The sequence below is a fragment of the Ferdinandcohnia sp. FSL W7-1320 genome (assembly GCF_038050315.1).
In the GTDB taxonomy this organism is placed as follows: Bacteria; Bacillota; Bacilli; order Bacillales; family Bacillaceae_L; genus Ferdinandcohnia; species Ferdinandcohnia aciditolerans.
On sequence record NZ_JBBPAM010000001.1, the window covers coordinates 2331002 to 2446344 of the forward strand.

Genomic DNA, 115343 nt, shown 5'->3' on the forward strand with positions numbered 1-115343 from the left:
GAATGTCAATCTTTTTTAGAGAAAGCAATGAATAGTGATCAGTGGTTTATATGGGTTGCAGAGATAAATGGACAAATTGTATCGCATATATACATAGAATTGATTCAGAAAGTACCCCGTCCTGGTAGAATAACATACCCATTTGCATACATGACAAATGTATACACAGTTCCGGAATATCGGAATAAAGGCATTGGAAGTGACATTCTTCGTACGGTAAACAAGTGGATTAACGAAAACAATTATGAATTTGTGATCGTTTGGCCAAGCGAAGATTCTATTCATTATTATAAGAAAAACGGCTATGTTTCTAGTACGGAACCAATGGAATATGTCCCGTCAAAAGACTAGGCCATTATACTTTGTTAGTCTACTAAAATTATAGAGAGTTTTTAACTTCACCAGCGAATTCATTAGCCGAAAATAATACCAGTACTTTGCTATTTCAACTTTAATAGCGGTTTGTAAAAAAGATTTCAATAGAGAAGTCAAAAGTTGTATTAGAGATTGAAAGGCACAATTTTAGTGATGTTTGAAAGGGGAAAAAAGATGAACCATCAAGTTCCATTCCAACAAGTTGATGTATTTACAGAGATTCCATTCAGAGGAAATCCAGTTGCCGTAATACTAGATGGCAATGAACTCTCTACAGAACAGATGCAAGCAATCGCAAACTGGACGAACCTATCTGAAACCACTTTTGTATGCAAGCCAACGGACCCACAGGCTGACTATAGATTGCGCATTTTCACCCCTAATAGTGAACTTCCTTTTGCGGGACACCCAACGATAGGTTCTGCTTTTGCAGTGATTCAACATGGTATTAAACCTAAGATAGAAGGACGATTAGTTCAGGAGTGTGGGACCGGGTTAGTTACTATTTTTACTTATGAAGATAAACTGTTTCTCTCATTACCCAATCCCAAACTAAAAAGCGTACCATCTGCTGATGTAGATAGACTTGCAAAAGCATTGGGAGTCGATTCAAATAGTGTTAAAGTTAGTGAAACGGTTGATGTTGGCGCAATTTGGATTACGATACAATTATCTAATGCAGAAGAAGTAAGAAGCTTACGACCCGACATGGCGGAACTCTCCACATTAATTCCATCAGGTGTAACAGGTGTAACTGTATTTGGACTTACTTCTGGAAATACTGAAGCTAATGTTGAAGTTCGTTCATTCGCCCCTAACGAAGGAATAGATGAGGATCCCGTTTGCGGTAGTGGAAATGGTTGTGTGGCAGCAGTAGTTAAAAAACATGAACTTATCGGAGAACCAACTTATGTAGCAAGTCAGGGTTTTTGTGTAGGAAGAAATGGCAGGGTTGAAGTACAATTTATGGATAACGATAAAATCTTAATCGGTGGTCATGCAGTAACTTGTATTGAAGGAAAACTAAATATTTAATGTGTAGACTTTAATATGTTATTGAATTATAGCGATACCTGATAGAAAAATAAAATTCCGGTTGCGATTGCTGAACAGGCAATCGCATATTGTGTTTTAAGAAGGAAAAAGAAGAACAATCAAATATAATAACAAATTATTACTATGAATGTAATCCATGGGGGAATTCGATGAGCCAGAAAAAAACAAAGATTATCTTTGACTGGTGCAATTGTTATTTTAGGTATTTGCATATTATTTTCTTTTTTCAATATTTCGAGTGCAATCAGAGATACATCATACAATAATCAAAACAATGAAATAAATGAATATGAGATATCTAGATTTAATGATAATTTAGTAGAACTAATAAAAACACTTCAAAAAGGAAATGAATCGGGTCAATAATTATCTAAATTAATTTTACGACTGTTGTTTGGTTTTCGATAATGTTACCTCTGAGAAGACGAGTTTAAAACGACATCTAAATACTACAAGGAATTACTTCATACAGGGGCAATATTCTGCCCCTGTTACTTTCTTTCGGGAGGATTATAGGTTACATATGTGCCAGCAACGAAGTCATGGATGGCTCTTTTATCTTCTCGGACGGCCACCATTACTAAACTAACAATAGCTCCGATTCCTAAAGTCAAGGCGTATATTAGCCCTGCTACTACAATCCGAAGTAGCATATTTCCAATGTGTAATTTTTCACCATCAACCCTCACAATTCGAATCCCACATACCCTCTTTCCAACTGTGTACCCGTACCATAAGACTGGTAAGCATAAAGCATATAAGAATTCTAGCAGGCCATCTTGCCAAGAATCATCATATATCGGAAAGTTAAAAATGAGTGAAAATAGAAAAACAACTAGAAATACAACAAAACCATCAATAATTGAAGCACCAAGACGAATCCAAAACCCAGCAGGTTCAAAAGTACTATGCATATAAACACCTCCATTAGATTGTATTCATCTATAATGACTTCTGATAACCTTTTTTTACCATCCTTAAAATAAGATCAACCCATATAATAGTAAAAATCATCGAGTATATGTCCCTGTAAATGTTTTGATTAAGCCATATGCTGCTGTTCATAAAAAAGGAAATTTATCGATTGAGCAAGTTACTTTTAGAAAGATTCTTATGTGCACCTATAATTTGTCTACTACATATGGTTAAATATGTTGACCTTTTAATGAGGAGGAATAACTTCAATGTATGAAAATTATTATCCAAATAATTCTATACCAATGTATAGACAAAGAATTACGAAGCAACAAGCTCAAGAAATTGCACTTAAACGTGTACCTGGGAGAGTTCTACACGTAGATATGGATTTGGAAAATGGTGTTTTAGTTTATGAAGTGTTTATTTTAACGCCGGATAACAGAATATTTGAAGTTGAGATTCTTGCAAAAACAGGGAGAATTCTAAAAGTCGATCAAGAAAATGACTTTGATTAATACGACTGATAACTTAAATAACGGGTGCGATGTTTAGGCATCGCATTTTTGTTTGATTAACGTTGTAGTTTGTGAAGTATTTAGAGGATGTAAATTTGCTTTTTGAATGTTGTTGGGTTCGGCTGAGAAGAGTCTTAACATATAAAACACCCCGTAAATGTTAGTGGAGGTCTAACACTTACAGGGCAATGAGGAATCTGTTCAATCCTATTTATAAACGTAATCCAGCCGCAATCCTAGTCTGCTACATAATTCGTTCGTAATAGTCCCGCATTTTTCTGCGACTTCTTCGGCGGTAATTTGTTCAGAACCATCTGTTCCAATCAGCGTTGCAATATCTCCTGCCTGTACACCCTCAATAGCGGTAACATCAACCATCAGCTGATCCATGCAAATTCGGCCAATAATAGGAGCTTTTTGTGAACGAATGAGGACATTCCCGTTTTCCATATTTCTTGGTATCCCGTCTGAATAACCAATCGTAATGACCGCTGTTTTCATCATTCTTGTTGCTGTATATGCTCTGCCATAGCCGAGTTGGTCACCTGGCTGTAGATTTTTCACCATCGCCACTTTAGCTTTAATGGATAAGATGGGCTTCAGTTCCACATCTGATCTTACTGAATCGTTTTTGCTTAAAACACCATATAGAGCAATTCCCGCACGAGCATAATCATACTGTAGCTGAGGGTAATTCAAGATTCCATAGCTCGCTTGAATATGTTGCTGTCCGACTGGCAGCTGTTGTGATTCTAGCCACTTAATGATCTGGTTAAATCTATCAATCTGCATTTCCGTAAATGCTATATCCTCTGAACTAACGCTATCAGAGACCGCTAAGTGAGAAAATACACCGACAACATGTAAATGTTTGCAGTTATAGATTTCTTTCAAATCTGAAAGTTGTGAGGCGTCTGTTCCTAAACGATGCATGCCAGTATCTATTTTTATTTGAACCCTTATAGGAAGACCCTGTTTGTTTAACTGCTTTGCATGACTCAATCCAATTACAGTTTGCGTTAATTTGTATTTTTTAATTTCTCCAATATGTTGGGCAGGGGTATAACCTAAAACGAGAATCTCTTCTTTAACTCCGTTTTTCCGAAGTTCAATTCCTTCCGATAGAGTAGCAACGGCAAATGATTTTACCCCTTGGTTCGATAGCTCTTTCGCTATTTTTACTGCTCCATGGCCATACGCATTTGCTTTGACTACAGCCATGAGTTCAGTTTTATCCGGAAGAATTCCTTTTAGCTGCTTTACATTTCCACGTAGTGCAACTAAATCGATCTCTGCCCAGGCTCTGCTAGTCGGTGATGGTGTTGACTTTTTCCGCGTTGGCAAAAAAAAGATCAGCACCCAAGCCAAAATAAATGAGAGGAAACTGACTGCCAAAAAATGCACCATACTATTTTCGACAAACCATTTCTCTAGTGTGAAAAATTCTGCCGTAAAGCGAACAAGTACAATCATCCACGGGTGTATGATATACATAATCGTCGAGATAGTTCGAATGCTTTTACTGCTTTTTCCACGAATCTGCAGTAGGCATTGAAAAAGAAAATACATAGCTGGAATTAGCATAAAATACATACTATCATGGCGCTGAAATTGATAATAATGCAGTAATAGTCCTTCAACAATCAGGAAAGAGAAACTGATCACGAATAATAGTAGATTTACCGAAAACGAAGCTGTTTTATTTCCTTTATAAAGTAGCATTCCCAGGATTAAAAAGATTGGCACCATAAAAACGCCATTCCTCGTATAATCCGCTCCAATAAAGACCGTTTGATAAAACACTTCTAAACTAGAAATCTGCTCAGCAATCCCATAGTAGCTATCCCCAAACAGTCCTATGCTATAAAGAATAACAGATAGAATAAATGTCAATTTTAGCCCATTTTTTCTAAACAGAAAGACAACAATAATCACACCTACTATAAGCCCAGGGAAATACCATAAATGATAAAATGTCCCGTCAACAAGGATATCTTTTACTAATTCAAATCCCCAATTTGGATCTTCATAATGCCCTGCATACAAATTTAGCGGTAAAAATAAAAGGATCGAAAGGGCATATAAAAATCCAATTTTCTTACAAAAAGCTAGAATATAAGAGTTGTCTCCATTTTCAATATATTGATATAGAAAATATCCGCTAACCATTAGAAAAAAGGGGACAGCCATTCTAGCAATGATTCGAGTCAAAATGAAATTGGCATCCTCCCCATAAGAAAGAAGAGGGGAGGTATGGTTAGCTATCACGAGGAAGGCAGCTAGTAATCTGAATGAGTCTAATGATCCTGTTTTACTCATAAAGGATTGCTCCATATTGTCACAATAAAGCCGTCCACATTATTCCCTGAAATCTGATACAAGCAATCTTTAGGTATTTCAATTACAGTCTCCTCATCCATTCCCTTTACATGGTAAACCTCAAATTCTTTACCCTTTTCCGTAAAGATATAGTGCTGGCCATTCTCCGGAAAGTCGGAAAGAAACTGAATGTATTCTTCTAAACAGAAACTGTGGCGTTCCATAATTCTTGCATGAGGATATCCGACATAGCGGAAATGCCATGGCTCATGTGAGATCCTTGTGATCTGTTCTTTGCCACGCGAATAACGTTCAATAAAACCATAGTCTGCGGCGAGTTCGCGAAAATGTGCAAAGATACCTGTATATGGAAAGGATGGACGAATGAAATCAATTTCGTCTAGATTTTCTCCCAAATCAATCGCAAGGCCAGTCTGATGTTCGCTGCAGCCTGGATAGGCTACATATTGTTCTGTAAAGATCCTGCCATTTTCAATGAGAGAATCTTGGTATAGCTTTTCTTGTTCAGCCTTACTTCGGTATCCGCTAACTGGAATAATTCTTCCTCGTGATTCCACTTTTTCAAGAAGCTGTGTTAACGATGCTGCGGCTCTTCTTTCGAGTAAAATCGTTTCATAGTTTGCTAGACTTGGAACAAGTGCTGGTGAATGTTGGGCTTGTATCTGTTTCAGACCATGCTCACTATTAACCAAAACCAAATACCCTCTGTAAATATCATCTTTGTGTAGTGTTATCTTTCTCATCGTTCCAACCCCAATTGGATCAACCGATCGATGATATTAGAAAACGTTAACCCTATGCCTTTCATCATATTTGGGTATCGGCTGTGATTGGTGAAGCCAGGGAAGGTATTGACCTCATTAAAGACAATGTCTCTATTTGGTGTAATAAACATGTCCACTCTTGCCAATCCAGAGCAGCCAAGTGCACGATAAATTTGAATTGCCATATCCTTTACTTTGGCTTTCATATCTTTATCAATACGGGCTGGCATATGAATGCTTGAGGTAGTGAGGGTGTATTTTTCATTAAAATCGAAATACCCAGTCTCTAATTCAATTTCATCAACTTCCCCCACAATAAGGTCCTCATTTCCAAGAATCGCGCAACCAACCTCATATCCCTCAATATATTCTTCGATGATGATCCGCTCATCGTACGAAAAGGCTTCAGCAACTGCACTTGGAAGTTCTTCCTTTTCGGTAACGAGCGTAATTCCAATCGATGACCCTGACTTGACGGGCTTAACAAAAAGAGGCAGCTGGAGAAGACTTGTTTGTGTGACAATCTCTTCAATTACTTGAGACCTCGAAAAAACGATGGAATCAGGTGTTTTAATACCTTCAAGCTCCACTAATTTATGTGCACGGTCTTTATCCATGCATAAAGCAGAAGACAAAGTGTCACATCCGACGTATGGGATTCCGATTAGTTCTAAGTATCCCTGTAGTGTCCCGTCTTCGCCATTCTTACCGTGTAGCACTGGGAAAACAATATCAATCATTGTTTCGATTACATGTCCATTTCGATTTTCAAGTAGATAATTCTCATAGCGATTTGGAGAAAAGAAGGCAGGTGTGCAATTTACCTCATCACACCACCAGGTATTGTTCAGAATATTTTCCACGCTACCCTGATAACGGTACCAGTGGCCTTCCTTTGTAATGCCAATTAACACTTTTTCATATTTATCTTGGTCCATATGGGTAATAACAGAGTAAGCTGATTGCAGTGATACTTCATATTCATTTGAACAGCCTCCAAAGATAACAGCAACGATCATTTTTTCCATAATTATTTCCTCCTTATAGATAAAAAACACTATTTGTTTCTGTACTTGTATCGTACTAAAACAAATAGTGTTAGTTTTTCGTTTATCCTCAAGGAAATAATACGTTTTTCTTCTTTAATTCTTACAATTTTCTTACGGTGAAAGAGGGAGTCTGACGATAAATTCGACTTTCTCTTCTTCGCTTTGAGCGGATATGGTGCCTCCGTGTAATTCTACGATTTCTTTGGCAATAGCAAGCCCCAGGCCAGCACCACCTGTTTTCGTACCGCGTGATGTATCCAATCGATAGAATTGTTCAAAGATACGATTAAGCTTGTCTTTTGGAATAACAGGGCCATTGTTTATAAAATAAAGCTGTAAATCATTATTGTCCTTCTTCGAACGAATGATGATTGGACTATTTTCATAGCTGTAATTAATGGCATTGCGGATTAAGTTGTCAAAGACACGCTCCATTTTATTCACGTCACAGGAGATTTCCAGATTGTCCTCAATGTCTAACTGGCAGGTTAGGTTCTTTTCAGCAAACAGCGGATTAAATTCGAACGTAATCTGCTCGAGCATCCTTGTGAGATTAATATGGCTCATCTCAGGACTTAACTGAGTTAAATTAAAACGTGTAATTTCAAAAAACTCATTAATTAATTCTTCGAGCCTTTCAGCTTTATCCAATGAAATGGATAAGTATTTTTCCCGGAGTTCCTCCGAAATTTGCTGCTCATCTCGAAGTAAGGTTAAATAGCCAATTACAGAAGTTAATGGTGTCTTTAAATCATGAGCCAAGTACACGAGCAGGTCGTTTTTCCGCTGTTCTGCTTCCTTCGCTAGCCGGGCATTACGGATGGATTCCTGCTTAATGGCATTCATACGATCTTCCACTTGTTTTAATTCAGATGGAAGACGGATGTAATCACTATTGTCAGAAGCAAGATTTCTGCTTGCTTCCACAATCTGATCTACATAATGGAGTGTTTTTCTCCAAAAAAATATAAAGATGATAATAAAGCCAATCATCCATGTTATGAGAATGAAAGGGATGGGGTGATTGCGAATGGGGCTGAGCAGAATGTAAATCAAATCAGTTGAATACCAGACAAAACTCCTCAATATGTAATACCCCACAACAATAGCGGCTGCTAAACTAACAGTAAAAATAAAGATTGTCATAAAGAATTTCGTGAATATCTGCCTAGTCAAACCGCTGCTTGCGGCACTCTCTCTATTCAATGGTATAGCCAACCCCCCACACCGTTTTAATAAACTTTGGTTTTCGCGAAGGTTCCTTCATTTTTTCCCTCAAACGTGCAATATGGGCCATAACTGTATTGTTATTATCAATATACTTTTCGCCCCACACCGCTTCAAACAATTCCTCAGAAGAAACAACCTTCCCTTTGTTTTCACATAAATGCCACAGAATCGAAAATTCTATGGGAGTTAAGGGGAGAGGTTTACCATAAAGTGTACATTTATGGGTATCCTGATTGATGATTAACCCTGAGAAGTCGAATTCCTTGGCAACGGGTGCAGGCTCTGTAATAAGACTATTGTTCGGGTTATACCGTTTATAGCGTCGTAGTTGGGCTTTCACTCTTGCCACCATTTCAAGCGGGTTAAACGGCTTTGTAATGTAATCATCGGCACCAAGTGTAAGTCCAGTAATTTTGTCGATATCTTCAATTTTTGCTGTCAGCATAATGACAGGATAATGATAGTTCTCACGGATCTTCTGGCATATCGTAAACCCATCCACATTGGGGAGCATCACATCCAAAATGGCAAGCTCGAGTTCATGATTCTGAATATACTCTAAAGCTGGCTTTCCATCATAAAACACTTGAACTTCATAGCCTTCATTCATCAGATAAAACTTCACTAAATCGGCAATCTCTTTTTCATCATCGACTATTAAAATAGGATTCAATATTTTTCCACCTCAATACATCATACAACTGTTTGTTCAACCTTCTATAGAATAAATCATTTTTACAAGAAATAGAAGGGGAACGATGTAACAAGATGTTGAAGTTGATTTTCAATAGGGGCAGGATCGTTGATCAACGGGCTGTCGAAAAGACAGCTCCTACTTGTATTTAATTTAAATTGAATGGAAAAATACCCATATTAATTTATCCAGAGGTGGGAGAAATTCATGAAAAAGAAGTTCATATTAGTTATTGTTCTAGTTGGATTAATCTTGGTGGGGTGGAGAGGAAGAGATTTAAAAAATGAATTGCTCGAAGAAACTTTATATGCAAGATACTATTCTTATCTTGACCAAAAATATTCAGATTTTATTTTGTGTCCAAGAATAGAAATCGAAAGAATTGAAGGTGATACTCGCAGACATATTGTAAATGGAAGTGAGTTAAATTATGGTTCACATCATGGTGACATTCCCTTTGATAGAATTCATTTCACATTGACCGATACTCCTGAAAAGGGTGTTGAAATAAATAAAGTTAGAGTAGAAAAAAGTATTTCTGAAAAAGAAAGTATTATCCAGTGTAGAAATAAAAACAAAAAATAGTGATACCGCTAATGGGTGCGATAATCCAAGAAGGATTATCGTTTATATTTGTTGAAGTTATTAAACTATGAACAGGTTTGTTTAACAAAGAAATGATAAAGTGAAAGAAAATACAGTTAGAAGTGGGAGAGTAATATGGTCATTCGTAAACTACATATCAATGAAGATCCCCCAATGGATTTGTTGTTATTAGCTGACCCTTCTAGAATACTTGTTGAGGAATATATAAAAAGGGGAGAGTGCTATGTAGCCGAAAGTGATGGGCAAATCATTGGGGTGTATGTGCTACTCCCGACAAGACCTGAAACGGTGGAGTTGGTGAATATTGCAGTAATAAAAACCCGCCACGGCAAAGGCTTGGGGAAACAATTAGTAATTGATGCAATTAATGTAGCTAAGTCAAAAGGATATAGAACTATAGAAGTTGGTACTGGAAATTCAAGTATCGGACAAATAGCCCTTTACCAAAAATGTGGTTTTAGAATGAATGGTGTTGATATAGATTTCTTCATTAGGCACTATTCAGAAGAAATTTTCGAAAATGGTATACAGTGTAGGGATATGGTGCGTTTTTCTCAAGATTTGTAGGTTTAAAAAGGAGATTCTTAGTTGAACTAATGGATTATTTGAGTTATGGATCGACTGCCAATCCAGGCAGCTTTTCTATTCAAATAATGGGGCAGGATTGTTGAATAGAGATGAAACTAAAAAATAAGAAAGTGCGCGAATTTAGTTCCAATTCTAAGCACTTTCTTTTCATTAATAAAGTATTTAGAGGAAGTTTATGTCACTTTTTTTGTATTTACAATTTATTACAAAAAACTGGACAGTATCAAATGAAGAGAATTAGCGAACCAGTGATTAACATAGTAATTGTTAGTCCTAAAGTTATTTTTTGTTGAGTTTTATTCATTTTGCGGTACAAATATACGAACATCTATATCACCTCCCTCCTTAAACGAGCAGTTATTTAAAATCGTTTTCTTCAAAAATAAATAATTCTTCTACAGTTATGTGAAACTGGTGAGCGATTTTAATTGCTAATTTTAAAGAAGGATTATACTCACCTTTTTCTAAAAAGCTAATGGTTTCTCTTCTTACTCCAACTGCTTTTGCAAGATCTAATTGAGTCATATTATGCTTTGCTCTGTATTCTTTAATCTTTGTCTTCATTATTCTAAGCCTTTCTTATTCTTGGTAATGAACCAAGATATAAATAGGGTTAATACCATTCCAATTAATCCTAATAATAAAATGTCATCTTTGTTGAAGTATTTTTGAAAAGTAAGTAAAGCAATCCATATATATAAGGAATAAAAGTATGCTTTTCCTGCTGAATGTAACTTAATTTTTTTAGAACGTTCATCTTCAAATGAGATACCTTGTTTTAGTTCAGAGAAAAGTCTTTTTAAAATTATTGATATCAATCCAATAAAACTTACTAATCCAATTAATAAAAATGATGCTGATAAACTGTCATTATTTCGAAAGAAAGAACCAATTTGAAATAACATTCCGAATACAACACCAAGAGAAGTAACTAATAAAAGTAATATTTTAATGTTCAAAATATATGACCACCCAACGTTAGAAATATATAACACTATATTAGAAATATATAACATTATTTGAGATAAATCAACCTTATTCGTTTAGTGAAAAATAAAGATATACTAAAAAGTACTAAAAAGCAGATGAATGGATCTTGTGAAACTATGTACTTAAACTAAATGGTGAGTTTATCTAAATAGGATTTCTCATATTGCTATTTGAAAATTCTATAGTTTGTTATAATGATCTATGTTAGTAAAGTAATTAGCGTATACAGAGGGAGTGCTTAAAAATATGGAATACATAACACTTAATAATGGGTTAAAAATGCCAATTATAGGTACAGGTACAAATACTTATGGAAAAGAAAATAACGACTATAACGGGGAGTTAACAAATGAAATTCCTGAATTAGTATCAGCACTTGAGTTGGGGTACCGTTCAATAGACGCAGCCATCATTTATCGAAACGAAGAACTTGTAGGAAGAGTTTTAGCAGAAAGCAAAGTGCCTCGAGAAGAGTTATTCATTACGACAAAAGTTCCAGGAAACGAAGAATATATTTCTTCAAAGGAAGCTACTCGAGCAGCTATCGATAACAGTCTAAAAAACTTCCAAACAGACTTTCTCGACCTACTTCTTATTCACTTCCCTATCGAAGACAAAGTACAACTTAAAAACACTTGGGAAGTCTTTGAGGAATATTACGAAGCTGGCAAATTAAAAGCAATCGGCGTTTCAAACTTTGGAAAAAATCATCTAGATGAATTGAAAGAGTTTGCGAAAGTGAAGCCAGCTGTCAATCAAATCCAAGTTAACTTAAAAGAACCTAACAAAGTTCTCCTTGCCGTATTAAAAGGCGAGGGCATTACACCTGTTGCATGGGGACCTATGAAAGTAGAACCCCATCAAAAAGAAGTTTTGGATGAAATCGGTAAAGCTTATAAAAAGTCTGGTGCACAAGTCTTATTAAAATACCAAATTCAACGCGGTGTGATTGTTATTCCTAAATCTCACAACCGTGAAAATCAAGCATCTAATTTAGATCTTTTTGATTTCGTATTATCTGAAAGAGATATAGAAACGATTGAAAACTTATAATTAGGTAGTTCTTCATCCTAGTGATATGAATAATATCGCTAGGATTTTGATTTTTTCAAACAATGTGATAGCAATAGTAGCATTTTTTTGTTGAACTAACGGGCTGTTTAGTGAAAGAGAGATGTTTAACTGATGTCAACAATCGAGGCAAATTGTTTGATGATTTAATTTTTTAATGCAATTTGGTAAAATGGTACTAAATGTAAATGATTGGAGGCTAAATTAGTTGGCAACAATAGAGGATTTTTTGAAATTAGACATCCGGATCGGTACTGTTATTAACGCAGAACCCTTTCCAGAAGCACGAAAACCTGCGATAAAATTAGAAATTGATTTTGGAGAGATTGGTATTAAACATTCTTCGGCACAAATTACACAAAGATATACACCAGAACAACTTATTGGTCGGCAGGTGGTTGCGGTAGTAAATTTCCCTCCAAGACGTATCGCAGGTTTTAAATCGGAAGTTTTGGTAATTGGCGGTGTACCAGAGGAAGGTGACGTGGTACTTTTAAAGCCAGATGAATCTGTTAAAAATGGAACACCAATATTATAGGAGTTTAAAGGAACATCCTACTTGTTTTCAGTAAAAAAGTTACGGTGCTATCTTTCAAAAAATGTCGACAACAACTTCAGCTTACGGGTGCGTTGATCCAAGAATGAATAACGCACTTTTGTTGAAGTTATTAAACGAACGGGGCGGTTTAATGGAATAAAGCATTGTGTATGGTTTATCATTCACATTAAATAATAGGTTACTAAACTTATTTATGCGACAAAGATATGGAAGAATTGCAAAGTATGCATCTTTAACGGATGCTTTTTTTTATGGCATTTTTCAAATCAAATTTAATCATAATTAACGACAGCAAAAATTGGATAAATAAATTTTAATAAATTGAACCTATTCTGTTCTGGAAATCGTCTAATTGCAGAATTGGAAATAGGTTTAAATGGGAGGGTAGTAGATTGGATAGAGAAGAAAAAAATTACATATTAGAAAAAATGATGATTGAATATGGTAATGAGTTGGTTAGATTGGCATTTTCTTATGTGAAAGACACAGAGATTGCAAAGGATATGGTTCAAAATACATTTATTAACTGCTATAAAAATCTTGATTCGTTTCGATATGACGCACAAGTAAAAACATGGCTCTATCGCATTACAATTAACGAATGTAAAGATTATTTAAAAAGTTGGAATTACAAAATGGTGCAAGTAAGAAGTTTTATAAATGAAACAACAAGATCAATGTTACCATCAACGGAAAGGACAGTGATTGATAAATATAATAATCAAGAAATGAAAGAGAGTATCTTTTCTCTTCCGAAAGTGTATAGGGAAGTGATTTATTTATACTACTATGATTCATTAACAACGGTTGAAATTGCAAACGTTTTAGATATTCCAGTTAATACAGTGAAAACTCGCTTAAGAAGAGCAAAACAAAGATTAGAGTCGCTGATTAAGGAGGCAGAATTTTATGGATGATAAACGAATAAGAGATCAATTTAATAATATGTCTGATCATGATTTAAGTTTTACGAAAGAAGACCGTAATAAAGTGTTTGAACGAATTAATAAAATGGAAAAAAGTAATCTTATGCAGAAGATATCTCTTCGTACTATACCAAAACAATTCTCCATCATTACAGCTTCTATATTAGTGGTCTGCCTGTGTATCATTTTGTTTATTCCATCGATTTTTCATGAAAACGTTAGGAACGAAAACAGCGGAAGTAATGTAAGTGGAGTAGGGTCTCAAGAAGTCGAGTACTTGACAACTCTTTTTATGGTGAAAGATGAGAATAATAGAATACCTATTAATCTTTTACTTACCTATAGTAAAGATAATAAGATGATGAAGGTTCTATCTATCCCTCGTGATACGTATGTTCCGATAGAAAAGAGTGATGGAACGACTATACATGATAAATTGACATTTGCTTATGCTTACGGTTCGGAAGGCGCAGAAAGTGTAAGAACTACAGTTTCCAATCTATTTGATTTACCTATTGATTATTATGTTGTGATGGACTTAAAAACCTTTTCAAGCATGATAGATTCGGTGAATGGTATAGATTACAATCTGCAAGAAGATATTCAAGTAAGAGCTATATCTAAAGTGTCATTTGAATTCAAAAAGGGGACAAATCGTCTGAATGGAGAAGAGGTTGTAGCATTGATGATGGCTGCTACAGAGGGAAGAAGATTGGATGAGGAAAACCAATTAAACCTCATTAACGCTGTGTTGAATCAAACACGAAACGTATTATCACAAAGCCAATATACGACTCAAATCGAAGGGAATTTTCCAATTGACCAATTGCTAGAGAGTAAAATGGCACTTACCACGATACAATCAGTATCATTAATAGATGGAATGACAGATACAATGATCGATGAGAAATACTATATTAAGTTTGAAAAAGAATTTTTGAATTCTGTCTCAGTAGAGTTAACCACATTTAACTAAATAAAAAAATGATAACCACTATATCTGATGGTGGTATGAGCAATGTTCCATTTATTAAATTTAGGGGAAGATTTGTGAAATTAAGAACTGATACCAATAAACAGAAATTTAAACGGAAATCTTTAGTTATGGTAAAGAATAACTAAAATGTATTATTCAAAAGAAGAGATTGGGGTCCCAATAATGGAAAAAAGTAAAATACTTATCGTAGCAACTTTATTATTTGTTTTAGTAGTAGGAATGTCTGCTTGTAGCAAATCATCAGATGATACGGCTTTAACCAAAAAGGGTTCGGAATCTAATAATATATCAGAAAATACAAATAATTTGCATGCTGAAAGCATAGATAAGTCCCATAATAATGGTAATAATGAACTGTATAGTAGTAAATCTGACGATGAAAAAGAAGAAGGAAAACCATCCCAGAATTTACATGAACCTTGTACGAATACATCAACCAACAATCAGTCAAAACCAGTCAATACAGCCAAAAAAACAGGTTCTTCTCATTCAAATGATTCGTCGTCTGACGGCAAAACGAATTCTGATAATAGCGAAGGAAAGCCAGCTATTGTCATTTCAAGTGGGGAAAAAGCTATCGAATATTTAAAACTGCATCTCCCTGAGGGGAAGGATGACGATGTTTCATTTGGAGTAGATGAGACACTTGCATCGGATGATAACGGTACATACTATACAATACAGCTTGTTTCAGTATCTACGCGTGTATCTGGCAAAACGGGAACCTTAGGTTATTACAAGGTTTATCAAGATGGTACTTATAAGTCATTCTAAAGTTTTGCTAACGGGTGCGTTGATCCAGAAGGATTAACGCTTCTTTTGTGTGCCAGGCAAATTCATTAACTTGGCGGTGAGAGCCACTATGGGCGTCGGGATATGCGAACCATTAGCCAGAGGCAAGGGTATCCCTGTCAACTCGGAACTAAAGGAATCTCTTAGCAAATCCTCGTTCTGAAGTACACGAATCACAAAGGTGTAAGGCGAGAAATTGTATAAATAGCTGAATTGCTTAAATGATAACCTGAATTGATGGATAAACCCCAATGATTCGGTTTTTTTTATTGCTCTATTGGCCAAATATGACTATTACTATTTTCTAATGCTGACCAAAAACACAGGTTTTTAACTGTGAGCGTTTTTTATACAATGATGTTCTTCCTTCTGAAATCCTTAAACGTGGATAGTCAATTCGTGTATAAGATTCAACTTTTCTTATCAACTTAAGTAATATACAAATTAGAAGAAGGTGTATTATGTCGACGAAGAATATTTATCGGTCAATCACCATCATTTCTTTAAGCATGGCCTTAATCCTAATGTCATCGTGTAATCAGTTACAAGGAAAAGAGGAACATAATAATGAGAAAACTCCTCGTGAAGTATTAGGTTTCTATACTGAACAGGAAGGAACATATCCAGGGTCTCAACCTACAGTTAACGCTCAATTCGACAGTTTGAGCATCATTGCACCGTTTTGGTATAAGCTTGATGATAAACGTCCAGGCAATCTTTTAGATTCCGTTACATCAGATCATAAAAGAAAGGTTATTGAGAGTGCTCATGATAAAAACCTGAAGGTATATATGGTTGTACATAATCTCTTCTATGAAACTTTGGAGAAGGGCAAGCAGGTAGCGAGTAATGTACTTAATAACGATAAAAACCAGAATGTTTTTATTCAGAACCTACGAGATGAAATGGATCAGTTTAAATATGATGGCATTAATATCGATATGGAAAATTTGAATTTGACTGACAGAGATTCCTTTAGTCTGCTGATTAAAAAGCTGTCTGATGCTCTGCATCGTGATGGAAAAGAAGTTACTGTTTCAGTCCCAGCAAACACAGGTGATTCCCGTGCTAATCCCTGGTCACCGTGGTTTGATTATGAAAAACTCGGTCTATATTCTGATTCGTTAATGATTATGACATACGATGAACACAACCCAAGAACAAACCCCGGTTCAACAGCATCAGTCGATTGGACCGAAGCAACAATTCGTTATGCTTTGAAACAGGGAGTACCACCATCAAAAATTTTACTGGGGATTGCAGGTTATGGATGGGATTGGGATACAACAGCAAACAAAGCCGTGTATAGCTCCTATGTACAGATTATGGATCTGAAAGAAAAATATAAAGCAAAAATTCTATGGGACTCTCGTTCACAAACACCTTATTTCAGTTACGTAGATAAAGAACAACACAACCACCAGGTATGGTTTGAGAATAGCGATAGCCTAAGGTTTAAGCTAAACCTTGTTGAAAAATATAATTTACGGGGAATCGGGATTTGGCGACTAGGCTTAGAAGACCCAATGTACTGGACAACCATACCCGAGAAAATAAAAGTAAAAAAGGAATAGAGTGGTTATCCCATTCCTGAATATGCGTACTAAAACAAGGAATGTTTCAGGTGGAATCGAATTCGACCTAACGAGGACAAGAACCAAAGATTAAGCTGCCGATTATTCTTGGCAGCTTTTCTTATTTAGCTAACGGGCAAGCTACTTGAAGTAGGGTTTACAATTTACATTGAACAATATTAAACCCTAACACATACATGGAGGGTAATGGGACAGAAGTTGAGGAATGAATATTTTAAAACAAATAGGTAATACTTTTAAAATATTTAAAATAATAAAAATAATAATTGGATTATTTTTCGTTCTATGTTAATTTCAAGAGGAGGTGAATAAAATGGGATTTAGATCCAAGAATATTTTTATCAATTTACCAGTAAAAGATGTGAAAAATTCTACCAACTTTTTGACGGAGATCGGCTTTGAGTTAAATCCACAATTCAGCGATGAGAACACATCCAGTATAGTCATCAATGACAATATCTTCGCGTTAATCATGACTGAGGAACGTTTCAGAGAGTTTAGTAAAAAAGAAATTGTGGATACCACTACTTTCTCCGAAGCGATTTTTTGCTTATCGGCTGAAAGTCGAGAGCAAGTGGACGAGTTGGTAAATAAGGCGCTTTCAGCAGGAGGCAAAACCAATAGCGAGCCTCAAGATCATGGATTTATGTATGGATGGGGTTTTCAGGACTTAGACGGTCATTTATGGGAAGTCGTTTATATGGATGAAAGTGCATTTTGATCTGGGGTAAACTTTTGGTAAAGAGTTAGTTTTTTAGGTTTTATATTTTAAGGAAAGATACCTTACCAGGTATCTTTTTTTGATTTATATATGAATAGAAATAGGTGAAATAATGTATTTAAAGTAACGGGTGCGTTTCTTAAAGAAGGAGATCACCCCCTTTTTATTGAAGTATAGATGCAGGTTTGTTTAATAATGGGGGAGATACGAGATGGAAGGGAATAAAGTAAAAAAGCAACTTATAATGGGCTTTATATTGTTTGGAGTTTTGCTTATATCGGGAAGTATACAAGTTATTTTTTCCCCATTTAACTTTGTTAGAAGTGTATCGCTATTTGTGGTTATTGGAAGTTCATTATCTTTAGGTGCATTTATTAGGGAATTATTTATTATTAAAAGGACAATAAAGCCAAATCAATAAATTAAACTTTTTTATCAAGTAACAGGTAGCATTAGCAGCTCAGAACCAACTCTTTTTCAATTATTGGGGGAAGGTTACTTGAAGTAGAGGAAAAGAGATATATTATCGAATATTTGATTAATTAGGGGGAAGTTTGATGGCTGATGAAATATTTGAAAACCCAAGACTTGCTTATTTATGACCCATTTGATCCTGACCGTTCTGATTTAGATGCTTACGAGTCTATGATAAATGAGTTTGGAGCCAGTTCTGTACTTGACATTGGTTGTGGAACAGGAACTTTTGCTTGTCGTTTAGCCGCCAAAGGCATAGAGGTTATTGGACTAGAGCCAGCCGAAGCGTCACTAATGGTGGCAAAAACAAAACGTTGGTCTGACCGTGTTAAATGGATTCACGGTAATGCTCTTGACCTTCCGGAATTAAAGGTTGACCTTGTAACCATGACTGCTAACGTTGCTCAGGTTTATTTAACCGATGAAGAGTTGAAGGCGACACTGCTGGTAATTCGAGAGGTATTACTTCCGGGTGGAAGATTCGTGTTTGAAACACGGAAACCTGAGTCACAGGCTTGGTTAGAATGGAACAAGGAGAACACATACCAAAGGGTTGATGTACCTAAATGCGGTGTTGTAGAGGGATGGGTAGATGTTATAGATGTGCGAGACTCCTTGGTGTCTTTTCAATGGACTTATATTTTCGAGAACGATGGTGCCATTATTACTTCAATTTCCACTTTGCGATTTAGAAGTTTTAAGGAAATTTCTCAAACTCTTAGAGAAGTAGGATTATCTGTGGAAGAGGTTAGAGAAGCTCCTGACCGCCCAGGACGTGAGTATGTTTTTATTACAAGTCGCCAATAAAAAAACCTTAAACATTTTTTTGACCTTTGTTTTGGTAAGAAATATAATCAATAAATTCAAGTAAATTAGTAGTTAATTTTCAAGTAAGGGTGCAATAGTTGAGGATCAAAGCTGGCATAAGGGAATTTCTTTCTTGTTGTACTAAGCCATCTATTAGACGAAAGTCTTCATATATGTGTTTGATATTTACCAGGGGGTTTCAAATGATCATTTTATTAAGTGTGATTGGTTTAATTCTGGTATTTGTATTTATTGACTACTATATAACTGGAGTAACCAAATATATATTATAGGTTCTAATATTAGCAGCAGTTTCGCTATACAACGAAAATAAAAATCGTGAACATAAGAAAACGAAGGAAAGTAATAATTAAACAAAAAGAATAGATAGTTCAATAAGAAATAAGGAAGTCCCCATTGAGGACTTCCTTATTTTTGAGTATTTATCAACATTAAAATTGAACAGAGCCTTATCACTTGTAAGTGAACGTAGTGCTAAGATCCACCATACACTCGTTTCAATTTTCCTTTCTTCATCGATTGGTATTAGCTCTAATAATACTTCTTCTACTGCTGAGCTTATCCTCCACTAATAATAAAATAATACTTGGTAATTATAAGATTATAAGGGATGATCAACCATATCATGGTGAAAACAATCTTACACCTAGAGTCAAAGTGAAAGGTTGAAAGACAATATTTCCTAAAATAAGCTACTGTAAAAAACAAGGTGTGAACGTAACAAACATTGGTATACAACGCTTATTTCATATATACGACTACCCAATAAAGGGGAGTACAATAATGGACATACATGGTAAACAAAAATTAAGTAAGAAAACCTCACAATCCAATAATAAACATACAGCCCCAAAAAATAGCCAACCTATAAGCAAAAATATAATAGAGAATGAACACTTATTTAAAAATATTTTTAATAATTGTTCGGACATCATGTTTCGTGAAGTGAAAATTCATAGTCAAGTTATACTACTATTTATATATGTTGACGGTATGGTTGATACGGAGATCATTACTACAAACGTTTTGGAACCTTTGCTATATGATGGCTTACCTCAGGGGTTAGGCGGGATTGAAAGTCTTGAACAAGTGCTGGAACAGGAGCGTTTTTCAGTTTTACAAACAAAAAAGCTTTCTGATGTTGAGGAAATAACGGAGTACATTTTAAAGGGGAACCTTGCCATATTTGTAGATGGAGAAGGCAATGCATTACTAGCAGATGTCAAAAAGTTTGAAACCAGAAGTATAGAGGAACCTTCTACTGAAGCATCCTTAAGGGGCTCAAAAGAGAGTTTCACAGAGAACTTGAGGACAAATACCATGTTACTGCGAAGGATAATTGTATCGCCGAAGCTAAAGGTTGAGTCATTAAAGATTGGTAAAATGACTAAGACTGATATAGCTGTAATGTATATAGAGGGAATTGTTTCAATATCTGTTCTGAATGAAGTTCGTAAAAGATTAAAGCAAATACAAATCGATGAAATTCTAGAATCGGGATATGTTGAAGAATCCATAGAAGATAATCATTTCTCACCTTTTCCACAAATTCTGAATAGTGAGCGTCCTGATGTTACTTCTTCCGGATTACTTGAAGGCAAAGTGGTGATATTGACCAACGGCTCCCCATATTCACTAATTGTTCCGATGACATTTTGGAATGGATTACAAGCAACCGACGATTATAGTGAACGGTTTTTGTTTGTAACGATGATTCGTTGGGTTCGCTATATATTTACTATCTTTTCGATAATTTTTCCTTCTATATATATAGCCTTAACCAATTATCATCAGGAAATGGTTCCACCAGATTTGATGCTCAATATTGCAGTTTTACGAGAGCGTTCCCCCTTCCCGACATTAATTGAAGTCTTTTTGATGGAGTTCATGTTTGAAGGGTTACAGGAGGCAGGAATCCGGTTACCCAAACAAATTGGTCCACTTGTAAGCATCGTTGGCGCTTTGGTAATTGGAGAGGCGGCAGTTAGCGCAGGGATTATTTCCGCACCTGTTGTCATTATCGTTTCAGCTGCAGGAATCGCATCATTTATCATTCCGCGTTACAGCTTCGGGTTCCCTATGCGAATGTTAAGATATCCAATAATGATACTTGCAGGAGTCTTCGGTCTATTTGGGATCGCAGTTGGAATTATTGCGGTTCTAATTCACCTAATTAATCTTAAATCATTTGGGACTCCTTATCTAACTCCAGTGTCTCCGCGTAATAAACATGGACTTAAAGACGTACTGTTGCGATGGCCTCGAGAGCGAGTTAATAAGGGGTGAATTACTCATGAAGAGAATAGGTAGATGCATTATTGTGTTACTCTTAATATTATTTAGTACAACTGGCTGCTGGAACCTAAAGGAACCAAATCAACTTGCATTTTTTACAGGGAATGGTTTGGATTTAACCGAAGATGGAAAGCTAGAAGCGACCGTACTCATAGTGACACCTGCAGGCATTGGTGGTGGGCAATTTAGTAGTGGAGATAAAAAAAAGGGTTACCAAGTAGTAAGTGCTACTGGAAAAAACGTTTCAGACGCAATAACTAACATACAGTCAAAGCTCTCACGACATGTGTTTCCTGGTCATCGTGATATTTTTCTTGTTGGTCAACGACTGGCTGATCAGGGAATAGGTGAAACAATCGATCCGTTCCTACGAAATGCACATTCAGATTTACGATCTTTAATATACTTGGTGAAAGATGCTAAACCAGAGGAGATTTTCTCTATTGAACCGTTTTTTGACCAATTTATAACAACATCCCTTTCTGATGAACAAACAGCCATAGGGATAAAGCCTTATCTAGCCCGTGAATTTGTGATAGATGTATTAAGTGAGGGAACACAGCCACTAATGCCGGTGGTTAGTTTAAATCCTCAAAATCACTATAATTTCGACGGATCTGCCATTTTTAATAAAGAGGATAACGTAAAATTGGTGGGTTTCTTAAATAAAAAGGAAACATTCTATGCAAATTGGGTAAAGGACAGACTATCAAGTCATACCCTAACTTCATTCATAAACCAAGGGGATGGAACAATAAGTATAACCTTAGGTTCATTCAAACGACATATTACTGTGAAAGAGGTCGATGAAGAAATACATATTGACCTTCGTCTTAGTGGAAAAGGAACAATTATCGAAAACAGTACGAACTTAGACCCATCCAAAGGGGTTGACCTTAAACTTATAGAAGATGAACTTGAGAAAATAACTCAGAAAGCGATAGAAAAGCAAATTAAAATGGTGCAGAAGAAATACAAAATGGACATCTATGGGTTTGGAGAAAGTGTTCATCAACAATACCCTAAACAGTGGAAAACCATAAAGCATAATTGGAGTGAACATTTTTCCCAACTTCATGTTTCTGTCAATGTAGACCTTACATGCAATAATCCAGGGCAAGCTAATTGGTCTATTTATCCTTAAAAATGGTTGCCCATTTAATTTCAAAAAGGAGTGGCAAGGACTTATGAAGTTGACAGGAACCCAAATTGTTTGGATTTTGGCAACTACTGAAATTGTTGCAATGATATCGCTAAAAATTACGCCAACAATCCAGATTGCTAAACAAGATGCATGGCTTTCGATGATAGCTGGGGGTTTAATTGGTCTGATCTTAGCCTTTCTGTTTGTTCATCTTAGCACTCTGCATCCAAACCAAACATTGATTCAATTTAGCCAAAAACTGCTAGGCAAAGGCATAGGGAGATTAGTTGCTCTCCCATTTCTAGTAGCATGGTTTATACTGCCTGCTGTTTTACTCCGTTCATTTGCAGACTTTATTCATCTAATTCTTCTAGATAGAACACCAGTTTGGATAATCATGTTATTACTAACTATCCTGATGACTTATCTGACCTATTCGGCAGGTATTACGGGAATCGGTCGATTTTGCGAAATAGTTGGGCCACTTATAATTTTTACATTAATGATTAGCTTCATTTTAAATATACAAGACATAGAGTGGCATCATTTATTACCTGTTTATTTTGATTCAGGATGGGTTAATATTTTGAAAGGTTCACTCGGTCCTGCTTTTTGGTTTCCGGGTCCTTTCATCTTATTGGTCATTATTTCATTTGTTCAGAAGCCTCGAAAAGCATTTTCGAAATCTTTATTGGGAGTAGTCATTACCATTTTCATGGTTTTAACTGCTACACTAATGGTGCTATTGATTTTGGGGCCGAATTTATCAGCAAAAATACGGTTTTCTTACTTTGTTTTCGTGAGAAATACTGATATTTTAGATTTCATTCAAAACATTGATGTATTCATTATGTTTATTATGGTTTTCGGTGTGGTAGCACAATTATCATTATATTTTTTTATTGCAAGCTATGAAATTGCAAATTGGTTCCAAATGAAAAATTGGCGAAGAAATATTTTTTACGGGGCACCCGCAATTTGTATAATAGCCATTTTGATACCAGATGAGACCACAATCGTATCATTTGACCAATTTTGGACAAATGTTGCATTTCCTGTATGTGGCATATTAATCCCACTTATCTTATGGATTACTACTGTAATTAAACAAAAAAGCAAGACCTGATGTTGGTGCATTCACCTTCTCTGCAAAAGAATCTAAACGCAGTGGGGTGACATGCACCATTTTTTTTTTGAGGCATTGCATTTACAACTAGTTAATATAAAGTCCTATCTCTTAATATGTGATAGATTATTTGAGTAAAACTAGTGTCAGCAGAGTTTTGATTGACCAAATTTCCATTTTTCTTTAACCGTAACTTGTATGGCACGAATCGATATGAAACAACGTTATATTTCATGGTGGTATAGAACAGTCAAGTTAACTATTAGAGTAGTATGTTATGGATTTAAATTAATAAGAGATTGTCACGAAATGAAGCATGGTGTCGTTATATAGTTGAGTGGGATTAAAAGGGGAGGTGGAGTCGAGAATAGAGGTAGAGACAAAGATTGAAAGACCCAATAGAATATTCGTTATGCAAATAAGTTATATAGTCTAGCATTTAAATCAAAAAAGGAGAGAGGTAAAATCGTTATGACACAACGTATAAATTACATGCAACAATCACCAGAATTTTTCCACAAGATGATGGAACTTAGTAATGCAGAGATGGAAAGTTCAATTGAGGAGCATATCCTTCATCTCGTTCACATTAGAGCTTCACAAATAAATGGCTGTGGTTTTTGCCTAGATATGCATATTAAACAGGCCAAGATTCATGGTGAGAGTGAACTTCGCCTTTATCATATACCAATTTGGCGTGAATCGAATCTATTTAGTCCACGCGAACGGGCTTGTCTTACATGGACCGAGATTTTGACTAAGCTACCTGAGGGAGGAGTTCCTGATGACATTTTTGAACGTGTTAGTGAGCAGTTGTCAGAAAAAGAAATATCAGACCTCACATTCTCAATAATGGCTATCAATGCTTGGAATCGCATTAATGTCGCATTCAAAACAATACCAGGTTCTGCAGACAAAGCATTTGGATTGACTAAAGCGGGCCTATGAACTCAATATGCGTGGTCCCTTGCCATACGTTTATATATATGAAATTTATTAATTAGAATTTGTTGACATCATAGCTACCAATTTTGGACAAAGGTTATATGATTAAGAAGTGTCCAAGCTAATATATTGGTATGAACAATAAAGACCTGTAAGATTTACACTTTTTTAGTTTCATCTTACAGGTCTTTGTTTTAAACATAAAATTTATTAAATTTCTAAATGCTTTAATTTGTCGGGGTTTCGGACAATATATAAGTTGCGAATCAAATTTCCCTCTACATGAAATATACCTACCGTATGAATACCTTCACTTGAAGCAAGAATAAATGCTGGTTGATTGTTAATTTGTCTAATTTCAATATGTGGAGTTCCCTCAGAAATTGAAGCTTGGCGTACAGGGCCAAGCAGAAAGCGAGCAACGAGATCTCTTGTTACAATTGGCTCGATCGCGGCCTTTACTTTACCTCCACCATCTGAGACTAGTACAACATTTGGATCAAGCTTAGAAAGAATTTGATTCATATTCCCCTGTTTGAGTGCTATAACAAAATCATAAACTAACTCTTTTGAAGTATTTTCTGTATGCACGAGTTCCTCAGAGGTAATACCCATTTTTGAACTCGCACGACTAAAAATTTTACGACAGTTTACCTCGCTTTTTTCAATGAGTACCGCAATTTCATTATAGTTAAAGCCGAGTGCCTCACGAAGGACAAATACCACACGCTCTGTTGGTGATAGCCTTTCTAGAAGCACAATCATGGCATAAGATAATAAATCGTCACGCAAGACTGGCTCCATTGGATCATCATTAGAACTATACAAAGGTTCTGGTAGCCATTCTCCATAATATTGTTCTCGCTTAATTCGCGCCGATTTTAGTAAATCCCGACAACGATTTGTTACCATTTTACAAAGATAGGCTTTAGGTTGAGTCAACTTCTCTGTTGGTACGTCATATAACTTTAAAAAAACGTCTTGCACAACATCCTCAGCATCATGAACTGAACCTGTCAGTTGATAAGCGAGTTTAAATAGCAATCCCTTATATTGATTGTACATTTCTTGCATCTTTTCACATCCGTTCGCATATTGTAAGTGCTTATTTATAGTAAGGGCTACAAAAATAAAACGAGCTAAAGAAAATTTTGTGACAAAGACTAGTGTTGCTCAATAATGCGTATTTACCATTTTCTAATATGTGTATTACTCCACAAAGAATTCAAGTTAAATATTTTTGTAAGACCCAACCTGTTTTGAAACTATCATCGTATTGTTTGTAAGTAACATGCGATTGCACAAGCTAATTAGCCTGGGAAATGTTTTTTCCAAGTTTATATTTTTATGCGATGGGGGATGCCTATAAGGATGATGGAGGAACTTAAGAAAGCTATTCTTTAATACTCTTTGGTTTTCTGCATAGCTCGTCACAATTCACCGACTTTCTATTGTTTGGAGTTTTAGTTGGAGCTCCCCTAGGTTGTCTATAATTCTTGGATTGATTGTTGGGATGAAAATAAGAAATTTAACTTAACGGGTGCGTTGATCCAAGAAGGATTACGGACCTTTTTGTTGAAGTATTTAAACTAACAGGGCAGTATTGTAGAAAAGTGTTATTTCAATTTAAAATTGCGAATAAAACTTTTGAAGTATATGATCCTGAACGAATTGTTCTTGTAGAAGGTAATTCGGTATCATCATTTTTTTAAAAAAATATAATAAATTTAAAGAAATACAAAGTCGATGTCTTTGAAAATAAAGTTTCTGACAAACTATGGATAGCAATTGTGACTGGAATTTTTATTCTTGAATAATACGTGATAGTCATAATAACTTTCGAGGCAGGATAATTGTATAAAGAAGATTGAAAGGACTGTAATGCACAAAAAAGGGAGGTATAAAAGGTGGACATATTATTCTGGATAACGATTGGTTTCATAATCATCGGATTTGTTGTTCTCACTTCTATGAAAAAAGGTATGGAAAGTAAGCTCGCTTTTATAACAGCAAATATGGAAGACGAGGGAAGTTCAAAAAAAGCAAAATCCATCATTTGGTGGATAATGAGTACCACAGCTTGGGGAATAGTGAGTATGATACTGATTATTTGGTGGTTTCATAATCACTTTGGATAACTGTGAGTTTCAGATATACTTAAAAGCGGTTTTTTTGTCATAAAATTTCCTATATCTTCCTCTGATTTGGAAATTTCCTATAATTTCCTCTCGTAAGTGATATAATACTAATGGACTAGGTGGATAGGGGGGGATTTAGTGAGTGAAGGAACTGTAAACGTTAATCAGAATAATGTAGCACAAACAGAAAGCAATTCATATTTTGATGGAGGATTGCTTCAGTACATTGGTTGGTCAATTTTAGGATTCTTAGTTACAGTCTGCACCTTTGGAATTTGCTATCCTTGGGCAATTACAATGATCTTGGGATGGAAAACTAGGCATACTGTCATCAATGGAAGAAGGTTAAAATTCACTGGTTCAGCAATAGGATTATTTGGGAATTGGATTAAATGGTGGATATTAACGATTATTACTTTAGGAATATATAGTTTTTGGTTATTTATTGCTATGGAAAAATGGAAAACGAAACATACTGTATTTGAAAATTAATGACAAAACAGCCCCCTTCTATAAGAGAGGGCTTTTTCTATATTAATTAATCACCATTTTTAGTTCAACAAACTAGTATTTCAGCTTGGGATTCAACAAATGGGTGCCTTGATCTAAGAAGGATTAAGGCACTTTATGTTGAAGTTATTGTACTAACGAAGCATTTAGTGGAATACAAAGTGAGGAGTTAAAAAATGGGGTATGATTGGAAAACGTGTCCTTCTGATATTAAGAATTTTATCTATAATTTTAAAGAAGGAATTAAAGAAGTCGTAAATGACAACTTCGTAGGTTTTTATTTACACGGTTCTTTAGCTATGGGAGGCTTTAATCCAAAATGCAGCGACATAGATGTTTTGGTTGTAACTAACAAACAAATGATAGTAGAGCAAAAAAGAAATCTAGCATACTTGTTTCTAAATTATTCTAATTTTCCATATCCAGTCGAAATAAGTATCCTAAATAAAGAACATTTGATGGACTGGCAGCACCCCTGCCTCTATGATTTTCATTATAGTGAGTTTTGGAGAAAACAGTATGAAGATGAACTGATGCACAATACATATAAATATATAAACGAAGACAATAGTAACACAGATACGGATTTAGCAGCCCACGTAACCATTACTAATCAAAGGGGTATATGTTTAGAGGGAGAGCCAATTAGCGAGGTATTTCCTGTTGTCCCAAAAACTGATTATAGATCATCCATAATAGGTGATTATCGGGAGTGTTTGAAGAATATCGAAAAAGATCCAATTTATTGTTCATTAAACCTAATCAGGGTTTATTGGTATTTAAAAGAGGAAGTTATTTCTTCAAAAATAGAGGCTGGAAATTGGGGATTAACAAATTTACCAAAGGAATTAGGAAGCACAGTTAGAAAGATAATTGAAAGTTATGTAGGGGAGAACACTACCGACCTCTTTAATAAAGAAGAACTTATATTTTTAAGGAATTATATTTCAGATAGAGTGCAAGAGTTATTGAACTAATGTGTGCGTTGATCCAAGATGGATTAAGGCAGTTTTTTGTCGGATTTATCTAACTACCGACTAATTAATAAAAAAAGATTAGCTAAAGGGGGAATTACAATGGAAAAGGTACTTATTCTTGGTGCAAGCGGTCTTGTAGGAAGAGCTTTAATTGATGAATTTAAAGAGGACTTTGAAGTATATGGAACATACTCTTCTTCATTGACGAGCCTTTCAGACGATATGCAATTCCAATTGGAAGTGCAACATGTCGACAAGATGAGGCAAATTATACGTTCAATTAAACCTGACGTAGTAATTTCGTGCCTAAGAGGAAATTTTAATCACCAGCTCCAGTTTCATAAAGAATTGGCTATGGAGTTAAGGAATAGCAGTAGTCGTTTGTATTTTTTTTCTACCACAAATGTTTTTGATGGGGACTGGTCAAAACCACATACTGAAAGAGATATCCCGATTTCCGAATCTGATTATGGGAAATTTAAAATAGAATGTGAAAATATGCTACAAGAGATTTTAAATGAGCGAGTGATAATTATCCGAATCCCAGCGATATGGGGTAAGGATTCTCCAAGATGGAACTTAATCATAGATAGCATAAAACAAAATAAAATGATTGATGTGTATAGTAATTTAGTATGCAACAATCTTTTGGATGTTCTGTTAGCAAGACAATTGCGGTTCATTATTGAAAATAAGCTAGAAGGCATTTTTCACTTAGCTTCAGAAGATATGATATCTCAGGGACAATTCTTTGAACAAATCATAAGTAAACTTGCAAGTGAAAAGAATATTTTGCGATATAGCTTTTTTCAAGGTAATGAGGACACACTTTATTTTGCACTGAAATCAATTCGTGAAGATATGCCCGACTCTCTGCAGTGCAAGAATAAAGATATTATTTCTTACTTACTAGGGGAAATGAACGTTTGAAGTAAACAACAAACGGGTGCGTTAATCCCAGAAGGATTACCCACCTTTTTTGTTGACTACTTTATTGAATTAACGGCCCAGTTTAGTTGAATTAGCTTTCCTGTTTGAATTCTTAAAAGAAATATAAAATAGAAACAAAGTTTGCTTCATTATAATGGAACCATTTATATGAAGTTGTATTTATTCCTTAAATCATTATACATTTTTAGATTTATCCTTATCTAATTTAGCATAGCTCTCAATCTTTGTAACCGAATAAGCTGCATAGTAAAAAGTTAAAAAAATAATAAAATCATACAAAGTGGACCAATTCTTAGGGTTGTAAAAATCGATGGCATTAAAGAAATTCATACCTCCAAATGCGGCAATTGCAGAGAATAAGATCCCCTTTAACAAGGGATTCATTTTTGGTTTAATTTGTAGAGCTAACATTACTGCAACGGGTGCTAAAGAAAAGTGATAGGGTAAAAAGAGAAATGGTGCAAGTGGTATGATTATCATAGGGTATGACCAGAGTCCTAAAGATAAGGCAGCAAGATCTACTGTAAGTGATAATAAAATAGTTAGTATGCCGCCTAAAAGGAGACGTCCCGTGCTATCTTTCTTCCTGAACCTAAACCAAACAATCCATGGAACAATAAATAGTGCGATACCAAACCACCATTCCCATGTTAAGAGAAATTCTTCTGTTACTGTTTTTGCAAATAAAGAACTAATCTCAGTCAACTGATTATAAGCTTTTTCTGATTGGGCGATCCCCTTCTCATATGCCAATTCCAAAACACCTCCATAAACAAGTAATAATATATTTCCATTGGTTGAGTCAGATTATTACATAAAATGATTTCTTATTGTGCTAAAGTGTGCATTGATCCAGGTAGGATTTAGGCATTTTCTTTTTAAATTATTAAACTAACCAGGCAGTTTAGTTTAAGAAGACTATAATACGAAATGGAACTTCCAATTATTAGAGAGTTCCATTTTTTTATTAATATCAACCATTTTGTGTAATCTATGTGGATATATCTGTAAAGTGTTCCTCTTATATTGAAATACGAAAATCCTATTGTTATGGTATTTTTGAAATATGGCTATGTATCGCAATGTACGGAAGGAGGTTGCAAATTGAAAATCAAACTTGACATTAGTAATGACCGTTATGATGAAATCAAATCTGCACTCGAAGAACGAGGAATTAAAATAGATGATACTGCCGACTTCGTATTAAGTGAAACCAACTGCTACATTGATAATTTGACCGTGAGAGAAAAAGGAACAAATGCGCGGATTATATTATCGGTAGAGGACATTGTATGTATCGAATCGTTCGGTCATGCAATTGAGGTTCAAACGCAAGACGCACAGTATCTAGCTACCGATCGATTATACCGAATTGTCAGTTTGCTTGACCCAACAAAATTTTTGCGTATAAGTAACTCTGTTGTAATTGCAAGGAATAAGGTTAAACGAATTACACCTACTCTTTCGTCAAAGTTTATCCTTAAAATGATTAATGGTAAACGTGTTGATGTAACAAGAAGTTATTACTACATCTTCAAAGAGTATTTCGGAATATAGAGGAGGCAATTACATGGTTTTTCCTATTTATTTTCTCGCACTGTTTGTAATATTAATTATTTTTGTTGCTACCGTTATTGTATATTTTCAAGTCTATCAACGACATATCAATAGGGCTTTAGGAGCAACCGAGGGCAAGATAATATCAATGGTTCCTCCATATAGAGTCGCTATTGTAATGACCATAATAGTTTTACTCATTGGCCTATTTATTAGCTATTTTGCAGGATATGCTAATGCGTATAAAGATAATGAAGAAGACGCATGGGTAATGTCACATTCTGATATTCAGACATTCTATGCAGAAGTAAAAGAAATTGGCGAGAACTCTTTAGTAGTTGAAGGTATTTCCCTCAATGATGAGAATTTTCGAGGTGAGTTTCAATATGATGTATGGGGAGAAGTGAGCATATATCGGCAGGATACTCTTATCCAGCTTTCTGATTTGTCAGAAGGTAATTTGATTTCGATCACTCTATTCACCGACCGCACAGGCATTACAAATATCTTTAAAATTCAGCTATTAGGCTGACAAAAGTAACCTTGGCAATGAGAATTTAGGAATGAATAAATTTTTGGGCATTCCTTCATTTTGAAATTGAAAATCTTAACAAGCTATTTGTGCAATATAAATAGTGATTTAGATGAAGATCAATTAATTAATACTTTCAGTCATGACTAATATTGAGTTTACTGGTGATGAGAAGTTTCTGTCCGTTTGGGTATTATTTTTCTTCATTATGATTTTTTCGGTGTTTAATGTTGGATTATTTACGTAAAAATACATTGAAACCAAAAAAAGTAATAATCTTTTCAATTAAAGGGTGCGATGATTCAAGAAGGATTATCGCTTATTTTTGTTGAAGTTATTGAACTAACGGTGCATTTACTTGAAAAAGGATTTCTGTCATTGTGGAGTAAGGGTATATTTTATTGAGGTGATAAAATGTCGATAAAAGGACTTAATCATTTTTTATTTTCAGTTTCTGATTTAGAAGATTCTATTGAGTTTTATAAAAATGTTTTTGATGCTAAGTTGATAGTAAAAGGGAGAAACACTGCATACTTTGATTTAGATGGAATGTGGTTTGCACTTAATGTAGAGAAAAATATACCTCGTAATGAAATAAACCAATCCTATACACATATAGCATTTTCAATTGAAGAAGAAAAGTTTGATGAAATGAACGAGAAACTAAAGAGATTGAATGTAAACATTTTATCAGGTCGTCTAAGAGATGAAAGAGATAAGAAGTCCATTTATTTTACGGACCCAGATGGTCATAAATTTGAATTTCATACAGGTACACTACAAGATAGATTGAAATACTACAAACAGGAAAAAACACATATGGAATTTTTCGATTAGAAAGGATTTCTTATTCAATATACGGGTGCAAGAGTTTAAGAATGGCAGCTTCTTTGCCAGGTTTTTAGGTTATTCTAGTATCGAGGCAGTTAGTAGAAAAGTATAATATAGGAGGGGAATATAAAATGAAATGCACATTGTACTAATAATTTGGATTGTGGTGTCTCATATAAAGTTATAATACGTAAGTACCAGGGGGGAGTGCAATGCAATTTTATGACAGACCACTTAAGGCATATTTATTTAACGATTTAAGTGCTGTTGAAGAACACGACGGAGAACTCATTTATTTTTTTAAAAAGGGTTATGTTACAGTACTTGGCGAGTTTGAACATGAGAAATATGACGGAGGTACAGCTTGTATGATTTTTAATCAGGAAGCTGTTATTTCTGTATCAAAAAAAATGTTGCGGTTTGTTGATGATAACCTATCGTGAAAAAGTACTTTTGAAGGGGGGATAACGTGAGCATTAGAAAATACAAAAAGACGGAAGTTAATAAATTGATAAAAATTTGGTACGAAGGTTCCGTAATAGCACATGACTTTATTGAAAAGGATTTTTGGAAATCACAACAGAAGGATATGGAAGGAAAATATCTGCCAATGTCTGAAACCTATGTTATATGTAATGAAATAGAAGTTGTGGGCTTTGTTTCAATGATAGATGATTACTTGGCGGCACTGTTTATTGATGTTGAGCATCAAGGCGAAGGATACGGAAAAAGATTATTAAACTTTATAAAGGAACGAAGGAAAAAAATTCAACTGAAAGTGTACAAGAAAAATAGGAATGCTGTTAATTTTTACATGAGGAATGGTTTAATAATAGAAGAAGAATTAATAGATAAACAGACTGATGAGGAAGAGTTTTTAATGGAATGGCTAGGAGTTTAAGTTCCATAGGCTGAACCAAAATATTACATAAAATGATTTCTTGTTGTTCAAAAGATGCGTTGATCCCAAGAAGGAATAAGACACTTTTTTGTTGAAGTGATTAAACTAACGGGACATTTTAGGTGAATGTGATGTTTGGAATTAACGTTAGAGAACGGTTTCGGTTAAGAGGGAGAAAATCATTAAATAACATAGCATTTAGAGGTGGAATTCGCATACTAATTCACACCTCTTTTTTTCGTTGTTATAACAGCATTGACTGTTAATACGGTTATAAAACCGCATAGGCTTTAGAAAAAAAGGTATCAAACCTTGCTATCTGGCAAAAGATTAGCCCGATTTCCAAAAAAATATAGCAGTTATATATACGTTCTATGAAAGGTTAATTTAATACAATTTCTGTTACCTCTAAATTCATCTCGTCCAACTTAGAATAAAAGACAAGCTTAATATCGTCGAAATAACCATTATCGGGTAGCTTTATGCTTGTTCCATCTCGAAAAAATATCTCATATTCATTGATTTCAACTTCATCTTCATTTTTATAGTAATTGATTTTTTCAATTTCATTCCATTTATATATATGGCTGTGGAGTTTTAGAGGGGGAGTGTGTGAAATTGAATTATATGATATTGAAGTATTGGCTTTTGAAGCTATAAAAAATGGCACAAGGCTTAGAATAATACAAATAATGCTTAATATAATTGAGACTTTCCTATTGTTCAATAAAAAGAGTAACATCATAGATATGAATAAGAACAGATAACCGACTATATAGATGTAAAAGATATTTTTTGGTACAAAGATATGCCATAACCCAGGTTTATAGTGTACAATTTCAGCAACTGTCTGCGGAACAAATAGAAGAGATATCGGTGCAAATATAGCGAAACATATTCCAATTACCAAATAAATAATCCTGTTTTCATAACCATAAGTTATGTTTTTCATATGCTTCCACCTCCAAAATTTAACTTTTATATAACATACGATTAAGGCGCGAAGAGGTTTCGGATAAATCGTTATTTCTGTATTATCTTACATTGGCTATGTCAACAGTATTCGTTACTTTTTATTTAGTAGACTTATAAATACATTAAGCCTAGTTATATATTATATTCTTATTAGAACAAATAAATTTTAAAATTTGATTCATTCGTGATTATATATTTTAGGTATGAATGGAGAACGTATAGATATTTTTAAATGACAGTCTTGTTTAACTATTCGATGCATTATTCCAAAAAGGATTAAATGCCTTTTTTGTTGCAGTTATTAAGCTAACGGGCCAGGTTAGCTGAAGAAGGATTATCTGTTCGTAGGTCGAATATAAGAAGGGTATTTAGTTTTATAGTTTAATTTAGGGAGATCTATAATGAGTTATAAAATAGCTTTTTTCTATATAGATGGAACTATAACAAATCACGAGGATGGCAGCATTCCCCATTCTACTATTGAAGCTATAAAAGCTTTGAAGAACAAAGGGATAAGGGTAGTAGCAGCAACAGGAAGACCGTTATCAATGTGTAAGGAAATACAAGAACTAGGTATTGAAACATTTATAACAGCAAATGGTGGATATGTAAACACAATCAAGAGGTTATACATAAGTACCAATGGATAAAAGTATTATTCAAGAAGTAATGGAATTTGCCAAATTAGAAAATTCCGGTTTGTCATACTATACAGAGGAATTCAGTATGAACGGTGTAACAGAGAAGGAAATCTTAACGGCCTTAAGGGAAACCTTGTCACTGAATGATTATCCTAAAACTAATGACTTAATTCATAAAGAAGATGTATTTTTATTGTGTTTATTTGCAAATGATGAAACAGTTGAAAGGTATAAACAAAAGTTTCCGCAACTACTATTTAAAAGATGGCATCCCTATGTTTTAAATGTTTTGCAAGAGGATGTTTCAAAGTCATTAGCTATAATAAAAACTTTGAATTTTTTTGGCATTGATAAATCGGAAGCTATCGCATTTGGTGACGGTGAGAATGATATTGATTTGTTGGAATTAGTAGGGTTAGGTCTAGCAATGGGGAATGGAAACTTAAAATTGAAGAATGTTGCGGATTTTGTTACTAAACATGTAAATACCCGGTCCGTTCAGCAAATCTATCTTTTGAGAATATCGCTGTTTTTCTTATTGAATAAACGGGGCAGTATAGTTTAACAAGAATTTATTAAAACAGAGGGATTTAAAATGAATATCTACGCAATTGAGGAATTAAAGAAAAATAAAATATTAGACTTTTTTAAGTTGCATTGGGGAACTACAGAAATGGTTATTTCAAGTGGAGTCTATGATTGCAGTTCCTTAGATGGTTTTACTATTATTAATGATGAAGGTAAAATCATTGGGTTAATTACTTACATAATTAAAGATGATGTATGTGAAATAATTTCATTAGATAGTGTTGAAGAAGGTAAAGGTATAGGTACTAAATTAGTTCAAACAGTAGAAAACCTTGCTATTAAGAGAAAGTGTAAGTTCGTTAAACTCATAACAACAAATGATAATTTATTCGCATTAAAGTTTTATCAAAAAAGAGGTTTTATTTTGTCGCAAATTATAAATAATGCAGTTGAGAAGGCTAGAAAAATAAAGCCTGAGATACCCTTAATTGGTGATGACGGTATCCCTATCAGAGATGAAATTGAATTAATAAAAATATTGAATTAACGGGTGTGTTGATCCAAGTAGGATTAATGCACTGTTTTGTTGAAGGTATTAAACTAACGAAGCAGTTTAGTTCAATTACCTAAGAAAAATAATTATAAGAAACGCCAGTCTTAAAGACTGGCTCCATTCTAGCACCAGACAAGATGAATATGAGCAGTTAGTTGGGTTTAACAATGAATAGTTTTTTGGTTTCAATACTTGTCGTGATAGTTCGCCGATTTGGTCAACGAAGGCGTCCAACTTCGCCCACGATTCGTAATACTCATAAGGGGACGCCGCAGCCGATAACCCTTCGATTGCTTCGTCAACCAATTGATTCAACGCCGCATTGTCCGACAATGATTTCACGTGCTCTAATATAGGAATATCCCGTTCGATTGATTGTTTAAGAAGTTCTTGTGGATAGATGCCTTTTTCATATGTCCCGAAAAAATTCAAATCACCTTTTGGAAGTGCGAAGCGTATTTTCTGTTTTGTTTCAGCGTCTTCCCTTTTGTAATCAATGAAAGCCAACGAAACATTTCGGTCGTTTACTTCAAAAGATGGCACTTCGTTTAATTCTATTGAATCAACGTATCTATTCACCTTTTCCGACATTACTTCCGTGAAGGGTACATTCAAAGGATAGTCCTTAGCCATTTCAATGATTTCTTCTTTCGTTGTTGCGCGTTCTTTCGCCTTCAATTCGGTCGGTGCGTCAGCTTGTGCGAAGCCGACGACTAAACCTCCACCAATGAAGACCGAACTCAATACGAATATTGCTTTCGATTTCACTTTTTCGAATCCCCTTCTTCCATAATTTTTCCTTATTTAAGAGTAACATAATTATTTTGTAATTTGGTAAATTTATCATTGTTTTTTTAGATATATAGGTAAAAAGTGTGATTTATTGTAGTAGGAATTCATTTTATAGTGAATTTAAATAAGTTTTTTCACTATTGGGTGCGTTGTCCAAGAAGAATTAAGTCACTTTTTTGTTGAGGTTATTAAACTAATGGGGCTATTTAGTGGAAAAAGAAGGGAAAATGTTTGCGGTTGTCAAATATATTTCTTAGAAAAAATATAGTTATTTTTTAGGAGGAGACAATGGGGTATATAGAAGATTTACGCAAGGTTGTTGGAAATCAACCTCTAATATTAGTTGGGGTTGCCGTAGCTGTAATAAACGAAAAAGGAGAATTTTTATTACAAAAACGAAGCGATGGACTTTGGGGAGTTCCTGGTGGATTTATTGAATTAGGAGAATCTACTGAAGAAGCAGGGAGAAGAGAAATTTTAGAAGAAACAGGAATTGAAATTGGTAAACTTGATTTAGTAGGTGTATTTTCAGGGAAACATCACTTTGTTAAATTACCAAACGGTGATGAATTCTATCCTGTTACTATCGCATATATTTCAAAAGATATTAAAGGTGGAATTCTTGAAGCAGATGGTCAAGAAACTACTGAAGTAAAATTCTTTAAAGTAAATGAGTTACCGGAAGGGCTAAATCCTTTGATAAAAAATCTTATTAAACAATATTCGCTGTCTTTATCACTATAAGAAATAACAAGTTTGTGAAGAAGTGTACTTAAAGGAAAGAATGCAATAGTTGAACAACAGGAATACTAATCATAAGATACTTTAAAAAGTGAGGATATACGATGATTGCAAAAACAGAAGAAGATTTTAATGGTTTGAAGGAAATTGGCAGAATTGTGGCCTTTATTAGAGATGAATTGGTACAAAGAACAACTCCTGGAATAACGACTAAAGAACTTGATGATATAGCCGGAGAACTTTTTGAGAAAGAAGGCGCATTATCAGCTCCAAAAAATGAATATAATTTTCCTGGCTATACTTGTATTAGTGTTAATGAAGAAGTGGCACATGGTATTCCGGGGGATCGGGTTATACATGAAGGGGATCTAGTAAATATAGATGTTTCAGGCTCAAAGAACGGTTACTTCGCAGATACAGGAATCTCGTTTGTAGTAGGTGAAGGAGAAGAAGTGTTAACAAAAATATGCTATGTAGCTAAAAAAGCATTTGAAGAAGGTCTTAAAAAAGCAAAACCTGGTTCCAAAAAAAGTGGAATCGGAAAAGTAGTTTATCAAACAGCAAAACAGCATGGTTTAACAGTTATCAAAAACCTTACAGGACATGGTATTGGACGTACAATACACGAAGCACCTGACCATATTTATAATTATAAGGAAACATGGGATGATGAATTACTAAAGGAAGGGATGGTTATCGCATTCGAACCATTTATCTCGACCTTTGAAGAAGAAGTATTCCAATTGGAAGATGGATGGACCTATGCTACCGAAAAAAGCTATGTAGCTCAATTGGAACATACGATTATCCTAACTAAAAATGGTCCGATTATTATCACACTTTAATTCAAGGGATACGCTGAAGAGAAAAATACATGGAGTTTTCTTACTAATGTGCGTGCGTTGATCCAAGAAGGATTACGCACCTTTTTTGTTGAAGTAATTGAACTAACGGGGCAGTAGAGTTGAATAAGAAAAGGCATTCTTTTAATTTTGAAGTAAGAATAAATTGGGACATAAGAAAGGTGATGCCTCTGACGGGATTCGAACCCGCACTCCTTTCGTAAGCATAGGCTAAGGGAGAACACGCTTCCCTACGGAATTTCACCGACAGGAATTTCACCTGTCTCAGCTGTTTTTGCTTTTCGGTGCTTCTGAAACCTTTGCCTTGCGACCCGGTGGCTACAATGTTTTCCGGCGCTCTTCCCTTCTAGAGCTACAGAGGCGTTTTAAAAATTATATGTCATAGGATTGCGAAGAATCAATCATTATTTATTTTTCATATTGTTCAGTTCGATGAAAGAAGTAGTTCTAGTTAATTTTGGACTAGATATATTTTTTGAACTAAAGGAACAGTTTAGTGAAAAAATAAAATAACGGAATGAGGGGTACCTTGATTAAAATAATTGACATAAGTAATAGAAAAAATGCTGAAGATGTTTTAAACATTCAAATACCATCATATAAGGTAGAGGCAGAAATAATTGGTTCATATGAAATACCACCATTAAAGGATACAGTTCATACTTTGCAGCATTGCGGAGAAACGTTCTTTGGTTATTATGAAAATGAAAAACTATGCGGAGTAATATCTATAAAAGTAGCAGAAGATGAAGTTGATATCCATAGGTTAATCGTACATTCAAACCATTTTAGAAAGGGAATTGCACAGTTGCTATTAAATTTCATTGAAACTAAGTTCGAGGTTGAAACAATAAAGGTAGCAACAGGTTCTAAAAATATTCCAGCAGTTAGTTTTTATAAAAAGAATGGATTTCAAACTATTAAAGAGATCATAGTAAATGAACAACTCTCCTTATCCTATTTTGAAAAGAAATTATAATCCTCTTATTGAAGTAACTGTGCGATAGACCAAGAAGGGTTATCGCCTGTTTTTGTGAATGTAAGATTGTACTTAAAGTAATGGGTGCGTTGATCCAAGAAGGATTAATGCATCTTTTTTGTTGAAGTTACTAAACTAACGCTGCAGTTTAAGTGAATATCGAATATGGATATTATGTTAAAATCTGATAGTGCAACGGGGTGGCAAAAATAAAAAAAGTTCTTCAGCATTTATAGTTCAATTGTAATTCACTTAGTCTATATAGTTTGTTAGAAGGTAGTCGGTTATATAAAAACAAGAGTGAGAAAAAGAGAGAAACAATTCAAAATACGGCTGTATATAAAATATATTCAAAAAATTCACGTTTTACAAAAAAATACGTTGTAAACGTATAAAACTCAGGTTATAATAGCAATAAATTCCTAATTAATTTCACCAGTGGAGTAATTAAACTAAATATAGCCTGTATATTTAGTTGTTTGGGGATATTTTTAGTTATTTATTAACATGGTGAACTAAATTAGAAAGAATTTAGGATTACTCATATCGATGATTCTGGAAATTAACAGAGGAGATAGAAGTAATGATAATCATGATTTGTCAGGTGTACGGGGGAGAAATAACTACAACTAGACGAAATACCTGAAAAAAACAAACAAGGGGGAAGTCATTTGAGAAAGGAAAATTTTTGGAAGACGCTGTTGATTGTTTTAGTTTCGTCGGTATTGTTTGTAGGATGTTCTAGTAAAGAAAGTGGTGGGCAAGAGAATGATGGTGGAGATACCACCAAATCGGAAGCGAAAGAATTAGTAATAGCAGTGAATGAAAACTTCATCTCAATGGACCCACATGATACAGGAGATACAAATTCAGGATCCGTACAGTCTGCAATGTTGGAGGGTCTACTAGGTACTGATGAGGAAGGAAAGATTATTAATCTACTAGCTAAAGAACATACCATAAGTGATGATGCATTAACATACACTTTTAAGCTTCGTGAAGGTGTAAAGTTTCATGATGGTGAAGTGTTCAATGCCGAGGTTGTAAAGGCCAACTTTGAAAGAATAATCAACGATGATAGCCTTCGTTTAAGTAGTCGTGGATTTAATCTTGTGACAAATGTAGAAGTCGTAGATGACTATGAGATTAAAGTAACATTAGAGGAGCCTTATAGTGGAATGTTAACAAGATTTATTTCAGCTAAAATGCTGAGCCCTAAGCTCCTAGAAAAGGGAAGTGAGGAGATTGGTAAAAATCCAGTCGGTACAGGTCCTTTCAAATTTGTTGAATGGGTTCAAGGAGATCATTTAACAGTCGAGCGTTTTGACGAATATTGGAGCGAAGCAGATCGTGTGAAGACAATTACGTATAAACCTGTGCCGGAAAATGGTTCACGTGTAGCCATGCTAAAAACGGGTGAAGCTCACTTAATTTATCCTTTACCAAATCAAAACTTGAAAGAGTTGGAAGGGAATGACGACATAGTTATTCATAAAATACCTTCTACAATCGCCCGTTATGTATCAATTAACACAATGAAAGAACCATTTAATGATCCTCGGGTTCGTCAAGCTCTTAACTATGCTGTAAGTAAAGATGCATTTATTAAAGTGGTAAACGCAGGATTTGGATTACCTTTAGACTCTATTATTCCTAGTAAGACACTACATTACGAACAACAGGAAGTGTACGATCAAAATATTGAAAAAGCAAAAGAATTATTAAAAGAAGCAGGTTATGAAGATGGCTTTAAGGCGGAAATATGGGGAAATACAAACTCCGATACAATGAAAGGTATGCAATTTGTTCAACAACAATTAAAAGAAATTGGAGTTGATCTAGAAATAAAATCGATGGAAGAAGGAACACTTTCAAACGAGATTTACGGACCACAAACACCTGAAGATGCGAAAGTACAAATGTGGTATGTAAGCTGGTCAGCATATCCATCTGACATAACAAATGCGACAAAACCATTATTCTATAGTGGGTCGTTCCCTCCGAATGGCGCCAATACTGCTTACTATAAAAATGATCAAGTCGATAAATGGATTGAAGAAGCTAATGTAACAGCAGATGAGAGCAAACAGGCACAATTCTATAGTGATATCCAATCAACAATCTATCAAGACGCACCTTGGATTTTCCTTGGAGTTGATGAAATCTTAGCAGGGACAAGAGCGAATATTGAAGGTGTGTTTGTTACTCCGACAGGCAGTATTAATGTAACAGATGCAAATCTAAAGTGAAAAAACAGTAAGTAATAGTAAAAAAGGGGCGGAGGGATGTAATCCCAATGCTTCTTTCCTTCTTATGAAAGGGGTTAGCAAATGTGCTCCAATATATTTTAAAACGGATCATCGAAATGATTCCTATCCTATTCGTTGTTTCCATATTAATCTTCTTTTTTACCCACTTAATCCCAGGAGATCCTGCAAGATTGGTTGCTGGTAAAGATGCCTCATTAGAAGAGGTGAATATCATTCGAGCCGAGCTAGGCCTCGATAAACCAATATTGGAACAATATATTACATATATGAGCAATTTGTTTCAAGGTGATCTAGGTACTTCCCTAAAAACTGGATTACCAGTTATGGATATGTTTGTTGATCGCTTTATGCCATCCATTTATTTGACTTTATTTAGTATGGTATGGGCGTTAATTTTCGGATTACTTATAGGTACCTTTTCAGCTGTTTTTAAAAATAAATGGCCAGATTACTTAGGGATGGTTACGGCTGTATCTGGGATTTCATTGCCAGGTTTTTGGTTAGGGCTAATTCTAATTCAGATTTTTTCTGTTCAGCTAGGATGGTTTCCGACTGGTGGAGCAGAAGGATGGAAAAGTTATGTTTTACCCTCTATCACATTAGGAGCAGGAATAATGTCGATGCTCGCACGCTTTACTCGATCATCATTGCTTGAAACACTTAAGGCAGACTATATTCGAACTGGGCGTGCAAAAGGCTTAAAAGAGACAGTTGTTATTCCAAAACACGCGTTACGAAACTCACTAATTCCAGTGGTTACGATTGCAGGATTACAATTTGGATTCTTGTTAGGGGGATCTGTCGTAGTAGAGACCGTTTTTAGCTTTCCTGGAATGGGACGGTTATTAATTGATTCTATCTCATTTAGGGATTACCCAGTAATCCAAGCTGAGTTATTATTGTTTTCCATTGAGTTTATTCTTGTGAATTTATTTGTCGATATTCTTTATAGTTTTCTCAATCCGAAAATCCGTTATGTAGCATAGAGGAGGGTAGTTATGGAAGTTTCTAGGGAAGTAAGTAATAGCAGTATCGTGATAAAAGAAAATAAGTATTCTCCAACAAAAGAATTTTGGAATAATTGGAAAAGACAAAAGACGTCATTTTGGGCAAGTATCTTTATTTTATTGTTAATAATAATTGCCATTATTGGTCCATACATTACTCCATACGATCCATATGAACCCAACTACAATGAAACATTACAAGGCCCCAGTAAGGAGCACTTTGCAGGAACAGATGAATATGGTCGCGATATTTTTAGTCGATTACTAGTGGGTGCAAGAATTTCGTTGAGTGTTAGCTTTCTTTCTGTATTGTTAGGGGCTATCGCAGGAACAATTCTTGGGCTATTAAGTGGTTATTTCGGTGGATGGTTAGATCGCCTCATCATGAGATCCAGTGATGTAATGTTCGCATTTCCGGATCTATTATTAGCTATTGCGATTGTAGCCATTTTAGGTCCAGGACTAACGAATGTGGTGATCGCCGTATCCGTATTTAGCATCCCTTCCTTTGCAAGATTGGTTAGAGGATCAACCTTAGAGGGGAAAGAAACCGTTTTTGTTGAAGCTGCAAAATCGATGGGGGCATCGCATTTTAGGATAATGTTCAAACATATTTTTCCTGAATCTCTTGGTAGTTTAATAGTCTTTATATCAATGAGGATAGGGACAGCTATATTAGCTGCGTCAAGTTTAAGCTTCCTTGGTTTAGGAGCAAGTCCAGAAACACCAGATTGGGGAGCGATGTTAAGTCTCGGGCGTGATTATTTAGGTACGTCCTCACACGTGGTGATGATGCCTGGAATTGCCATCTTTTTAACAGTTTTGGCTTTCAACCTTGTTGGAGATGGTTTACGTGATGTTTTAGATCCTAAAACGAAGAATGAATAAGGGAGTTTGAAGAGGATGGAGATGTTACTACAAGTAGAAGGACTTGAAACCGAATTCAAGAAGGAAAAACAAAAAATAAAAATCTTACATGGCGTGAACTTTCATATAAATAAAGGTGAGGTTCTTGGTCTTGTCGGTGAATCGGGTAGTGGAAAAAGCCTAACATCACTATCAATCATGAAACTGTTTAAAGGAACGACTGGTGAAATAAGTGGAGGAAATATTACATTTAATGGCCGAGATTTAACGAATAAATCTGAAAGTGAAATGAGAAAAATTCGCGGGAAACAAATTGCGATGATTTTCCAAGAGCCAATGACATCCTTGAATCCTGTTATGAAAATCGGGGAACAATTGATGGAGCCGATTAGACTTCATTTGGGATATAAGGAAAATCAGGCAAAGGAGCATGCAATCTCGATCTTACAAAAGGTAGGTATTCCACGTGCCGAGGAAATCATTTACGAGTTTCCACATCAGCTATCTGGTGGGATGAGACAAAGAATCATGATAGCAATGGCGATTTCTTGCAAACCTCAACTATTAATTGCTGATGAGCCAACAACCGCACTTGATGTGACAATCCAAGCTCAAATATTGGATTTAATGAAACAGCTCCAAAAAAGAGAAAATATGTCCATGCTACTGATTACACATGACTTAGGTGTTGTGGCAGAGATGTGTGATCGAGTTGTTGTAATGTATGCTGGAAAAGTAGTGGAAGAGGCGGATGTGTTTGATTTATTTGAAAGCCCAAGACACCCTTACACGAAAGGATTAATCGGCTCTATACCAAAACTTGGTCAAAAAAGGGATAAACTTGATTCTATTAAAGGGAATGTTCCAGATCCTAGTAATCTACCAAAGGGATGCAAATTTGCCCCAAGATGTAACGATGCCATGCCAATTTGTTTTGAAGAAGAACCACCTGTTATGACACTAGAAAAAAATAGATCCTGTAGGTGTTGGCTATATAAAGAGGAGAGGGGGGACATTCTTGTCTAATACTCTTTTAAAAGTAGCTGGGTTAAAAAAGTCCTTTGAAATTCCCAATGGCATGTTTCGAAAAAAGAAAATGTTGAAGGCTGTTCATGATGTTTCATTCGAGATTCCTGAAGGTAAGACATTTAGCCTTGTCGGTGAAAGTGGGTGTGGTAAGTCAACAACAGGAAGATTGATTTCAAGGTTACTTTCACCAAGTGAAGGTGAAATTTGGATTGATGGAGAAGAAGTCTCTAAAAGAAAAGAAGCTCAGTTAAAAGCTATGAGAAAAAAGGTTCAAATGATATTTCAAGATCCATATGCCTCTCTGAACCCAAGAATGAAAGTACGGGATATCGTAGCTGAGCCTCTTGTTATTCATACAAATCTATCAAAAGAGGAACGAAATAAGCAAGTATCTGAAATTTTAGAAGTAGTTGGATTAAGCAATTATCACGCTGATCGTTATGCTCATGAGTTTAGTGGTGGCCAACGCCAACGTATTGGTATTGCTCGAGCACTTATTATGAAACCGCGACTCATTATCGCAGATGAACCAGTATCAGCATTAGACGTATCGATACAATCTCAAATATTAAATTTATTGAAGGATTTACAGGTTGAATATAACTTAACCTATTTGTTCATTTCACATGACCTAAGTGTTGTTGAACATATTAGCGACCATATCGGGGTTATGTATTTAGGAACGATTGTCGAGTCTGGACCGCAAGAGGTTATATTTTCTGAGCCAAAACATCCGTATACAAAAGCATTATTGTCCTCAATCCCGATTCCTGACCCGAGATTAAGGAGAGAAAGAATTATTTTACAAGGTGATATACCTAGTCCAGTAAATCCCCCTACAGGTTGCAAGTTTCATACTCGATGCCCAGTTGCTATGGATATTTGTAAAGTTACGGAACCTAAAGTAAAAAAAGGTGCAGAAGCAGATCATTTTATCGCATGTCATTTAGTAGAATAGTAGATTTAGCTTATTTTTAGTAAACAAAAATTAATAGGAGTGATAATGATGAAAGTTGGTTTAAGTACATACAGTTTAGTAAGTGAATTAAGAGATGAAAAGATGACAGTATTAGATGTAATCCAATGGATCGCTGATAATGGTGGAGAGCATATGGAAATCGTCCCATACGGTTTCTCTGTCGTAGATAATGTAGAATTAGCAGATCAAATTAAAGAAAAGGCGGCATCCTTAGGTATTGAGCTTTCAGCTTATTCTTTACCCGCAAATTTTGTTCAAGAAACTCAAGAAGCGTTTGAGGAGGAAGTTGAGCGTCTGAAAAAACATGTTGATATTGTGAATCGTTTAGGAATTAAGATAATGAGGCACGATGTAACAGCGTTTACCTTACCAAAAGAAGATATGACCATTCATTATTTTGATAAGCATTTTTCAAAATTAGTTGAAGGTAGCCAGCTTGTTGCTGATTATGCAGCCCAATTTGGTATCACAACTACAATTGAAAACCATGGATTTAATGTTCAAACTAGTGACCGTGTACAACGTATCATTCATGCAGTGAATCGTGAAAATTTCAAAACAACACTTGATGTTGGAAATTTCCTTTGTATTGATGAAGATCCACTGGTTGGAGTTAAGAAAAATATTAAATACGCTGCAACTGTTCATTTTAAAGACTTCTATATTCGTCCTTACTATGAAAACCCCGGAGATGGTGTTTGGTTCAGGACAGTAAATGAAAACTATTTACGTGGAGCAATTGTTGGTCATGGAGATTTAAACATCCGCGAGATTATGAAAATTGTTAAAAGATCAGGCTATGATGGCTATTTAACTGTGGAATTTGAAGGTATGGAAGATAGTAAAATCGGTTCTAAAATTGGAATGGATAACGTAAGAAGGCTTTGGAATGAAGTGGAATAATAATGATAGCATATAACAACCTTGAAAGGGTGGATCAATATGAATAGATTACGAGTATGTGTGATTGGTACCGGTTCAATTTCTAATATGCATTTTCAATCTTATGCGAACAACCCTAATGTCATTTTGTACGGTGTTTACGATTATTCAAGAGAAAGAGCATTAGAAAAAGCTGAGCAGTACGGAATAAGGAATGTCTATGACACTTTGGAGGAAGTTTTTAATGACCCTAATGTGGATGCAGTAAGTATTTGTACCTGGAATAATACGCATGCTGAAATTTCAATAGGCGCCCTTAAAGGTGGCAAACATGTTCTCGTTGAAAAACCACTGTCAATGACTGTTGAAGAGGCTTTAAAGGTTGAAGAGGCAACACGTAAATATAATAAAACATTTCAAGTTGGTTTTGTAAGAAGATTTGCAACGAATACGAAAGTATTAAAATCTTTTATTGATAATGGAAAATTAGGTGAAATATATTATGCAAAAGCATCATGCCTACGACGTTTGGGAAACCCAGGTGGATGGTTTGCCGATAAAGAACGTTCAGGCGGTGGCCCATTAATCGATCTTGGTGTTCATGTTATTGATATATGTTGGTATCTAATGGGGCGTCCAAAAGTGAAGTCCATCTCTGGAAATACGTATAATCAGCTTGGCAATCGTGGAAACGTAGAGAATTTAAGCTTTTATAAAGCAGCAGACTATGATAAAGAAAAAAATACGGTTGAAGATTTGGCGAATGCCCTGATTACATTTGAGAATGGTGCTTCCTTATTTGTAGATGTATCGTTCACCCTTCATGCTAAAAAGGATGAAATACAGGTGAAGTTATTTGGTACAAAAGGCGGGGCTGAACTCGAGCCAGAGTTAGTATTAATTAGCGAAGAGAATGATACAATTCTTAACATTCAACCACAGATTGATCACCTAACATTTGATTTTACAAATGCGTTTCAAAATGAAATTGATTCATTTGTAACCAGTTGTTTATCTGGAACGAAACCAATTGCACCTGTGGAAGATGGTGTTGAAATTATGAAGATACTTGCTGGAATTTATGAAGCCTCCGAAAAGAAATGTGAGGTGACATTTTAACAGATGCAAAATGTAAAAGTGGTAAATAAAATTGGGGTAATTGTCGATAGTCTTAAACTACCTCTTCTAGAAGGATTAAAAGTAGCAAAAGAAATGGGAGCTGATGGTGTCCAAATTTATGCTGTTAATGGTGAAATGGCACCGGAGAATTTAAATTCAGCCACACGTAAGGAATTAAAATCCTATATCGAGTCATTAGGGCTAGAAATCTCTGCACTTTGTGGAGATTTGGGTGGTCTTGGTTTTCAAGATCACCAACAAAACAAATGGAAAGTTGAAAAGTCAAAACGAATTTTGGATCTAGCTGTTGAACTCGGTACAAATATTGTGACAACGCATATCGGGATTGTACCTGAAGAAAAAGACAGTCATGTATATGAAAGTATGCAAGAGGCTTGCGAAGAATTAGGGATTTATGCAAAAGGAATGGATGCCTACTTTGCTATTGAAACGGGTCCAGAAACAGCTTTAAGATTAAAAATGTTTTTGGATAGCTTAAGTACAAATGGAGTTTCGGTAAATTTTGACCCTGCGAATATGGTCATGGTAACGGGTGATGATCCCGTTGAAGGTGTAAAGCTCTTAAAAGAGTATATAGTACATACTCACGTAAAGGGATGGAGTTCAAATAAAACCAGTTGATCCCCGTGATGTATATGGTGCACTTGGATATGGATGTGGTACAGACCATGAAAAAATTGCCAAGATGGTTGCATCTGGTGAGTATTTTAGAGAGTTGCCACTAGGTAAAGGTGCTGTTGATTTTCCAAATTACTTCGCGGCCTTACGGGAAATAAATTATAACGGTTATTTAACTATTGAACGAGAAGTCGATACAAGACCAGTTAAAGACATCTCTGAGGCTATTACGTTTATTAAAAAATTCAAATAAAACTGATACAATAGTAAGTAAGTCCTATCCCAGTTAAAACATCCTAAAGAGGAGGAGTTCTCTTTAGGATGTTATATTAACGAATGATGTTAGTTCTTTTATGAAAGAATTAACATGATTCCTTAAAAGCTATATAAATTGGATCAATATTATGTTAAAGAGGTATTTGAATGGAAAAACACGACCAGTTTTTAATGAAAAAACAAAACAAAAACTTAGTGCTAGATATCATAAAAAGAAACTCTCCTGTATCAAGAATGGAAATTGCCAAAATAACAGGAATGAGTCCTACATCAATTACTAGGATAGTAAACGAATTACACGAGCAAGGGTTTGTGAGGGAGACAGAACTCGTTACTTCTGGTGTTGGTAGGAGAGCGACATTACTTGATGTATGTGGAAGCGTTCTTTATACAATCGGGATTGAGCTTGATAAGTTTAACGTGAAAATTGGTGTCGTAAACTATGTGGGAGAAATAATTGCATTTGAAAGCTTTTATAGAGATGCCATAGAAAGGTATGAAGATACCCTACAAAAGTTAAAGAAAAATATAGAGGAATTAATAGAAATTAATAACATTCCTTCTACGAAAATTATTGGATTAGCCATTGGATTACCGGGCTATATTGATTACAAAAATGGAGTTGTAAAAGTGTCAGATCAGCTGAAATGGAAAAATGTAAAACTGGCTGAAGACCTAAAACAGCTCACTTCATTTAATGTAATTGTTGACAATGAGTTGAAAATGAAAGTGGTTGCTGAGAATTTTTTGGGAATGGCAAAGGACTCACAAAATGCAGTCTTAGTTGGTATTGGTTCAGGAATAGGAGCTGCCATTATTTTGAACGGTGAAATTTACCGGGGAGAATCAAATAATGCAGGTGAAATTGGACATACAATGGTAAATCCGACCGGAAACGTGTGCAATTGTGGAAAAATTGGTTGCCTTGCAACGTATATTTCTGAAGGTGCAATTTTGGCTGATGGTCGGAAGGTAAAGGATCTGGACTCAATCGATGATGTATTCGATGCTTACCGAAATGGGGAATCGTGGGCAGTAAATTTATTAGATCGAACGGCAATGTATATTGCCCTTGCGATAAGTAATATATTATCTATTTACAACCCAGAGGTTATTATTCTGAGTGGGAATACAATAGAAAAATTCCCTGAAATAAAAGAAGCAATTGAACAAAAGTGCGATTTATACATTTGGGAACCGTTAAAAGAAAAGACAAAAATTGTATATTCACAGTTTAGTAATCGTGGAGTCGTCCTTGGTGCAGCGATACAGGCACAGAATAAGTTGCTGGATATAGAGTAAATAGTTGTCTTTAAATTATGATGCAAGGAGCTTAAAAATGTATCTTATACCTTTAGTAGAAGAAACAAGGGCTGGATTGACTGAGAATGTTCATACAGGAATTATTTGTGGTGTGAATGAACGACTAGAAACAACTTATCATTTAGGAAGTCAAGATCATTACACGTATTATCGTTCAGCATCTAAACCATTACAAGCGATACCTGTATTTTTGGCGAATATTGTCACGAAATACAGTCTGACAACAGAAGAGGCTGCTTTGTTCACCGCCTCTCACAGGGGTGAGGATTACCATATCGCTGCCCTAGAAACAATGTTACAAAAACTACCTGTTGATGAAGAAGAACTGTTTTGTCCTCCTTCCTATCCTTTGAATACAAAACCGAAAGAGGACATGCTACGAAAGGGCATTGAAAAAAGAAGGCTCTTCCATAATTGCTCTGGTAAACATATCGGTTTTATCACGGTTTGCCGTGAATTAGGCTACCCAGTCGAGGGTTATTGGAAAGTGAGTCATCCACTTCAACAACAAATTTTGAAGATCATTTCTACATTATCTGAAGTACCAGTTTCTGAGATTAAGAGTGGATTGGATGGTTGTGGTGTACCTGTTTTTGCGATTCCATTAAAAAACATGGCAATTTCCTACTTGAAATTAGCATGTCCAAATTTAATTGAAGACCAACAATTACAAAAAGCTATTACAGAAATGACCGCCATTATGAATACACATCCTAACATGGTCGCGTCACATCAATTCATTTGTTCTATTTTGCTGCAGGATGATAACATTGTTGCCAAAGGAGGCGCACAAGGAGTCTACTGCTTCGGGTTGAAAAAAGAAAAACTCGGTTTTGCATTAAAAGTATTAAATGGTTCAGAAGATGTCTGGCCAAGCATCGTAGCCTCCATACTCGAACAAATTGGGTATTATAATCTAGAAACCATTACGAGATTACGAGAATTAAAACCATCAATTGTAAAGAATGATGCAGGTTTCGAAGTAGGAAGAGTTAATGAAACGTTTACCCTTAGCAAAGCATAATAAACTTGCGAAGCGATTACCGTAGGTGAACTGCACCATTTGTTAGGCAAATATGTTAAGTGAATTTTAAGACTTGAGTTCAATATTCCACTGGACTCAGGTCTTTTAATTTTGCCTTCATTCGTTTGTGATAGTGGATATACTCAACTAATTCCTTTTCAAAATGCTCTATATTGTCAAAATCCTGTAGAAAGAAAATGAGAATGTAGTCATAGACAAACTATCCGCAATAAAATAAAAACTACGGGAAGTCCCGGCGTTATAATTTTGACAATATATCGTTCATTTGATTTTTGAATCTTTACCGAACGTCTTCGTCTTCAACCGCTTTCGTGAATACAAGGTCATATGAGGTTCGTTGTCATTCGTCAAATGATTCGGTCATGCCTGCTGCTTCAATCGAAGAATCAAACCAATTCACGTAATGGAGTACGGAATTAGCGAGCGTCATTTCAGGCGATCTATCGTCTTGATAACTTCGATATTAGTGAATTTAATATAGCGTTATTTCACTATCCGGTGCGTTGATCCAAGAAGGATTACGCACCTTTTTTGTTGAAGTAATTGAACTAAACGGGCAGTTTAGTTAAAGAAGGTATTAATAAAAATTGAACGGAATATATAAATTAAAATTGCAGATTATGGGGGGATAAAATGAAAACATATTTGGAGGAAGTAGCTAAAAATGTATATGCCTTTTTAGTGTGGGATGAATCTTGGAACTCTTATAATAACTGCTATTTGTTGCTCGAGAACAATAATATTATTCTTATTGATTCAGGGAAGGAAGAACATTCTCACTTCCTGTTTTCCGCACTAAAAAAGAAAGGAATTTTTAAAAGTGATATAACTCATTTTATTGCCACGCACGGTCACAAAGATCATATTGGAGCAATTCAATTTTTAGGTGAAATTGAAGGCTATATTCATAATCAGGATTTAGAATTAATTCCAGAAAATATTAGAAACAAATTAAATAGGAAACTTCCAGATATCGGTCCAACTGTAACTAATTTAGAATGTGTTCTCCTTGGACACCATACTAAAGGTTCTGTTTTACTATATCACCGTAGAAGCAAAGTGTTATTTTGCGGAGACCATATCTGTTTTTTTGGAGAACCATTGAGCGGTAATGTTGTAGATATAGGTGTTTGTGAGAAGGAAAAATATAAGCAGTTTGTTTCTGAATGGTCTCAAAACAATGAAATGAGAGCACAGTACAATTTTAGTTTATTTATCGAAGGGTTAAAAAAAATTACCAAATACGATGTAGAGTATTTATGTACGGGGCACGGTGTAGTTTTAAAAGGTAAAATAAATGAATTTATTTCTGATTTGCTTGAGTTTGATTAGTTAATAATAATTTTTTTCAATTTACGGGAGCTTTTCTTTAAGAAGGAGATTAGCTCTTTCTATTGAAGTAAAGGTGAAGGTTAGTTAAAGAAAAAATAATATACTCGTTTCACAATCGTGCCATTTAACTGATTAAATGTAGGAGATTTCAAAAAAGTGAAACGAATGAGACGAACTGTACGGACTTATGTTTTTATCTTAGATGGGTGATTATGTTAGCAATGGGTATTTCTTTGAAACTTATAAAAACACATTTAAGTTCATTAGAAAATAAAATTTTTGAATTAGAAATAAAAACAAAGTAAAAAAGGAGACAATTAGTAGATTGTGAAAAAAATGTACTTAAACAAACGGGTGCGTTGATCCAAGAAGGATTACGCACCTTTTTGTTGAAGTAATTGAACTAACGGGCAGGTTAGTTCAAGTAGGAATAATTAAATCTTTATTGAATATCAATAGGTGAATGTTTGATGGAAAAAAGGGAGAGTTCAATTTTAGGGACAGTCATTGCGATTAGATTAAGTTGATTAAATACGATCTTTTTATAGCGGAGGCCATAGGAAAAATATCAAACAGATAGTTACAAATACCAAGAGAATCGAGGAGATTAAATAAATGAGTAAACCTGTCATTCGCACTTATATAGATTCAAGTGATTTAAAACGAATGCAGAAACTTACACAAGCTATATGGACACTGGAGTCTAATTACCATATTGGCGATTTAGCTTGGCAACGCCATCGACACGCTGGGCGTGAGGATGAATGGATTACTGCAATTTGGGAAATGGATGATAAACCAGTGGCTTGGGGATGGGTAAAACTACCGGGCAGTTTAATGTTTCAAGTTGACCCTAATTTTACTGAATTATCTCAGGATGTCATTGATTGGTTTGATAAAATAACTGAAACCAATGAACAAAGGGTAACCGTCCTAGAAACTGAGTCTCATCTCATTTCAGCCTTAGAAGATTCTTTATTCACCACAGTAAAAGAAACTCCTGAAGTCCTAACAAAAATTTCATTGGATAGCTGTCCTTTCCCTGTTAAATTGCCGGATAAGTTTAATGCTCGACATATCAAGGGCTCTGAAGATTTAAAGAAACGAGTGGCAGTACATAGGGCTGCATTTCAATCATTAAGAGTCACAGAAGAAAGTTACTTGAATGTTATGAATACCTATCCTTACGATTCATCTCTTGATTGGGTAATAGAATCCCCAAATGGCGAGTTAGTAGCATTTTGTTTAATTTGGTTTGATGAAGTTAACAAGGTTGGATTACTGGAACCTGTGGGAACGGATCCGAGATTTTGGAGAATGGGGTTAGCTAGCTCGGTTTGTAAACTTGCTCTCAATGCATTGAGTGAAAAAGGAGCAAAAACTGCAATTGTGGTATGTACTTCCCCGGATACCTATGAATTTTACAAGTCTATTGGGTTTGAACAATATGCTCAAACAAAATCATTTCAACGTCATAAAAACACAAATAAAAATTGAATATAATTAAAAATTGGAGGAAACTTCCCATTAGGTTTTAATAAACTTTGCTTTTCTTCTTCAACTAACGGGTGCGTTGATTGAAAAGCAATCTGTCATGTTTGGAGGGAGAGGCTTTGTTTCAACTGGTATCTAGCAAAAGAGAGTCTTATTCGGATTTTCCCCTACCAAATTAACTAAGATGATAACTGGTTTGCTTAAAGATGCTTTGCATTGATCCAAGAAGAATTAACGCACTTTTTTGTTGAATTTATTCAATAAACATCAGGGTTAGTTTGACCAAAAAAATGTCATTCTTTATTAGGAGAGGGAGAGGATTTAATGGAAATCGCTATTGTTGCATTTGATGATTTTACGGATATTGATGTTTTTTTACCTTGGGACATATTGAATCGTGTTAAACATCCTGACTGGAATGTTCAAATTTATGGTACTAAAGAAATTCATCGTTCGGTTACTGGTCTTTCAGTTCCAATCCATTCGTCTATTGATGAACTAAGGAATGCAGATGCAATTTTATTTGCGAGCGGTCCAGGAACGAGGAGACTTTATAAGGATGAAAATTATCTTAATAGACTAAAAATAAATCCATCGAAACAGTTAGTAGGTTCTATGTGTTCTGGAGCTCTAATTTTAGGAGCTCTTGGTTTATTAGACGGTATGACTGCAACCACTTACCCAACAGCGAAAAAGGAATTAGAAAAATTTAATGTTACCGTTGTTGAAGAATCATTTATTGTTGAAGATAATATCGCAACTGCGGCTGGTTGCTTAGCCGCACAAGATTTAGTCGGGTGGATAATTGAAAGATTGGTAAGTAAGAAAGTAAGAGAAACAGTAATAAATTCAATTCAACCTGTTGGAAAGGGCTTATCTTTTACAAAGTAATGTAATTAAGCCAACGGTGCGTTAATCTAAGAAGGAATTAACGTTATTTTTATAGAATTTGTTGATCTAACGGGGCAGTTTAGAGGAATTAACTGGTGGAATAACTATACAAGGCGATCATCAAAACGGTCGTCTTTTTCTTCTGAAAATAGTAGTGGAAAAGTAGCTATTTTACAAACTGGCGGTATATTAAACAGGGAATAAAAATTTATGTATTTTCATAAAAAAGGGAGTAAAAAACTTGAGGAGGTAATTGTAGTGACCCAACACAAAATCATAATTATCCCGTATGATCCCAAGTATGCTGAACAAACAGTTATAAAATGTGGCGGAATAGTAAGGAAAGAGCAATTGGGCAGAAAGAAAGTCATAGCTTAAAAAGTCACATTTATTTTTTAGACCACATATTACCTGGGCAGTTTCAAATAGATTTAGCGTTAATAGAAGAAAAAATAGTTGGAATGATTGTATATAACGAAATGGAAATAAATCAACTATATGTACACATAGATTATCAAGGAATTGGTATAGGGCAAATATTATTAAATAAAGTAAAAGCACAATCAAGGGGAAAATTAACGTTGTACACGTTTGAAGTAAATAAAAAGGCACAACGATTTTATGAAAAAAATGGATTTGAAGTGATTGGTAGAGGCTGTGAAAATGAAGAAAATCTACCTGATATTCAATATGAATGGAATATAAAATAATGAGGTAAACTGATGCGGAGTTAAAGAAAATAGTTTTTTACATTCCACTAACGGGTGCGTGGTTCCGAGAAGGGTTAATGCTTGATTAATTAGAGTAATATACTAAAACTAACCATATGGTTAACTCAACCTAGAATGATAACGGGGTGATGTTATGAGTAAAGCTAAAGGAAAAGGTGGAACAGGGAGAGGAACAGACAAGAAGGGGTGGAATCGGTGGCAGGCTAGTGCAAACAAAAAAAAGAGTGCAAAACCATATAAAAGTAAAGGTGTAAAGAAAACAGATGTATAATATAACCCCACTACCAATAGTGAAAGTTCTTTTTAAAAAAAGTAATGGGTAATTAGATAAATAATCACAAGAATAGCTCAGAAACTACTGAGTTATTTTTTATTGATATAAAATTATGGTCAGATTATACGTACATCTTATTTAATAAGTTAGTTTTTACGTAAGGGATCAGAACCCTTTAATGATAGATTACCCCATAGCCTAAAAAATCTCTTCTTAAGAATAATCACGCGATCGGCTAATTCTAAGTTGTTAATTTTAATAAAAACCTTTGAGGTGATAATAAGGGTCTTTTTGAAGAAAAGACTTATTGACAAATGACGCTATTCGGTAATACTATATACTAGTAGTAAGTTATACTAAATATAAGTAACACAAAATACCTGTGATACTTAGTACTGAAAAAATATAAGTAATCTATAAATGGAGGTAAATATGGAAAACATCACGGAAATGTTGAAGGGGGTACTTGAAGGTTGTGTACTTGAAATCATCAGTCGTGGCGAAACTTACGGCTATGAAATCACCCAACAGCTTCGAGATCTTGGTTTTACAGATGTGGTTGAAGGCACAGTATATACAATTACCATGCGGCTTGAGAAAAACAATCTTGTTGACATCGAGAAAAAGCCATCCACAATGGGACCGCCGAGAAAATTTTACAAACTCAACGCAGCGGGTCAAGAGCGACTGGAAGGTTTTTGGGAAAAGTGGGAATTTGTATCAAGCAAAATAAACGAGCTAAAAACAAATAAAATCAAAAGGAGAGAAATATAATGAATATTTTTGAAAAAATTATCGGAAGTCTTGATGACAAGAGGGAATGGAGGGCCATGGAGGCACGAGCAAAGGCACTCCCAAGTGAGTACCGTACCGCTTACAAAGCTATCCAAAAATATATGTGGACTGCTGGTGGTGGTCCCACTGACTGGAAGGACAGCAGCCGTATCTTTGGTGGCATTCTCGAACTCTTTGAGGTAGGAGCAGCGGAAGGGAAAAAAGTGACTGACCTTACGGGCGAGGACGTGGCTGCATTCTGCGATGACTTGGTGAAGGATGAGCAAACTTGGAAAGACAAATATCGCAAGAAGTTGAACGATACGATTGGCCGTGGTTAAACTCCAAGAGGAGTATCGCCAAGATCGACACTAATCATGTAAGTTGTAACTGGGTAGACTTAAAATCCTTAAAGAAGAACTAGTTGGCTATCGCTAAAATCCATATCGGCAGTATTGTTTTGTTTGAATAAAAGTACCGTTAGAGCGATTGGAAAGCAGCAATGAAAAGATTACCTGAAAACAGGGGCTGAAGGACTTAAATTAGGTAAAGAATATAACTTACCTGAAGAAGAAAAGTTAAACCTAATAATGACAGGAATTAATAGTAAGGAAGGATTTGAATGAGTGACAAACAATTAAACCGGGCAGCCCCTTCTATGATTAAGCAGGCTCTACAAGTTAATAAGAAACCATTTCCTTGGTTAAAAGCCTTTAGTGCAGGATTAGCTGCTGCTTTGCCTGTTATGATAGGATTTGCCTTTGGCAATGTGCAATATGGTTTAATTGCAGGCTTAGGTGGCTTTTCCTATTTATATGTGTTTAATATCCCATATGCGCAGCGAGCAAAGAAAATCTTTTCGGTCGTTCTTGGTTTGACATTTGTTACCTATTTGGGAACGATTAGTGCGCCATATCCGCTAGCAGTTGCAATTCTAATGGGATTAATTGCTGCAGTTGTCATTTTTGTGTTCGGTGCATTAAAAATAAACGGTCCATCCGCCATCTTTTTTGTATTAGTTTTTGCCATGACAACGGGAATGCCAATCAATCCCGATGATGCATTTTTACGAGCAGGGCTAGTATTTCTTAGTGGTTGTTTATCGTGGATTATTGCCATGATCGGGTGGTTTTTTAATCCCTATGGACCAGAATCTGATGTTGTGACTAGAGTTTATTTGCAATTGGCGGAGCTTCTGGATTCTGTTGGAACTCCTGCATTCACCGAGACTAAACATAAAGTGATGGAAGTTTTAAATGAATCTGAAGGGACACTATCCGCGAGTTATTTTCGATGGCGAACCACTGACATGTTCAATCGATTGTACTTATTAAATAACTTTGCAAATGAGTTGTTCATTTATATTGTGGAAAACTTCTCAAATTCAAATGCTACATTACCTAAAGAATTAGGGCAATCCACACGACTACTTGTCCATTCATTGAACAACCGTGATAAGCGAAAAAAACCTCGTATATTACAACCTGAGAAAATGGATAGGCAGGTTAGTCAGTTGTTCAGAACTATCTACAATGCAGATGCCATTCTAAATGAGCCTATAAGCAATGTAAAAAAGTCGATTAAAATTGATAAACCCTCTTTAAAAACGATTTTTTTAGGGGCGTTTGATAAAAATTCAATCGTGTTTATTTCATCCGTACGCTTTGGCGTGATAACGGCCATCGCCGCAATCATTGCCTATCAATTTGGATTTGAGCGATCATATTGGGTACCTTTATCTTGCGTAGCGGTGATGTCAGGCGCAACCATTGTGTCAACATTTCATCGTACGATTCAACGATTTTTCGGTACAGTAATTGGTATAGTTATTGCAGGGTTCATTTTATCCTTTCATCCATCTGGTTTTGTAATCACGTTGTTTATTTTTGTATTAACATTTATTACCGAGTTGTTTATCGTAAAAAACTATGGATTAGCGGCACTTTTCTTTACTCCAAATGCATTGTTAATGGCTGAAAGTACGAGTCAAGAGATGTTTAGTTTTTCCTATTTTGCTCAGGCCAGATTTATTGATATTGTAATCGGGAGTGCGATTGGATTATTAGGCGTTTATCTCGTGGGCAGGAAATCTGCTTCTAGTCGGATTCCACATTTACTGAGCAAAACACTTCGAAGTCAAGCACAGTTTTTAATGGTGCTTTTTTCGGATCAGGGTACAGGGTTTAATCCGAGACAGAGTAGAGAAAGATTGAAAATGAGAACAAACTTAAGTAATTTACAAACTTTGTATCATACGGCATCTGGTGAGATTCCGGCTAATCGAAAGGCGTTAGACTATTATTGGCCAGTCATATTTTCAACAAAACAATTGGGATATTTATTAGAAAATTGTTCGAAAGAAACGAATCGGCCGAACCTTTCTGATGAGAGATCAGCACAACTGTTATTTGCCTTTGAAACAATGGCAATTGCTGCGACACGGAATGTTTCGCCAAAGCAGATAGCCATACCAGAACTAGAGGGCTATCCGAGTATACATAAGGAAATTCAATTTCTGCAAAAAGAACTAAGGAGTTCACATGGGTAACGAGGGGACGGGAGTGTGTGTTGTGTGGAACTCTAAGAAAAATCCTTTAAACGGACAATGTATTTTGGATAAATGAGAAAAACTATTATTAAGTATATTTTTGGGGATAATATCTAATCAAAGAATTTTGTGTGAGAAAATGAGAAGGCTAAGTAATGAGCAAGAGTAACTTGCTTATTACATCTTGTTTATTTGAGATCAAAAATTTAGAAAAAAGGTTAGAAAAAAGTGAATCCAAAAGAAAAATTATTATGGAGTATAGCTTTTCCAGGTTTCGGTCAATTACTGAACGGTAAGTATGTAAAAGGGATCATTTTTATTAGTTTAGAATTTATCATTAATGTTCAATCCAAATTTAATCAGATTATTTACTTAGTTTTAATGGAGAAATAAGTAAAGCGATTGAGCATACCGAATACCAATGGCTTATGTTTTATCCTTGTATTTATTTCTATTCCATGTGGGATGCCTACAAGGATGCGGGTGGAGGCAAAGAACCATATTCCTATTTGCCATTTGTGATGTCTGCGTTTTTTGTTACAGTTGGACTTATGTATTCAGCAAAGGTAAAGATATTTGGAATCTATTTAGGAACAGTTTGGTTTCCGATGATATGTGTCATTCCAGGAATTATGGTTGGGTTTCTACTGAAAAAAATATTCAGAAATAGATAGTGAGTTAATTTCTTCTTGAAAAGAGGATTTAGACTCACTATCTGCCCAAATCTATTCAATTCTATTTTTTACTAGATCATTTAAAAACGTGAATCTTTTTGTGTTCTCTCCATTTTCTTTCCCAGCTTTTTTAACCAAGAAGATACCTTCATCGCATAATATAGAAACAAAAAAGCGCCAATCGTCATCATGGCATAACCCTGAACTGCTGGCTCAAAAGTGATTCGCACGTCAGGCGAGAGCTGCAAACCGATGAAAATACCGAGATAAAGAATGAACATATCCCTTAACGGCTCATACCATTTGACATGTCCCATCTTGATATAGATAAAAAACTGTATAAGAATGGTGCAAAAAAGTGCAACGAATTCTCCTGAGCTGTCACTAAAGGACTCCCCTACGATTTCCCAAGTCGGAAACCAAAAACAAATCAGTAGAAGCTGTACAAAAGAGAGAAGGGTAGTATATAAGAGTCCGTTCTTCCGGCTTTTTTTCTCATTTTTCTCCACGATTTTTTTCTGTTCTTCAGTAAGAAAGAGATTATCCAACCCTTCAGCCTCTGAACCAATAACGAAAGAAAGCGTTCCATCAAAAAGGTTTTTTGGAATCGATTCAATGTTCTTAGGATTACTTGGGGTAGCTGTTAAAGCTTTATCCGTATGGTAAATCTCAACCCCATGCTTTTGAAATACACCAATCCAATCATTTAGGGATTTCTCATCCGCATGAGGAAAGCTGGTAACCTTCACTTGATTGGTGGTATCGACACCATAGATTAAGACTTTTGCGGACCGTACTGGAACAAATTTTGTCCTCAAATTATAATTTTCGCCACTTTGAATCTTTGACTTTGCTTTTAATCGATAGTCCATGCCGATTAATACATATTTCATATTTTCAAAGGGAATGAAAATGTGGTGTTCTTCATTCAACTTTTTGTCCTTCACGTAGGAATCATACCCGTTATCACCTAGTTGAATGTTAATAACAACGTCTCGGTATTTTCGTAAATTTTTATAACTGAACCATGAAAACCCAAGAAAGACAATACCTAGCGCAAAAAGCAGGAGGGATAAACCGAATCCTGTCTCGGGAACTTCTTTGATAGTAAAACCAAATATACTGATTCCCATTATAAAGAAAATGGAGATCAAGCCAATATGGCACCCTATGGCCCACTTAGGCAGCTGATTCGTAAAATTTCGATTATCTTTTGTTTGTAATTCCATCAACCAATAGCCCCTTTCATTTCTTTATTTTACCAAAATGTATGTGGGAAAAAGGGCTTATATTGTTTAGGTCTATGGTAGGGTTCTTACTATCATATTGAAAGTGAAGATGATCAAATTACGGTTTCAACTAAAGAATAATCCAAAAACAACTAAATTAGTTGATTGAAATCAATACTTGTAAATTATAAACTGGGTATTAAGTAAGGAGAAGCGAGATTACAAAGTTAGTTTATGTAACGAATGGTTACGAAAAATTGGTCGTCGTTAGTGGAGGTTTATCTCCTGAATCCAATTTAGAAAGGGCTGGGACAAGGGATCTGTTCCACAGGTGTGACTATGAGGACAAGGTATCGTAATTTGAATGATGTGTCGAATAAGAAATCGTTTCGGGATATGCGAAAGTGGCAGAAGGAAAGACGAAGTAAAGTGAAGGATTTAAGTGAAAATATACCGCAATGTTCAAAAAAAAGGATCCAAGAATTGAAGGAAAATAGAAGCCGAACTTCTTATACATGGATTGGACATTCCACCTTTTTACTTCAACTTAGTGGTCTAAATATACTGACTGATCCGGTATGGGCGAAACGTATGGGTTTTCAGAAACGGTTAACGGAACCTGGAATTCCATTGGAAGATTTGCCGGAAATCGATGTTGTCGTTATTTCACATGGTCATTATGACCATCTTGACTTTCCAACGCTGAAAAAACTAAAAGGAAATCCGACCTATTTTGTTCCGATTGGGCTGAAATCTCTTTTTATAAAAAAAGGGTATCAACATGTAGTAGAAATGAATTGGTGGGAATCATTAGAATACGAAGGCGTTACCATTCACTTTGTCCCAGCTCAGCACTGGACAAGAAGGTCACTTAACGATATGAATACTTCCCATTGGGGTGGGTGGATATTTCAAACGACCAGTGAAACATTTTATTTTGTCGGCGATACTGGTTATTTCTCCGGTTTTAAGGAAATTGCTGCACGTTTTATGATTGATATCGTTTTCATGCCAATTGGCGCCTATGAACCGGAATGGTTTATGGCCGACTCACATATTTCTCCTGAAGATAGTGTGAAGGCATTTATCGAACTGGAAGCGAAGCAGTTTGTTCCCATGCACTATGGTGCTTATCGATTGGCAGATGACACAGGTCCAGAAGCTTTAGAGCGATTGCTACGAGAATGGGAAAAACGCCAACTGCCGAAGGAGCAATTAAAGGTGTTATCAATAGGGGAAACTGTAATGTAATGAAAGTGAAGAAATAGTTCAATTAGTTTATAGTTTATGAATCTACACGAATACAGCAATTGAAATGGGAACATGGGAGGTACGAAATTTGAAAATCAATAGAATAGATCACGTGAGTATAAACGTAAATGATCTTTCAGCAGCTAAAGTGTTTTTTCTTGATTTAGGACTTGAAGTGAAAGCGGAATGGGAATTGGAGGGAGAACAGTTAGACAGGATAGTTGGGCTAAATAATGTAAAAACAGCATGTGTCGGGATGGGGATGCCAGGTGGTCAGGCCTGGATCGAGCTTGTCAAATTTTATTCGCCACCGTCAGAAGATATTTCGCGACCTTTAGCAAATACGCTAGGTATACAACATATTTGCTTTGCTGTAGAAGATATTGAAGCTATTATTGAAAGGTTGAAAAAGAAGGGTACGGAAATTTTTAGTGAAATCCAGCAGTATGAAGAAAGTTATAAATTATGTTATGTTCGCGGTCCAGAGGGAATTATTTTAGAGTTGGCGGAGAAAATCGGATAAATATTGAACCCTAATGATTTTATCTCCGACTTTCAAGTATTTCTATTAAAACGAATGGATGAAATAGTTGATAGATCAGAGCTGTCATTAAGGCAGCTTTTTTTTGTTGTAAGTACGGAGTATGATAGAAAGTTATTAATCTCATTGGGCGACAGTAGTGTTTAAACTTCAAATGGAATCATGTGTGTTCTCTATTAGTATAAAAATATTTAAGTTAATATTTTTTATAAATTATCTGAAATCATCAATCTTTTTAATTGAGAATTATTATCATTTATTGTATATTAGGTAGGAGCATACATATTCATTATGAAGGGGATTAAATAATGCAAATATACTGGACGAAAATAAATAAGATTATTGAGGAAACTCCTGAGATTAGAACATACCTGCTTGACCGCCCTGAAGACTTTACTTGGGAGGAAGGTTCCCACACTCACTTTGCACTAAAAGGTTTCAATGCCGGAGATAAACCAAATAAAAGTCTGGTTCGTCATATGTCTATCTCTACGTTACCGTACGAAAATGCAATCGGTATCACAACACGCATCAGAGAGCAGTGCTCGGAGTTTAAATATATTTTAAGAAATTTGAAAGTCGGCAATGAAGTTGCAATATTTAAAACACATTCAAATGTACCGCTGAAAAGAGAAGACAAAAACATTTACCTGCTTTCATCAGGTGTTGGTCTGGCAACTTTTAGACCGCTTGTTCTTGAATTTTTCGAACGTGCTGCCAACGTCAATCAAATCCATTCCCTGAACATTGATTCATCAAAGAATTTCCTATTTACAGATGTTTTTAAATCCGCACCTGACAAGAAATTCACGGCCCAGTTCGTCGATAACCGTAAAGACTATTATGAAGCAGTGCAAAATCTTGCTACAGATCAAAATGGACTCTTCTATATTGTTGGTAGCGATGAGTTCGTAGTCCAGAACATTGAAATACTACGTGAGCATGGGATCAAGCCAGAACAAATAATCCTCGATAAGCGCGAAAAAGAATTGCCAAAGTTTATTTCATCTAATTGATCAATTAAGAGAGACAAATATTTAAGGTAAACTTTAAATTGAATTTTCAGAGAAATAAAAATCTACAAATCTAGGACGATGATGTATATTAATTTGATGAATTTATATCAGCTTTAGCAAGTATATGTAATTGCAAATTTCATCCGATTACTCATTGTGGCAAAGTTATTATCATTATTGAATTAACAGGTGCTTGATCCAAGAAGGAATATGCACTTTTTTTCTATAGGCAGTTTTCGTTAAACTTTGTTGTTTTTCACGAATATGAAAGGGAACTTCCTTCGGAGTTCCCTTTCTAACTAGATTTTTTTAAACTTCTATACTTCCAATGATAGTTTTAATACGTTCTTGCTCTTCCCCCTTATCTATGTATTCGAAAAATCCAAGTTGATTTCCCCAAGGGTCTGTGAAAGTTCCCCATTTCACTGGTACTTCAGGTCTTGAATGTATTTCAAAACTATTAATCCTTAAATCTTCTATCAGTCTTTCTCTTTCAGCTTCAATGTTAGTAACTCCTAAACGTAAAGGTCCGTTACCCTCGGTAAGAGTTCCTTCTGCGACCTGCAACCAACAACCAGGAATAAGTTCCCACTCAGCAAATCCTTCGTGTGGAGTAAAGTCAGGCTTCTTATTAAGCAGTGTTTCATACCACTTTTGCCCTTCTTCAATATTAGAAACTCTAACCTGAGTAGTCATTTCAAAAATCAACTATATCCCTCCTAAATATGTATTATCAATTATAATAATATCATTATTTAGAAATTAATCCTGTAAGGGTTTTTAAGCTGTTCTTAACATCCGAACTGTTGTATTGTTTGAGTTTTGGCAGGCAGAAAAAAGCATTTGTTCAACTTGTTTTTCAAATGCTTAATGTTTGTCAATTTCTAACCAACGAAACCAATATAGATAGTTATCAAGGTATTTTGTGGCTACATATTTGGAAACGTCTAATCCACGTTTTCACCCGGCTATGAAAGTTATTAACGTGCTGAAGATGAAAAATCCCTTTCTTCACACGTTGCTTTTGACGTTCATTGATTCTTTCGTGTTGTAATCCTTTATGTGTCAATGGTATGACTACTCCCACGGCTATCTTTACAATATCCCGTCATACCTATAAGAAATAGGTGGTGAATGGCCTTAAATATGAAGTTTTACCACAAAATTAAATATTGAATTTCTATTCAGCTTGCGGGTGCTTGAGTATAACAAGTATAAAAAAGTCGATTCCCATATTTTAATGGAAATCGACTTTTTAGGTTTGAATTTACATAGTGTACTGATTGTTGAAGATGAACGGAATCTCTGAATAAAAAATCGTTCCATGCAAAAAATAAGTATAGTGTACAACCAAACAGGAGGGAGTAATATGGAAAATATTTTAGAAACTATCATGGATACATTAAAATCTATAAGAGTTCAAGATGAAGAGCAACCTCTGCATGTTGGAGAAGTGATGTCATGCTGGATTTATTTAGCTGGTCTTGAATTAGCCAAAGTATCTGTTCAAGCAGGTATAAATACCACAACCGATGATGAACTAAAAGCCATACTTGAAGAAGATATGAAACTAGGGACCAGTCAAAGGGAACGACTACATGAATTCATGTTAAAGGAAGGTATTACGTTACCTCCTGCTCCTGAGGAAATGCCAATATCAGACCCTAACAGTATTCCTCCTGGTGTTAAATTAACGGATGATGTGATTGCGAACGAATTATCATTAAAAATAATTAGTCTAATTATGCGTGCTGCCGGTGCTGCTTCGGAATCGATTCGTACTGATGTCGGTTTAATGTTTATTCAGTTTCAATCAGAAAAGTTAGCTTTTGCGAGTAGATTAAAACATTTGATGCGCAAACGTGGCTGGATAAAAGTACCACCTTTTTATGTACCACCTGGTTCCAAACAACCCTGATTTAGTGGTAGCGAAGTTAGTTGACGTTATTTTAGGGCTGTCTAATTGGAGAAATAAAATATCTATGTTCCAAGTACGCTTTTTTCCAGTGTTATCAGAAAAACAGCTCATAAAAGACAAGTTTTTCCATAACTGATTTGTTTTTGCTTTTTTAGATTCTAATTCGTCTCTTTTTACTTTTCAGTGAAAAGAAATATGAATTAATGTCAATATTTCATCTAACTTGTGCTTTGATCCAAAAAGGATTAAAGCATTTTTTGTTGAAGTTGTTGTACTAAAGGAGCAGGTAAGTTCAATAGATGGCAAAGTAAAATATAGAAAATACATAAATGAGAGATGAGTATGTCGGGACCTTTGATTAACTATATATGTTGAATCATACTGGTGCAGGAAGTGGATTAACAATTATAGTTGATCAAGAAGGAAAAACATAGGTAGATGAGTTTTTATTAAATAGATGAGAATGAACTAAAATACCAAATTGAACTTCAAAAATAGGTGGGTTTTCGGAAAAAGATTCCTTTTGTCGAAAATTTTATGTAACACTTTGTGCAAGTGTTTGATATAATACTAGTAACAATTAACAAAGTGTTAATTGATGAGAAACTGAACGAGGTGTCTAAGAGATGAGTGAGGATTTGGTGGGTTACGATGTAAGTAAATATCGTACTCCTGATGGATATACAAGTGATATTGCTGTTTTTACGATTATTTCAACAGAAGTGGGTCCTTATAAGCCACCAGAAAAGACACTAAAGCTAATGTTAATTAAGCGGGCAGAGAAAACAAATGAAGGTGAGCCTAATATTGAAAGAGGAAAATGGGCTTTGCCTGGCGGGTTTATTAAGACTGAGGAAACGGCCTATGAAGCAGCTGTTCGAGAACTAAGAGAAGAAACCGGTATAGAAGGATTAAAGATCAAGCATTTTGGCGTATACGACAAATTTGGTCGTGACAAGCGGGGATGGATAATTTCGAATGCGCATTATGCGATAGTTCCAGAAAATGAGCTTGTGAAAAGGAGAGCAGCAGATGACGCAGCTGAGGTAGCATTATTTTCCATGGATGAAGTGTTTAAGCTGGACCTTGCTTTTGATCATAAGGAAATCATCGATGATGCGTTATGGTTCATTAGAAAGGATATGTCATTAACAACGCTCGCGAAAAATTTTTTACCAAAGGAATTTGTCTTATCTGAGCTACAAGGGGTATTGCTAACGGTCATGGATGAACCTTGGCTTAAACTAGATTCTCAATTTTTTAGAAAGGCTCCAACACTTCCGTTTATTGAAAAAGTCATGAAGGATGGAGAGCCTCAAAAAACAAATCGATGGTCGAAAAACAAAGCACAGCTCTATCGATTTAATGATTTCGATCCATATGTATCCATCTATAATGCTAAATATTAATTTTTTTTCTTTATTATAATTAACAATTTGTTAATTAATAATCATTGAGGAGTGAGGCAAAATGAAGATTTTAAAAGACTGGACCTTATTTGAAAAGATATGGCTTGTGACGTTTACGCTCGTAAATGTGTATTTGTTTTTTGTCTGGGATGATACGCTTGTTGGATTTATTACCTCGATTTCAGGAATGCTGTGTGTTGTGTTGGTTGCAAAAGGGAAGATCAGTAATTACTATTTTGGAATTATCCAAACCGGTACCTATGCCTATATCGCTTACAGTTATGGCCTATATGGCGAAGTCATGTTAAATGCCTTGTTTTATTTTCCGCTACAATTTGTAGGACTCTATTTATGGAATAAACATAAAGCAAAACAAACTGTACAAGGGGAAGAAATTCAAGTCAGTGTTTTAACAAAAAAGGGATGGACGTTCACCTTATCTTCATTTCTCGTCATTTTTGTTCTATATGCTTACCTTCTAGAAAAAATAGGTGGAAATATTGTCTGGATAGATTCGGCAACTACGACACTATCGGTGATTGCCCAGATTTTAATGCTCAAACGATTTACTGAACAGTGGCTATTTTGGATCGCGGTAAATGTATTATCCATTGCACTTTGGCTGAAGGCATTGCTTTTACAAGGAGGAAACGATGTATCCATGCTTGTCATGTGGTCGGCGTTTTTGATCAATAGCATTTATGGATATTACAACTGGTCGAAAGTATATAAAAAGCAGAAAGGGGAGGAAATCGCATGAAAAAGGTTGGGTTTTACGGTGGAAAGTTTTTACCGCTGCATCAGGGTCATGTGTACGCCATTATTAAAGCTTCCACAATGGTTGATGAATTGTATGTAGTGTTGTCTCATAGCGAAAAGAGGGATCGGGAACTTTGTGAAGTGAGCAAGTTTCCTTATATACCAAGTCGGATCAGGCTCCGCTGGCTATCCCAACTTACGAAGGATATGAAAAACGTCAAGGTCATCGAAGTAGAGGATCATGATGGGGATGCGGATTACAATTGGGAGGAAGGATCCGTAAAAATAAAAGAGAAAATTGGCAGGAACATTGATGTGGTGTTCAGTTCTGAAAAAGGATATGATTCGATTTTTCAAGAATTATATCCCGAGGCAACTCACATATTGGTTGATGAAAAAAGAGAACACGTTCCAATATCGGCTACCGAAATTCGAGAAAAGGGTGTGTTTCAATACTGGGACTACATTCCAGAGGTAGCGAAGCCTTATTTTGTCAAAAAGGTGGTCATTTTGGGCACGGAAAGTTGTGGAAAATCAACGCTTACGAGAAATCTGGCACTTATGTATAACACAACGTATGTAAGCGAATATGGCAGGGATATCTGTGAGGAGTTGGGAGGTTGTGATGGAATTATGGTAGACGAGGATTATCCCCTTATTGCATACGGCCATAAATTAAAAGAGTATGAAGCTAGAAAAAAAGCGAATAAAATTTTCTTTATTGACACCGAGGCAGCTGTCACTCAATTCTATTCAGAACTGTATAATCGTAAAACGCAACGGGTACTAGCTGAAATCGCTAGGCTCCAACAATACGATTTATGCCTATTTTTAGAGCCAGATGTCGAATGGGTAGATGACGGATTAAGAGTGCACGGAGAACAACAGATTCGTGAAGAAAACAATCAGCGCTTGAAGGAATTATTGAATGAATATGGAATCCCGTTCGTAAGCATAAGCGGGAACTACCGTGAGCGGTTAGAAAAGGCAATTGAGTTGATAGGGGAAAGGGTAGGGGTTTAAGAACATATTTTAATTATTGAGAATCGAAGTGAATTCCAATAAGACATTGTAAGCAATTTATTGGACCTGAGTCTGTATTTTACTAGGCTCAGGTCTTCTTTATTATTCTTTTAGCCGTTAAACTTAATCCCCAATATTTATACCTATAAAAAAGAGTAGTAATACAATGAATAAAGCCAAAATAACCGTCCACCATTTAATTTCTACTCTTGTTAGTAAACGGTCAACAATATAAAAGGAGATGGCAGAAACAAGACTAAGAACCAGGAACACTAATCCAAAAAAACAATGGAATAGAAAAGAACAAATTTCACGTGAGTATGTAGATGTAAACATCTTTTTACTCATCCAATCACTAATTATGGATGTAATAACTCCATAGGTAATCACAATCATTAAATTTAAATAATATAAGCCAGCAAATCCATTCAGATTAAATCCACCTGGAACCATAAAAATGAGCGCAACTATCAAGCTACTAATAATGGCCGTTAAAATCTTTCTTTTTAATATTATTAACATGGGCATCTCCCTTATTAATACACGTCTGAACAAACTCCCGTATAAGGGATACTTGCACCGCATGGCATTCAAAGTGAAAGTCGTGTTAGTTTATCTTTTAAATTGTACAATAATTGAGATGCAGAATATATAAAATTGTTAAAACTTTTTAGCCTTAATTTAATAAACAATTTCTCTATGTGGCTCTTTTTCATTCATAAAAGATTTCATAAAAAAATAGATCATAAAATGATAATATAATAGGTAAATAGTGGTAATTAAAATGACCTAATTGTAGGACGTTAGTAATTGTTGTGCAATCCAAAAGGGGGCGATGGTTAATGTTCAATTACAAGCAATATGACGGCGTGGGGCTTGCTGAGTTAATTCTAAAGAAAGAAGTGAAGGCAGAGGAAGTCCGAGATGCTGCGATTCGTGAGATTGAAAAGAAAAATGGTGCGCTGAATGCGGTTGTTGATAAATTTTACGAGGATCCTCAGGAACTTGCACACGATCAATCAACGGGACCATTTGCGGGTGTGCCTTTTTTAACGAAGAGTATTAACCAGGAAGTAAAAGGACGACCAGTTAGAAGTGGTTCAAAGCTCCTTGAAAACATTAAGGCGGATCATGATAGTGAGTTTGTTCGTCAAATCCGGAAAACGGGTGTTACTTTGTTGGGACAGACCAATGTGCCAGAGTTTGCGTTACTGGGAATAACAGAACCTGTTCACTATGGACCGTCGCGAAATCCTTGGAACACGGATCATACTCCAGGTGGTTCAAGTGGGGGTTCAGCTGCAGCTGTCGCATCGGGTATGGTTCCAATTGCAGGTGCAAATGATGGTGGTGGGTCAATTCGGATTCCTGCTGCTTTTTGTGGATTGTTTGGTTTAAAACCAACTCGCGGACGAACACCAACTGGTCCAGGTAGAGGGCGGGTATGGCAGGGGGCATCGGTCGATCATATTTTAAGCCGTACTGTTAGGGATAGTGCGACCATGCTTGACCATTATCAAATGGACCGCGCGAATGCGTTTAGTGCACCTCCTTTTCAAGGGTCTTATTTAGATGCATTGCAGACTTCACTACCAAGACCGCTTACGATTGCATTTACAACAGACTCTCCAATAGGCACGACTGTTGATCAGGAGTGTAAGCTGGCCGTACATAAAACGATAAAGCTCTTAGAAGAGATGGGACATACTGTTATCGAAAAAGCGGCGCCAATTGATGGAAAAAGATTAGCGAATAGCTATTTTATGTTGTATTTTGCAGAAGTTGCCACGACCTTGACCGAAATTGAGGATGTGATCGGACGGAAGATCACATTTAACGACGTAGAACCGGCAACTTGGATGCTGAATTTACTTGGAAAAGCCGTTTCAGCTGATGAATTTTTAGCAAGTCTAAAGTTTTGGGATAAAGCTGCCATTCAAATGGAAAACTTTCATGATGATTATGACCTTTACATAACCCCAACTACCGCCCACCCTCCATCAAAGATTGGGGAGCTCGATCAGACTCCATTTGAGAAAGGACTAATCCAAGTAGTGGGGGCTTTACGATTAGGAGGAATATTGAAAAAGTCGGGCTTTGTTGAGCAATTAGCAAACAAAAGCCTAGAGAGAACTCCATTCACCCAGCTTGCGAATTTAACCGGACAACCCGCAATGAGTTTGCCCATGCATCTGACGAAGGAAAGTCTCCCGTGTGGTGTTCAAGTTATGGCAAGACGCGGTCGTGAAGACATTCTGTTACAGTTTGCAGGTCAGCTTGAAAAGACTGACTCATGGATTCAGGTAAAAGATAATCCTAGTTATTAAGAATCGGATACTTGAGTTTGCCCTCGGTACACTAATCCGGTAATACAAGTGAAGCTGACTTAAGTTAATAAAACAAATAGAAAAAGCCATTACAAATTCCTTCTTGTAATGGCTTCTGTTGCAACTGTGGTTTAAGAATATTTTAGTAATATCCACCGTAAGGAGGGTTCTGGTATCCAGGGTAATTTGGGTAATTTTGATATGGTGGGTATGGCGTTGGCGGGTATCCTGGATAGTATCCGTAGTTAGGGGATGGGTAATACGGATAGTTATTAGGAGAATTGAGCAATGTTCCTGCAAGTAACCCACCTGCTAATCCACCCAAAAATGGGAGTCCACCTTGAAAACCTCCGTATGAACCATGTCCCGGTTTACCGTGGCCACCGCCATGTCCTGGTTTACCGTGATTTCCATGTTGTCCGCCGCCGTGTCCATACTTGAACTCACGCATCATTCCTGGATGTGAATAATCATGTTGGTACGGAATAGGCGTTGGATTCATTTGATACCATTCATATTTCATAACTTTTCCTCTTTTCATCAATTCTTTGTCCCTACAGCATATGCAAATACCCATAAAAGTTATGGGCGAGTATCCATGAAAAGGGTATTTACCTAAAAAAACTACTGTGTATAGTGGAATACCGGAATGATAGCTTGTGCAAGGTTGGAGCATTGCAGGGTCTGCCCATTAAACATTATGGTTTAAGCAGTATAAAAAAATAAATAGTAGGAGAATAGTGATGAAAAAGCATTTACATCCTTTTATTTAAAAAAAGTGAAGAGATTTTATTTTTACTTCTTGGTCTTAACTTTTAAAAAACACATTTTTAAGAAACAAGGTAAAAAACGAGGGATTGCCAATTTGGGGAAAACGGATTTTTCCTCAATCACCATGATTTTTTATGTTTACCCTTTTTTAAATATACTTTTTTATAATAGCAATTGATATAACACTTTATTCATTTAAAGTCCTGCGGTAATATGTCAAGTACCAAAATCTAAGGAATTGGAAATTGTAAGCCAACCAATACCTAAAAAAGACAATACTTAAGAAACCCAGTAAGATATTAAACCATTTACTGGAAAACATTGAAGGATTTAGGATGTTTTATCCTTTAGTTATTCACCTTCCTTCTTGGCGTGTAGACTTGATCGTTGCGTAGCAGCGCATCGACCAACCGCACAAGTTTTCTTGCCGTTAAGACGAGTGCTCTTTTGTGTTGATGCTTAGGAACCTCACGATATTTTTTCAGGTAGTATGCCCGAAATTCAGGTTCATTTCGTTGAACCGAGTTGGCAGCTTCAACAAGGTAATAACGAAGAAATCTATTTCCTGAACGTATCATTTTGGTTTCCTCAGCTTGGAACTTGCCTGATTGATGCTTGGACCATGTAAGTCCACTATATTTGGCAATGGAAGCTTGGTTATCAAAGCGATCAATTTGTCCAATTTCGGCTAAAATACCAGCGGTATAGACTGGGCCTATTCCTGGAATCGTCTGTAAGGTATTAGGGATACCTTCTAGAAGCTTTTGGATGGCTTTGTCAAGTTCTTTAATCTGTTTAGTTATACTACGGATGGACTCTATTGAAGTCCCTAATAATAGGTCGATAGAATCTTCCACACACTTTGATAATCGGTAGGAAGATCTCGCAGCCTTTTGAATGGATTTCGCCACACACTCGGCGTCAGTAAAGCGATTTTTGCCCTTATCTTGAAGATAATTCGCAAGTTCTTGAAGATCCATTGAGCTAATTTCATCTAAGCTATATTGTTCAAGAAATAGCTCTAACATGGCATTTCCAAAAACCGAACTATCCACTTCAGTCGTAAAGGAACTACACTTATAAAATAAGTGTTGCAGAAAATATTGCTTTTCTCGCGTTAGGTTATGAACGAGATGATATCTCATTCTTGTCAACCTTTGAAGAGCAATAAATTGTTCCTGCATGACCGCCGTTAGTGGAAGACGTCCAAACCGTAAGCGATCTGCAATAATCCAAGCATCGACTTGGTCTGTTTTATCCAGGTCAACATATGACTCTTTAAATTTTTTAATTAGTTTTGGATTAATAGTAAAGACTGTTGTTTTAAATTCTTTAAGAGATTCATCCTCGTGAAAAAACATAGCAGGATGCCAACTATAGACTGAAGTGGCCTCCATCCCGATTTGAATCTCGGAAATTGAGTTACTTTGGGCTATCTTGACAATCAGATCTTTCAGATAAGATGCCCCTGTCAAATTGTTGTCAACAGTGAGAGCAGTTAATGCTTTTCCTTCAAAATTCATGACACAAGCTTTCATATCTTGAGAGCTAACGTCTATTCCAACAAATAATTTCATGGTGGCTAACCTCCTTTCAATCTAGGATCAAGGGAAGGACTCTTCGGGATATCCCCAGTGTACTTGTCGGTCAATCACCCTCGCGTATTAGAACTCACTTTGGTCCATGAGCTGCCTGGAAGCTGCAACTTCCAGCATGGGCTGCCAAAGGGAACAGCCTGCGGGTTAGAAGTTCGAACAAGGACTGGGGAGACAGACTTTTGTAGTAGTCAAAGCTACAGGAGATGATAGAAATCCCCCAAACGATCCTAAGACCATTATCTAGGGACATCACGAAAAGTCCACCCTTTGGAAAACTTTTTCAGATGGTGGGGGGCTAGCCCCCCACTATCTGAACTAACATCTATAGAATTATCAAAGAACAATATTTTAATTGGAAATTACCTCGAAAGAGGACTATAAACTTACTATACGAGGAGATGTTATAGTGGGTTTCTTTGATCGAAAAGCTATTTGCAGTGTGTGTAATAAAGAAGTTGGAGGAGCTATGGCGATTAATGTTAATAAAATTACAGTTGAAGAGATCAAAGCGATTATTCAAGAAAAGGAAGACAAACTTGGTGATGATCCGATGTCACGTGCAGAAAATATGTACCAATATTGTAAAGAGAATAAATTTGGTTCTGGTTTTAACGAAAAGTGGGGGGTTAAACACTTCAAAGTGTTACAAGATAACCTAATTCGCGGTGAAAAGGTATTAATGACCTTCATCGGTTTACATAATTATCAATCCCCTACTAAACACGATAGTAACTATGCATATGCAATTACCAACAAACGAATTTTGTTTGGTCAAAAGTCTTTTGCTGGAGAAAAGTTTAAAGCTGTTAATCACGAAAAAATAAATGATATTTCTTTTGAAAAAGGAATGATATTTGGTATTCTCACAATCGATACTCCACAGGAAAAGTTTAATATTGCATTAGATTCCGCTTCCGCTTCATCCATAAATAATTCGATTCATGAAGTTTTGGATAAATTAAAAACTTCTAATGCTCAAAATAGTAGCCCACAGCAAACAGCCAATACTTCTACTGCTGATGAGATTTTAAAATTTAAAGGACTTTTAGATTCTGGAGTCATTACCGAAGAAGAATTTGAATCCAAGAAAAAGCAGCTTCTCGGACTATAGGCTTTTTAACCTCCGTAATTTTTTGGACAATACTCTAAACTAAATTCGGAGGTTTTTCTAACGTATGCTGTTTTAAAACAATCATGTAAAGTCTTCCAACGTATTTAAGGGTACAAAATGAATCTCTCATTTTAATGGTTGCTGGTTAACTTGATTGAACACAAAGAGTCTTAATTTACAATTGAATGTATTCTCGTAGTGAAATCCCGACCTTTTTTGAAAATAACAGACAGATAGCTTGGATTCATTCCGGCCACTTTAGCTAATTGGCTAACGTAATTCTGGGGGGCTTGAATAGCTATATTTTCTACTTTTTTTCTAAGGTTTCAATATATATTTACTGATTATCTTTCAACCATTTTTTCAATTCCTCAAAACGCTCATCTATATGTTCTGTAATAAGTCTATAAACGATATACGATGCTATCCAAACAAGTATAATTGGACCTAGAACAGCTATCCACGGTATATGCATACTTATCTTTTACCTCCTTTACTTTACCTATCTATATTCTACAAAAAAGATAGTTAACCTTCTTCGATAAACCTGCACAGTTAGTTCAACAACAAAGGGGCGTTTTCTAAGGTTGAGTTTACTCAAATTCTCCTTTATCACTATTCTAAGCTAGTAATGTACCAACCTCTTTAATTTTTTTGACAACCAACGGGAGCTGCTTGAGTACGGCAAAACCTTTTATTAAAGGTATTACTTGACTTCAGACACACTTGCCCGGCAACATTTGATTGCTAAATGTCAAATGAATTTTAGTCAAAAAGACTACCAGGAAATAAAGTCTGCGGACAATCGAAGGCAATTTCTATTAGAGTGTGGTCTATGTTTTGGTATCTTCGGACAAGGCAAGGCATAATCTGCAAGGGTGTGGCCGATGTTTGGATATCTTCAGACAGCACAAGGCAATTACTGCTGGGGTTGTGTCCGAAGTTTAGGTATCTTCGGACAGCACAAGGCAATTACTGCTGGGTAGTGTCTGAAGTTTAGGTATCTTCGGACTACGCTAGGAAATTTCTGCAAGGTTCTGTCCGAAGTTTAGGCATCTTCGGACAGCACAAGGCAATTACTGCTGGGTAGTGTCTGAAGTTTAGGTATCTTCGGACAACGCTAGGAAATTTCTGCAAGGTTCTGTCCGAAGTTTAGGCATCTTCGGACAGCACAAGGCAATTTCCACGAGAGCATGTCTGAAGTTTAGCCATCTTCAGACAGCACAAGGCAATTTCCACAAGAGCGTGTCTGAAGTTTAGGTATCTTCGGACAGCACAAGGTAATTACTGCTGGGTTGTGTCTGAAGTTTAAGCAACTTCGGACAACGCTAGGCAATTTCCACAAGAGCGTGTCTGAAGTTAAGGTATCATCGGACAACGCTAAGCACTATCTGCTGGTGTGTGTCTGAAGTTTAGGCAACTTTGGACAGCACAAGGCAATTTCCACAAGAGCGTGTCTGAAGTTTAGCCATCTTCGGACAGCACAAGGCAATTTCCACAAGAGCGTGTCCGAAGTTAAGGTATCTTCGGACAACGCTAGGCAATTTCCACAAGGGTGTGTCCGAAGTTGAGGTATCTTCAGACAGATCAAGGCAAATGATTAATTAAAAATTCCGTAAGCGGGCAGCATGTGGATTGTTTAAATGATCTATTTTAAAGTTATAGAATGATAGTAACCAAACGGATGATCCAAGAAGGAAAATCCCATTTTTTGTGGAAATTTTTAAAAGGGAATAATGATTTGTAAATCCTGTTTATTAAATATAAATGTTTCAGGGGGAATCATTTATGGATAATTCACCAGATATAAAGTTCTGTTTTTTAAAATGGAGATAAAGAAAAAGTTTGGAAATGCTATGACAAATGAAGACATGCTCATACAACGGTACGCACCAGGATCACCGTGGAATATACCGAACCTAAGTGCTGGGGAGAAAGTAATCTCTACGTTAATGCCCAATGCTCATAATAATCTGAAAGAGGAATATCCGATGACTTTAACGATTGAAAAAATAATCCATTATCAGAAATGAAGAAAATTCCGGAATAAGAGTTACTGTTAATTCGGTGGGCTTTTATCAGTCTTTAGCAAACTTAAAAGCCTTGTCGAGGGGAAAGAGATTCCCTACGTTTAATAAAAGTATCCAAATAAAGAGTGTTTCACTTTGGAGGACGATATGTTTCACAATGAAGATAATAAAATGTTTTTCTATGAGGTACTCTGTACTAGTTGCAGAAAAGTATTTAGGGTATACAAAGGTTCGCTACACTTTAAACTAATTAAGAAAAATAAGACTAAGTATTTTTGTTGTGAAGATTGTAGTCATAAGATACGAATGGATGCTATTAAAAATTTCTTTAGATACTTAAACTGAAAGGTAAGGTTTTACTATGAAATCAGTACTATTAATCGGTCAATCAAATATGGCAGGCAGAGGATTTATTGAAGACGTAAGTCCGATTTATAATGAGCACATAAAAATGTTGCGAAACGGCAGATGGCAAATGATGGCAGAACCGCTTAATTTTGATCGTCACGTTTCTGGTGTTGGCCCAGCAGCCTCTTTTGCTCATGCTTGGACAGAAGCGCATCCCGGCGAATTTATTGGGCTCATACCATGTGCTGAGGGAGGAAGTTCGATAGATGAGTGGGCTATTGATGGAATCTTAACAAGACATGCAATTTCTGAAGCAAAATTCGCAATGGAAACAAGTGAATTAGTGGGAATTCTTTGGCACCAAGGAGAAAGCGACAGTTACGGAGAACGTTATAAGACATATGAAGATAAATTACTTTCATTATTTAAACACTTGAGAGAAGAATTGAATGCACCGGATATCCCAATCTTGATTGGTGAGTTGGGACATTATCTTGGAGAGGTAGGATTTGGAAAAAGTGCTGTAGAATATAAACAAATAAACGAGATATTATCTCAAGTTGCTCATTCCGAAAAAAATTGTTATTTTGTAACGTCAAAAGGCTTAACTGCCAATCCAGATGGCATACATATTAATGCTTTGTCCCAAAGAAAATTTGGATTAAGATACTTTGAGGCTTTTTCAAAACAAAAGCATGTATTAGATATTTTAGACATAGAAAATGAATGGATTGAAAAGATAGCAAAAAGTGAACTAACGAAAAATGAACGTATATTTGTTCAAAGTACGAAGTTTGCATTAGGACAATTGAGTTTTGAGGAGTTTTCTAATAACATCTCCAATATGAATGAAAGTAAGTAATAGTGTTAAACAATCAGGCGCTTTCCTTTAGTAGGTAAGCGCCTTTTTGATATGTCCCTACACAGGGATTAGATTTTGTTATGGTGAAAATGATAAAATTTTACTTACTAAACGGTTCGTTGATCTTAGAAAGATTATAGAAATTGGAATTTTCAAGTAATAAATAGGACACCTTATGAATAAAACTGTGAGGTGTTTAAAATTGGACAACATATCGAACGCTAAATTAACTTCTGCTGAGATTGCTGCACTTTGGATTCAATATTCAAATGAAACAGCAAGCATATGTATTCATAAACATATGATGGAACATCTAGAGGACAATGATATAAAGGATGCATTTGAATATGCAATGTCTCTCAGCACCAATCATATTGAACGTATAAAAGAGTTCTTAAAGAGTGAGGGTTTCCCGATTCCAATTGGATTTACGGAGGAGGATTATATACGGAATGTTCCTAGACTTTACTCTGATGTATTTTGTTTGAACTATTTGAATATCATGTCCCTTCATGGGTGTCATGGATATAGTGGCGCTATCACAACTAGTACACGATTGGATATACGTAATTATTTTACTGAATGCCTCACTAGCGCTGCTGAATTGTGTAATCGGACAAAGAATTTGTTATTAGAAAAAGGGTTATATTATCGGCCGCCTGTGGTCAACCCTCCAAATAGTGCAAGTTACATAGATGATAAAAGCTTTCTAACAGGTTGGTTAGGAGAAAAGAGACCATTAAGCTGTATAGAAATTACAGATATTTATTTTAATCTAAAAAAGAGTATATTTGCTAAAGCCTTTATCATTTCAGCCTATCAAGTTACAAAGTCCAATAAAATAAAAAATTTCTTAAAGAAAGCAGTTAGTAAGAAAGAAGACCATATTAAACTGTTTTTTGAGGTTTTACTTTCTGAAAATCTTCCAAGTCCACCTATTTTTGATGCTGAAATTACGGATTCTACCGTATCACCATTTTCAGATAAACTAATGATGTTCCAAGTTGGATTTTTGTTCTCAACGGCCATGGTCTATTATGGAACGGGATGGGCATCTTCGATTAGAAGAGACTTAACAGCAAAATATATGACGGCAATGGCGGAAGATTTAAAAATTGGTAATGATTGGATTAACATTATGATAAAGAACGGCTGGCTGGAAGAACCACCAATGGCGGAAGACAGAAGCAAGCTAGCGAATACAAAAAAATGATGATCTCTTAGTAACTTGTATCATTCTGACAATATATTTAGTTTTAATCTAACAGGTGCGATGATCCAGAGAAGGATTATCGCTTTTTTTATTGAATTTATTGTACGAACGAAACAACTTAGCGTAGTTAGAATATATATTGAATAATGTTACCTAACAGGCATCTAGTATTGGAGGGGGCAAAAGTGAAAAATACATTGAAATTTTGTCTAACGTGGATTATTGGTGTAGTTCTATCAGTAGTCATAATGAGTGTATGGAGAAATGAAGAAGTAGATTGGAAGCTTTTGTTTGGTTTAATTATTGGATGTCTCATAGGGGTACTTTTTGTATTTGGAATCATGATGTATATGAAAAAAACGAAGAGTAAAGCCAATGAATAGTCGTGATTTAGCCTAATTTAGTTGCATTTTCATCAATATAACCGCAGACAAATAAGCCTTACTGATTAGGATTATAATTATGATATAAAAAAGATAAATGCATTTTACAATATATGGATAAAATAGTAATCAGAAACGATGGAGCTGATTACATGCATTTAATTTTGAACGGAATATTTCTTGGCGCGACATTAAAATGGGGTGATTGGAGAAATTGGAAGGAGTACCATTCTACAATCTTGTTCTTCTGGTTTGGGGACTTACTTTACAATATACTTTGCCACGACTATATGATGTGGGAATATAAAGAGAGTATATTTGCTGAAAATCTCCTTTCAAACCATACGATTATTTCTTTATTAATCATGTTTGTTGCCTATCCTTCAACAGTTTTGATATACCTAAGTAATTTCCCAAAGGGGATTTATAAACGTATAATTTGGATTTTATTTTGGGTAAGTTTATATTCCCTAATAGAATATATTAATTTAAACTATTTAAATTTAGTTTTTCACCATAATGGTTGGACAATTGGGTGGTCGGTGTTATTTAATTTAATTCTTTTTCCAATGCTATGGCTGCATTATAATAAACCAATAATTGCGTTACTTACCTCTATTCCCATTATCTTATTTTTTGTTATTTATTTTCATGTTCCAATACTCTAATTTACAAATTAAATCGAACGTTGTAGTGAACTAGAGTGTGAGTAGTAACATGGTGGATACTGTTAATAAAAAAACTCTCTAAATTCCTCATTTAAGGAACTTAGAGAGCTTTTTTATTTGCTACTTTTCGAGAAAAAGTTACGGGTTTCTTCACGGATTTGTTTGGGCAAGACACGCTTAAGCTCTTCATGTAACCATGAAAGAGTTTTACTACGTAGATCATCACGCATTTTTTCTTCCGCAGCGAGCATAACTAAATTGATGGTACAGAATGAGGGAGCTGAACAGCAGCCTTCTCTATACACATAACCATTGTCTTTAATATTTTTACATTGAAAAATGGGCTTAGGACCTTCAATTGCTTCAACAACATCCCAAAAGGAAATTTCTTCTGGGGACTTAGATAACTTATATCCTCCCTTTACACCAGGGACAGAACTTACAATTCCAGCCTTAGATAATTTACCGAAAACCTTTGATAGAAATGTCTCAGAAAGTCCTTGGAATTCTGCCAGATCCTTTATCCCAACACTTTCTTTGGAAGGAATATCAATTAAATAAACGAGACAATGTAAAGCATATTCTACACCTACACCATATTGCATATAAATTCACCTACTTTTAATGAAGGAATATTAATTGTATCTTATGAGGATTTAGAGTACTAGTCAAATAAATGGAACCTATCAAATATGTAAGTTTGTTCAATTGACAAAAATAAAGATAACATTTATTATGGATAATGTTAATCGACGATTAACTTGGTCTTTAATTAAAACCAATTTAAGAGTACAACAAGAATCAAATTCATAGAGGTGAAACGATGAGAATTTTACAATTAATGGCTCATCCTGATTACAATAATCAAGAAAGAGCTGCAAACCGTTTAGCAGATGTTGGTTTACAAACATTACAAGAAAAATTAAAGGGTCAAGGAACAATCGAAGTAGTAAATATTTACGATTCAAATACTTTTATCCCGCAAATTACTGCGGATACTTTAAATTATACTGATCCTAAAGAAATGTCAGCTGAACGATTAGAAAAGTATGAAGCACAATATAAATTAATTAAACAATGGAAGTCAGCAGATTATATTTATATTTACATGCCGTTGCATAATTGGAACGTGCCTGCAAAGTTTAAAGACTATCTGGATAATATTCTAACAGCAGGAGAAACATTCAAATACACTAAAACTGGTTCAGTAGGATTAATGTCAGACGAAACTACCAAAGTCACATTTATCCTAACGAGTGGAAGTGAATATGATACGAATTACCGATATGTAAATTTAGATATAGCGCCACAATATATACGCGGAGTACTGCACATGATAGGAATTAACCATATGAAATTAATACGTGCTCAAGGCTTAGACATGTCTACTAACAACATAGAAGAAATAATGAAATCAGCTGAAAAAGAGTTAGTAGGATATATTAATTCACAATCTTTCTAAACTAGACTTTTGAATTAAAGGGAAAGGTAAAAAAATGCAGATAAAACTAAGCTTTTTTAAGGAGGAAAATAAAAATGGAACAACGAATCGATTATTACAATCTAGCACCAGAAGCCCTTAAAATCATGATGGAAATGGAGAAGTATACAAAAACTACAGGTATAGACCGTAAACTTCGTGAACTTATAAAAATTCGAGCTTCTCAAATAAATGGTTGTGCATACTGTATTAACATGCACACGGCAGATGCTAGAAAAATGGGAGAAACAGAACAACGAATTTATTGTATTAGTGCCTGGAGAGAGTGTACATTTTATTCAGACGCGGAAAAAGTAGCACTTGAGTTGACAGAATACGTGACACTAATCCCAACAAAACGTGTGCCAGATGAGCTTTATCAACGAGTACGTGAACATTATGACGAAAAACAATATGTTGACCTTGTTCTAATAATTAATCAAATCAACAATTGGAATAGAATTTCTATTGCAATGGGGAATACAGCAACAGAGATGTAATTAATTTGAACAATCCATTTGACAAATGGAATCCAAAAGAACCAGTCTGTATGCTTTTAAATTTCTACTTTACGACAAAATAAATTTTCTAGTATAAATTGATCGCAATCATCTTCATACACAAGAGATTGTAAAGGATTCTACTTAACGAAAGGTGCGTTGATCCTTAAGGATTACGCACCTTTTTGTTGTAGTTTTTAAGCTAACACAAATAGATAGTTGAATAAGCGAAAGCTTTCATTCATAAGACCGTTTTGTAATAAAAAAATTCTAAAAACGACCGCTAGTAATGATTCGTTTTGGGTAATTTAAGAATGGCACGATTAATGCAAATGAGAGGATGTTAATAAGTGGAAAAAAAGTTGTTAAAATTACTAGTGGCGTTATGTACTGGTTCTATCCCATTTTTATTTAAGGGACCAAAAATGAGAGAAAATCTTTTGATTTTCTTCGCAAAGGGTGTTATTGCTACTCTAATTGATGCTTACGTTGTTGGAAAACAAAAACTTGAATATCCAATTCGTCCTTTTCCTAAAATTTTCAAAACGAATATTATTTACGACATGTTATTTTTCCCGCTTTTAAGTGTGATATGGGTCAAAATCTCGTATAATGATCATTTTGGCAAAATATTATTAAAAAGTTTAATTTTTAGTGTTCCAATGAGTATTGGGCAATGGTTTATGGAAAAGAACACGGGATTATTCAAATGGAAAAAATGGTCTGCCTTCCATACATTTGCAAGTGTTAATTTTACTTTGTTTATTATTAGAGGTTTGGTTGGTCTGATAAAAATAATAGATAAGTTTAAAGATAAGCAATATATAAATGAATACTAAAGGTTTATACAATGAAGAAAACGTATATATTAGAAGCAATTCTCTGGAGTGTCTATTATTCGTAGTTATTTAATTAAGAATTTCTTTTAAAGATAATTTTAGTGCAGACCTTCATAGTATCAAAAGGACAAAGCGTAAGTCTCCGCTATGGTTGCTAAGGCAGCCTTTTTTATTTAAATGTAATAGATTGTGAAATTATTTATCTTAAACTAAAGGCAGCTTATCCATTCCGTCAAACAGACTATTCACTAATTGCAGAGGTTCAAATATACTTACTTTATTATTCATTAAAAATGTAAGGCAGCTTACATTTTTTTAAAGGGATTCCAAGTATAATCTAAAGTGTAAGTTATTAGAAACATTTTGGAGGAGGAACTAATCATGGTATTAGTATATTGCAATATAGAATCTACCTCTCATAAGGTAATAACTGAGTGAAGGTATTATTGGCAATGTAGTTTTGACAGCTTGCAAGAGATCCAAGTAGTGTATGTAATGTAATAGCATAAAAGAAGAAATTAATATATAGATTCGATACCTTGAGAAAAGATTTAAGAGTGCCCCTAATGTTCTGAGGGATTCTTTCAAAATTGAAGGAAAAGATAGGGTTTAGGTAAAACTAAGTACTAGTAGGAGGCATGATTATGTCAACAAATTATGAATTAGCTACTTTTGCTGGCGGATGTTTTTGGTGTATGGTTCAGCCATTTGATGAGTTACCAGGCATTATTGATGTAGTTTCAGGCTATACAGGTGGGCATAAAGAGAACCCAACCTATGAAGAAGTATGCTCAAACACAACGGGTCATTATGAGGCAGTTCAAATTACGTATGATCCTAATGTGTTCCCGTATACAAAGCTCTTAGAACTATTCTGGCAACAAATAGATCCAACCGATGCACATGGTCAGTTTGGTGATCGCGGAGAGTCCTATAAAACGGCGATATTTTATCATACTGAGGAACAAAAGAGACTAGCCGAAGAGTCGAAACAGGCATTAGAGAATAGCAAAAAGTTTTCAAAGCCAATCGTGACAGAAATCAAAGAGGCATCTGTGTTTTATCCAGCAGAAGAATATCATCAAGGCTATTATAAAAAGAATTCCTTTCATTATAATATGTACAAGGAAGGATCTGGACGAGCGGGATTTATTCGGGAAAATTGGAAGAAACACCATGCAGAAAACATAAAGAATCTTACTCCTATACAGCACCATGTGACTCAAGAGAATGGTACGGAACCACCCTTCCAAAATGAATTTTGGGATAACAAGGAAGAAGGAATTTATGTTGATATCGTTTCTGGAAAACCATTATTTAGTTCATTGGACAAATTTGACTCCGGGTGTGGATGGCCTAGCTTCACAAAGCCTATTAAGCATCAAGAAGTCCTTGAAAAACTAGATACGTCCCATGGGATGAGACGCATTGAAGTCAGAAGCTCATCAGCAGACTCTCATTTAGGACACGTATTTGATGATGGACCACGTGATAAAGGCGGGCTTCGATATTGCATTAACTCTGCAGCACTTAAATTTATCCCAACTGAAAAGCTAAATGAAGAAGGCTATGGGGAATACCTTCGGTTATTTAAATAATTTAGAAAACGTTCCTGGAGACTTCTCTAGGACGTTTTTTTATATTTAAAGCATCAATGCTACAATGGATATGGTTTTACATATATTATCAGGTGATTGTAAATGCAAAGAAGAAATCGATCTATTTACTGGTTTTTGATTATGAAATGATTATAAAACGGTATAACGGGGAGTGAAGACATGGATAAACTCATGTTGCTTTCACAAATTAATTTACTAGATGAGCTACCAGAAGAGGAATTAAAGAAGTTAGACGAAGTAACGGTAACCGTCCCTATTAAAAAAGGTACAATTATCTTAAGTCCGACTCAACAAATGAGGTCGTTGTTTTTCTTGAAAAAAGGACAGGTTCGTTTATATAAGATATCCTCAACAGGAAAGGAATTCACAATTGATCTTTTAAGTGAAGGTAATATCTTTGGAGAAACTTCTAGTTTTTCCTTAACAGAATCTAACATTTATGCAGAAGCGATGGTTGATTCCTATGTTTGCTCGCTAGCAAAGGAGCGTTTTGAACAGTTACTACGTCAACATCCCGATATTTCGTTAAAACTTATAACTATACTGACCTCAAAGTTAAAAGAAGTGTACGAAATAACAGAAAGCATTGCTTATAAAGATGTCAAATATCGAATTCTTTTACTTTTTATGCAGTTAAGTAACCGATTTGGTGTAAGAAGTGGGGAATGGCAAACAGTTGAGGTCAAGATTACTCAGCATGACATCGCAAGTATGATCGGGTCATCAAGAGAAACTGTTAGTTTATTATTAGGAGAATTAGAAAGGGAACAAGTCATTGCAAGGAAGCCATTAAAAATTAATACAGCTCTGGCTAAGAAAGTGTATGGGGTAGAGGAGGGGTAATCAATACCTACTTTCATATCATGTTTATAAAGGAAAAGGCTTGGAGCATACTATACAAAGCACAGTGATTTAAGTAGCGTTAAAAATGAAAAAGGGGTGGTGTAAGATGAAAAGGCAGCTTCCACCTGGGCAATTTGAAACAGAAAAATGGCCAATTCTGCACACAGGGGATGTTCCCGAGTTTAATGAAATCACATGGAATTTCAGACTTTTTGGAGAAGTGAAGCAAGAAAAGTCCTTATCCTATAAGGAATTCATGGAGCTTCCAAAAACCATATCAACCGTAAACATGCATTGTGTTACCACATGGTCTAAATTTGATACAACTTTTGAAGGCATTGCGCTTAGAGAGTTATTGAAATTAGTTGAAATGAATGAAAGCGTAAAATACATCAAAATTTACGGTTACTCCAATAGGGAGAGATTTGGTTATTCTGCAAACTTACCGCTAGAGCCTTTATTAGGGGACGATTCTTTATTTGTATTCCGATGGAAGGATAAAAATCATGAATGGCAAGATATTGATCTAAAACATGGTTATCCACTACGGTTTATTCCACCAGAAGAATTTTATCTATGGAAAGGCACAAAGTGGGTTTCAGGGATAGAGTTTATGAAGGAAGACGAGGCTGGTTATTGGGAAGAGCGTGGCTATTCGATGACGGCCAATCCATTTAAAGAAGAGCGATACCGTTAACACAGTTAAGTACATAAACTTTTTTATACTTTGCTTCCCATTAAATAAAATAGACGTGTTTATCGGCACGTCTATTTCCTATTAAATGATTGATTCTCAAAGGTTTTCTTCAACTGTATTGGTTAATTCTATTATACTTCATAAAAGGAACTGACATGACCTTAACTCCTATTTACAAAACAATAGGGTTGTATTATAATTTCTCAGAATACAAAAAAATGAATATTTCGCAAATAGGTTTCTTACCATTCTTCTAATGAGAGAATGTGAGACTAAGAGGGAAGTTGGTGTAAGTCCAACACGGTCCCGCCACTGTAAGCGAGGAGGAAGGTTACAAATATCCACTGTGTAAGTAACATGGGAAGGAGTAACCGACCGTTGATTCGCAAGTCAGGAGACCTGCCTATTTTGTTTTTTAAGCTTCCTCGAGGAAAGGAACGTTTAAAGTGCAAATAAATGATCATATGATACTATATTTGTTATATTAGGATTGCTTTATTGGAGTTCTAAGCAAATAACCTTTATTATGCCTTTACGAAACGCTCTTCCTGTGGAATGGCGTTTTTTTGTGTTCAAAATTTGAAGGGGGATAAAAAAATGAAGGAAATGTTGAAAAAATGGGGTCTGTTTAGTCTTATTTTTCTTTTTACCATGGGTATTGTTGCAGGTTGTGGTACAAAAGAAAAAACGGCTCAAGATGAAAAGGCTCCAAAAACCGTTGAAAATGTTGAAGGGGAGAACGCTAATCAAGAGTTCCCTATCACGATTATAGACAGTGCTGATCGAGAAGTTACGATTGATGAAGAACCTGAATCAATTGTCTCCATACAGGCAAGTAATACAGAAATTGCATTTGCACTTGGCCTAGGAGAAAAAATCATTGGAGTTTCGGATTACGATAATTATCCATCAGAAGCACTTGAAATACAAAAAGTAGGTGCACAGGATATCAATGCAGAATTGGTTCTTTCACTTCTTCCGGACCTAGCTCTTGTTACTGATTATCATTACAATACACATCCTGAAATATTAAAGCAGTTTGAAGATGCAGGAATTGATGTGATTGTCGTTGGAAGTGCTTCTTCATTTGAAGATGCGTATGAACATATAGAAATGATTGGGAAAGCTACAGGAACTGCGACTGAGGCAAACGAAATTGTGACAAATATGAAGCAACGCTTTGATGAAATCAAGGAAAAAGCTTCAGCTATTACAGATAAAAAGAAAGTCTGGGTTGAGGTTTCGCCAGCACCAGATATTTTTACAACAGGAACCAATACGTTTATTCATGAAATGCTTGAGGCAATTCAAGCTATTAATGCAGCAGAGGAGCATGAAGGGTGGGTACAGTTAACAGAGGAGGAAATTGTCCAATTAAATCCTGATGTCATCATTACAACGTATGGCTACTACATAGATAATCCAACTGAAGAAGTATATGGGCGTGAAGGCTGGTCTGAAGTTCCTGCAGTTAAAAATAAACAGGTCTTTGATGTTGATAATGATACGGTTACGAGACCAGGTCCTCGGTTAATTGAAGGAGTCGAGACTCTTGCGAAGCTTATTTATCCAGAAGTTTTTAATAAATAAAATTACGTGGTTATATATTCTAAGTGGAGGGTTTGTACTTAGTACAGCCCTCCTAGGCGTATTCATTAGTAGTGTCCACGTGCCTGTTCCAACCATTTTACATATTGTGCTAGACAACACATTTGGTTGGGGCTGGCTTAATGAGGTTGCTAGAAATGAAGAAATGATCATTTGGAATATCCGATTACCTAGGGTATTGCTGGCATTTTTTGTTGGTGCGTCTCTTGGATTAGCGGGTGCAGCATTCCAAGGATTATTACGTAACCCATTAGCGGATCCATATACAATCGGGGTTTCATCTGGTGCATCTCTTGGTGCAGTAATTGTTTTATTTTTTCAGTTTACGATTTTGGGGTTAGGAAACTTTACTCTTCCTATTGTTGCAATCGTATGTGGTTTTATTTCACTCCTTATTGTATTCGGACTTGTTCGATTGAGTAGTCGAAGCTTAGCGATTGAAACCATTATCTTGGCGGGGATAATTGTAAGTTCTTTTATTGGAGCAGTTGTTTCCCTCATTATTTCACTAAGCGACCAAGATTCAATGACTCAAATTATCTATTGGTTATATGGAAGTGTAGGACTAAGAGGCTGGAGTCATGTTCAGTTGATTCTTCCATTTATGTTGTGTGGTTCCTTTATTTTGTTCTACCATTACCGGGAGTTGAATGCGTTAGCTCTTGGGGAGGAGGCGGCAGATCATATTGGGGTTGATGTGAAGAAAGGAAAGTTGTATATCCTAATCGGAGCCTCATTATTAACGGGAGCCGCAGTTGCAGTGTCTGGATCGATTGGTTTTGTAGGACTTGTCATCCCACATTTAGTGCGTATTGTTACAGGGCCAAATCATCGCCATGTGCTACCACTTTCCCTAATGGTAGGTGGAGCATTTCTTATAGTAGCTGATTTAGTATCAAGAAGTATTATTGCTCCAGAAGAACTGCCAATTGGTGTTATTACAGCTTTAATAGGTGCACCTGTTTTTGCCCTATTATTAATCAGAGAGAGAGTTGGAGGGGAACGAAGATGATTACAGTTAACAATTTAGTTGGTGGTTATTCGAATTCTCCTATTTTTCATGGAATAAATCTTGAGATTCATCAGGGAGAATTTTTTGCACTTCTTGGACCAAATGGAAGTGGAAAAACAACCTTGTTTAAATTGATAACTGGGCAATTGCCGATCATAAAAGGTGATATATTCCTTTCTGGTAAAGAAATTTCCACTCTTTCAAAGCTTGAGAAGGCGAAGAAAGTGGCTGTTCTTACTCAGGAGGCGCAGGTTTCATTTGATTTTACAGTGGAAGAAATTGTGAGTCTAGGGCGGTATCCACATCAAAAAGGTCTATTTAAACAGCTATCGCGAGTGGATTGGAACGTCATTGAAGAGGTGATGGAAATAACGAATATAAGTCAATTTCGAAAAATTCCATTCCGAATGATCAGTGGTGGCGAGAAGCAAAGGGTGTTATTAGCTAAGGCATTGGCGCAAGAACCTGAGATTTTACTTTTAGATGAGCCAACGAATCATTTAGATGTGAAACACACATTCCAAATGTTGGATTTATTAAAAGAACGGCAGCAAAGTATGGGGTTAACCATTTTCTCCATTCTGCATGATTTAAATGTTGCTTCTCAATATGCAGATCGAATCGCCATGCTTCATAAGGGCTGTTTATTAGAAGTTGGAGATGTTGACAATTTCAGAAAGACCGACCTACTAAAGAAGGTATATGAAGTGGATATTAAGCTTGGGTCTCATCCGACAATTTCAAAACCGCAACTCCTTATGACACCAGGCTATCATCAAGCAGAACCTTGTACACGTTTTGAAAATTCTTTTCAGATTCATCAAACGAAAGAGTATATTCACATTCAGTTCGATCACCCTTTACGAACAATTTCGAATGGGGTCATCGGTGATGGTGTTCAATGGTTAAGGCATTTTTGTAATTTTTATGTTGATAAGAATTATAATTGCTCAGCACCTGACCGTGATTTGCGAAATTGGATGACGAAGTACGCTATTCCTTATGAGCAAGCGGTTGGAATGATGACAGCTGTTCAATTAAAGGATGTGGTTATACGTCATGAAGAGTTTGAAGGTATTCAAATGCTAGCTGTTGTAACTGCAGGTACCGGGAATGCTGTCGATATTTCTAGTCGTACCCATTCTAAGGTGAGTCAATCAGTAGGTACAATCAACACGATGCTGTTCATTGATTCACATTTTACAGATGGTGCACTTGTAAATGGCTTTATGTCAGCTACAGAAGCAAAATCAAAAGCATTACTAGACATGAATATTAAAGATCCACACTCCAACACGATTGCAACTGGTACATCAACGGATTCACTACTTGTAGGTCTTACTCAACAAGGGGAGAAAACACCATCCGCAGGTTCAGGAACCACTGTTGGAAAAGCCATAGGTCAAATCGTGTATGAAGCAACAAAAGAAGCTATCCAAAAGTATTTACAAAGAGTCCAAACGAAATAAGGTGGGGATGTAAATGACCGAACGACGAATTGTAATTGCAGGTACTGGAAGTGGCGTTGGAAAAACAACATTAACAATTGGTATTATGTCAGCATTCATGAAACGAGGGCTAAGCGTACAAGGCTTTAAATGTGGTCCTGACTATATAGACCCATCCTATCATACAGCTGTAACAAAACGAGTTTCACGCAATTTAGATAGTTGGATGCTCACTCATGAAAGAGTTTTGGATATTTTCACACATGGAAATCGTGATGCAGATATTTCAATTATAGAAGGAGTTATGGGATTCTTTGATGGAAAAAGTCCGGAAACGAATGAAGGTAGTACTGCAGAGATTAGTATCATAACGAAAAGTCCTGTATTGCTTGTAGTCAATTGTGAAAGTATGGCTCGTAGTGCTGCAGCAATTGTGAAGGGTTTTCAAATGTTTGCAGAAGGTCCAAATATAGTTGGAGTTATTGCAAACAGAGTGGGGAGCGAGGGACATTTCCAACTTGTCAAAAAAGCAATTGAACAAGAATGTCATATTCCTGTTATTGGATATTTGAAACGAGATGTCGAGATTGAAATTCCAGAAAGACATCTTGGACTTATTCCTTCAATTGAACGTGGTGAACTTACTCCGTTATTTGATAAAGTTGGTGACTTGGTTTTAGAGACGATTGATCTTGATAAATTGCTTGAATTAGCTGTAGCGGAACCGCTAAATGAAAAAAATAAATCCTCAATGTTTGAAAAGAAGCAAGATACTATGACGAGAATAGCGGTTGCAAAGGATGCAGCCTTTAACTTCTATTATCCTGAGAATCTAGAATTATTAGAAGTTAATGGCGCAGAATTAGTCTATTTTTCTCCATTGGCTAATGAAGAGTTACCAATGAATGTAGATGGTCTATATATAGGAGGAGGCTTCCCAGAAGAGTTCGCGTTAACTTTGGAAGCTAATGTAAAGACTAAGGAATCAATTCAGAAAGCAATAATAGAAGGGCTGCCAACTCTTGCTGAATGTGGCGGGTTCATGTATTTGACCGAGTCCATTGAAACGACAGAACAGAAGACGTATCAAATGATCGGGATCATTCCTGGTAAGGTCCAAATGCATTCCTATTTACAAGCATTGGGATATAGAGAAGTTAGTGGTCTCAATGACAATTTCATTCTTTCCGATCAAATGGGTAGAGGGCATGAATTTCATTATTCTTCTTTTATCGCAAATGAGAATGAATTCTCCCATGCTTTTAAAACAAAAGGACTGCGGGGTGTTAAGCAGGAAGGGTGTCTAAAATACAATTTAGTAGCTGGCTACACCCATCTTCATTTTGGCTCAAACCCAAAAATTGCTGAGAACTGGATTAGGAAATGTCTAGAGTATAAAGCGAGTAAGGAGAGATAAGGATGAAACAAATATACGAATCCACCCCAAAGGTAAACAAGGAGATGGGGAGACAGGTTGGTGAGTATATTAATACGTTAACAAAGCCAATAGGAAGCCTTGGGCGACTAGAGGAAATGGCTATTAACCTAGCAGAAATGAAGAATGAACCGTTCCCTAGTGTTACGCCACCAGGTGTGCTAGTTTTTGCGGCCGATCATGGGATCACTTCAGAAGGTGTATCTGCCTATCCGCAAGCAGTAACAAAACAGATGGTTCGAAACTTTTTAAATGGTGGTGCAGCAATAAATGTATTTAGTAGACAAATAGGCGCCATTCTTAAGGTAATCGATATAGGAGTAGCTACCGATATTGAACACGAGAGTTTAATCAATCAAAAAGTTCGTTATGGTACAGGCAATTTTTATCTTGAAGATGCAATGAGTCGACAAGAAGCTGAACAAGCAATGGATACTGGATATAATCAAGCCTTACAAATCATCGAAGAAGGGGCACAATGTCTCATACTCGGGGAGATGGGGATCGGAAATACAACATCAAGTAGTGCAATCCTAGCCGTTTTAAGTGGTAAAGATATATCCCAATTAGTAGGAAGAGGAACTGGGATTTCTGATGCTACATTTTTACATAAAACTGAAATTATTAAACAGGCGCTAATACGTAGGAATCCGAATCCAAATGATCCAATTGATATTCTAGCGAAGGTGGGCGGACTAGAGATTGCCGCAATGACAGGTGCAATGCTAGGTGCTGCAAGCAAGAGGGTACCGATTCTTGTAGATGGTTTTATCTGTACCATCGCAGCGTTAGTTGCAAGCTTAATCTCCCCTAGTGTTAACGACTATATCATGGTCACACATCAATCCGTTGAACCTGGTCACAATATTGCACTTTCACTAGTAGGGAAGAAACCCATTATTGATTTAGGCCTTAGACTTGGAGAAGGAACAGGAGCAGCCATTTCATTTCCTATTATCCAATCGGCTACACTCATGCTAAAAGAAATGGCAACCTTTGACTCAGCAGGAATTTCTAAGAAATAGTAATTCAAACTTTATAAAACTAGGAGGTTTATATGAAACAAGCTAACGATAAGAAAAAGGGATTAACACTTGTATACACGGGTCACGGTAAAGGGAAGACAACAGCAGCTCTAGGTCTAACAGTTCGAGCGGTTGGCAGAGGGTTAAGTGTAAAAATCTATCAATTTATTAAATCACCTGAACGTTCATATGGTGAACAAATTGCCTTAAGTAAGCTTGGAGTTGTGATGGAGCAACTTGGTATTGGATTTACTTGGACAAAGACCCCAGAAGAACATCGCGAAGCATTAAGGACCGGATGGTTAAAGGCTAAGGAAGCTGTCATGAGCGGTGAATCTGATTTGATCATACTAGATGAATTAAACAATGCATTAGCAATTGATACCTTTCCAATTGATGATGTGTTACCACTAAACGAAGTGGTAGATGTAATAAAAAATAAACCGCCACATGTTCATCTCGTTATTACTGGAAGAGATGCCAAACGAGAAATACGTGAAATCGCCGATCTTGTTTCAGTTGTTGAAGTGGAAAAGCATTATTATGATGAAGGCATACCAGCCGTAAAAGGTATTGAATTTTAACTTTATTCAGCAGAAGTCCCGTGGGGATGCATGCAAAAAAATATCAAATTCAGTGGGGGTTCAAACCCCGGCTGAAATTAAGGAACTCAGACTAAGAATGCCACGTCCTGTGGCAACGTCTGAGTGACCAACATCGTATTGGCCTAAAGACTCCGGCGGATGCCACGATTTTTCAGAGGTGGCTTTTCGAGCGGTAAGATTAAAGACTAAGAGCGCCACATCCTGTGGCAACGTCTTTATGACCCACATCGTGTGGGCCTAAAAATCGGGCGCAAATACGCCAAGGCGCATTTGATAATGTCAAGAACCCCAAAAGAAAAGGAGTTCACACATATGAATAGAGCTGTACCGTTAATGATTCAAGGTACTCATTCAGATGCTGGAAAGAGTGCAATTGTTACCGCTCTTTGCCGGATATTTGTTCAGGATGGTTATAAAACAGCCCCTTTTAAATCGCAAAATATGGCATTGAATTCGTATATTACGGTCGATGGAAAAGAAATCGGGCGTGCACAAGGTGTTCAAGCTGAAGCTGCACGAATCGTAGCAACAACAGATATGAATCCGATATTAATTAAGCCAAATGGAAACTATGAATCACAAATTGTTGTTCACGGTAAGCCATTTAAGAATATGAAAGCTGGAGAATATCGCGAGGAATTTTTTCAACAAGGTTTACAAGTGATTCGAGAAGTGTATGATACATTGTCCAAAAGCTATGAGCGGATTGTGATAGAAGGAGCGGGTAGCCCTGCAGAGATTAATTTAAATGACCGGGAGCTTGTGAATATGCGAGTTGCACGGATAGCGAATGCACCTGTAATACTCGTTGGGGATATTGACAAGGGTGGAGTCTTTGCTAGTTTAGTAGGAACATTACAGCTTCTTGAGCCTCAGGATCGAAAAAGGGTTATCGGTGTCATTATTAATAAATTTAGAGGGGATGTTTCGCTATTACAGCCTGGGTTAACGTGGTTTGAGGAATATACGGGTGTGCCTATTCTAGGGGTTGTTCCATATATCGATAACCTCTTAATTGAAGCAGAGGATTCACTCGTGTTAAATACGTATACTTCGAAACCGGATGAGTCAAAAGAAATTGATATTGCGGTCATATGTCATCCGATGATATCGAATTTTACGGATATCGATCCTTTTTTTGAGGAAAAGGATTGTCATGTTCGCTTTGTTAAAACGATTGAAGACGTTCGAAATCCAGATGTACTGATTTTACCAGGAAGTAAAAATACAATTGAGGATTTGATGAGCTTACACAGTACAGGTCTAGCTAATCGGATATTGGATTTAGTACAAAAAAGAACTACAGTTGTCGGCATTTGCGGTGGGTACCAAATGCTAGGAACGCTTATTGTAGATGAACATGAAGTTGAATCAACGCATAGTTGTGTTGAAGGACTCGGTCTGATTCCAATGAAAACCTCGATGACCACACAGAAGACAACCGTTCATTCAGAAGGAATTGCGCAGTTTGGTGAGGAACGCATTCCAGTTTCAGGTTATGAAATTCATATGGGACAATCATCTTTTGAAAATGAATGTGATCATTTTGTTCAATTAGCTGACAGATGGGAAGGAACGATAACGAAGGACAAACAAATAATCGGGACGTACTTTCATGGTATTTTCCATAATGATTTATTTCGTGAGGTCTTTCTAAATGAAATCAGGGTGAAGAAAGGGCTAGAGCCAATTAAGAATCGAGCCTCTTTCTCCAAAAAAAGAGAAGAAGGGTTTGATGTATTAGCCAACGTTGTGAGAGAAAATATCCAGTTAGATCAAATAAATAAATTGATAACAGACTATCAAAAGGAATTGAAATGATGGGAATGGTACAGGAACCCACAATTATGTTCTGCACGATTTTATTCGCTGCAATTGTATTAGATTTGTTAATTGGTGACCCAAGGTGGTTTCCCCATCCTGTTGTGTTAATTGGAAAATTGATCACATACCTAGAAAAGAGCTGGAATAGAGGAAAAGGAAGAGTTTGGAAAGGTATTTGCTTGTGCGGAACTGTTATTCTACTCGTTTTTTTCCTTACCTTATCCCTTGTTTATCTCGCTTATCAATTGCATCCATTCGCTGGAATATTCATACAAATTTATTTGATTTCAACCACGATTGCGATCAAAGGTCTTTCGGCTGCTGCTAAAGAAGTCCTCGTTCCTATAGAGAATGGGAATATTACGGAAGCGAGAGACAAGCTAAGTATGATTGTCGGACGAGATACGGAACATTTACCAGAGAATGAAATTGTCAGAGGAACGGTTGAAACGGTTGCGGAGAATACCGTTGATGGGATAACAGCACCCTTATTTTGGGCATTCATAGGAGGGGCACCACTTGTGATGGTGTACCGTGCGATTAACACGTTAGATTCGATGGTTGGACATAAAAATGAACGATTTAATCAATTTGGGTGGGCTTCAGCTAGACTTGATGATCTAGTCAATTGGATTCCTGCGAGACTAACAGCCCTCTCAATGTGGTTAGCCGCTTATTTTATTAAAGGGTCTAATTATAGAAATGGATGGAAAACAACATGGAGAGATGCAAGAAAACACCCGAGTCCAAATAGCGGGTGGTCAGAGGCAATGGTGGCAGGATTACTCGGAATTCAGTTAGGCGGGATCAATTATTATCAAGGTAGAAAATCAGTACGTGCACAAATGGGAGCCCCGTTACGAAAGATGGTGAGCTCTGATATCGAAAAAACAATTCGATATATGCATGGAGGGTGGATCGTATTCTTTATATGTGGTGTAAGCTTACTCCTGCTAGTTAAATAGTGTAAATGAGGTGAAATGATGAAATGGCCAAATCATGGGGGACAACCTGAAACAATTAAAAAACTATTACATATGAAGGAAGATAAATCATTAATCGATTTTAGCGCGAACCTAAATCCTATGGGGCCGCCTACTTGGTTATCAGATGCTTTACATCAACAGTATGAGACCATAACCCGTTATCCAGATCCAACGTATTCGAAAGCGAGCGCTGCAATCGCGGAGCATGAAGGAATAGACCAAGACATGGTCTTAGTAACAAATGGGGGAGCAGAGGCCATTTTTTTAGTGGCAAAGTATTTCGAAAAAGGAAAGGCGCTCATAGCCCATCCTACCTTTTTGGAATATGAGCGTGCCTGTACACATTACCATATTGATGTGGAGGATCTGATAGTTGATGATGAAAGTGGTTATACACTACCAGTCCAATTGATTCAAGATAGATTTGCTGAAAAAGATGTTCTGTTTCTTTGTCGTCCAAATAATCCAACTGGAACGGTTATACCAGAAGAAGATTTGCAACTTTTATTAGAAATTGGGAAGAAAAAGGATACATATGTAGTAGTGGATGAAGCTTTTGTCGATTTTTTACCAACTACCATTGCATCCCTTACGTCTTGGTTATCGGCATACCCCAATCTAATCATTTTACGTTCTTTAACTAAAATGTATACAGTTCCTGGGCTTCGAATCGGATATATAATGGCTCACCCAACTGTCATACATGCGTTGAAAAACGAACAAATTCCTTGGAGCATTAACTCCTTAGTTGATGCAGTCGTTCCGAGATTACTTGAAGACCGAACTTTTGTTGACAAAACAAAAGTTTGGTTACATGGGGAATCTCGGTATGTATTTAGTTGCTTAAAAAAATTAGACTACTACGTTTCACCATCACTAGTAAACTTTTATCTATTGCAGGATAAAAAATCTCCAAATCGAACAGATGAACTTTATTACTTTTTATTGGAGAATGGAATCCTGACGCGACATACTCACAACTTTAAAGGACTTAATGGAAAATTTATTCGAATCGCCATCAGGTCATACACAGAAAATCAACATTTACTTACTGCACTTCAAAAGTGGAGAAAAGAGTAATGGTCATTTTTATTTCAGGTGGCGCTAGATCAGGGAAAAGTCTTTTTGCAGAACAAACAGCTCTGTCGTATTTTGATCAAATGAAGCAAGAAAATCATAGCATTTCTCTTCGATACATTGCTACCGCTAAAAAAAGTGATGATGAAATGGTAGAAAGGATTCGAATTCATCAACATGATCGCGGGGAGAGGTGGCATACAATTGAAGAGTCCTTTCATCTTGAACCGATTCTGTCAAACTTTAAAAAAGGTGATGTGATTTTACTAGATTGTTTAACGATATGGGTAAGTAATGTCATGTTCGAACGTGGACTTAGGTTGGAAGAGATGGAAGAAAGGGTGAACCGCTGGTTATCAATAGCACGTGAAAAGCAACTTTACCTTCTAATTGTTTCAAATGATGTGAATGAGGGAATCCCACACAGTGATGATGTTGTTCAAAGCTATATGTATACCTTACAACGTCTTCATTACAATATTGTGCAGCAATCAGACATTGCCGTCCAGGTTCAAGCAGGGATTCCGTTGTATTGGAAGGGTGAAGGCTGATGAAGCAAATGATGTTTGGATTTATACTTGCTGTTCAATTCCTTACACGAATTCCACTTCCTATCGAATCTCCGTGGACAAAACAGACAAGTAGATGGGCAATCAGGAGTTACCCGCTTGTTGGTGTAGGATTAGGTGCGATTATTACAAGTGTGTTGTCGGTATTGCAGCCTTACGTCCCAATCCTGTTTTTGACATTGATTATCCTTTCATTATGGGTCTATATAACTGGTGGATTACACTTAGATGGATGGATGGATGTAGCTGATGCAGTGGGGTCAAACGCTCCCCTTGAGAAAAAATGGGAGATCATGAAAGACCCACATGTAGGAAGTTTTGGACTGATTTCACTCCTTTTTTTACTCGCATGGAAAACGTTTTTTATTTATTCATTGATTGAAGCGGATATTCTCTTGTCTTCGTTTCTTTTTATCATGGCGTTTTCACGTTTAGGAGCCGTTATATTCATGATTTCTTTACCTACAGCAAAACAACATGGCTTAGCATGGGAGTGGAAGAAAAACGTAAATCAGTTTGACTTTTTATATGCGATGATTCCTGTAGGGATACTCTTATACATCTTTCCTGAATGTTTCTTTTTAGTTCCTGCATATATTGTGTTTATGGTCTTGTTTGGTGCTTGGATCAAGCATACATTTAAAGGAACAAATGGAGATTTATTAGGTACAGCCATAGAGGGAGGAGAATTATGGGGACTTGCGATTACATGGTTGTATATCTCGTTCGTCATGGGATAACAGCTTGGAATAAGGAGAAACGGTATTTAGGTCATACGGATATAGAAATTATAAGAGGTGAACAATCAGGCCTAATTAAGCTTAAAAAAGAATTGACACACATACATTTTGACCATATTTTTACAAGTGATTTACGACGTTGTCAGGAGTCTTTGAAATTATTAAATATTCCAGCACCGGAAACGGAAGATGCTAGATTAAGAGAATTGGACTTTGGGGATTGGGAAGGAAAAACATATGACGAATTGAAAGACCAGAAAGCGTATCAGAACTGGCTTAACAATTGGGAGAAAGGCATAATTCCGAATGGGGAGTCAACTGACACATTTAGTGGTCGAATTGATGCCTTCTTTAATGAACGATTTCAACAAACGCGTCACAATGAAACCATTCTTATCATGACTCATGGAGGAGTGATTCGGTATGTTGTTTCAAAATATGTATCATCTCTATCGTTCTGGGAAGTCACAATCCCGAATGGACAATGCATACGTTTAACATTTAAGAAGAACGAGGGGGGATGGACATGCAGCTCGTTATCGGCGGTGCCTTCGCAGGAAAAAGGAAAATCGTGAGAGAGAAATTTGAAACATGTAGTTGGACTTCTGCATATATGGGTGATTCGATATTGGACTGGAAAATCAAATGGGAGAATAATACACCATTAGTCGTTGAAGGTTGGGAAAAATGGATTGAAACTGAACTTGCCCATGGAAAAAGCATGAACGAGATTCGAAGTGATTATTCACAACTTTTTCATGCATTTGATGTGGAGGAGAAAAAGCGTAATATGCCGATCGTGCTTGTCATGCTAGAGGTTGGCAGTGGCATAGTACCCATTCAAAAAAATGATAGAATGCTACGAGATGTGATGGGATGGATCGCGCAGGATGCTGTAAAGATGTCAGATGAAGTGGTGTACGTATGGAATGGGTTAAGTAAGAAATTAAAATAAATCTTTTCTGCTTGTAAGAAGGAGGTATCGCTCATGAGACTCATCTCTATTTGTCCAAGTAATACGGAAATAGTTGAATATCTTGGATTAACTAAATTCTTAATAGGAGTAGATAATTACTCAGATTGGCCTGAACAGGTGAAAGCATTACCGAGATTGGGTCCTGATTTACATATCGACATGGATAAAGTAGAAGAGCTACAGCCAGACCTAGTGTTAGCATCTTTAAGTGTACCTGGGATGGAACGAAATATTGAAGAACTGAAGAAGAGAAACCTTCCTTTTGTCATTGTTCCAAACCCAGAAAGTTTGCTAGAGGTGGGAGAAAGCTTACTTTTTGTTGGAAAAGCAACAAATGTGCATGAAAAAGCGACCCAATTATTTGATAAATATAAACAAATTCTTGAAAGCTATCAACGTTTATCGAAGCAAGTAGAAAATCAGAGATCAATCTATTGGGAATGGTGGGCAAAGCCGATTTTTACACCTGGGGCGACAAATTGGTTATCTGAAATGAGTGAGCTTGCAGGTGGAAGAAATATTTTTCAAGATATGGAACAAGCGAGTGTACAAACAAATTGGGAAGAAGTGAGACGAAGAAATCCGGATGTGATGTGCATCATCTGGGTAGGTGTTCAAAAAGACAAAGTGAACCCTAAAGTCATATTAAAACGTCCACAATCAGATCAAATGCAGGCGATACAAAATAAGCGATTGTATATTTTAGAAGAACCATTATTTTGCAGACCATCTCCAAGATTATTGCTCGGACTCAACAAGATTGCAAGCATTCTACATCCAACTATATTTCCTCCATTTATCGAAGGGAAAGATCTGTTAATCCACAAGTAACAGTTAAGGATGGATGCATTATCTAGGCCAAATATAAGTAACGTTTTGAAATTGCGGAAGTTTATGATGACTTCCGTTTTTTTTGTACTCATTTACTGAATTTGCAATAAGAAAAAAATAAGAAAACACTTGAACCGTCCTGTTATTTGATTTACAAATATGGGCACAAAAGACGCTGCACATCAGTAAATTGTTCACTTGAATAATCTGAAGTTTATGAAAAGTATCAACACCTGATTATAATAGCGTAAGCACATACATACAATAATTTATTAAATGGACAACCAATTTTAGTAATATAGCCAGTTTCTGTTCAACAGCTCTTTTGGTTGGCCTAGTTTCGTAGACTTATAAATATGTAACAAGGTTAACAGTTTCTAACCGGTTCATAGTATCTGTTTGATACTGAATATAAAAAGATATTGAAGGAGGAAAAACGATTGCCGAAGTTAGGACTTATTCCGAAGTTAATCCTTGGTTTATTGATTGGTATTGGAATTGGGTTGTTGGACATCGACTGGATGATTCGATTGACCGAAACAGGTAGGGTTTTATTAGGTGGATTAATAAAATTTATTATCCCTCTTATTATCATTTCGTTTGTCGCTGCTGCAATTTCAGAGTTTGGAAAAAGGGCTGGAAGACTATTAAGTTTTACGGTTGGAATTTCCTATATTGATACCATCATTGCGTGTGCATTGGGAGCAGTAGTCGCTTATTTTGTTATTCCCCTCTTTGCAATTGACTCAAAGTCAGGGGCAGAAGCAGCTTCAATTGGAGCGCCTTTTATTGAGATTGAGATGACTCCAATCATGAGTGTCATGAGTGCGTTATTAATTGCTTTTATCCTGGGTATTGGAAGTACTGTGGTAAAAGGGGTAACGATTAAGAATGCAATTAGTGAATTAAGAGACATTGTTACGCTCTGTATAAATAAAATAATACTCCCAATTCTTCCTTTCTTTATTGGATGTATATTCGCTGGGATTACTGCAAAAGGAGAGTTGTTTTCTAGTATAGGGATTTTTGGGAAAATGCTCATCCTAATTATAGTCTTGCAAATTGTGTGGTTGCTTATTGAGTACACAGTAGCTGGAGTAATTTCAAGAAACAACCCTTGGAAAATGTTCAAGGCGATGATTCCTGCTTATTTTACAGCATTGGGAACGATGTCAAGTGCGGCTACATTACCAGTAGCTTTAAAACAGGCCAAAACAGTACCATATATGAAGAAAAGCATTGCCGACTTTGTCATTCCTTTATGTAATACAGTCCACTTATCTGGTGCTGCAATGGCGATTACAATTAGTGCATTTACAGTTTCTCAGATGACCACGGGGCAATTACCACCAATAGGAGTTGTAGTCACATTTATAATTTTATTAGGAATTATCGAGGTTGGTGCTGTAGGAGTTCCAGGAGGCTCCGTCCTAGCTGCGTTAGGAATATTACAGTCTTCGCTTGGATTTGATGAGGCAGCATTGGGCCTGATGCTCACTTTATTTATGATTCAGGATAGTTTTGGAACTGCTACAAACGTAGTTGGGGATGGAGCAATTGGAATGATCGTGAATAAAATCTTTGGAAAAGATAAAGCTGCACAAACTGAGGTAAACAACGAAATTCAATTATAATTACAAAGGAGAAAGTCAGTGAAACATATAGATTTACGGAGTGATGCTGAAACTATGCCAACCCAAGAAATGTTGGACGCGATAACAAAAGCGAAACTAGGCGATGCTATTCTTGGGGAAGATCCAACAGTAATTGAACTAGAAAGGCTAGCATCTTCCATATTTGATATGGAGGATGCTATGCTAACCATTTCAGGGACCATGGCAAACCAAGTTGCAGTAATGACTATGACAGAGAGAGGCCAAGAAGTGATTATGGGGAAGGAGTCACATTTGTATAATCTTGAGGTAGCAGGGTTAGCGGCACTCTCACAAGTTCAAGCTCGTAGTGTTTCTGTAAAACAGGGGCTATACGATTTAAATGGAATAGAAGAATCGATTCAACCTAATGGTATTCAAATTGCGAAAACGGGATTAATTTGTTTGGAAAACACTTATAACTTAAATGAAGGATCAGTAGTTCCCCTTGAAAATATGAAGGAAATAAGGGAGTTGGCTAATGCTTACGGGGTTCCAATCTACTTAGATGGCGCTAGACTCTTTAATGCCGCTGCCTACCTTAACGTGCAAGCTTCTGTTATATGTAAATATGTAGATGCTGTACAAATTTGTTTAACAAAGGGATTAGGCTGTCCAGTAGGGTCTATATTGTTGGGATCAAAATCATTTATTCGAGAAGCTAAAAAAATCCGCCAACGATTGGGCGGAGGAATGCGACAAGCTGGAATCATTGCAGCACCGGGGATCATCGCACTTACAAAAATGACTGGTCAAATGAAAAATGACCACCAGCTAGCAAGAAAATTAAGTGATGGTTTATCTGCTATTCAAGGAATTAAATTGACTTCTGAACAGTTCCAAACAAACATCGTATCTATTGAGATTGTAAAAGAAGGTTGGAATGCGGACCAATTAGTTAATAAATTGAAATCGGTTAATATCCTCGTAAAGAAAATAGGACCTAAGAAGGTGCGAATGGTCACACATCATCAAATATCTAGTAAGGATATAGATGAGGTATTAGGATATTTAACTACTATAATAGAGTGAAATATATCGTAGTAAAATTGCAATTTTAACTCAATGGTGCCCATGTCAGAAATCTAGCAAATGGAAAAACATATTTTGCCTACATTGAGTACAATAATGTCGGTGTAATTGAGCGCAGTAAAATCGTTACTTTGAAGCCACATAAATAGATTGTAGTTTCAACCATGATGATAAATCGCAAATTATACGGATTATAAACTTGGGGGCATCTTTTAACTAATTTATTGGTTATGAGGTGTCTCTTTCTTATTGATATTGCAACCTAACACCTTGAAGATGCATAGTTAGCAAATTTCCTGTAAACTATCAGTAAATTGAACATGCAGGAGTGAGACTCTAATATGCAATATGATGTTAAGAATTCTGATGAATATTTAGAATTACTTGAGGACGATTGGCGAAAAGAGAAACTGCTCGCGATTCGTGAAATGATTTTGGATTATGCACCCGAGTTAGAAGAAGTGATTCGCTATAAAATGTTGAATTATGGTAAAGATGACAACTATGTCTTAGCGTTAAACGCGCAAAAACATTATGTCAGCCTCTATGTAGGTACAATAGATAAGGTAGAAAATGCAGAATCCCTATTAGAGGGCTATAATTATGGAAAAGGCTGCATACGCGTAAAAAAATCGATAAAGGTTGAAGATACGGACTTGGAACAATTTATCCATAAAACACTTGATATGTGGCGCGCCGGAGAAGATATAGATTGTTAATATGGATATAATTTTGTTTTCCTACTGGAAATAAAGTCAGGAAAAATGAATATTATCATCCACTGGACCACCAAACCCCAAATTACTCCGGATCGACCTGTGAACCTGACGGAATCATGATTTCCGTCAGGTTTTTTGTATTCTTGCTTTTATTAAATCAAAGTAATCTAAATTAAAATATAAACATTTTATATTTTTGTATAAGTTTACTTTACTTTTGGTAAATCTAAGTTTATAATTTGATTCAAGAGGTGATGGTCATGAAGAAAGATTTTGGTGATTCGATCTCAAATAAGGTGTATGAATATCGTGTACTCGCCAGAATGTCTCAGCAAGAATTAGCAGAGAAAGTTGGAGTTTCCAAACAAACCATCTTTGTAATGGAAAAAGGTAATTATGTTCCGACTCTATTGTTAGCTTTTCGAATTGCCGAATTTTTTAATGTTGATGTTAACGATATTTTTACTTATGAGAAAGGAAATGATCAAAATGAAAATTAATATGTCAAATATATCTAACGCAATTTTTGATCCATTAAGATCTTGGGCTGAGCAATCACAAGGTAATTGGAACATTCTTATTGTTAGCGGTTTTTTATTGGTTTTTGTCGGTGGGATTCTATCATACGTATTACAGAAAAAAATGGGAGAAGCTGACGAAAGAACAAATCAAATAAAATTAAAAAGTGCGTTCATAATGTTAAGTGGAATCGTTTTGTGCGACGTGATTTTCCCGAAAGAATATATGTGGCAAATATTCTTCTTATTTAAATATTCGCTTGCCTTCCTTGCCTCAGCAGTCTATCTAGCTATACGATATAAAAAAGATTTTATTGGTTAAAGAACGAAGGATTGAAAGCGGGATAAGAGGAGGTTCGAAAAATTATCATAGTTATCAAAACTCGGTTGCAAAAAACGGTTTATCTCCTTCTTTTTTTCCTGTTATTAGTGTCGATATCTGGGTACCTTCAACTAATGAAAGACTTAGTATATCCAAGTATGCCTGTACTGGTCGAGGCTGATTCTATATCGGAGGAATACTTTACTGAACTCTCAGAGCAATATGATCAGATCCAATCTGAGCATAAAAAATGGTATAGATTTGATTCATCTAAAGGAATTGCATCACATGCAATCGTAACAAAAATGATGGATGATTTGGTGGGAAATGAAAAGCTTCTTAACGGACATAAACAATTTAATCTGTTTGTTGATACATTTGATCACCATGTCAAACAACTTCCTTATATCACAGAAGAGATTCATTATTTTCGGAACGAATTGAATCGATATGGAGAGGCACCTGAGCTTTTAGCGGAAATGATTGAACTAGTGGCATGTGGCAAATGGCAGCTATTCAGTGCTAGATACCACCGGTATGAAGTAAGCGAATATGACGCCGCTTATAATGTGAAGTTTATATCATCAGATGGTCGCTTTGAAGTTGTCTATAATGCTGAAACAGGTCAAATCATTAACGATCCGGTAAACATGGGCACGTATAATTTTGCGCCAGGTAGTATCCATCCATGGAAGTATTATCAGCACCATAAATATGATAAAGTTGCTTGGAAGAAATGGAGTAATACGAATCAGATTTCATACAAGGAAATTACAAAGAAGCAGTCAAGGCATGGCTCAACGGAACAAAAGAAAAGTACGGAAGAACTCCAGAAATTAATCGAAGATATTAAGTACGTTTCACAAACGTGTCGATCATGTAGGTTGACAAATGGAATATGCTCTGTGTAATTGTAAGGAAATAAAAAACTTTATTGTAGCAGTTCAGTTTGATATTTCCCCAGTATTTCCAGGGCCTAACCCTCAGAATGAGCTTGGGGTCAAGCCCTTTTTAATGTTTATCTACATAATTCGTGGAGTCACTGTGACCGTAGATAACGGACTTGAAATTGCCATGTCATAAGTAAAGTGACCATTAATAAAAGTTCTAATATATTCATCATCGATTCATGTTTGACCCAGATGGTTAACAGACCCCCTGTAATCATAACGATTGTGCCAACCAAGAGCCAATAAAAGTGAAATCTCTTCGCCAAAATAAAGCCTACAATCCCGAGAACAATTGTTACGATAATGACCATAATCGGACTACCCGAATGACCCGCACTTGTATAGGTCAATATGCCATTTTTCCAATGGGGTTCAAGTTCAAGATTGATTACTGATGTAAATAGTTCATAAAGAATTAACCCGAGAGTCATCAGAAATGCTAAGACCTTCCAGAAGGTTTTCTTGGCCCACGGTAATTCTGTCCCCAAACAGATTCCAAATGCAAATAAAACCAGGGTGGGGGTAAACAGGGCGTGTAACAAAAATCGAACATAGCTGATACTCTCCAGCATTTTTCCTTCACCGATAAATCTACCTAACGCAATGATCAAGTTATCATATATAAGTCCAATAATGACGAATAAGAGTAAATTGGTAAGATGTAATCTTGCTTTTTTAACTAAAAAAATCCCCCAAACAAATAGACAAAGATAACTGAATGCAAGGAAGAAGTAGAGAAAGGATTCCATAGTGACCACATCCTTTTTTCCTATTTTCACCTATTTTTTTAAGGTTACTCTTTTGGATAGTAAATTTAAATTCTGGTACCGAGCCTAGTGCTTAGAAATATCATTAGAGTTATATCCATAAAAACATGATGAATATCGATTTATTGCACTAAAAAGAGAAAAAATTTAGTTGTCTGAACGGAGTATATTGATTTTGGAGAACAGTAATGGTATTCTTCAGGGAGTCTTTTGGTTTAAGTAAGACTCTTTTTTATATTCTGAATGTGGGCTTGTCCTTTAGTTCTGTAAAAGTTTACTAGATGGGGTCTGACATCAATTCCGCAGACTCTTTTTGGTAATGAAAAAAATAGGGAAAAGACCGAACTGTCGACATGTTTCAAGAAAGTGGTGTGAATGATGAGTAAAGGGTATGTTGTAACAGTTTTTTCTTCTGTTCAATGGCTTATTTTTATTTTTGCTAATACAGTAGTTGTACCGATTTCAATAGGAACCGTGTTTGAGGTGCCTCAAGATACGATTGGAATGATGCTAAGATGCTCTTTAATCCTTACAGGGGTAGCTTGTATGTTTCAAGGATGGATAGGACATCGAATGCCCATTATGGAAGGACATTCTGGGTTGTTATGGGGCGTTATATTAAACCTAGGGCTCACTGCTTCTTCGATGGGAATGAGCCTATCTACGATTGGTGGAGGGATCACGACTGGGATTCTACTCGCTTGCGTATTTACAATCGTTTTAGCAGCATGTAATGGTTTGTCACTTTTTCAGTCAATCTTCAGTCCAATGGTCATGTCAGTCTATCTTTTTCTCTTAACCTTCCAATTGATTTTTATCTTCTTTAAAGGAATGTTTCCTTTAACCAAGGATGGAGTATTAGACGTACCGTTGAGTTTATTATCAATCGGAATTGTAATCCTAGTTGTGATTATAAAACTTAAAGGCTCTAAATCTATTAGTAATTTCTCCATTTTAATAGGTTTAATGATTGGATGGATATTGCATGATCTATTTTTTATGGATGTTAGCCAAAGGGCTTTAGAAGCATCCTTGATGTCTTTCACTTTATTTCCTATCGGAGAACCAAATCTAGAGTTTGGGATTATTGGCGTGACATTCTTTGCAGTGGTAATCAATTTGAGCAATACAATTGCTTCGATTGATGCAGCCGGAAAACTGATAAACAAAGAAACCCCACAACATAGATTTCGTAATTCTATCTATGTGACAAGTGTTTTTACGGCGATTGGTACGGTATTTGGGCTAGTACCTTACACACCCTTTACATCCTCAATCGGATTTCTACAAAGCACAAGAATATTTCATCCGAAACCATTCCTTATCGGTGGTGGGTTATTAACAACAATCGGACTGGTTCCTATGTTCGGATCATTCCTTGCAACCATGCCAATTTCAGTAGGAAATGCTGTTTTATTTGTGGCCTATTTACAATTATTCGGTACAGCCTTTAGCAGCCTTAACGGGAAGACGTTTAATTCGAATACAATTTTTCGATTGGCAGCACCTGTTCTAGTTGGGATCAGTATCATGAACATTTCACCCACTGTTTTCGCTGACATCCCACTATATATACAGCCGTTTATTAGCAATGGCTTAATTATAGGTGTTTTACTATCAGTTACGTTAGAGAAAATAGTGAATTGGAAGGTATTTGAGACGGTAGAATTGAACAGGTAGTGGACATTTACTAGAATGATTAGAGTGCCTGGCCCCCGATAAGAGTGCCTGACCCCCAGCGCGGTAATGCTTTACTGTGATGGGGGTCAGGCATTTTTTTATTGATTATCGACAAAATTCGGGGAGTCACTGTGACCGAACTTAAAAATTTTAATTAATTGATTTAACTTTTCAATATATGCTAGCGCTGTTCTCGAATTTGGAGATGTTTCTAAGGTTTTATTAAAACATTCAATAGCCTTAATAAAACTTGTATTGGCACTTGTAGTGTTACCCATATCTCGATAACAATTACCCATTTCCATGTACGTTTTGCCTCTACTATTATGTGTATAAATATACTGTGGTGTATACAGAAGGACTTCATCACTTTTTTTCAAGGCTGTTTCAAACGCTTCAATGGCTAGTGCATAGTTTTTCTGCTTTCTATATAACTTTCCCAGAGAACGGTAGGCTGACCCAAGTCTATTTCGTGAACTTCCTTGTTTTTCTGACAATTCGATTGCTTTTTCAAATGAATTTACTGCTAAATCAAAGTTTTTTAGGGCTTCTTCGTCGTTCCCCAATTCGACGTTAAGTTCTAGTAAATCAGTAGCTGCATGTCCACGTCTTTCATAGCCATCAACATAATCAGGTGCATATTGTATAACTTCATTATAGAAAGATATCGATTGGTTGAAAGATTGCAATTTTTCCTTTGCATGTGTATTCACCGGATATGCTTCAGCAAGTCTCTTATGTGCTAGACCTTTATGAACAAGGACTGTCAGATAGTTTTCTAGACTTTTATCCTGTAAGGCATAATTATATGCATCAATTGCCTGGAAAAAATGGCTTATATTCGTGTTCTCATTCTGAACTTCATCATGTTCTAATTCTCCTAATTTCTCATGAACCTCACCTAATACAGCATAGATATACGAAGACGCAAAACCACCATTTATGATTTGTAGACATTTTTCTAGTGCCAGTTCATATGATTGCTTCGCTTCCTCATACTGAGACATGAATTTATATATTTTTCCAAGACGAGTTAGAACGATGGCAATATCTTTTAATTTCTGTGGCTCATCCTTGGACCATTGCTCCAAATAAGTTAATGCGCTCTTAAAGGCATGAACGGCATTCTCATATTCATTCGTATGTTTATAGATATCACCCAAAATTTGTTGAATATCTGTAATTTCTTGAAAAAAGGAGTTAATTTCCTGTGATTGTTGTAGTTTTTGATAGAGTTTCATGGCATCTATACAATATTTTTCTCCTAATCGATATTGGCCTTTTAACGCATATAACTCTCCAAGCTTATGGTTTACAAAAGCATGTAATCTCTTTTTTTCCGTTTTGAAATCTAGAATTCTTTCAAATTCTTGAATAAGTGTAGACCATTTTCCTTCGTTTACTAAGAGGGGAGAGTGTGTTGAAATCCAATCCGTTATTTCCTTTTCGTCTAGAATGATTTCTCCATGGTGAAGTCCTTCTACAAAAGCTATATGTAATTCAACATCTGGATTATCCTTCTTTAACGTCTCTGTATAATAGTTTAATAGAAAGAAATGAACCCTCTCGAGTATTGGGGAGGGTATATCATTGTACAGCCCTTCCTTCATTAACTTATGCATGGACCATAGTCCACTTCGGTCAATTTCTTGGATAAAAGAGAAATGACAGAACTCATCAAAAGCAGTAGGTTGATAATATGTCTTAAATTCTGTTACCAAGTTCGTAAACAATTGTTCCGACCAAAAACGCGGGACAGATAAAATTTTTAACGTTTCTTTCTCAGTGCGGTCTAAATATTTTAAAAATCGTTTCAGCACTTCACTTGGTCGGTTGGAAAAATCATCAACACAAGGAATACGTTTTTTTGATACCAGTTGAAAAGTATCTACCATTAAGTCTAAATAATAAGGTAAGCCACCACTACCTTGGATAATCGTTTCTTGAATTGTTTTGTCTGTAATTTGGCAAGATTCTAAAAAACTAATGCAATCTTCAGGAGATAGTTCACCTATCAAATGTTGATCTACCACTTGATTCCATTCAGGTTCCTCTTCCCCCCAAGTGATTTTTTCTCGTCCACAAATGACATTTAATACCGAAACATCCTCGAACTGAAGAATAAATTCTCTAATCCATTCATCCCTATCACTAAAGGAACCTATCGAACGGTCATACTCCCAAAGAGCTTCATATGTATCAAAAAAGAACACCGCTTTTTGATTCGATCTTTTCATGTATTCCCTTAAATCAGCTGCCCAATAAACTACTAACATTTCTTCAATATCCTTCGGATGCATGTCTTTCAAGTCTGTTAAAATACCTTTACCAGTTCGATTCCACCATTGAAGGATTTCTTTGTATCGTGCAAAGCCATCAATTAATTTAAGGGTCTTAGGAATCCATTGCGCAACAGGAATATTCTCTAGCTCGTTTATAAGTTCACCAACAAAATTACCTTCTTCTAAAAAAGGAAGAGATTTTCGTTCGGATTTTAAGGTGAGTTGGGACTTCATCCGACTAAAATAAACTGCATATGCAAGATCAAAGGTCGTAAATTTTATCTGATATTCTTTTGTTAATTGTTGTCTCAACCAAATGAGCGCCTCCGATGGGTCTCGATGTTTCTGTTCTCGAAAATCAATAGATACCTTTATAGTAGAAGCGTCAATCGAACTAGTAAGAGAGTACAATTCTTTCAATAACCGAGATTTCCCAATTCCTCCAACCCCGTAAAAAATAAGGACCTTATACTGGTCGTCGCTTAAAGTCTTGAATGCTTTCCTGAATGAATTTCTCGGTTCTTCGCGATCTGTAAACTGCCTTGAAGCCGTATTTTTTAACATTTTGTTAGAAAGTTTTGATCTTAGCATCTTTTCTCCCCTAGTCATATAGTTGTAAGAAAATCACAATTTTTACCATTAAAAGAATTATAACAAACTATTAAATAGTCTAGTAGGGTTAATTGTTAAAAAGCAGGGGGAACAATAAGAACCTCCATCATTGCTTAAAAAATAATTTAAAACTCGAGGTAGGACTGAATATATTCTGGGCTGTTTTTTTGTCGTACTCGAATAATCTTATTACACCATCATTCCGTCACAAATCTTTCACATACAGAGATGCCCTTTTTCTTGAACCCCTGCCTATAACAATGTCGAGGGGTAGTTCAATTTTGAGATAAGGTCTAGGTCTGATATCCCTTCGAATGACGACAGGACTGAGACGGGGGACCTGTCCCTCTGACCTAAAGACAAGGGGCCGCTGTCCCAAAGGAAGGAATGTGATGATGATGGCAAAGTATAGAATTGTGAAGACTGATTTTTGGAAGAATCCGGTTGTTTCGGAGGAGATGACGCCGGAGGATAAGTACTTCTTTTTATATCTTCTAACAAATTCCCACACAACCCAAATTGGAATCTATCGAATTACGAAAAAAGAAATGGCTTTTGATATGGGGTATTCCATTGAGACGGTTCATGCACTGATGGATCGCATGATCGACCACCACAAAATTATTCGTTACAATCCCAAAACAAGAGAAATCGCAATTAAAAACTGGGGAAAATATAACCTGCAAAAAGGCGGGAAACCGGTTATCGATTGTGTTGTATCAGAACTGGAAGAAGTGGAAGATACGACGCTGATTGAATATGTAGCTGAAAATATTGATCGAAATGATATTTTTACGATCTATGAATCTTTTTATGAAAATACTTCAGACTGGGACGAGGGACCTGTCCCTGTGACCCAATCAGGATGGGAAAAAGAGCCTATTATACAACACGCGAACGCATGTTCAGACGATACGTTGTCGACTCGTGGTACGATACGTGGGCAAAAAGAAAAACAAAAAGAAAAACAAAAAGAAAAACAAAAAGAAAAAGAAAATAAAAAACAACAACAGGTTCTTTACCCAAATATAGATAGTGAATCAAAGTCAGGGGATATTCAGGAGATTGTGGAGTGTTGGGACCAAAACGGATTTGGTTTGAACAATGTGAATGCCAAGGAACAATTGTTAGCTTGGTTGGATGGTTCTAGCTTTTTGAATCCGAAAGAGGTGATTTTAAAAGCGATGGATATTGCCTGTGGAAACAATAAGCGAAGGCTAAACTATGTAGTTGGAATTCTGAAAAACTGGGAAAACGAATCGTTACTCACTGTTGATGAAATTGATTTGTATAACGAGGAAAAACAGAAATCTGTTAGAACCATTAAAACGGGTAGAGAAATTCCGACCAGCTATCATTTTAATCCAACGGCAGGTGAGGACTGATGAATTTTGCAGAAACTGCCTATTTAGGGTGCTTGATTAAAGCGAATTACCTAATCAAGGATACCGTGATTTATCCTGAACAGCTAGAAGGCGCCCTTCATCAAGAATTAATGCGGCGGATGGTTGACATTAGTAATGCGGGTAAAAGCATAGATTTGATCTCTCTAACAACTATGCCTGATCTTGAAAACTTCGGGGGCATGTCCTATTTATCGAGCCTGCTTTCACATGCGGATGTTGAGAAATACGAAGAGTTTGAGGGACTTATTATTGATCTATGGAAAGAGCGGGAAAAGAAGAACATCTTGACGCTAGCTAGTATGGGAAATTGGGAGATTTCTAGAGTGATTGGGGAATTGGATAAAATCAACCAGGTGAAGATAAACGATCATACGCCACTTGATCAAGCATTGGTCCAGATGTATGAGGCTCCATGGCAGGAGCAGGAAGTTATGAAAACGGCCACCTCCGGAATCAGGAAGCTTGATGAAATGACGGGAGGTTTCCAGGATGGAGAGGTTACGATTCTTGCAGCAAGACCATCAATGGGAAAGACTGACGTCATGCTGCATTTTGCAAAGGAAGCGGGTTGGGCAGGTTATTTGCCAATCGTCTTTTCACTAGAAATGCCTGAAAAGCTTATTACCACGAGATTAATAGCTTCAACAGGAGGTTATAATCGGTTGAAAATGAGGGATCCTCAAAAATTGTTAAGTCAGAGTCAAAAGGATCGCTGGGCAGATATCATCGGCTACCTGAATGAAACCAATATCCAAATTTTCGATGGTGCCGGTCAAACCGTTTCAGAAATGCGAGCGAAGACCCGAAAAATGTTGCATCAGTTTCCAAACATGAAACCCATTATTTTCATCGATTACTTGACGCTAATTCATTCGAGCGAACTGTACGGAGGCAACGCCCACCTACAAGTAACCGAAATATCGAGAAATCTTAAAACATTGGCGAAGGATTTTAATTGCCCTGTGATTTGTTTGGCACAGTTAAATCGTTCTGTTGAAACAAGAGCTGAAAAACGACCGATGATGTCAGACATTCGGGAATCCGGCAGCATAGAGCAGGATGCAGATGTGATTCTTTTCCTCTATCGCGAAAAGTATTATGACAAGGAAACAGATAACCCGTTCCTTGAAATCATCGTCTCCAAAAACAGAAACGGCCCAGTAGGAACCATACAAGTTACATATAACGAATATACAGGGATAATCGAACAATAAGTGGGACAAGGGGACAGTTCCCAAAGGGGGGAGAACGATTATGAAAGTAAGAGATTTATACATAGATGCGATTTGCTACGAAGAAGTTAGTCTAGCCCATTACATTCATCATTTACTCCAAGAGGGCAAGATTTCATTGGAGGATGATGAATCTAAATTAGATCTTAATGCTGCAGACCATGTAAAGGTAAGGGAAATGATTGAACACAATGTATTAGGCTTTCATAAGATCGGTGTGTACGCATTGAAGAAGAATCAACATGAGTTTGTATTTATTTTTGCAGAGTTCGAACAAGAGGCGATTGAGTTCTTCGCCAAAACGTTTAATCAAACACCACTAAATTGTCACCCGTATTCACTAAATACACAGCTGCTACGAGAACATAAAGTGACGACGTTTTGGGAAATGAGGAAAGAGCATTTGGTCTTTCCTACGATAGCGGGTTTTTATGAAAGGTGAGGACTAGAAATAGGTGATCGTTTTCGTGGGACACGTGATCCTGTCCCCGATTAGACTTGAAAAAAATAAGTTCGCGACAAAATTCGGGGAGCCACTGTGACATAAACTTACAAATAAGAAGAACGAACAACTATCAAATCTAACTGCTAGTTGTTCATTTCTTCCTTACATAAGCCCGACCACCCACTATATGAAATGCCCCTAAGCTTTCTCTTTGTTATAGCTATTCTTTCTAAAGTTATTTAAGTAGTTTTTTCTATATATAAGAATGTTGTTCCTTTGTTTTAGTTTGGTGTTATACCGTAAAATACACAACTACTGAAAGCACTATTGATGTAATTGAAATTGCTATGAGAGGCCTGATTGCCCGTTCACGGACATCTTTTAAGCTTACGTTTAAGCCTAGGCCTACCATTGCAGCGGTTAACAGCCATGTGGTAAGGGTGAAAACGAAATTCATTATATCATCGGGCAATGGAATGGAGTAGCCAAATACATAGCTTCCTAGAATACTCATGACGATAAAACCTACCAGGAACCAAGGGAATTCGATTTTTGCCTTGCCGGTTTCACTGTTGTTATTCTTTCTTTTCATGAAGAAAATTAAAATGAAGCATAGTGGGATAAGGAGGAAAACTCGGCCTAGTTTTGCTAGTAATCCAACAGCGAGTGCATTTTCTCCACCAGGTGCAGCTGCGAGTGCTACATGGGCGACCTCATGTAGACTTGTTCCAGACCAGATTCCATATTGTACTGCTTCAATTGGTAGAATTGGTCTTAAGATCGTGTAAATAATGGCGAAAATAGTCCCGACCAAGGCGATTATCCCAACGCCTATTGCAGTATCCTCATCTTTTGATTTTATAATGGGTGCAACCGCTGCAATGGCAGCAGCTCCGCATACGCCTGTTCCAACACCGAGTAATAGGGATATAGTTTGATCCGCTTTTAGAACTTTTGCTAGCCACATTATAGCAAAAATTGCAAACATGATTACTAGTGCATCCCTTACTAATAACCCAATCCCGTCGCTAAGTACCATTTCGATGTTTAATTTTAAACCATACAAAATGATAGCGAGTCTAAGTATTCGTTTCGATGAAAAGACAATACCTGAGCGAATCATCTCCGGAAAGCCAAAAATTTGCCTGTAAACGATTGCAATAATGATGGCACATGCCATTTGTCCTACATTACTAAATCCTGGTACAAGTGCTAATAAGTATCCTAAAAGTGCTAATAAAAATGTAAAAGCAACCCCGCCAACCAATGCTAATTCCGGTTTTGTCTTTTTTATTGGTAATTGTTTTAATTCAGCTAACGCCATATGTGCACCTCCTGCTTTTACTATATTAGGCGACTGAGTATAAGTAAAATAAGTGTTAATTATAGTTATGATAAGTGATTTGTTATAATAAATGTAGACGGAGAGGAAGTGGAAAAGTGGATCAGCAATTACAGGTATTTATTATGGTTGCAGAAAAGAAGAATTTTTCGCGAGCAGCTGAGGAGCTTCATATGACTCAACCTGCAGTTAGTCAATATATTCGTACTTTGGAAGAAAATCTTGGGGTTCGACTTCTTGAACGAACAAATAAATATGTGCAATTAAATAAAGCGGGCGGGATTGTTTACCACCATGCGAAAGAGATTGTCGGATTATATACACGAATGGAGAAACTTTTGGATGAACTAACAAATAAGGTGAGAGGACCGTTGACAATTGGCGCGAGTTATACATTTGGTGAGTATGTCCTTCCACATGTGTTAGCAGATATGAAAACGGTGTATCCGGATGTTCAGCCAACAGTTAAGATTGATAACACAGAAAGAATTGTTGAGTTGGTGAAAGCACATCAACTTGATATTGGGATTATTGAAGGTCACGTCAAAGAAGAAAAGAACCTTGAAATTGAGGAATTTGCGGCAGATCGAAT

The 115343-nt window shown here is 36.1% G+C and carries 114 protein-coding genes, 5 pseudogenes and 1 riboswitch (2 of these 120 running past the window's edge); of the genes and pseudogenes, 95 read left to right on the plus strand and 24 right to left on the minus strand.

From position 1 onward, the window contains the following. Together NST91_RS11770 and NST91_RS11775 are read left to right on the plus strand one after the other, a co-directional pair. Nucleotides 1-351, plus strand: the 3' portion of a protein-coding gene (locus NST91_RS11770) for a GNAT family N-acetyltransferase (protein WP_341331284.1). Its footprint begins 117 nt before the window's first position; the window shows 351 of its 468 coding nt (coding positions 118-468); its start codon lies beyond the left edge, outside the window; it ends in the stop codon at nucleotides 349-351. A gap of 198 nt (nucleotides 352-549) precedes the next feature. Beyond that, nucleotides 550-1410, plus strand: a complete 861-nt coding sequence (locus tag NST91_RS11775) for a PhzF family phenazine biosynthesis protein (protein ID WP_341331285.1) — start codon at nucleotides 550-552, stop codon at nucleotides 1408-1410. A gap of 512 nt (nucleotides 1411-1922) precedes the next feature. On the opposite strand, the gene NST91_RS11780 is transcribed toward NST91_RS11775, so the two are convergent. Next, entirely contained in the window at nucleotides 1923-2345 is a 423-nt protein-coding gene (locus tag NST91_RS11780) for an RDD family protein (RefSeq protein ID WP_341331286.1), read from the minus strand. Nucleotides 2346-2615: 270 nt separating this feature from the next. On the opposite strand from NST91_RS11780, the gene NST91_RS11785 reads away from it, so the two are divergent. Next, nucleotides 2616-2864 (plus strand): PepSY domain-containing protein, encoded by a 249-nt coding sequence (locus NST91_RS11785; RefSeq protein WP_341331287.1) that lies wholly within the window; start codon nucleotides 2616-2618, stop codon nucleotides 2862-2864. Nucleotides 2865-3071: 207 nt separating this feature from the next. On the opposite strand, the gene vanT is transcribed toward NST91_RS11785, so the two are convergent. The 5 genes from vanT to vanR form a co-directional block, all read right to left on the minus strand. Then, nucleotides 3072-5183, minus strand: a complete 2112-nt coding sequence (gene vanT / locus NST91_RS11790; RefSeq protein ID WP_341331288.1) for a serine racemase VanT catalytic subunit — start codon at nucleotides 5181-5183, stop codon at nucleotides 3072-3074. Continuing rightward, nucleotides 5180-5947, minus strand: coding sequence for a D-alanyl-D-alanine carboxypeptidase family protein (locus NST91_RS11795; RefSeq protein WP_341331289.1), 768 nt, complete (start codon nucleotides 5945-5947; stop codon nucleotides 5180-5182). The genes vanT and NST91_RS11795 overlap by 4 nt, the downstream gene beginning before the upstream one ends. After that, nucleotides 5944-6996 (minus strand): D-alanine--D-serine ligase VanG, encoded by a 1053-nt coding sequence (gene vanG / locus NST91_RS11800; protein WP_341331290.1) that lies wholly within the window; start codon nucleotides 6994-6996, stop codon nucleotides 5944-5946. The genes NST91_RS11795 and vanG overlap by 4 nt, the downstream gene beginning before the upstream one ends. Before the next feature lie 132 nt (nucleotides 6997-7128). Continuing rightward, nucleotides 7129-8223, minus strand: coding sequence for a vancomycin resistance histidine kinase VanS (vanS, locus tag NST91_RS11805; protein ID WP_445724487.1), 1095 nt, complete (start codon nucleotides 8221-8223; stop codon nucleotides 7129-7131). After that, a complete protein-coding gene (gene vanR / locus NST91_RS11810) occupies nucleotides 8216-8923 on the minus strand; it encodes a VanR-ABDEGLN family response regulator transcription factor (RefSeq protein ID WP_121448022.1) in 708 nt (235 codons plus the stop codon). The genes vanS and vanR overlap by 8 nt, the downstream gene beginning before the upstream one ends. 225 nt (nucleotides 8924-9148) lie before the next feature. On the opposite strand from vanR, the gene NST91_RS11815 reads away from it, so the two are divergent. Together NST91_RS11815 and NST91_RS11820 are read left to right on the plus strand one after the other, a co-directional pair. Then, nucleotides 9149-9526: a hypothetical protein gene (locus NST91_RS11815; protein ID WP_341331291.1), complete on the plus strand. Its 378-nt coding sequence runs from the start codon at nucleotides 9149-9151 to the stop codon at nucleotides 9524-9526. Between the two features lie 135 nt (nucleotides 9527-9661). Beyond that, nucleotides 9662-10114, plus strand: a complete 453-nt coding sequence (locus NST91_RS11820) for a GNAT family N-acetyltransferase (RefSeq protein WP_341331292.1) — start codon at nucleotides 9662-9664, stop codon at nucleotides 10112-10114. A gap of 378 nt (nucleotides 10115-10492) precedes the next feature. Here the strand turns inward: NST91_RS11820 and NST91_RS11825 are convergent, their stop codons facing one another. Beyond that, entirely contained in the window at nucleotides 10493-10699 is a 207-nt protein-coding gene (locus tag NST91_RS11825; RefSeq protein WP_341331293.1) for a helix-turn-helix transcriptional regulator, read from the minus strand. Further along, nucleotides 10699-11094, minus strand: a complete 396-nt coding sequence (locus NST91_RS11830) for a hypothetical protein (protein WP_341331294.1) — start codon at nucleotides 11092-11094, stop codon at nucleotides 10699-10701. Before NST91_RS11830 ends, NST91_RS11825 begins: the two co-directional genes overlap by 1 nt. A 277-nt stretch (nucleotides 11095-11371) precedes the next feature. Between NST91_RS11830 and NST91_RS11835 the strand changes: the two genes are divergently transcribed. The 13 genes from NST91_RS11835 (at nucleotide 11372) to NST91_RS11900 (ending at nucleotide 24601) form a co-directional block, all read left to right on the plus strand. Continuing rightward, nucleotides 11372-12178, plus strand: a complete 807-nt coding sequence (locus NST91_RS11835) for an aldo/keto reductase (protein ID WP_341331295.1) — start codon at nucleotides 11372-11374, stop codon at nucleotides 12176-12178. 226 nt (nucleotides 12179-12404) lie between these two features. Continuing rightward, entirely contained in the window at nucleotides 12405-12734 is a 330-nt protein-coding gene (csaA, locus tag NST91_RS11840) for a chaperone CsaA (RefSeq protein ID WP_341331296.1), read from the plus strand. Nucleotides 12735-13147: 413 nt separating this feature from the next. Next, nucleotides 13148-13672 carry a sigma-70 family RNA polymerase sigma factor gene (locus NST91_RS11845; protein ID WP_341331297.1) on the plus strand — a complete coding sequence of 175 codons (525 nt, stop codon included), beginning with the start codon at nucleotides 13148-13150 and terminating at the stop codon, nucleotides 13670-13672. Then, a complete protein-coding gene (locus NST91_RS11850) occupies nucleotides 13665-14657 on the plus strand; it encodes an LCP family protein (RefSeq protein ID WP_341331298.1) in 993 nt (330 codons plus the stop codon). The genes NST91_RS11845 and NST91_RS11850 overlap by 8 nt, the downstream gene beginning before the upstream one ends. A gap of 147 nt (nucleotides 14658-14804) precedes the next feature. Beyond that, nucleotides 14805-15452 (plus strand): hypothetical protein, encoded by a 648-nt coding sequence (locus tag NST91_RS11855; RefSeq protein WP_341331299.1) that lies wholly within the window; start codon nucleotides 14805-14807, stop codon nucleotides 15450-15452. A 479-nt stretch (nucleotides 15453-15931) separates the two neighbouring features. After that, on the plus strand, nucleotides 15932-17044 hold the full coding sequence (locus NST91_RS11860) for a glycosyl hydrolase family 18 protein (protein WP_341331300.1): 1113 nt from the start codon (nucleotides 15932-15934) through the stop codon (nucleotides 17042-17044). A gap of 334 nt (nucleotides 17045-17378) precedes the next feature. Continuing rightward, nucleotides 17379-17786, plus strand: a complete 408-nt coding sequence (locus NST91_RS11865; protein ID WP_121448011.1) for a VOC family protein — start codon at nucleotides 17379-17381, stop codon at nucleotides 17784-17786. A 211-nt stretch (nucleotides 17787-17997) separates the two neighbouring features. Next, nucleotides 17998-18207, plus strand: a complete 210-nt coding sequence (locus NST91_RS11870) for a hypothetical protein (protein ID WP_121448010.1) — start codon at nucleotides 17998-18000, stop codon at nucleotides 18205-18207. Between the two features lie 143 nt (nucleotides 18208-18350). After that, complete coding sequence (locus NST91_RS11875) at nucleotides 18351-19067, plus strand: class I SAM-dependent methyltransferase (protein ID WP_341331301.1); 717 nt, start codon at nucleotides 18351-18353, stop codon at nucleotides 19065-19067. A gap of 804 nt (nucleotides 19068-19871) precedes the next feature. Then, the gene (locus NST91_RS11885; RefSeq protein ID WP_121448008.1) at nucleotides 19872-21374 is read left to right on the plus strand and encodes a spore germination protein; all 1503 of its coding nucleotides are present in this window, start codon (nucleotides 19872-19874) and stop codon (nucleotides 21372-21374) included. Between the two features lie 7 nt (nucleotides 21375-21381). After that, nucleotides 21382-22527 carry a Ger(x)C family spore germination protein gene (locus NST91_RS11890; protein ID WP_165918228.1) on the plus strand — a complete coding sequence of 382 codons (1146 nt, stop codon included), beginning with the start codon at nucleotides 21382-21384 and terminating at the stop codon, nucleotides 22525-22527. Between the two features lie 43 nt (nucleotides 22528-22570). Beyond that, nucleotides 22571-23653, plus strand: a complete 1083-nt coding sequence (locus tag NST91_RS11895) for an endospore germination permease (RefSeq protein ID WP_121448006.1) — start codon at nucleotides 22571-22573, stop codon at nucleotides 23651-23653. 471 nt (nucleotides 23654-24124) lie between these two features. Next, entirely contained in the window at nucleotides 24125-24601 is a 477-nt protein-coding gene (locus NST91_RS11900) for a carboxymuconolactone decarboxylase family protein (protein WP_121448005.1), read from the plus strand. Between the two features lie 207 nt (nucleotides 24602-24808). On the opposite strand, the gene sigJ is transcribed toward NST91_RS11900, so the two are convergent. Further along, a complete protein-coding gene (gene sigJ / locus NST91_RS11905; protein ID WP_121448004.1) occupies nucleotides 24809-25672 on the minus strand; it encodes an RNA polymerase sigma factor SigJ in 864 nt (287 codons plus the stop codon). A gap of 833 nt (nucleotides 25673-26505) precedes the next feature. Here sigJ and NST91_RS11910 point away from each other — a divergent pair. The 4 genes from NST91_RS11910 to NST91_RS11925 all read left to right on the plus strand — a co-directional run bounded on the left by NST91_RS11910 (nucleotide 26506) and on the right by NST91_RS11925 (nucleotide 29153). Continuing rightward, entirely contained in the window at nucleotides 26506-26736 is a 231-nt protein-coding gene (locus NST91_RS11910; protein ID WP_341331302.1) for a hypothetical protein, read from the plus strand. A 138-nt stretch (nucleotides 26737-26874) separates the two neighbouring features. Beyond that, the gene (locus NST91_RS11915) at nucleotides 26875-27228 is read left to right on the plus strand and encodes a YjgN family protein (protein WP_121448002.1); all 354 of its coding nucleotides are present in this window, start codon (nucleotides 26875-26877) and stop codon (nucleotides 27226-27228) included. Between the two features lie 194 nt (nucleotides 27229-27422). Continuing rightward, complete coding sequence (locus tag NST91_RS11920) at nucleotides 27423-28223, plus strand: aminoglycoside adenylyltransferase domain-containing protein (protein ID WP_341331303.1); 801 nt, start codon at nucleotides 27423-27425, stop codon at nucleotides 28221-28223. Between the two features lie 99 nt (nucleotides 28224-28322). Further along, nucleotides 28323-29153: a sugar nucleotide-binding protein gene (locus tag NST91_RS11925; RefSeq protein WP_341331304.1), complete on the plus strand. Its 831-nt coding sequence runs from the start codon at nucleotides 28323-28325 to the stop codon at nucleotides 29151-29153. A gap of 195 nt (nucleotides 29154-29348) precedes the next feature. Here the strand turns inward: NST91_RS11925 and NST91_RS11930 are convergent, their stop codons facing one another. Further along, nucleotides 29349-29927 (minus strand): CBO0543 family protein, encoded by a 579-nt coding sequence (locus NST91_RS11930; RefSeq protein ID WP_341331305.1) that lies wholly within the window; start codon nucleotides 29925-29927, stop codon nucleotides 29349-29351. A 351-nt stretch (nucleotides 29928-30278) separates the two neighbouring features. On the opposite strand from NST91_RS11930, the gene NST91_RS11935 reads away from it, so the two are divergent. From NST91_RS11935 to NST91_RS11955, 5 genes are all read left to right on the plus strand, one after another. After that, nucleotides 30279-30731: a LytTR family DNA-binding domain-containing protein gene (locus tag NST91_RS11935; RefSeq protein ID WP_341331306.1), complete on the plus strand. Its 453-nt coding sequence runs from the start codon at nucleotides 30279-30281 to the stop codon at nucleotides 30729-30731. A 13-nt stretch (nucleotides 30732-30744) separates the two neighbouring features. Continuing rightward, nucleotides 30745-31263, plus strand: a complete 519-nt coding sequence (locus tag NST91_RS11940) for a hypothetical protein (protein WP_341331307.1) — start codon at nucleotides 30745-30747, stop codon at nucleotides 31261-31263. A gap of 414 nt (nucleotides 31264-31677) precedes the next feature. After that, nucleotides 31678-32100, plus strand: coding sequence for a FosM family fosfomycin resistance protein (gene fosM, locus NST91_RS11945; RefSeq protein ID WP_121447995.1), 423 nt, complete (start codon nucleotides 31678-31680; stop codon nucleotides 32098-32100). A 206-nt stretch (nucleotides 32101-32306) separates the two neighbouring features. Further along, entirely contained in the window at nucleotides 32307-32537 is a 231-nt protein-coding gene (locus NST91_RS11950) for a hypothetical protein (protein WP_121447994.1), read from the plus strand. A gap of 26 nt (nucleotides 32538-32563) precedes the next feature. Beyond that, entirely contained in the window at nucleotides 32564-32995 is a 432-nt protein-coding gene (locus NST91_RS11955) for a GNAT family N-acetyltransferase (RefSeq protein WP_121447993.1), read from the plus strand. Nucleotides 32996-33377: 382 nt separating this feature from the next. Here the strand turns inward: NST91_RS11955 and NST91_RS11960 are convergent, their stop codons facing one another. Then, complete coding sequence (locus NST91_RS11960) at nucleotides 33378-33947, minus strand: hypothetical protein (RefSeq protein WP_341331308.1); 570 nt, start codon at nucleotides 33945-33947, stop codon at nucleotides 33378-33380. 424 nt (nucleotides 33948-34371) lie between these two features. Here NST91_RS11960 and NST91_RS11965 point away from each other — a divergent pair. Beyond that, nucleotides 34372-35176, plus strand: a pseudogene (locus NST91_RS11965) (Cof-type HAD-IIB family hydrolase). 30 nt (nucleotides 35177-35206) lie between these two features. Continuing rightward, nucleotides 35207-35686 (plus strand): GNAT family N-acetyltransferase, encoded by a 480-nt coding sequence (locus tag NST91_RS11970; RefSeq protein ID WP_341331309.1) that lies wholly within the window; start codon nucleotides 35207-35209, stop codon nucleotides 35684-35686. A 75-nt stretch (nucleotides 35687-35761) separates the two neighbouring features. On the opposite strand, the gene NST91_RS11975 is transcribed toward NST91_RS11970, so the two are convergent. Next, nucleotides 35762-36460 (minus strand): hypothetical protein, encoded by a 699-nt coding sequence (locus NST91_RS11975; RefSeq protein WP_341331310.1) that lies wholly within the window; start codon nucleotides 36458-36460, stop codon nucleotides 35762-35764. Nucleotides 36461-36772: 312 nt separating this feature from the next. On the opposite strand from NST91_RS11975, the gene NST91_RS11980 reads away from it, so the two are divergent. The 13 genes and pseudogenes from NST91_RS11980 (at nucleotide 36773) to NST91_RS12040 (ending at nucleotide 50482) form a co-directional block, all read left to right on the plus strand. Beyond that, nucleotides 36773-37228, plus strand: a complete 456-nt coding sequence (locus tag NST91_RS11980; protein ID WP_341331311.1) for an NUDIX hydrolase — start codon at nucleotides 36773-36775, stop codon at nucleotides 37226-37228. Nucleotides 37229-37329: 101 nt separating this feature from the next. Then, complete coding sequence (gene map, locus NST91_RS11985) at nucleotides 37330-38070, plus strand: type I methionyl aminopeptidase (RefSeq protein WP_341331312.1); 741 nt, start codon at nucleotides 37330-37332, stop codon at nucleotides 38068-38070. A gap of 547 nt (nucleotides 38071-38617) precedes the next feature. Beyond that, entirely contained in the window at nucleotides 38618-39067 is a 450-nt protein-coding gene (locus NST91_RS11990; RefSeq protein WP_341331313.1) for a GNAT family N-acetyltransferase, read from the plus strand. A gap of 671 nt (nucleotides 39068-39738) precedes the next feature. Beyond that, on the plus strand, nucleotides 39739-41316 hold the full coding sequence (locus NST91_RS11995) for a glutathione ABC transporter substrate-binding protein (protein WP_341331314.1): 1578 nt from the start codon (nucleotides 39739-39741) through the stop codon (nucleotides 41314-41316). 83 nt (nucleotides 41317-41399) lie between these two features. Next, entirely contained in the window at nucleotides 41400-42323 is a 924-nt protein-coding gene (nikB, locus tag NST91_RS12000) for a nickel ABC transporter permease (protein WP_121445853.1), read from the plus strand. Between the two features lie 12 nt (nucleotides 42324-42335). Further along, nucleotides 42336-43232, plus strand: a complete 897-nt coding sequence (locus NST91_RS12005; RefSeq protein WP_341331315.1) for an ABC transporter permease — start codon at nucleotides 42336-42338, stop codon at nucleotides 43230-43232. Between the two features lie 15 nt (nucleotides 43233-43247). Continuing rightward, nucleotides 43248-44237: an ABC transporter ATP-binding protein gene (locus tag NST91_RS12010; protein ID WP_341331316.1), complete on the plus strand. Its 990-nt coding sequence runs from the start codon at nucleotides 43248-43250 to the stop codon at nucleotides 44235-44237. Further along, nucleotides 44230-45198 (plus strand): ABC transporter ATP-binding protein, encoded by a 969-nt coding sequence (locus NST91_RS12015; RefSeq protein ID WP_341331317.1) that lies wholly within the window; start codon nucleotides 44230-44232, stop codon nucleotides 45196-45198. The genes NST91_RS12010 and NST91_RS12015 overlap by 8 nt, the downstream gene beginning before the upstream one ends. 48 nt (nucleotides 45199-45246) lie before the next feature. Continuing rightward, a complete protein-coding gene (locus NST91_RS12020; RefSeq protein ID WP_341331318.1) occupies nucleotides 45247-46122 on the plus strand; it encodes a sugar phosphate isomerase/epimerase family protein in 876 nt (291 codons plus the stop codon). Between the two features lie 39 nt (nucleotides 46123-46161). After that, complete coding sequence (locus NST91_RS12025) at nucleotides 46162-47220, plus strand: Gfo/Idh/MocA family protein (RefSeq protein WP_341331319.1); 1059 nt, start codon at nucleotides 46162-46164, stop codon at nucleotides 47218-47220. 3 nt (nucleotides 47221-47223) lie between these two features. Continuing rightward, nucleotides 47224-48112: pseudogene (locus NST91_RS12030) on the plus strand (sugar phosphate isomerase/epimerase family protein). 170 nt (nucleotides 48113-48282) lie between these two features. Beyond that, nucleotides 48283-49437, plus strand: a complete 1155-nt coding sequence (locus tag NST91_RS12035) for an ROK family transcriptional regulator (protein ID WP_341331320.1) — start codon at nucleotides 48283-48285, stop codon at nucleotides 49435-49437. Nucleotides 49438-49474: 37 nt separating this feature from the next. After that, on the plus strand, nucleotides 49475-50482 hold the full coding sequence (locus NST91_RS12040) for an asparaginase (protein ID WP_341331321.1): 1008 nt from the start codon (nucleotides 49475-49477) through the stop codon (nucleotides 50480-50482). A 79-nt stretch (nucleotides 50483-50561) separates the two neighbouring features. On the opposite strand, the gene NST91_RS26305 is transcribed toward NST91_RS12040, so the two are convergent. Next, nucleotides 50562-50687 carry an IS3 family transposase gene (locus tag NST91_RS26305; RefSeq protein ID WP_445724512.1) on the minus strand — a complete coding sequence of 42 codons (126 nt, stop codon included), beginning with the start codon at nucleotides 50685-50687 and terminating at the stop codon, nucleotides 50562-50564. A 449-nt stretch (nucleotides 50688-51136) separates the two neighbouring features. Here NST91_RS26305 and NST91_RS12045 point away from each other — a divergent pair, with 449 nt between their 5' ends. The 9 genes and pseudogenes from NST91_RS12045 (at nucleotide 51137) to NST91_RS12085 (ending at nucleotide 59221) form a co-directional block, all read left to right on the plus strand. Next, nucleotides 51137-51835, plus strand: coding sequence for an MBL fold metallo-hydrolase (locus NST91_RS12045; protein ID WP_341331322.1), 699 nt, complete (start codon nucleotides 51137-51139; stop codon nucleotides 51833-51835). 615 nt (nucleotides 51836-52450) lie between these two features. After that, nucleotides 52451-53332 carry a GNAT family N-acetyltransferase gene (locus NST91_RS12050; protein ID WP_341331323.1) on the plus strand — a complete coding sequence of 294 codons (882 nt, stop codon included), beginning with the start codon at nucleotides 52451-52453 and terminating at the stop codon, nucleotides 53330-53332. 321 nt (nucleotides 53333-53653) lie between these two features. Next, complete coding sequence (locus NST91_RS12055; RefSeq protein WP_341331324.1) at nucleotides 53654-54220, plus strand: DJ-1/PfpI family protein; 567 nt, start codon at nucleotides 53654-53656, stop codon at nucleotides 54218-54220. A 258-nt stretch (nucleotides 54221-54478) separates the two neighbouring features. Next, nucleotides 54479-54930 (plus strand): annotated as a pseudogene (locus NST91_RS12060) (GNAT family N-acetyltransferase). A gap of 154 nt (nucleotides 54931-55084) precedes the next feature. Beyond that, on the plus strand, nucleotides 55085-55222 hold the full coding sequence (locus NST91_RS12065; RefSeq protein WP_121445865.1) for a DUF3934 family protein: 138 nt from the start codon (nucleotides 55085-55087) through the stop codon (nucleotides 55220-55222). 435 nt (nucleotides 55223-55657) lie between these two features. Continuing rightward, a complete protein-coding gene (locus NST91_RS12070) occupies nucleotides 55658-55999 on the plus strand; it encodes a helix-turn-helix transcriptional regulator (protein WP_121445866.1) in 342 nt (113 codons plus the stop codon). Continuing rightward, a complete protein-coding gene (locus NST91_RS12075) occupies nucleotides 55999-56340 on the plus strand; it encodes a DUF1048 domain-containing protein (protein WP_341331325.1) in 342 nt (113 codons plus the stop codon). The genes NST91_RS12070 and NST91_RS12075 overlap by 1 nt, the downstream gene beginning before the upstream one ends. Before the next feature lie 281 nt (nucleotides 56341-56621). Beyond that, entirely contained in the window at nucleotides 56622-58547 is a 1926-nt protein-coding gene (locus NST91_RS12080) for an FUSC family protein (protein WP_341331326.1), read from the plus strand. A gap of 228 nt (nucleotides 58548-58775) precedes the next feature. After that, nucleotides 58776-59221, plus strand: a pseudogene (locus NST91_RS12085) (hypothetical protein). 80 nt (nucleotides 59222-59301) lie between these two features. On the opposite strand, the gene NST91_RS12090 reads toward NST91_RS12085, so the two are convergent. After that, nucleotides 59302-60450, minus strand: coding sequence for a hypothetical protein (locus NST91_RS12090; protein WP_341331327.1), 1149 nt, complete (start codon nucleotides 60448-60450; stop codon nucleotides 59302-59304). A 339-nt stretch (nucleotides 60451-60789) separates the two neighbouring features. On the opposite strand from NST91_RS12090, the gene NST91_RS12095 reads away from it, so the two are divergent. From NST91_RS12095 to NST91_RS12105, 3 genes are all read left to right on the plus strand, one after another. Continuing rightward, complete coding sequence (locus NST91_RS12095; protein WP_341331328.1) at nucleotides 60790-61701, plus strand: MBL fold metallo-hydrolase; 912 nt, start codon at nucleotides 60790-60792, stop codon at nucleotides 61699-61701. 88 nt (nucleotides 61702-61789) lie between these two features. Next, nucleotides 61790-62224, plus strand: coding sequence for a VOC family protein (locus NST91_RS12100; protein ID WP_341331329.1), 435 nt, complete (start codon nucleotides 61790-61792; stop codon nucleotides 62222-62224). A gap of 326 nt (nucleotides 62225-62550) precedes the next feature. Next, on the plus strand, nucleotides 62551-63258 hold the full coding sequence (locus NST91_RS12105; RefSeq protein ID WP_341331330.1) for a dihydropteridine reductase: 708 nt from the start codon (nucleotides 62551-62553) through the stop codon (nucleotides 63256-63258). 309 nt (nucleotides 63259-63567) lie between these two features. Here NST91_RS12105 and NST91_RS12110 read toward each other — a convergent pair whose 3' ends face one another. Both NST91_RS12110 and NST91_RS12115 read right to left on the minus strand, forming a co-directional pair. Continuing rightward, nucleotides 63568-63966, minus strand: coding sequence for a VOC family protein (locus NST91_RS12110; RefSeq protein ID WP_341331331.1), 399 nt, complete (start codon nucleotides 63964-63966; stop codon nucleotides 63568-63570). A gap of 72 nt (nucleotides 63967-64038) precedes the next feature. Beyond that, a pseudogene (locus NST91_RS12115) lies at nucleotides 64039-64318 on the minus strand (IS1595 family transposase); the annotation flags it as partial. Nucleotides 64319-64627: 309 nt separating this feature from the next. On the opposite strand from NST91_RS12115, the gene NST91_RS12120 reads away from it, so the two are divergent. The 4 genes from NST91_RS12120 to nadR all read left to right on the plus strand — a co-directional run bounded on the left by NST91_RS12120 (nucleotide 64628) and on the right by nadR (nucleotide 68367). Further along, a complete protein-coding gene (locus tag NST91_RS12120) occupies nucleotides 64628-65176 on the plus strand; it encodes a DUF3231 family protein (RefSeq protein ID WP_121445888.1) in 549 nt (182 codons plus the stop codon). A 626-nt stretch (nucleotides 65177-65802) separates the two neighbouring features. Further along, nucleotides 65803-66585 carry an NUDIX domain-containing protein gene (locus NST91_RS12125; RefSeq protein WP_341331332.1) on the plus strand — a complete coding sequence of 261 codons (783 nt, stop codon included), beginning with the start codon at nucleotides 65803-65805 and terminating at the stop codon, nucleotides 66583-66585. 61 nt (nucleotides 66586-66646) lie between these two features. Then, nucleotides 66647-67345: a nicotinamide riboside transporter PnuC gene (pnuC, locus tag NST91_RS12130; RefSeq protein WP_341331333.1), complete on the plus strand. Its 699-nt coding sequence runs from the start codon at nucleotides 66647-66649 to the stop codon at nucleotides 67343-67345. After that, a complete protein-coding gene (gene nadR, locus NST91_RS12135) occupies nucleotides 67342-68367 on the plus strand; it encodes a multifunctional transcriptional regulator/nicotinamide-nucleotide adenylyltransferase/ribosylnicotinamide kinase NadR (protein ID WP_341331334.1) in 1026 nt (341 codons plus the stop codon). Before pnuC ends, nadR begins: the two co-directional genes overlap by 4 nt. Before the next feature lie 123 nt (nucleotides 68368-68490). Here the strand turns inward: nadR and NST91_RS12140 are convergent, their stop codons facing one another. Further along, a complete protein-coding gene (locus NST91_RS12140; protein WP_341331335.1) occupies nucleotides 68491-68889 on the minus strand; it encodes a hypothetical protein in 399 nt (132 codons plus the stop codon). Between the two features lie 320 nt (nucleotides 68890-69209). On the opposite strand from NST91_RS12140, the gene NST91_RS12145 reads away from it, so the two are divergent. Next, the gene (locus tag NST91_RS12145; protein WP_341331336.1) at nucleotides 69210-70694 is read left to right on the plus strand and encodes an amidase family protein; all 1485 of its coding nucleotides are present in this window, start codon (nucleotides 69210-69212) and stop codon (nucleotides 70692-70694) included. A gap of 142 nt (nucleotides 70695-70836) precedes the next feature. On the opposite strand, the gene NST91_RS12150 is transcribed toward NST91_RS12145, so the two are convergent. Further along, on the minus strand, nucleotides 70837-71217 hold the full coding sequence (locus NST91_RS12150; RefSeq protein WP_341331337.1) for a hypothetical protein: 381 nt from the start codon (nucleotides 71215-71217) through the stop codon (nucleotides 70837-70839). A gap of 595 nt (nucleotides 71218-71812) precedes the next feature. Next, nucleotides 71813-73042, minus strand: coding sequence for an IS110 family RNA-guided transposase (locus NST91_RS12155; protein WP_341330810.1), 1230 nt, complete (start codon nucleotides 73040-73042; stop codon nucleotides 71813-71815). Nucleotides 73043-73469: 427 nt separating this feature from the next. On the opposite strand from NST91_RS12155, the gene NST91_RS12160 reads away from it, so the two are divergent. Further along, nucleotides 73470-74174: a PH domain-containing protein gene (locus tag NST91_RS12160; RefSeq protein WP_341331338.1), complete on the plus strand. Its 705-nt coding sequence runs from the start codon at nucleotides 73470-73472 to the stop codon at nucleotides 74172-74174. 337 nt (nucleotides 74175-74511) lie between these two features. Here the strand turns inward: NST91_RS12160 and NST91_RS12165 are convergent, their stop codons facing one another. Next, nucleotides 74512-74649 carry a hypothetical protein gene (locus NST91_RS12165; protein WP_165918121.1) on the minus strand — a complete coding sequence of 46 codons (138 nt, stop codon included), beginning with the start codon at nucleotides 74647-74649 and terminating at the stop codon, nucleotides 74512-74514. 1916 nt (nucleotides 74650-76565) lie between these two features. Between NST91_RS12165 and NST91_RS12175 the strand changes: the two genes are divergently transcribed. The 4 genes from NST91_RS12175 (at nucleotide 76566) to NST91_RS12190 (ending at nucleotide 79678) form a co-directional block, all read left to right on the plus strand. Beyond that, a complete protein-coding gene (locus NST91_RS12175; protein ID WP_341331339.1) occupies nucleotides 76566-77414 on the plus strand; it encodes a sialate O-acetylesterase in 849 nt (282 codons plus the stop codon). A 202-nt stretch (nucleotides 77415-77616) separates the two neighbouring features. Further along, complete coding sequence (locus NST91_RS12180; RefSeq protein WP_341331340.1) at nucleotides 77617-78627, plus strand: DUF3231 family protein; 1011 nt, start codon at nucleotides 77617-77619, stop codon at nucleotides 78625-78627. Nucleotides 78628-78812: 185 nt separating this feature from the next. Further along, a complete protein-coding gene (locus NST91_RS12185) occupies nucleotides 78813-79010 on the plus strand; it encodes a hypothetical protein (RefSeq protein ID WP_341331341.1) in 198 nt (65 codons plus the stop codon). A 152-nt stretch (nucleotides 79011-79162) separates the two neighbouring features. After that, nucleotides 79163-79678 (plus strand): CBO0543 family protein, encoded by a 516-nt coding sequence (locus NST91_RS12190; RefSeq protein WP_341331342.1) that lies wholly within the window; start codon nucleotides 79163-79165, stop codon nucleotides 79676-79678. A gap of 113 nt (nucleotides 79679-79791) precedes the next feature. Here the strand turns inward: NST91_RS12190 and NST91_RS12195 are convergent, their stop codons facing one another. After that, nucleotides 79792-80283, minus strand: a complete 492-nt coding sequence (locus tag NST91_RS12195; RefSeq protein WP_341331343.1) for an RrF2 family transcriptional regulator — start codon at nucleotides 80281-80283, stop codon at nucleotides 79792-79794. A 218-nt stretch (nucleotides 80284-80501) separates the two neighbouring features. On the opposite strand from NST91_RS12195, the gene NST91_RS12200 reads away from it, so the two are divergent. The 26 genes from NST91_RS12200 to NST91_RS12325 all read left to right on the plus strand — a co-directional run bounded on the left by NST91_RS12200 (nucleotide 80502) and on the right by NST91_RS12325 (nucleotide 104946). Beyond that, nucleotides 80502-81140 carry an NAD(P)H-dependent oxidoreductase gene (locus NST91_RS12200; RefSeq protein WP_341331344.1) on the plus strand — a complete coding sequence of 213 codons (639 nt, stop codon included), beginning with the start codon at nucleotides 80502-80504 and terminating at the stop codon, nucleotides 81138-81140. 74 nt (nucleotides 81141-81214) lie between these two features. Next, a complete protein-coding gene (locus NST91_RS12205; protein WP_341331345.1) occupies nucleotides 81215-81658 on the plus strand; it encodes a carboxymuconolactone decarboxylase family protein in 444 nt (147 codons plus the stop codon). Between the two features lie 350 nt (nucleotides 81659-82008). Next, on the plus strand, nucleotides 82009-82497 hold the full coding sequence (locus NST91_RS12210) for a CBO0543 family protein (RefSeq protein ID WP_341331346.1): 489 nt from the start codon (nucleotides 82009-82011) through the stop codon (nucleotides 82495-82497). Nucleotides 82498-83141: 644 nt separating this feature from the next. Then, the gene (msrA, locus tag NST91_RS12215; RefSeq protein ID WP_341331347.1) at nucleotides 83142-84095 is read left to right on the plus strand and encodes a peptide-methionine (S)-S-oxide reductase MsrA; all 954 of its coding nucleotides are present in this window, start codon (nucleotides 83142-83144) and stop codon (nucleotides 84093-84095) included. Between the two features lie 180 nt (nucleotides 84096-84275). Further along, nucleotides 84276-84959: a Crp/Fnr family transcriptional regulator gene (locus NST91_RS12220; RefSeq protein WP_341331348.1), complete on the plus strand. Its 684-nt coding sequence runs from the start codon at nucleotides 84276-84278 to the stop codon at nucleotides 84957-84959. Between the two features lie 106 nt (nucleotides 84960-85065). After that, on the plus strand, nucleotides 85066-85656 hold the full coding sequence (locus tag NST91_RS12225; protein WP_341331349.1) for a molybdopterin-dependent oxidoreductase: 591 nt from the start codon (nucleotides 85066-85068) through the stop codon (nucleotides 85654-85656). 218 nt (nucleotides 85657-85874) lie between these two features. Then, nucleotides 85875-86077: riboswitch (cobalamin riboswitch) on the plus strand. A 176-nt stretch (nucleotides 86078-86253) separates the two neighbouring features. Then, the gene (locus tag NST91_RS12230) at nucleotides 86254-87246 is read left to right on the plus strand and encodes an ABC transporter substrate-binding protein (protein WP_341331350.1); all 993 of its coding nucleotides are present in this window, start codon (nucleotides 86254-86256) and stop codon (nucleotides 87244-87246) included. Next, the gene (locus NST91_RS12235) at nucleotides 87209-88276 is read left to right on the plus strand and encodes a FecCD family ABC transporter permease (RefSeq protein WP_341331351.1); all 1068 of its coding nucleotides are present in this window, start codon (nucleotides 87209-87211) and stop codon (nucleotides 88274-88276) included. Before NST91_RS12230 ends, NST91_RS12235 begins: the two co-directional genes overlap by 38 nt. Then, a complete protein-coding gene (locus NST91_RS12240) occupies nucleotides 88273-89745 on the plus strand; it encodes an adenosylcobinamide amidohydrolase (protein ID WP_341331352.1) in 1473 nt (490 codons plus the stop codon). Before NST91_RS12235 ends, NST91_RS12240 begins: the two co-directional genes overlap by 4 nt. Before the next feature lie 13 nt (nucleotides 89746-89758). Then, entirely contained in the window at nucleotides 89759-91141 is a 1383-nt protein-coding gene (locus NST91_RS12245; RefSeq protein WP_341331353.1) for a cobyrinic acid a,c-diamide synthase CobB, read from the plus strand. Nucleotides 91142-91143: 2 nt separating this feature from the next. After that, a complete protein-coding gene (gene cobT / locus NST91_RS12250) occupies nucleotides 91144-92184 on the plus strand; it encodes a nicotinate-nucleotide--dimethylbenzimidazole phosphoribosyltransferase (protein WP_341331354.1) in 1041 nt (346 codons plus the stop codon). Nucleotides 92185-92216: 32 nt separating this feature from the next. Continuing rightward, nucleotides 92217-92768, plus strand: a complete 552-nt coding sequence (locus NST91_RS12255; RefSeq protein WP_341331355.1) for a cob(I)yrinic acid a,c-diamide adenosyltransferase — start codon at nucleotides 92217-92219, stop codon at nucleotides 92766-92768. Nucleotides 92769-93101: 333 nt separating this feature from the next. Further along, a complete protein-coding gene (locus NST91_RS12260; protein WP_121445910.1) occupies nucleotides 93102-94610 on the plus strand; it encodes a cobyric acid synthase in 1509 nt (502 codons plus the stop codon). Continuing rightward, nucleotides 94610-95578, plus strand: a complete 969-nt coding sequence (cbiB, locus tag NST91_RS12265; RefSeq protein WP_341331356.1) for an adenosylcobinamide-phosphate synthase CbiB — start codon at nucleotides 94610-94612, stop codon at nucleotides 95576-95578. The genes NST91_RS12260 and cbiB overlap by 1 nt, the downstream gene beginning before the upstream one ends. A gap of 18 nt (nucleotides 95579-95596) precedes the next feature. Continuing rightward, nucleotides 95597-96679: a threonine-phosphate decarboxylase CobD gene (gene cobD / locus NST91_RS12270; protein ID WP_341331357.1), complete on the plus strand. Its 1083-nt coding sequence runs from the start codon at nucleotides 95597-95599 to the stop codon at nucleotides 96677-96679. After that, nucleotides 96679-97227: a bifunctional adenosylcobinamide kinase/adenosylcobinamide-phosphate guanylyltransferase gene (locus NST91_RS12275; RefSeq protein ID WP_341331358.1), complete on the plus strand. Its 549-nt coding sequence runs from the start codon at nucleotides 96679-96681 to the stop codon at nucleotides 97225-97227. The genes cobD and NST91_RS12275 overlap by 1 nt, the downstream gene beginning before the upstream one ends. Then, nucleotides 97227-97985, plus strand: coding sequence for an adenosylcobinamide-GDP ribazoletransferase (gene cobS / locus NST91_RS12280; protein WP_341331359.1), 759 nt, complete (start codon nucleotides 97227-97229; stop codon nucleotides 97983-97985). The genes NST91_RS12275 and cobS overlap by 1 nt, the downstream gene beginning before the upstream one ends. After that, nucleotides 97937-98560: a histidine phosphatase family protein gene (locus tag NST91_RS12285; RefSeq protein WP_341331360.1), complete on the plus strand. Its 624-nt coding sequence runs from the start codon at nucleotides 97937-97939 to the stop codon at nucleotides 98558-98560. Before cobS ends, NST91_RS12285 begins: the two co-directional genes overlap by 49 nt. Beyond that, nucleotides 98512-98940 (plus strand): bifunctional adenosylcobinamide kinase/adenosylcobinamide-phosphate guanylyltransferase, encoded by a 429-nt coding sequence (locus NST91_RS12290; protein WP_341331361.1) that lies wholly within the window; start codon nucleotides 98512-98514, stop codon nucleotides 98938-98940. The genes NST91_RS12285 and NST91_RS12290 overlap by 49 nt, the downstream gene beginning before the upstream one ends. A gap of 33 nt (nucleotides 98941-98973) precedes the next feature. Next, a complete protein-coding gene (locus NST91_RS12295) occupies nucleotides 98974-99792 on the plus strand; it encodes a cobalamin-binding protein (protein ID WP_341331362.1) in 819 nt (272 codons plus the stop codon). Between the two features lie 440 nt (nucleotides 99793-100232). Continuing rightward, nucleotides 100233-101426, plus strand: a complete 1194-nt coding sequence (locus NST91_RS12300; protein ID WP_341331363.1) for a cation:dicarboxylate symporter family transporter — start codon at nucleotides 100233-100235, stop codon at nucleotides 101424-101426. 18 nt (nucleotides 101427-101444) lie between these two features. Next, nucleotides 101445-102476 carry a threonine aldolase family protein gene (locus tag NST91_RS12305; RefSeq protein WP_341331364.1) on the plus strand — a complete coding sequence of 344 codons (1032 nt, stop codon included), beginning with the start codon at nucleotides 101445-101447 and terminating at the stop codon, nucleotides 102474-102476. A gap of 341 nt (nucleotides 102477-102817) precedes the next feature. After that, nucleotides 102818-103195, plus strand: a complete 378-nt coding sequence (locus NST91_RS12310; protein ID WP_341331365.1) for an iron chaperone — start codon at nucleotides 102818-102820, stop codon at nucleotides 103193-103195. Nucleotides 103196-103455: 260 nt separating this feature from the next. Continuing rightward, a complete protein-coding gene (locus NST91_RS12315) occupies nucleotides 103456-103695 on the plus strand; it encodes a helix-turn-helix domain-containing protein (protein WP_121445920.1) in 240 nt (79 codons plus the stop codon). After that, nucleotides 103685-104035: a DUF2178 domain-containing protein gene (locus tag NST91_RS12320; RefSeq protein ID WP_341331366.1), complete on the plus strand. Its 351-nt coding sequence runs from the start codon at nucleotides 103685-103687 to the stop codon at nucleotides 104033-104035. The genes NST91_RS12315 and NST91_RS12320 overlap by 11 nt, the downstream gene beginning before the upstream one ends. Before the next feature lie 134 nt (nucleotides 104036-104169). Beyond that, nucleotides 104170-104946 (plus strand): hypothetical protein, encoded by a 777-nt coding sequence (locus NST91_RS12325; RefSeq protein WP_341331367.1) that lies wholly within the window; start codon nucleotides 104170-104172, stop codon nucleotides 104944-104946. A 128-nt stretch (nucleotides 104947-105074) separates the two neighbouring features. Here NST91_RS12325 and NST91_RS12330 read toward each other — a convergent pair whose 3' ends face one another. Next, nucleotides 105075-105734 (minus strand): hypothetical protein, encoded by a 660-nt coding sequence (locus NST91_RS12330; RefSeq protein ID WP_341331368.1) that lies wholly within the window; start codon nucleotides 105732-105734, stop codon nucleotides 105075-105077. A gap of 396 nt (nucleotides 105735-106130) precedes the next feature. Here NST91_RS12330 and NST91_RS12335 point away from each other — a divergent pair, with 396 nt between their 5' ends. Next, on the plus strand, nucleotides 106131-107432 hold the full coding sequence (locus tag NST91_RS12335; protein ID WP_341331369.1) for a uracil/xanthine transporter: 1302 nt from the start codon (nucleotides 106131-106133) through the stop codon (nucleotides 107430-107432). 98 nt (nucleotides 107433-107530) lie between these two features. On the opposite strand, the gene NST91_RS12340 is transcribed toward NST91_RS12335, so the two are convergent. Then, nucleotides 107531-110305: a tetratricopeptide repeat protein gene (locus NST91_RS12340; RefSeq protein WP_341331370.1), complete on the minus strand. Its 2775-nt coding sequence runs from the start codon at nucleotides 110303-110305 to the stop codon at nucleotides 107531-107533. 413 nt (nucleotides 110306-110718) lie between these two features. Between NST91_RS12340 and NST91_RS12345 the strand changes: the two genes are divergently transcribed. From NST91_RS12345 to NST91_RS12355, 3 genes are read left to right on the plus strand one after another with little or no spacing between them, the layout of a single operon-like run. Further along, a complete protein-coding gene (locus NST91_RS12345; protein ID WP_341331371.1) occupies nucleotides 110719-111711 on the plus strand; it encodes a DnaD domain-containing protein in 993 nt (330 codons plus the stop codon). Further along, nucleotides 111711-112946: a DnaB-like helicase C-terminal domain-containing protein gene (locus tag NST91_RS12350; RefSeq protein ID WP_341331372.1), complete on the plus strand. Its 1236-nt coding sequence runs from the start codon at nucleotides 111711-111713 to the stop codon at nucleotides 112944-112946. The genes NST91_RS12345 and NST91_RS12350 overlap by 1 nt, the downstream gene beginning before the upstream one ends. A gap of 40 nt (nucleotides 112947-112986) precedes the next feature. Further along, nucleotides 112987-113406 carry a hypothetical protein gene (locus NST91_RS12355; protein ID WP_341331373.1) on the plus strand — a complete coding sequence of 140 codons (420 nt, stop codon included), beginning with the start codon at nucleotides 112987-112989 and terminating at the stop codon, nucleotides 113404-113406. A gap of 295 nt (nucleotides 113407-113701) precedes the next feature. Here NST91_RS12355 and NST91_RS12360 read toward each other — a convergent pair whose 3' ends face one another. Further along, nucleotides 113702-114733 (minus strand): YeiH family protein, encoded by a 1032-nt coding sequence (locus NST91_RS12360; RefSeq protein ID WP_341331374.1) that lies wholly within the window; start codon nucleotides 114731-114733, stop codon nucleotides 113702-113704. A 116-nt stretch (nucleotides 114734-114849) separates the two neighbouring features. Between NST91_RS12360 and NST91_RS12365 the strand changes: the two genes are divergently transcribed. Beyond that, nucleotides 114850-115343, plus strand: partial view of a selenium metabolism-associated LysR family transcriptional regulator gene (locus NST91_RS12365; protein WP_341331375.1) — the 5' portion only. 400 nt of this gene lie beyond the right edge of the window; the window shows 494 of its 894 coding nt (coding positions 1-494); its start codon is at nucleotides 114850-114852; the stop codon falls past the right edge of the window.

Bases quoted from the DNA above. Each gene is read 5' to 3' on its own strand.
- NST91_RS11775 (WP_341331285.1), top strand. From the start codon at position 550: ATGAACCATCAAGTTCCATTCCAACAAGTTGATGTATTTACAGAGATT.
- NST91_RS11780 (WP_341331286.1), bottom strand. From the start codon at position 2,345: ATGCATAGTACTTTTGAACCTGCTGGGTTTTGGATTCGTCTTGGTGCT.
- NST91_RS11785 (WP_341331287.1), top strand. From the start codon at position 2,616: ATGTATGAAAATTATTATCCAAATAATTCTATACCAATGTATAGACAA.
- vanT (WP_341331288.1), bottom strand. From the start codon at position 5,183: ATGAGTAAAACAGGATCATTAGACTCATTCAGATTACTAGCTGCCTTC.
- NST91_RS11795 (WP_341331289.1), bottom strand. From the start codon at position 5,947: ATGAGAAAGATAACACTACACAAAGATGATATTTACAGAGGGTATTTG.
- vanG (WP_341331290.1), bottom strand. From the start codon at position 6,996: ATGGAAAAAATGATCGTTGCTGTTATCTTTGGAGGCTGTTCAAATGAA.
- NST91_RS11815 (WP_341331291.1), top strand. From the start codon at position 9,149: ATGAAAAAGAAGTTCATATTAGTTATTGTTCTAGTTGGATTAATCTTG.
- NST91_RS11820 (WP_341331292.1), top strand. From the start codon at position 9,662: ATGGTCATTCGTAAACTACATATCAATGAAGATCCCCCAATGGATTTG.
- NST91_RS11825 (WP_341331293.1), bottom strand. From the start codon at position 10,699: ATGAAGACAAAGATTAAAGAATACAGAGCAAAGCATAATATGACTCAA.
- NST91_RS11835 (WP_341331295.1), top strand. From the start codon at position 11,372: ATGGAATACATAACACTTAATAATGGGTTAAAAATGCCAATTATAGGT.
- NST91_RS11850 (WP_341331298.1), top strand. From the start codon at position 13,665: ATGGATGATAAACGAATAAGAGATCAATTTAATAATATGTCTGATCAT.
- NST91_RS11855 (WP_341331299.1), top strand. From the start codon at position 14,805: ATGTATTATTCAAAAGAAGAGATTGGGGTCCCAATAATGGAAAAAAGT.
- NST91_RS11860 (WP_341331300.1), top strand. From the start codon at position 15,932: ATGTCGACGAAGAATATTTATCGGTCAATCACCATCATTTCTTTAAGC.
- NST91_RS11865 (WP_121448011.1), top strand. From the start codon at position 17,379: ATGGGATTTAGATCCAAGAATATTTTTATCAATTTACCAGTAAAAGAT.
- NST91_RS11870 (WP_121448010.1), top strand. From the start codon at position 17,998: ATGGAAGGGAATAAAGTAAAAAAGCAACTTATAATGGGCTTTATATTG.
- NST91_RS11875 (WP_341331301.1), top strand. From the start codon at position 18,351: ATGAAATATTTGAAAACCCAAGACTTGCTTATTTATGACCCATTTGAT.
- NST91_RS11885 (WP_121448008.1), top strand. From the start codon at position 19,872: ATGGACATACATGGTAAACAAAAATTAAGTAAGAAAACCTCACAATCC.
- NST91_RS11890 (WP_165918228.1), top strand. From the start codon at position 21,382: ATGAAGAGAATAGGTAGATGCATTATTGTGTTACTCTTAATATTATTT.
- NST91_RS11895 (WP_121448006.1), top strand. From the start codon at position 22,571: ATGAAGTTGACAGGAACCCAAATTGTTTGGATTTTGGCAACTACTGAA.
- NST91_RS11900 (WP_121448005.1), top strand. From the start codon at position 24,125: ATGACACAACGTATAAATTACATGCAACAATCACCAGAATTTTTCCAC.
- sigJ (WP_121448004.1), bottom strand. From the start codon at position 25,672: ATGCAAGAAATGTACAATCAATATAAGGGATTGCTATTTAAACTCGCT.
- NST91_RS11920 (WP_341331303.1), top strand. From the start codon at position 27,423: ATGGGGTATGATTGGAAAACGTGTCCTTCTGATATTAAGAATTTTATC.
- NST91_RS11925 (WP_341331304.1), top strand. From the start codon at position 28,323: ATGGAAAAGGTACTTATTCTTGGTGCAAGCGGTCTTGTAGGAAGAGCT.
- NST91_RS11940 (WP_341331307.1), top strand. From the start codon at position 30,745: ATGGTTTTTCCTATTTATTTTCTCGCACTGTTTGTAATATTAATTATT.
- fosM (WP_121447995.1), top strand. From the start codon at position 31,678: ATGTCGATAAAAGGACTTAATCATTTTTTATTTTCAGTTTCTGATTTA.
- NST91_RS11950 (WP_121447994.1), top strand. From the start codon at position 32,307: ATGCAATTTTATGACAGACCACTTAAGGCATATTTATTTAACGATTTA.
- NST91_RS11960 (WP_341331308.1), bottom strand. From the start codon at position 33,947: ATGAAAAACATAACTTATGGTTATGAAAACAGGATTATTTATTTGGTA.
- NST91_RS11970 (WP_341331309.1), top strand. From the start codon at position 35,207: ATGAATATCTACGCAATTGAGGAATTAAAGAAAAATAAAATATTAGAC.
- NST91_RS11980 (WP_341331311.1), top strand. From the start codon at position 36,773: ATGGGGTATATAGAAGATTTACGCAAGGTTGTTGGAAATCAACCTCTA.
- map (WP_341331312.1), top strand. From the start codon at position 37,330: ATGATTGCAAAAACAGAAGAAGATTTTAATGGTTTGAAGGAAATTGGC.
- NST91_RS12005 (WP_341331315.1), top strand. From the start codon at position 42,336: ATGGAAGTTTCTAGGGAAGTAAGTAATAGCAGTATCGTGATAAAAGAA.
- NST91_RS12010 (WP_341331316.1), top strand. From the start codon at position 43,248: ATGGAGATGTTACTACAAGTAGAAGGACTTGAAACCGAATTCAAGAAG.
- NST91_RS12020 (WP_341331318.1), top strand. From the start codon at position 45,247: ATGAAAGTTGGTTTAAGTACATACAGTTTAGTAAGTGAATTAAGAGAT.
- NST91_RS12025 (WP_341331319.1), top strand. From the start codon at position 46,162: ATGAATAGATTACGAGTATGTGTGATTGGTACCGGTTCAATTTCTAAT.
- NST91_RS12035 (WP_341331320.1), top strand. From the start codon at position 48,283: ATGGAAAAACACGACCAGTTTTTAATGAAAAAACAAAACAAAAACTTA.
- NST91_RS12040 (WP_341331321.1), top strand. From the start codon at position 49,475: ATGTATCTTATACCTTTAGTAGAAGAAACAAGGGCTGGATTGACTGAG.
- NST91_RS12045 (WP_341331322.1), top strand. From the start codon at position 51,137: ATGAAAACATATTTGGAGGAAGTAGCTAAAAATGTATATGCCTTTTTA.
- NST91_RS12050 (WP_341331323.1), top strand. From the start codon at position 52,451: ATGAGTAAACCTGTCATTCGCACTTATATAGATTCAAGTGATTTAAAA.
- NST91_RS12055 (WP_341331324.1), top strand. From the start codon at position 53,654: ATGGAAATCGCTATTGTTGCATTTGATGATTTTACGGATATTGATGTT.
- NST91_RS12065 (WP_121445865.1), top strand. From the start codon at position 55,085: ATGAGTAAAGCTAAAGGAAAAGGTGGAACAGGGAGAGGAACAGACAAG.
- NST91_RS12070 (WP_121445866.1), top strand. From the start codon at position 55,658: ATGGAAAACATCACGGAAATGTTGAAGGGGGTACTTGAAGGTTGTGTA.
- NST91_RS12075 (WP_341331325.1), top strand. From the start codon at position 55,999: ATGAATATTTTTGAAAAAATTATCGGAAGTCTTGATGACAAGAGGGAA.
- NST91_RS12080 (WP_341331326.1), top strand. From the start codon at position 56,622: ATGAGTGACAAACAATTAAACCGGGCAGCCCCTTCTATGATTAAGCAG.
- NST91_RS12090 (WP_341331327.1), bottom strand. From the start codon at position 60,450: ATGGAATTACAAACAAAAGATAATCGAAATTTTACGAATCAGCTGCCT.
- NST91_RS12095 (WP_341331328.1), top strand. From the start codon at position 60,790: ATGAGGACAAGGTATCGTAATTTGAATGATGTGTCGAATAAGAAATCG.
- NST91_RS12105 (WP_341331330.1), top strand. From the start codon at position 62,551: ATGCAAATATACTGGACGAAAATAAATAAGATTATTGAGGAAACTCCT.
- NST91_RS12120 (WP_121445888.1), top strand. From the start codon at position 64,628: ATGGAAAATATTTTAGAAACTATCATGGATACATTAAAATCTATAAGA.
- NST91_RS12125 (WP_341331332.1), top strand. From the start codon at position 65,803: ATGAGTGAGGATTTGGTGGGTTACGATGTAAGTAAATATCGTACTCCT.
- pnuC (WP_341331333.1), top strand. From the start codon at position 66,647: ATGAAGATTTTAAAAGACTGGACCTTATTTGAAAAGATATGGCTTGTG.
- nadR (WP_341331334.1), top strand. From the start codon at position 67,342: ATGAAAAAGGTTGGGTTTTACGGTGGAAAGTTTTTACCGCTGCATCAG.
- NST91_RS12140 (WP_341331335.1), bottom strand. From the start codon at position 68,889: ATGTTAATAATATTAAAAAGAAAGATTTTAACGGCCATTATTAGTAGC.
- NST91_RS12145 (WP_341331336.1), top strand. From the start codon at position 69,210: ATGTTCAATTACAAGCAATATGACGGCGTGGGGCTTGCTGAGTTAATT.
- NST91_RS12150 (WP_341331337.1), bottom strand. From the start codon at position 71,217: ATGAAATATGAATGGTATCAAATGAATCCAACGCCTATTCCGTACCAA.
- NST91_RS12155 (WP_341330810.1), bottom strand. From the start codon at position 73,042: ATGAAATTATTTGTTGGAATAGACGTTAGCTCTCAAGATATGAAAGCT.
- NST91_RS12165 (WP_165918121.1), bottom strand. From the start codon at position 74,649: ATGCATATACCGTGGATAGCTGTTCTAGGTCCAATTATACTTGTTTGG.
- NST91_RS12175 (WP_341331339.1), top strand. From the start codon at position 76,566: ATGAAATCAGTACTATTAATCGGTCAATCAAATATGGCAGGCAGAGGA.
- NST91_RS12190 (WP_341331342.1), top strand. From the start codon at position 79,163: ATGCATTTAATTTTGAACGGAATATTTCTTGGCGCGACATTAAAATGG.
- NST91_RS12195 (WP_341331343.1), bottom strand. From the start codon at position 80,283: ATGCAATATGGTGTAGGTGTAGAATATGCTTTACATTGTCTCGTTTAT.
- NST91_RS12200 (WP_341331344.1), top strand. From the start codon at position 80,502: ATGAGAATTTTACAATTAATGGCTCATCCTGATTACAATAATCAAGAA.
- NST91_RS12205 (WP_341331345.1), top strand. From the start codon at position 81,215: ATGGAACAACGAATCGATTATTACAATCTAGCACCAGAAGCCCTTAAA.
- msrA (WP_341331347.1), top strand. From the start codon at position 83,142: ATGTCAACAAATTATGAATTAGCTACTTTTGCTGGCGGATGTTTTTGG.
- NST91_RS12220 (WP_341331348.1), top strand. From the start codon at position 84,276: ATGGATAAACTCATGTTGCTTTCACAAATTAATTTACTAGATGAGCTA.
- NST91_RS12225 (WP_341331349.1), top strand. From the start codon at position 85,066: ATGAAAAGGCAGCTTCCACCTGGGCAATTTGAAACAGAAAAATGGCCA.
- NST91_RS12230 (WP_341331350.1), top strand. From the start codon at position 86,254: ATGAAGGAAATGTTGAAAAAATGGGGTCTGTTTAGTCTTATTTTTCTT.
- NST91_RS12240 (WP_341331352.1), top strand. From the start codon at position 88,273: ATGATTACAGTTAACAATTTAGTTGGTGGTTATTCGAATTCTCCTATT.
- NST91_RS12245 (WP_341331353.1), top strand. From the start codon at position 89,759: ATGACCGAACGACGAATTGTAATTGCAGGTACTGGAAGTGGCGTTGGA.
- cobT (WP_341331354.1), top strand. From the start codon at position 91,144: ATGAAACAAATATACGAATCCACCCCAAAGGTAAACAAGGAGATGGGG.
- NST91_RS12255 (WP_341331355.1), top strand. From the start codon at position 92,217: ATGAAACAAGCTAACGATAAGAAAAAGGGATTAACACTTGTATACACG.
- NST91_RS12260 (WP_121445910.1), top strand. From the start codon at position 93,102: ATGAATAGAGCTGTACCGTTAATGATTCAAGGTACTCATTCAGATGCT.
- cbiB (WP_341331356.1), top strand. From the start codon at position 94,610: ATGGGAATGGTACAGGAACCCACAATTATGTTCTGCACGATTTTATTC.
- cobD (WP_341331357.1), top strand. From the start codon at position 95,597: ATGAAATGGCCAAATCATGGGGGACAACCTGAAACAATTAAAAAACTA.
- NST91_RS12275 (WP_341331358.1), top strand. From the start codon at position 96,679: ATGGTCATTTTTATTTCAGGTGGCGCTAGATCAGGGAAAAGTCTTTTT.
- cobS (WP_341331359.1), top strand. From the start codon at position 97,227: ATGAAGCAAATGATGTTTGGATTTATACTTGCTGTTCAATTCCTTACA.
- NST91_RS12285 (WP_341331360.1), top strand. From the start codon at position 97,937: ATGGGGACTTGCGATTACATGGTTGTATATCTCGTTCGTCATGGGATA.
- NST91_RS12290 (WP_341331361.1), top strand. From the start codon at position 98,512: ATGCAGCTCGTTATCGGCGGTGCCTTCGCAGGAAAAAGGAAAATCGTG.
- NST91_RS12295 (WP_341331362.1), top strand. From the start codon at position 98,974: ATGAGACTCATCTCTATTTGTCCAAGTAATACGGAAATAGTTGAATAT.
- NST91_RS12310 (WP_341331365.1), top strand. From the start codon at position 102,818: ATGCAATATGATGTTAAGAATTCTGATGAATATTTAGAATTACTTGAG.
- NST91_RS12315 (WP_121445920.1), top strand. From the start codon at position 103,456: ATGAAGAAAGATTTTGGTGATTCGATCTCAAATAAGGTGTATGAATAT.
- NST91_RS12320 (WP_341331366.1), top strand. From the start codon at position 103,685: ATGAAAATTAATATGTCAAATATATCTAACGCAATTTTTGATCCATTA.
- NST91_RS12325 (WP_341331367.1), top strand. From the start codon at position 104,170: ATGAAAGACTTAGTATATCCAAGTATGCCTGTACTGGTCGAGGCTGAT.
- NST91_RS12330 (WP_341331368.1), bottom strand. From the start codon at position 105,734: ATGGAATCCTTTCTCTACTTCTTCCTTGCATTCAGTTATCTTTGTCTA.
- NST91_RS12335 (WP_341331369.1), top strand. From the start codon at position 106,131: ATGAGTAAAGGGTATGTTGTAACAGTTTTTTCTTCTGTTCAATGGCTT.
- NST91_RS12340 (WP_341331370.1), bottom strand. From the start codon at position 110,305: ATGCTAAGATCAAAACTTTCTAACAAAATGTTAAAAAATACGGCTTCA.
- NST91_RS12345 (WP_341331371.1), top strand. From the start codon at position 110,719: ATGATGATGGCAAAGTATAGAATTGTGAAGACTGATTTTTGGAAGAAT.
- NST91_RS12350 (WP_341331372.1), top strand. From the start codon at position 111,711: ATGAATTTTGCAGAAACTGCCTATTTAGGGTGCTTGATTAAAGCGAAT.
- NST91_RS12355 (WP_341331373.1), top strand. From the start codon at position 112,987: ATGAAAGTAAGAGATTTATACATAGATGCGATTTGCTACGAAGAAGTT.
- NST91_RS12360 (WP_341331374.1), bottom strand. From the start codon at position 114,733: ATGGCGTTAGCTGAATTAAAACAATTACCAATAAAAAAGACAAAACCG.